The sequence below is a fragment of the Pseudomonas fluorescens genome, assembly GCF_902497625.1.
Classification (GTDB): domain Bacteria; phylum Pseudomonadota; class Gammaproteobacteria; order Pseudomonadales; family Pseudomonadaceae; genus Aquipseudomonas; species Aquipseudomonas fluorescens_BQ.
Window position 1 is genome coordinate 1 of the sequence record NZ_CABVGX010000017.1, and the last position, 108,427, is coordinate 108,427.

Below are 108,427 nucleotides of genomic sequence, written 5' to 3' on the forward strand. Positions count from 1 at the left end.
AATCCTTAACAACTTCAACCACTTGCGCTTCCGATCTCTCGTTAGCGGGAGGCGAATTCTACAGCGTTACTCGCTGCTGTCAACACCTCTTTTTCTCCGCTTTCGACCGAGAAGATCGAATCGTTAAAAGAGCCAAACAACACCGCTCTTCCAACTCCTTCCAGGCTTCGATGATCTGAAGCAAGCTCGCCGTCGAAAACCGCGTAACTCTTTGTTTACCAAGGAGTTTTCCGTTTCGACTGCGCCGGAAGTGGGGCGAATTATAGACTTCCAGAATCTGCCGTCAACACCTATTTTCACATTTCTGTCATATAGGTCAGAAAAGCCCTGAAAAGCAAAGGCCGAGCCCCAATGGGCTCGGCCTTCATCGCCCATTACAAGCTAGGGAAGGCGAATTGCGAGGCTTCATGGCTGGCACGCTGCGGCCAGCGTTGGGTAATCGCTTTGCGACGTGTATAGAAGCGTACGCCATCCGGGCCATATGCGTGCAGGTCGCCAAACAGCGAACGCTTCCAGCCACCAAAGCTGTGATACGCCACTGGCACCGGCAACGGCACGTTAACGCCGACCATGCCAACTTCGATCTCGTCGCAGAACAACCGCGCCGATTCGCCATCGCGGGTGAAGATGCAGGTGCCGTTGCCGTACTCGTGATCATTGATCAGTTGCATGGCCTCTTCCAGGCTGTTCACCCGGACAACACAGAGCACCGGCCCGAAGATCTCTTCTTTATAGATACGCATCTCTGGCGTGACGTTGTCGAACAGGCAGCCGCCCAGGAAGAAACCGTCTTCGTTCCCCGCCACGCTCAAGCCACGGCCGTCGACCACTAATGAAGCGCCAGAAGAAACGCCGTCTTCTATATAGCCGCTGACCTTGTCCCGAGCCTGTGCGGATACCAACGGCCCCATGTCCAGACCGCACGATGTGCCGGCACCAATCTTCAGCGCCTTGATTTGCGGCACCAACTTCGCCACCAATGCGTCTGCGACCTGGTCGCCGACACACACAGCCACCGAGATTGCCATGCAGCGCTCACCGCAAGAACCGTATGCCGCGCCCATCAGTGCGCTGACGGCGTTGTCCAGATCGGCATCCGGCATCAGTACTGCGTGGTTCTTCGCGCCGCCCAGTGCCTGAACGCGTTTGCCGCGCTTGGTACCTTCGGCGTAGATGTATTCGGCAATCGGCGTCGAGCCGACGAAACTCAGCGCTTTGACTTCCGGCGCTTCAATCAAGGCATCGACCGCAGCCTTGTCACCATGGACAACGTTCATCACGCCTTTAGGCAGGCCGGCTTCCAGCAACAACTGAGCGATCAACAGCGTCGAGCTCGGATCCCGCTCCGACGGTTTCAGGATGAAACAGTTGCCGCAGACGATGGCCAGCGGATACATCCACAACGGCACCATCGCCGGGAAGTTGAACGGAGTGATACCAGCCACTACGCCCAATGGCTGGAAGTCCGACCATGCATCAATGTTCGGCCCGACGTTGCGGCTGTATTCACCTTTGAGAATTTCTGGCGCTGCACAGGCATATTCGACGTTTTCGATGCCGCGTTTCAGTTCACCTGCCGCATCTTCCAGAGTCTTGCCGTGTTCTTCACTGATCAGTTGCGAGATACGTGCTTCGTTCTGTTCCAGCAATTGCTTGAAGCGGAACATCACCTGAGCACGTTTGGCCGGCGGCGTGTTACGCCAGGCCGGGAACGCAGCCTTGGCCGCATCAATGGCTTTCTGAATGGTTTCGCGGCTGGCCAATGGCAGTTTGTGGATCGCCTGGCCAGTCGACGGGTTGAACACGTCGGCGGTGCGACCTTCTTCGGTCACCAGTTCGCCATTGATCAAATGCGGGATAAGGCTCATGCGGGGCTCCAGTAAAGTTGTACAAGCGCCCTTCACCGGGCGCTCTTATATATAGAGAGGGAAAAATCAGTCGATCTTGTTCAGCACTTCGCCGACCGCATCGAACAGGCGATCAAGGTCTTGCGGCTTGCTGTTGAAAGTTGGGCCAAACTGCAGAGTGTCGCCGCCGAAACGCACATAGAACCCGGCTTTCCAGAGTGCCATGCCCGCTTCGAAAGGACGCACGATGGCATCGCCGTCACGCGGAGCGATCTGGATTGCACCGGCCAGACCATAGTTACGAATGTCGATGATGTTTTTCGAACCTTTCAGACCGTGCAGCGCATTTTCGAAATGCGGCGCGACTTCGGCCACGCTCTGCACCAGGTTTTCCTTTTGCAGCAAGTCCAGTGCGGCCAAGCCAGCCGCACAGGCTACCGGGTGGGCGGAATAGGTATAGCCATGCGGGAATTCCACCGCGTATTCAGGCGTCGCCTGGTTCATGAAGGTCTGGTAGATCTCGGAGCTGGCGATCACCGCCCCCATGGGAATCGCACCGTTGGTGATTTGCTTGGCGATGCACATCAGGTCCGGGGTAACGCCGAAGCTGTCTGCGCCAAACATTGAACCGGTGCGACCAAAGCCGGTGATCACTTCGTCGAACACCAACAGAATGTTGTGCTGATCGCAGATCTCACGCAGGCGTTTCAAGTAACCCTGCGGCGGCACCAGCACACCTGCGGAACCGGCCATAGGTTCGACGAAAACTGCGGCGATGTTCGACGCGTCATGCAGCTCGATCAGCTTCAGCAACTCGTCTGCCAGAGCGATACCGCCCTCAGTCGGCATACCTCGCGAATAAGCATTGCTGGCCAGCAGCGTGTGCGGCAGGTGATCGACGTCCATCATCGCCTGACCAAACATTTTGCGGTTGCCGTTTACGCCACCGAGGCTGGTGCCGGCGATGTTAACCCCGTGGTAGCCACGGGCACGGCCGATCATTTTGGTCTTGGTCGCCTGACCTTTCAGACGCCAGTAGGCGCGGACCATTTTCACCGCCGTATCAGCGCACTCCGAACCCGAATCAGTGAAGAACACGTGATTGAGATTGCCCGGAGTCAAGTCGGTGATTTTCTCGGCCAGCTGGAACGACAGCGGATGGCCGTACTGAAAACCTGGCGAGTAATCGAGGGTGCCCAACTGCCTGGCAACGGCTTCCTGAATTTCCTTGCGAGTATGCCCGGCGCCGCAGGTCCACAGACCGGACAGCGAATCGTAAACCTGGCGACCCTTGTCGTCCGTCAGCCAACTGCCTTGCGCCGCCACTATCAGTCGCGGGTCGCGCTGGAAATTACGATTGGCGGTGTAGGGCATCCAGTGAGCATCGAGCTTTAGCTGGCTGGCCAGGGAAGACGGGGCGTTTTCAGGCAAGTTCATGGGACAAACCTCGCAGAGCAGATAAGCGACGTGGAGATGGAAAGCGTTCTTGCGACTAACTTGCCACGGCGATAAAGTCGGTGAAATCCAACTTTTCTAATGTTCAGTCTGCCCCCCACTAAACTTACGAGTAATAACAATATGAGCACTCGTCGCCCCGATCCGCTGGCTCAGGTCAGTGACTTTGATATTCGCTTGCTGCGTATATTCCGCAGCGTTGTGGAATGTGGCGGATTTTCTGCGGCGGAATCCGTGCTCGGCATCGGTCGCTCTGCGATCAGCCAGCAGATGAGCGACCTTGAGCAGCGCCTCGGTTTGCGTTTATGCCAGCGCGGTCGCGCGGGGTTTTCCCTGACCGAGGAGGGTCGCGAGGTTTACCAGTCCTCGTTGCAACTACTCAGTGCACTGGAAAGTTTCCGCACTGAGGTCAATGGCTTGCATCAGCATCTGCGGGGCGAATTGACCATCGGTCTGACCGATAATCTGGTCACCCTCCCCCACATGCGCATCACTCACGCCTTGGCGCAATTGAAGGAGCGTGGGCCTGACGTGCAAATCCAGATCCGCATGATCGCCCCCAACGAAGTCGAACAAGGTGTGCTCGACGGTCGCTTGCACGTAGGTGTTGTTCCGCAAGCCAGTGCGCTGTCCGGCCTGGAGTATCAGCCGCTGTACAGTGAGCGTTCGCTGTTGTACTGCGCGGTGGGTCATCCGTTGTTTTATGTCGATGACAAACAACTGAGTGACGAGCGCCTCGATAGTCAGGACGCGATTGCGCCGACCTTTCGCTTGCCGGCGGAAATTCAGGCGCATTATCAAGCGCTGAACTGCACCGCCAGTGCGTCCGATCGCGAGGGCATGGCGTTTCTCATTCTGACCGGGCGCTACATCGGTTATCTGCCGGATCACTATGCAAGCCTCTGGGTCCAGCAAGGGCGCTTGCGGGCGCTGAAACCCGGCGGCCGTTTTTATGACCTGAGCCTCGCATCGGTCACGCGCAAGGGCCGTCGCGCGCACCTGGTGCTGGAAAGCTTTCTGGAGAGTCTCGCCGCCACCCGCTGATACAGCGAAACCTGCAGGAGCAAGCTCTGCTCCCACAAGTCTCACGCGGCACTTGTCTCAAACCCGTTCGTGCGCTATCAACCTTAAGGCCGCACCCACTCATCTGTCCGGAAGTGCCTATGACCTTTGAAGTCCCAGCCCATGGCGGCAAACCTGCCAGCCGCATTCGTCAGAAGAACGAAGAGGCCATCATCAAAGCCGCCGAAGACGAGTTCGCCCGTCACGGGTACAAAGGCACGAGCATGAACACCATTGCGCTGAATGCCGGGTTGCCCAAGGCGAATCTGCATTACTACTTCACCAACAAGCTTGGGCTGTATGTGGCCGTGTTGAGCAACATCATCGAGTTGTGGGACAGCACCTTCAATACCTTGACGGCCGAGGACGATCCAGCAGAGGCATTGACGCGTTATATCCGCGCCAAGATGGAATTCTCCCGGCGCCAGCCACAAGCCTCGCGGATTTTTGCGATGGAGGTGATCAGCGGTGGGGAGTGTCTGACTGAATATTTCAATCAGGATTACCGGGCGTGGTTCCAGGGTCGGGCGGGTGTGTTTCAAGCCTGGATCGACGCTGGCAAAATGGACCCGGTCGACCCGGTGCACCTGATTTTTCTGCTGTGGGGCAGCACTCAGCATTACGCCGACTTCGCCACGCAGATCTGCCGGGTTACCGGTCGTAGCAAGTTGACCAAGCAAGACATGGCAGATGCAGGCGACAATCTGATCCGCATCATTCTCAAAGGCTGCGGCCTGACGTCAACTCAATAAGAGACTTATGCCTTTTACCCTCAGCGGTTTCAGCGAATTGCGCGAAGAGATTCGCAAAAGCCGCTTCATCACCTTTGCGGCTCCCATTGGCAGTGCCGCTGAAGCCCAAACGTTCATCGAGCAGCACAGTGATTTGAATGCCACGCACAACTGCTGGGCGTGGAAGTTCGGCGATCAGTACCGCAGTACCGATGATGGCGAACCGGGTGGGACCGCCGGGCGGCCGATCCTGGCGGCAATCGATGCGCAGGATTGCGATCAGGTAGCGGTGTTGGTGATCCGTTGGTACGGCGGCATTCAGCTGGGCACCGGCGGACTTGCCCGGGCATATGGCGGCGGCGCGAACAAGTGCCTGCAGGCGGCGGCGAAAGTCGAGTTGATCAACCGCGTGCCGGTAAGTTGCTCCTGTAGCTTCGCTGAACTGACGCTGTTGAAAATCCGTCTCGCAGAGCTGGGCGGATTGGTGGTGGATGAAACTTTCACTGCCAATGGCGTCGAACTGCAACTGGCTATCGGTGAAGCGCAGATCGAGACCCTGCAAAACCAACTGGCAGACCTGAGCCGGGGGCGGATTTTGTTGCGGCGTTAGACGTCCAGGATATCGCGACGTTTGGCAGCTCCTGGGAGCTAGCAGGGTGCACGCGCCGGATGGAATCACGCACTTGCCCACACCTACTGTGCACCCGACTGTGGATAACCTGAGCACATCCGGCTGTAACCCTTCTGTCATGCGGCTTTGCGGGCTTTGATCATTATTTGTTCAAAACGCCTGCTCTCTCGCTAAATTCACAATAAAACAAACAGTTAGACGCGTTTAGCACCTTTGGAACAAAGACCAGGGTTGCTTATGCCCTTCACTCCGGCTTGCGCACAAATACTGTGGAACAATCTGTGGATAACCCGTTTATCACTGCACCGGAAGTATGTCCGGCATAGGCTGCGCAGATCTGATCGTTTTTTGATCAAAGGGAGGTGAGCAAAATCAGGCGGGGCGCGTTTGAATCGCCCCATTGAGTCTTGATCACCACCCAAGCACTGCGTTGTCAAAAAGCTCAGCTCAGCCCGGTGGAATGTGGAGCGGGCTTGCCCGCGCAGGCATCCGCACTGGCAACGCCTGAGCCACGCCCCAGGCCAATTCAAAAAACAGGAAAATCACCAGCAGCGAACTGGCGCCATGCAGCAAGGCGTACAACTGCCACGCAGCAAACAGGAACCGCGCCACCGCGTCATATCGCCCATAAACCTCCTGTGGGTTACGTATGCGCAGCACTGCCCACACACAAACAACCGAGCCCAACAGATTCGCCATCAACATGTGCATGGGTTCGAACGGCGGCAGCGCTCCAGGCAAGTCGAAGGTCTGGCTGGCTTGTGTCAGCACGCCATGCAACGCTGCAAAACTCCACGGCGTGACAAAGGCTGCAGTGACGATCAAGTCATACCAGGCGCTGCCGCGCACCAAACGACGATATTGCAGTGAGGTCCACATCAGCATTGCTCCAGAAATTCGAGGAGCAACAAGGCTAAAGCCTGGAGTATGCTCCAGGGTCAAGCCCTCTTCCGAGACCAACATGCGCATCGGTGAATTAGCCCAGGCCAGCGCCGTCTCCCGCGACACATTGCGCTTTTACGAGCAGCGCGGACTGATTGCGGCGCAACGCAGCGCCAACGGTTATCGCGATTATCCGGACGAGATGGTGCAACTGGTGCAGTACATCAAGACCGCGCAACGCCTGGGTTTTACCCTCGGTGAAATCGGCAACAGCGTCGCCGCGATCTGGCAGTCGCCCACCCCCGATAGCGCTGTCACGCAATTGCTGCAAGACAAACTCAAACTGATCGAAAACCGCATGGATGAACTGGGTGCCTTGCGCAGCGAACTGCAACATCGGCTCGGTCAGCGTTGTCCATTAAATCCGTGATTCTCATTTATCAAGGAAGCCACTCATGTCTACGGCAAAAACCGCACTCATCATCGGCGCCTCGCGGGGCCTGGGCCTCGGGCTGGTGAAAACCCTGCTGGCCGATGGCTGGCAAGTTACCGCCACCGTGCGCAATCCGCAAAATGCCGATGCCTTGCAGGCGCTGGGCAATGTGCGCGTCGAAAAACTCGACATGGACGATCAGCAGGCAGTCATCGCTTTGAGCGAACAGCTCAAGGGGGAAGTGTTTGATTTATTGTTCGTGAATGCCGGGGTCAAGGGGCCGGATATTCAGACGCCGGGGGGCGCGACGCTGGCCGAAGTCGGTCAGTTGTTTTTCACCAATGCCGTGGCGCCGATCAACCTGGCTCAACGCTTTGTCGGGCAGATCCGTCCGCAGACCGGCGTGCTGGCTTTCATGAGTTCGGTGCTTGGCAGCGTGACCATGCCGGATGCGCCGGAAATGGCTTTATACAAGGCAAGCAAGGCGGCTTTGAATTCGATGACCAACAGTTTCGTGACGCAATTGGGTGAGCAGAAATTGACCGTGCTGTCGCTGCATCCGGGCTGGGTGAAAACCGACATGGGCGGTGACGGTGCGGACATTGACGTGGAGACCAGCACGCGCGGCCTGGTGGATCAGGTGAATGCCTACAGCGGCAAGGGTGGGCATCAATTTGTGAACTACAAGGGTGAAACGATTCCCTGGTAACCGCACATTTGTAGAAGCCGCCTTGCTGGCGATACGGCCATGCCGAGCAGATGCCATCGCCAGCAATCCGGCTCATACAGGATGTTGATCGTCTGGTCGGGCCGGGCTTGCCGACGGAGCAGTTTTGTCTGAAACTGCGCACCTCGTCCATCGCGGCGACCCTGGATCAGCAGACAGGGTAATCACTGAGCTGGCTAACCTGAACCCAACTTTCAGAGGAGCCGGCCAACATGCCTGCGACCCGTACCTGGTTAAAAAACCCTCTCGCCATTTTCACAGCCAACGGCCTCGATGCTCGTGGCGGCCTGGTTGTGCAAGACGGTTTGATCGTCGAAGTGCTCGGCGCCGGCCAGCAACCTTCGACGCCCTGTGGACAATATTTCGACGCTCGCGAGCATGTGATCCTGCCGGGCCTGATCAACACCCATCACCATTTCTATCAGACCCTGACCCGCGCCTGGGCGCCGGTGGTCAACCAGCCGTTGTTCCCATGGCTGAAAACCCTCTACCCGGTATGGGCTCGTCTGACCCCGGAAAAACTCGCACTGGCCTCGAAGGTAGCGCTGGCCGAATTGCTGCTGTCCGGTTGCACCACCGCCGCAGATCACCATTACCTGTTTCCGGAAGGTCTGGAGAATGCGATCGACGTGCAAGTCGAAAGCGTCCGCGAGTTGGGCATGCGCGCCATGCTGACTCGCGGTTCGATGAGCCTCGGCGAAAAGGACGGTGGCCTGCCACCGCAACAGACTGTACAGGAAGGCGAAGTGATCCTTGCTGACAGCGAGCGCCTGATCGCCGAATACCATGAACGTGGCGATGGTGCGCAAATTCAGATCGCACTGGCGCCGTGTTCGCCTTTTTCGGTGACCCCGGAAATCATGTCCGCCAGCGCCGATCTGGCAAATAAACTTGATGTACGCCTGCACACCCACCTTGCCGAAACCCTCGACGAAGAAGACTTCTGCCTGCAGCGTTTCGGCCTGCGCACCGTTGATTATCTCGACAGCGTCGGTTGGCTCGGGCCGCGCACCTGGCTGGCGCATGGCATCCACTTCAACCCAGACGAAATCGCTCGCCTCGGCGCCGCCGGCACTGGCATCTGCCACTGCCCAAGTTCGAACATGCGCCTGGCTTCGGGCATCTGTCCGACGCTCGATCTGACCGCTGCCGGTGCATTGCTCGGGCTGGGCGTGGACGGTTCAGCGTCCAACGATGCGTCGAACATGATGCTCGAAACACGTCAGGCGCTGTACATCCAGCGCCTGCGCTACGGCGCGGACAGGATCACCCCGGAGTTGGTTTTGGGCTGGGCAACCAAAGGATCGGCGAGTTTACTGGGGCGCACCGATATCGGTGAGCTGGCGGTCGGCAAACAGGCTGACCTGGCATTGTTCAAGCTGGATGAACTGCGCTTCTCAGGCAGCCACGATCCGGTGTCGGCCCTGTTGTTGTGCGGCGCGGATCGTGCGGATCGGGTGATGGTCGGCGGCAGATGGCGCGTGATTGACGGCCAGGTCGAAGGGCTGGATCTGAAAGGATTGATAGCCGATCACAGCCAGGCGGCTCGGCAGTTGATCGCGGGTACCTGACCCAACACACATCAAAAACTGTGGGAGCGAGTCCGCTCCCACATTTGCTCTTGTGGTGGTTCAGAGACCCAACAGCGACAACATGATAAACGTCGCGAACAGCACAAAATGGGTCATCCCTTCGATGGCATTGGTTTCGCCATCGTTGAGATTTATCGCGCTGACGATCAGGGTAATGAAGATCATCACCGTCTGTACCGGCGTCATTGCCATCTGAAAGGGTTGGCCGGTGTAGAGCGCCATCGCCTCCATTACCGGCACCGTCAGAATCACCGTCGACAACGATGCGCCCATTGCAATGTTGACCACTGATTGCATGCGGTTGGCCAACGCGGCACGCAATGCCGTCAGAATCTCCGGCGCGGCGGAAATGGCCGCCACCAGAATCGCGGTGATCACCGGCGGTGCCCCTGTCCCCTCCAGCCCCAGATCAAGGGTCTTGGACATCACCTCGGCCAAGGCACCGATCACCACCACGCCAAAGACCAATGTGCCAATGGAGAACGCGAGGCTGACCGGTTTCGGCTCGTTTTCCACGGGCTCCTTCTTGCGGCGTTTTTCCGGATAGCTGTAACTGAAAAAGTAGCTATGCGGGCCGACCTGCATGCGCAGGAACAGCGCGTAAAGCACGACCATCGCGCCAATGGTGAACCCGGAGTAAATTTTCCAGTTAGCCTGCGGAATAAACTCCGGCACCACCATCGACACGCCCATTGCCGTAAGAATCATCACGCTGTAACTGCGCGCCGAATCGTCGTTGTAGGACTGCTCGCCATGCTTGATTCCGCCCATTAAAGCGGCAAGGCCGAGGATGCCGTTGATGTCGAGCATTATGATTTTCTAGACACTTAACTGTGATGCAAACAATAAACACATTTATTTCAATAACTTATCAGGATTAATGACACTCATGATTTGACACCTCCCGCATCGAGTCTAGGCTCCAATCAAGGAGGGCTAGCGATGCTCAGCTACCGATTTACCGCCACCGGCAAGCTCCAGTTTTTCTGGCCCGCCGTAGACACTTCGTCTGGGGAGCGCACCTGCACTTTGTTGGTGCCTTCGAATGTGGCAGTTGACGCTGTTCAAATCCTTGCAAATGCCGTCGTAGTGCAGTGTGTAAGAGTCGCTGCTAAATCCTACGGGTGGTTTATTGAAGGCCTCAAACAGACCTTTAAATTCCTGGAGCGCTCACCAGAGTGCCACCTACCACCTCAAGACTGGGACGAATTCTTTGACCACTTTTTCGAGTCCCATCTTCACTCATCAAAAAAGAGAGCACTGAAGTCCACGCTTGTTTATTGGCAAAGTGTGGAAAGCTTATTTAAACAATCACGATCTGAAGGTTTGTTGCCGCTCACTGTAATTTTGCCTTCAGGTGGAGCGATGTCAGGTGTTCTAGACGGAATTGACACTCCCTTAGGACACGAACCCTCAATGGTTGGCATTCCCACCACTCCTGATGAGCTTTTACCTAAGATCTATCTCTGCAACGACAGTTTGCACCTTGAGGCTGATCAATACCTGCTAAAGCTCAAGACAAGGATGGAATTAGCAAGCAGAACCGTAGTTTCAGCCTGCACACAGTATTGGGACACAATGCTCAAATGCCACGAAAAAGGCAGAGAGTTAATTGATGAAATTCCGGTCGATGAAGTTCAGCGGATTATTAACGGGGGAGATTTTTTCGTAGATGGAGTGCACATTGCACATCCTGACAACCCTAAAGGTCTCAACTGGTTCCTTGCGGTAGCTAGGCACTATGCAGTGAATGATCTACAACTCAACACGGTTACAATTGACGCACTGCGGGGTCGCGCTTTTTTTCGGCGGCTTTTCAGCATTGATGGCGTTCGCAAGAAATTAGTTGCAAAGATGGTGGAAGCTGCTGGAGATTATGCGATACGCAAAAAAACGAAAAACGAAACCCTAAATCGCTTATTGGGTTTTCTATGCCCTCGTGATTGCGGTGCAGCTTGCTCAATTTTAATGAGTGAAAACCCTAAGTTTACTGCCGAAGCTATCGGAAACAGCACATTATATACTCGGGGCGGCAAGCCTTACATCAGAACTGAAGCTGATCTCGAAAGAATAATTTTCAGTGTAGACAAGCCACGTGCCGGTAAACGGAAGGTATCAGGACTACCTCCTCTCAGTGCGAAGATCGTGATGGACGTCATGGCATGCACCAAGGAGTTGCGTTCGCGGCTGATAGCCAGCGGCCATCCTGGATGGCGCAAAATGTTCATAATATCGACGAGAAACAAAATTGGTACATCGGGCGAAATACCCCAATCGCTTCACACTGGCTCTGGAGTTTCGTTATTTAAGGTCTTGATAGACGAACTCGCAATAGGAGGAATTCATAAAGATGGATTCACTCTCAAAAAGATTAGAGCGACCGAAGGAATAATCAGGTTTCTCGAAACTGGAAACTTAAGGGCCGTCGCCGACCTGCTAGGCAACAGTGTGGCCGTCGTAAAATCAAATTACATACCAGACTTTTTGAGGCTCAAATGGGCGACAAGAGGCCTGAGAATGATGCAGCAAAAGCTGATAATAGTCGCCACCGATGGTACGCCTTGGGAAGATGAGGCTACAGACTTCACATCGCCGGAAACGCGGGTAATATTTATCCAAAAAATGCTGAGGGATGCCGTAAACGGAGATGCCTTCAGTGAAATCATCAGGCAAAGATTTAAAGGGCATCTACGTAGTGGTGACGAATTAATAAAAGCTATTGAAGATCGTGAGCTCTTGATTATCTTATCACCTGAAAGTCTAGCAGCCCTGTACGCACATGAGGCCTCTATTCTTAATAAAGGTGCCACAGAACAAACCAGCGAACAGCCAAACACGCATTCGCCAACATTGCCCTCCCTTTCAAATGGTGATGATGGCTCAAAATACGCCAACATACCTGCTGAGGCAATTCCCGCTTTGGCGCGACTAATTCGTGCGTCAGCAACCATGTCGAAAGCAGATCTACAACTTTCGGAAAAAATCATAATCGATAAGTTATCCGGCGACGTGCAGTCGCAATTGGCCGCAACTCACATCGGAGCAATGGCTCTGCTCGATCAGCATAAGGATAAGGTGACCTTTGCTTATTCTATCCGTGCGCAACTCGGAGGGGATGATGCCGAGGTTTAAGAGCTTTAACAACGACGAGCTTCATATGAAAATGTTGTTAGCACGGTCAAAGGCTCGTTATGCATCAACGTTGGACTTCGAAGCCCACTGGTTGGTCGGTGGAGGAATTGGAAGTTCCGTATGGGAAACCATTTCACCAAATGGAACTCCGCTTACTGTCAGCTTTATGGATCCGCTCCCAGACGGAACCCTACTCAGCGACCAAGAAAATAGGATGCTGTTGGAAACGATTCAGAAATGGGCATTCTATCTGCGCAAGGGTCAAATCACCGAGTACACAATGGCTACCCCCCGCTGGGCCTATAACCTTTTATTCATTAAGAATATTGCTAGCTGGTTGGTTTTGCATGAGAAGGTTTATCGCCCTCGTATTCACGGATTTAGGCTATTTGATACAAATGCCTTTAAAGCACTCGTTTCTGAACTGAGTGAATGTGGTCTGAGTGGGGCACTTCAATACAAGGAGCGGATTATCTGTCATTTTCATTCGCTTCTCGAACACCCGATCCCGCTGGACTGCTTGCTTGACTCGCCCCATGACCTAGATAAACAATTCGTCAATGACATGGTCGAATGGTTACGTCAGCACGACAAATACATAACAAATCGTAAATCAGGAGTAACCTCCAAATGGACTCTGTCTCGGGTCTATTTGGGTTCTATACTCGGAATGAAGCTTAGTGCAACATCAAGCGACGATAATTTTAGAAGCTTTATTAGACAATTCGAGCCGGGGCTTTACCACCCCCACCTGCTTTTACCATCAAGTTCCATATCAGAATACCCTTCACAGAACATTATTGAACTTACCAAAGCCAGAGAAAAGCCAGTCAGCCAAGGAAACTTCACTGACCAACTTGAACATCTAGCAAATTTCTTCAGCGGCCATTCTGCCATTCCGTCGGACATCCCGGCAGTAACAATAGACAAAAAATCCGTTGTTGCTCAATTCAGACACATGTTAAGACGCCCTAGCCATACTCCACTTATACCATTGAGCATTGGGCTCCAAGTTATAAACGCTGCATGCGAATGGATTCTTGTGTATGGAAAAAGCATCGTTGAGGCAGCCATTTATTATAGCAAGGAAAGCGTCGACATCTCCTCAACACATGACATCTACGCCTCTGGAACCGCCAAACAACAGAGTTTCCTCATAACCAGAGATCAGTGGCTTACCACTCCGCTAGATGGGACACCACCCGTGTCCATTCATTCAATATTGGATATAACTCACTACGATGTAAAAGTAAATATGAGCGGCTCCGAGCGCATCCATAACATGCGCTCAGTTGTCAAAGCTTTCGTAGGAGCTTGTGCGATCATCATCGGAATGATGAAGCCCCTAAGACTCTCTGAACTCGCTTACTTACAAAGAGCCTGCCTAGGCAACGAAAACGATGGTGACGGGAGTTTTTTACAGCATGAGCAAGGTAAAAGTGGCCCTAAGGGGGAGCATAACATTGTAGATCGCCCTATTCCGTCAATATCTGCTCGAGCCATCCAGCTTCTCCAGCTAATGGGGCATCGTCTCACTGAAGTGTTTGATGACACTTCCACGCACTCCGAGCATTTATTCTACTTTCCCTCAAGGTCATTTACAGTGCCATCGGGTGAGGTTCTGGAGGATGCCGTAAATAACTGCATAAACACATTTTGCGACTACATAAAAACACCTGTAGACGAACTCGGTCGCCGCTGGTATCCACGCGTACATGAAATGCGAAAATTTTTCATGCTGACTATGCATAGGCATGAAGGAAACGCAATAAAGCCGCTACTAGGTTACGGCGCCGCACACAAAGATAAGTCACACGTAGATTCATATGTGGCTCCTGACGAGAGCTATGACACCTATGTCCGATACGAGTCTGAGTGTATTGAAGACCGCCTCCTTTCATTGGAGGCAGGAGCACTCGACCCTACTCAACGACAAGGGTTGTTGGCACTCTACCAACATACCCTTACCCACTTCGGGGTATCGAGCATATCGTCCATCATACCCAAAGATTACCTCGATCTCATTATGGAAATCCGTGAGTCGGGTGATTTTGAAGTTACTACATTTACCATCAAGCTCACCGGCTACGCCGAAAATGTCACTGCAATAGACTTCGCAATCCGCTTCGGAGCAATGACTGATGAGAGATTTAATAAATAACAATATAATCGCGCGATTCCGCTGGCTTGAAGCGATAAAGTCCAGGTCAATATCTGTGACAAAAAAACAAGCACAAGCTATATCTTCAATGAAAGAATTCTGTCATCTCGAAGTGCCTGATCATTTCACCAAAATCGCATACAACACTCTAAAATCAAGAACAACAAGTGGAAAAATACAGGAGCTTAATGTACCAGGAGCGAACCAATGGGACTATGTTAAACTCCTTCGACAAGAGGCGGCAGAAACCGTTCCTAAATCGGAAGCGCCTTCGCCTAAATTTAATAACCCAGACTTACCTGAGCTTTATTCCACCGCGCTGCTTGAGGCCCATCTTTGCTCACTGGCCTATCTTGAAATATATCGTTTTCTAGAGGACTTAGTTTTCAGGACAACTGATGAAAACTCTGACTTATCAGAACTAATATCCAACCAACTTAAAATATGCTCAGCTAAATTTTCGAATATTGTCTCACCAGGGCTAATGACGTCAGAAGGGAGAAATTTTGAGCTGATTATCGGAGGTAAAGCGCCATGAGCATACAGCTATACGTGCTATTCAAAAACGTGAAACTACCTGATCACGCGATGCCAATTGCCGGCTCAAAGGATTACCGCATAATACGAAGAAACTATGAGAGCTTCGCAGTATTAAGATGGCCAGATGGCCGGCCTTGCCATCTAGCTACACTCTGGATGCAGTCTAAGCTTCAGCGCTCCGGCGGAAGGGACACACCTAATACATATTCGGCTCAGATAACCCCACTCATACGCTACTGCTACTCGAAAAAGATAAGTTTCCATGAAATGAATGATGAACTTTTCTATGAATTCACCCAGCAGTTAAAATGGGAGAAACGATTAGGGAAGTTTGGCACTGAAAGCAAGCGAATTAACAATACTTCAATCCAAATACAAAGCAGGGCGTTAGATTTGATGGAGTGGATCACTCGATCTTTCCCCGATTCCCTCGGAAAAGGTTTGGTTGGCGAGACGTCCCACTCGCGGATAATTGTCGAGTGGCGCTTAAATCGCTACACGGGCAAACGCTACATGTGGCATCGACATCTGATGGAAAGCGTTTCCGAAAAATTCGACAAAGCACCTATTCCTGAGAACTTCATAAGCAGTATTCAAAATGAGATTTTCAGAAAACACGACATTGCAAACTTACCGACCTCCTCCAAACGCAAGCTTAAAATTTTCCCTGATCTATTTATGGCACAAAACACGTATCTGTATGAACGACGGATGTTTTCTATTCGCCTAATGAAGTTAATGGGTCTTCGCCCCGAAGAACTTGTCGACATCCCGCTTGATTTAAACCAATCCGTGCTCAGCCGAAAATCCATTGCTGTTCCCACCAAAAAAAGAGGTAAGCCTGCCCCGATTAGATATTTCACGGTAACCTTGCGCGCAGCGTTGGACTTCAACAGATATCTAAAGGCTCGACTGACCTTCCTCCAACAGCTTAAGGATTTTGAATCAGCTCGTCCCCTTAGAAAACATCCTAACCTGCTGACACTCAATGATGCACTACTACTTGGAATCGATGGCCAACCACTCCAGAAACAAAGTTTGACGAAAGAATTCGATAGAATCTGTATTGACGCAGGCTTGGGGGCTGTAAGAACCTGTTTGTCTATGTTTCGTCACAGATTTATCACCAGGGAAATCCACTATCTTTTAGACGTCGCATTCGCTAAGGATGCCAAATTTAAAACACATTGGACGGAAGCTCTAAGAGATTCGATATGCGCACAAGTCCTTCCCAAAACAGGCCAAGCCAAGGAGAAATCGCTATGGCACTACTTTCATTATGAATACGACTTAATGACTCAAACTATTGGTTATACTAAAAGTATTGAGAACCGAGACAGACTGGAATCAGCGCAAGAGTCGCTGTTAAACCTGAAGCACGATAGTATTCTTCTCTCAAATGCGCCTATCACGGACAGGATACGGGAGCTTGAAGACGTAATTTACGCACTTCAGGCGGAGTTAATGAGTGGTTTACCACCCGTTACGCCTTGATGTGTCGGGTGAGGGCGTGGCCGGTTTTCACCTAGCATGGGCATTGTCGACCGGAAGGGCCTGCTCCCCTTATAGTGAGTTGATTAGCTCGCAACAACGGTCGATGGTGGACTGCCATTGCCTCAAATCATGCTCCATTGAGAGGATAATGTGGTGGTCTTCAATCGTCTCACAGCGTGGCTTTTCCACGACAAGCGCCCTGACTTTGAGAAAAAGCGTGAACGCGAGTTCATCCTGGCAGCGAACAGCTTGAAGACCCTTTCGGTCACCGACCGGGGCGGCATGTCTATCGACCCCGAAGAGCTGCGCGACCAGATAGTCGCCTCGCGTGAGCAGTTGAAGCATCTTGTCCACAGGCCAGAAGCGCCTAGCCGATCATTCAGAGCAGCGGCAGATGCCCAGGTGGAACAGTTAGTGAGTCCCACCTTAGAGGCTCAGGTGAGCGCCATGGACTGTATTGAGGTGGTGGCTTGGCGTCGGTTGCCCAGTGGCGCTGCCGCGCGCTACGTGTGCCTCCAGTCTACAAGTACGGGGCGATTCGTTGTCGCTACAGCCAGTCTGTTCACAGAGGCCATAGAGAGTCTCCCGACTTGGGTCGACGGCAATACCAACAGGCAAATTGCGAATGCCCTACAGCTCGGTGACCTCCAGTGGTACGCGACTATGAGCGAGGCTATGGATGCTTGGGATGCGGAGCTTTGATGACCCTGAGCTTTCAGTTGGGGCGCTCCCCTGCAGGGAGCGGCTGTCGTGCACCGAGCCCTTGCGATGCCAAGGTCTCGGCCCTTCGGGCTTCCATCCCACACGCCTGCGCGCTCCGCTTGCCATGCCTACCAGGCACGTGATCACCTGTCTTCGGTTCGAGCGGTCGCACACGCTGTGCTACATCCATACTTCAATGGACTCATCGCTTTCGCATAGGTGAGGGTAGGTATCCACCCCTCCGGTAGTTCAAGCTTCGAACAAAGCACGGCATGCGTTCATCAAAGCGGTTGCGTCATGGAGAGCTCGGTGGTGCCTAGTCGTGGGCAGTAGGCGATAAATGTCACTGGCAGCCTCCCGACCCACAAACACTTCCAAAGGCTTCAACTCGAAGGTCGGCATCAGGTCTGCTGCTTCGTAGAGGACATCGAGCCAAAAAACATCTTGAGGTGAGTCGCTGCAAAGCACCTGCCCTGAAAACAGCTGATTCATTCGTTCCGCCACGGTGGGTGGGGCATCACCTTCCTGAAGTAAATGATCCTGAGTAAGACCATGCATGTCTTGCGCATCGAACGACCAATGCGTCCAATAGCGGGCTGGCTTTATCAACGAACTGAACCAGGTTTCATTCGACACGACAGCCACCTCAATGGGATAGCTATCTGGGGCTATCCCTGATGCCTCGAAATCGATAAAAAAAGAAGGCCGTTCCACCTTGCTGCTCCTGTTTGAAGGTTGCGACTGTCCCTGCACAGCCGGGGAAAGACGGTTTTGATAAGCATGAAGTCGTCCCTAACAAACGGCGGGTAAGTCGTAAGGGTATGCTCGCAAGATACTGATTTCTCGTCGGAAAACCAAAAAACTGCCCCTTCATAACCTTGACCAACTGCACCCCATGGTCTTCATTTCTCGCAATCACCCAAGAGAGATGCTGGCATGACCTTTTCATCCTCGTTTCGCCCCGATAGCGCCCCCGTAACACTCGATGACACCTTCAACTACCTCATGTTGAGCTCTCTCCATTGGAACGACGCCGACCTCTAGGTGATGACAATAGCAGCCAAGCAGCGCTTCGCCGTCCTGGCCCTTCGGACTTCTATCCTCAAGCCTGCGCGCTCCGCCTGCCTAGTTGCATAACAAATCAGAAGTGCCCCCAAACAGGAGTTGCCATAGCTCCGCGAGAGGTCACTGATGCAACAGTCACCATACGTAATACATCGCGAAATCCTCCTCAACGGCATGTATGGAACAGCCTATCTGCTGCAAGAGCTCGTCCTCTATCAGCTTGATCCCGGTAGGTACACATTCGACATTGATGAGCATCGCGGAGGGTTCGACAGCGTCCATCTTCAGATCTATCAGGATATGAAGCAGTGGTACTGGGACAACGGCCCATCAAGCGCTGGCTTCAAAGACGTCGCCGAGGCACTTCAAGATAGGTACACCAGGCAAGCTCAAGAGAATCTAGAGGAGCTGTATCTCCTCCGAGCGATGCAGCCAAGCGATTTTCCTGCTGAGCCTGGCGAGATACCTGCAGACTCTCATAGGCATGCAGTTGAGCGAGCTGAGCTGCTTCACAGGGAGTATGTCGGCAAAGGATTCATTGACGAGTGCACATTGCCAGCAGCCCACCCATTCTGATCTCGAATCAATCAGAGGCGAGGCCGGCGATGGCATGGTTCTTTTGGAAAGACAACGCCTTTACGCTGATGCGCGATGCCTTAGCCAATCTGGACATCGAAGAAATATGGCGAGCACGGAAGCGTTAGTCTAAAAAAACACCTCTCAGAGCTATCTGACCGCTCTATCTAACAGGCCCATCGGATATGACCGCAAGCTTCCGCACTTCGATAAAGAGTTTCCACTGACATCAAAGCCTCCGCGCTGGCAAGCAATATATGAAATCGATAGACGTACTTAGCTCGTACTGCATGTGCTCAAAAACTCTGTCGAGACTTGGATGAGCTTTCGATTCTCGCAGGGCATTCACTAACCTCAATAGCTCCCGCCCATGAGCCACCGGCATTTGGATATCGCAATACACGGTGTCATCGCTGTCTCGTTCCACGTCTTTTCTCCGTCTGCATCAATCCAGCTTGGGCTTACTGCTGGCAGCTCTGTGTGCCTCGAGGTGCTGCATCTCTGATTCCCAACAAGCCAGGAATTTATACCAGTCCGCAGCGTAAGGCCCATCTAACAATCTGGTCGACCCGATACTCGCCTGATTGAAGCGCTCCCTCCAGGGCTGGGGGATAGTCTGCTCCAAAATGATGTCGATTCCGGAGTGGTGATACTGCACGGTGACACAATCCCGAAGCTGGTTGAGCTCAAGTGGCTTGTCAGCATGAGGGGAGTCTTTTCGCTCTTGAAGTTCAAGGTCATCAAGAATGGATAAGGGATCGAACGCCTTCGAATCGCCTGGAGATATGTTCGCAAGTACCCACAAAGCCTTTCGTCTCTTGGCCTCCAGTTCGCGGAGTTCATCGTCGGGCATTTGAGTTACCTCTTGTTGGCGTTGATGGCGTGCCGCCTGCGGCGTCAGGCTGCCGTGAATCGAGCCCCGCCAAGGCGGGTCTCGCCCCTGCGGGCTCGCATCCCTCACGCCTGCGCGCTCCGCTTGCTTGGTGTCTGAGCCTCTGTGAAGCATAGATCGCAACGCATCCTACCCTCATGATTCGGAGCTCGGCATCGCTATTCGAAGCGTTCTGTTATCGTTCTAAAAGTAATTTAGTCGCTCTTAGTCATCAGCCTTCTGGGGAGCCGGGAATGGACACAACTCGACGTGTACCAGGCAGAGCCTACCAAAAGGTTCGCGATCCCGAACGGCTGCTCATTGAAGAGCGCGCCGAAGCTCTATCCGCTGCCGGCTACCCGCTGCCAGCTGATGACCCGGCCATGTACGCCGAGCGAAGGCTGAAGGAGGCCAGAGCGGCAGCGCGTTCATCCCAGGTAGGTAGCATTAGCGAAAGCACTGCGGCTGAGCTCTCCGCAAGAGAGGTATGCCAGGTTCTAAGGGAGGCGATTTTCGGTCGAAGCGTTATGGGTAGGGTGGGTCATGAATCGTGGGACGAAATTTATGCCGGCCACTTCCAGATCAATGTAGATGGTTGGGAGATATCGATTTACAACGACTGCGATCAGCTCGACTACTGCGAACAATGCGTCAGTCCAGATGGGCGACACTGGTCGTTTGACTCCGGGGATCGCTTTGGCACTGATCCAGTTGCACTGCTCAGCACATGGGAACATCAGACACTTGAGCGGATGTTGAAGGAGTTGTAAGTCCGAATTGCCGTATCGTTGCGTGTCCCTGGAGGAACGGCTGTCGTGAACCAAGCCTTGTCGTAAACGCCAGCGTCTTGGCCCTGCGGGCTTCCATCCTCACGCCTTCGGCTGTCGCCTGCGCGCTCCGCTTGCTTTGATCATTCTTGAGTGGATAACGCGATGCTTTTGCTCCTGCTATTCTGCCGACTCTGACCATGGAGGTGATCAAGTGCAGAGTGAATATTCGCTATCAGATGTGCTGGAAAGGATGTACGAAAACCAGCTCGCCCTAGAGGCAGCCCTGATGGAGTTGACCCTCCACGTCGAGGCTCACGGTCATGCAGATGTTGGGAATAATGTCCGAGGTGCCCTCGAGACAATCGGCGAGAACTCGGGCCACATAAAACAGGGCTTGGCGCGTCTCAGCAAGCTCCCATGAGGCAGCCGCTCTTTGATTTTGATCTCAAACGCGTCTCACGCGAGCACTATATAACCGGCAAAGCTGCGATCAATTTTCCGCACGCTGGGAGCACTACTGGTGGGTGGCATTTTCTGTCGTACTTCGACCGCGAGACCGAGGTGTTGAAGGTGTCGCTGGCAGGTATCCACTATCCTGACACCACCAGTTTTTTTGGCGACGAAGGCATCGTTGATGTCACTGAGCAAATGGCGAAGCGTGGCTGGTCTGTAGAAAGTCGAAAGTTTTACATGGCGGATCACTACAGAGCTGCTGCAGATATGGTTGTCAGGTGGGCTCTTAGTGACTCAGATCACTGCAATGTCGAGATTGATGAGTGGTTTCCATCCCCTACCGATAAGCAAAGATTGCTCGATCTCCTGGATACCGGGGAGCCGCAGCTTCTTGAGATGGGCAGACTCAAAAAGGTAGAAGCCTGGCTTCACTCGCAGTAACGCTACCTCAGCATCTGCGGCATCAAGGCCACCCTAGCCAATCGAGGGAATGTGCTGTCGAACTTAAATTAGGTTTGCCCAACGAACGCGCTGGAGTTTTTCGCGTCATGGTTGCTTACTAGGAGCCAAAAACTGTTGTCATTGCGAAAAGCACATCCCTCCTCGTTGCTTTTACTCTTAGTCTGCAGGCCACGCAGCTAAGCGGATCACAAAGGTCGTATGGCCTTCTCTGGAGACGCATCCGACGGTGCCGTCATGGGCGTCTACCAATGATTTGACGATTGCCAAACCTAGCCCGGCATTGTTTGTAGCACCATCTCTACGTGCGGGATCAGCTCTGTAAAAGCGGTCAAACAGGCGGGGCAGATGCTCTGCTGCTATCTCCTCTCCGGGGTTCGTCACTGACACGCTGATCATGCTACCCAACGACTCGATTTTTACGGAGACAGTGCAGTCAGGAGGGGTATACCTAAGCGCATTAGAAAGTAAATTCGAGATCATCCTATCCAACATCGTACCGTCACCATAGACCGCGCCGTGTCCGGAGACTTGTAGCTTTACTCCGGTGTCCTCTGCCAGCAACTGGTAATACTCGAAGAGTTTTTCGACCACCGAACGCAACTCGACTTTCTCTTTGGCAGGTAGAACCAGACCGTTGTCCGATTTTGCCAAGAAAAGCATGCCGTCAATAATGCTGGAGAGCCGGTTGAGATCCTCCAGGTTGGAATAGAGATTCTCTTCATAAGTGTCCGGCGCACGCTTCTTTGAGAGGATGACTTCGGTGTGCGTGCGCAGATTGCTGATAGGGGTTCGTAGCTCGTGCGCAATATCGGCTGAAAAGTTGGACAGCCGAACAAAAGACTCTTCAAGGCGAGCAAGCATGGCGTTGAACGAAGAGACAAGGCTCTCAAGCTCACGAGGCACCGAGTCCATCGGGATGCGCTCTTTCAGCGAACCGGCTGACATTGAGGCCGCGACTTGCGTCACTTGTGCGACCGGCTTCAACCCGCTCCGCGCCACCAGCCACCCTAAGGCTGCGCTGACTAGAGCGCTGATAGCCAGCCCAATGACCAGCCACCAACGCAAAGTTTCAACGAAGTGCATGTGACTGGTGATATCCATACTCAACCAGGCAGTTAGTGGCTCAGTTTCATTCACTAAATGAACTTGTGCCCTCATGCCTCTGTACATATGGCCGCCAGCAGTCCACTCCGACATGTCCTCCACTGCCTCATGAGCGGCAGCAGGAGGTTGTGCAGCGCCGTTGGGGGTAGCGAAGATCGTCCTTCCACCTTTGGTGACAATCGATGCTGAAAGCTCCTGATGGGCACCTAGCAGGGCTTGCAGTTGCAACACCACCTCTGAAGTGTCTACGGAGCCAGCTTCGCCATCCATGATTTGCCGAATGGATTCGAGCTTTTCCATCATGAGTTGACGGTCGAGGCCTTTGAAGTGGTGACGACTGAACGCATCGAAGGTAAAGCCAGCTACAACCAGCACGGCAACGACTGCACAGACGAACATCATGCTCAAACGAAGGGTAAGAGATGCTCGCTTCATTCTGTGTCAGGAGCGTCTAGCATGTAGCCCATTCCCCTCGTCGTCTGAATCAGCTTGGTGTCGAAATCATCATCGATTTTGGCCCGGAGCCGGCGAATTGCTACTTCGATCACGTTGGTATCACTGTCGAAGTTCATATCCCAAACCTGCGATGCGATCAGTGATTTTGGCAGGACTTCCCCTCTACGGCGCATAAGGAGTTCTAAGAGGGAGAATTCCTTTGCGGTGAGGTCAATACGTCGACCTGAGCGTGAGGCACGGCGCTTTAGTAGGTCGACCTCCAAATCCCCGATCTTGATAGATGTCTGGTTGGGCACGGCGGATCCACGTCGAAGCAAGCTTCTGACGCGAGCTAGTAACTCGGAAAATGCGAAGGGTTTAACGAGATAGTCGTCCGCGCCCAACTCCAAACCTTTGACCCGATCATCGACTCCATCCCTGGCCGTTAGAAAAAGCACAGGGACTGAGCTCCCGGATGCACGTACACCCCGGATGACTTCCCAGCCATCAACGCCCGGCATCATCACGTCCAGAATCAGGAGATCGTAGGTCTCGCTCAGCGCTTGATGTAGCGCCTCCGTTCCCGTCACAACCCGGTCGACAGTGAAGCCAGCCTCCACCAGACCCTGCTGTAGGTATATTCCGATTTTGGGTTCGTCTTCTGCGACCAAGAGTTTCATGAGCGGGCTCCGGTTTTGCGGTGTTCTAGTGTGCTACCAATCTGACAACTGTGCGCAAGCTTACGTAAATGTAATTGCCTCAACAGCCAACGGTTAACTCCCAGTTACGACAGGCCGGCTTCCGATGACACCAGCTAGCGGGCGGCTTACAGAAATGTAATCGCGATCTGATTTTTTGCGCTTAACCTACGTGGCAGAGGGTGCGGATGCCAAAGGCATAAAGAGTGACCGCACTAAAACGTGATGAGGTGCATCGAATGTCCAAACGAAAGCTTTTGGTCGCTATGGGGTTGGTGATGTGTGGCATCGCGCAGGCCGCTGAGCCGCTCACAATTGACGTGCATCGTGACGCGAATTGCGGTTGCTGCAAGGAATGGGTCAAGCACCTTGAATCGAATGGATTCAAGGTAGTCGACCACGTAGAAAGCAATATGAGCGCTATTAAGCAAAGCTTAGGGGTGCCGCAGGAACTCGCGTCATGCCATACGGCTGTTATCGACGGCAAGTTTGTTGAGGGGCATGTCCCAGCTGATGAAATCAAGAAGCTGAGTGGTCGCTCCGAACTCGCGGGAATCGCAGTGCCAGGTATGCCCGCAGGTTCTCCCGGCATGGACTACGACCAGAACCATCAACCCTATCAAGTCCTGGGGGTTACCAAGGCGGGAGCGCAAGAAGTGGTTGCTGATTACCCCGTCAGCCGATAATCAGGCTCGGATCTGGGCGGCTTCGGGGTTGCTCAGATCTAGCTGCTAGCTCACCCTTGAGCCATATCGATTGAAGGGCTCAATGTTCCTAGCCACGCCACCAAGCAGACGATAACCACAGCACAGGTTGACTCAATAAGTACGCTTTTTCTCAAAGCAGTCGCTGCCAGGGAATACTCACCGGCCTCCACAGAGCGCTCGAGTGAAGGACTCAGGTAAAAACGATTGAGGGTAGCCAGCCCGATCATGCACCCAAAAAGCAGGATTTTTAAAAGCAGAAGGACGCCATAGGTGCTGGTTAAAACTTCTAGCAACGTCGGCCCGACAATGAAGAGATAGTTAGCGATGCCCGTGACTATGATCGTACCGACAATGAACGCGCCTGCTGTTTCGAAGCCCTTGAGCGCTCGTGACAGCACTCGTACGAGTTGCTCCGAATTAGACCTCCTAATGCTCAACATCAAGCCAAACGCCGCGAGAGCTCCGATCCAGCCGCCAGCGGCGAGAAGGTGCAGAATATCAGCCGTAAAGTGCCAGAATCGCTGAGTACCTTCGTCCATCGCCCCATGACCTGTCCACGCGAGCGTAGACAAAGCGATGCCGCCTGCCAAGGTCGCAACCCCGAGGCTCCATGTTGGCCATCTTGCGCTCTGACTTGCGACAAAAATCACCGCTGCCAGCGAGATCATGCGCGTCACCCAGCTATATCCAATCTCAGTCTCGTACAACATCATTTCCAGATGAGGTCGCAGCTCCGCCCAGTCGGATGCGCCGCTCATATTTTTTGCCATGACGATGAAGGTGGCTATCGACAAAAACACACCAACAGCAGCGATGCCAGGTAGTAGCGACCCAAAATGCAACACCGCGCCTGATACGCGCTCTTTTCCCCGAAAGCTGTAAAGCCCGAAGACTGCTAGGCCGAACAGGAGCATCAGGTCTAAGTAGAGCGCGAATCGCAGTACCACATTTAATGAGTCGCTCATGCTTATTTCACTTTGAAAGTTACGGCGCCGGTGATCGGGTGGGTGTCGGATGAGACTGCTCGCCATTCCACTTTATAGGTGCCAGTTGTGAGAGGGGAGGCAGGAGTTACGACCATCGTTTTGGGATCACCGCCACCGGCCACGCTGGCTTTCACACCCATAGGTGAATTGGGCATGCCAGGCATGTCGGTCATGATCAACTTGGCTCCGGAAAACTGAGTGACCAGGTTTTCAGAAAAGTGCAGCTCAATCTTTGCCGGGGCTTGGCCGTTCTCACCTTCAGCAGGAGTTGAAGACAGCAGCTTCGGGTGGGCTTGGGCAACTGCACTGAGCAGTAAGCTGGATGAAAGAGCAACGGCCACAACACAGGATTTGAAAACAGACATGCAAGGCTCCTCACAGCGCTTAGCTGTTGTAATGAGGTTAGGTAATTATTTGGTGCCGCTAACTTCGATTTAGAACCACACTCGGACGCCGAGCACTAGGCGTGCTTCGTTATTATCTTCGCCTTCATCGCGGGCATAGTCTGCGGTTTTGCCGTAAGCCCGATTCCAAGTTACACCGACGTAAGGTGCGAATTGCGGACGGAATTCGTACCGGAGCCGCAAACCAATCTCACTTTCAGACAGCCCTGATCCAACTCCACGTTGGGGATCGTTTTTGCCATAGAAATTGAATTCTGCCGTCGGTTGCAGAATCAGCTTATTGGTAAGGAGAATGTCGTAGTCACCCTCCAACCGAGCAGCGGTCTGGCCACCTTCACCCAGATAAGCAGTAGCCTGGGCCTCGAAATTGTAGAGCGCAAGGCCCTGAATACCGAAAGCAGCCCACGTTTGTGGGTCGCCTGGTTTGAAGTCTTGACGAACCCCACCGACTAAATCCCACCAAGGGCTAATGGCGTGTCCCCATAAAGCGTGAACCTCAGCTTCTTCAGTCTTTCCATTGGTGCGCTCACCTTCGGTGCGCAACCAAAGGCGATCAACATCTCCCCCTATCCAACCTTGGGCTTCCCAGTTCAGCGCGCTTCCATCGTCAGCATCCTGCCATTCCAGCTTCTCAAATATAAAAAATGAGTTGAGAGCACTGTCATGGACTTCGTGACCACCAGGGGCGTTATAAACTGCGGCTCTGTCAGCATCGGTAAGTGGTGGTATCGGAGTCCGACTTTGAGTTTGTGGCTGCTTGGCGGGCTGCATACCCTCCATTTTGCTGTGATCCATGCCCTTCATCTGGCTGTGATCCATGCCCTGCATCTGGCCCTGATCCATACCCTGCATTTGGCTGTGATCCATGCCCTGCATCTGCCCAGTAGACTCAGCAGCTGCCGGCAAGGCAACACCAGCAGTGAGAGCGACCGTGAGCACAGCTGAGTGCATGCGAGTCCCGCTTAAGAAATTACTCATAGCCATCTCCTTATTCCTCCACGCGCACTTCACGGAACATGCCCATTTCCATGTGGTACAGGAGATGGCAGTGATAGGCCCAGCGTCCCAACGCATCAGCAGTCACTCGGTAGCTACGCTTTGATCCTGGCGGCATATCGATGGTGTGTTTGCGGACAAGGAATTGCCCGTTTTCATCTTCAAGGTCGCTCCACATCCCATGCAGGTGGATGGGGTGAGTCATCATGGTGTCGTTCACGAGAACGAACCGAACTCGCTCGCCGTACTTCAGTTTTAACGGCTCGGCGTCCGAAAACTTCACGCCGTTGAAAGACCAGGAAAACTTTTCCATGTGACCAGTCAAGTGCAGTTCGATGGTTCGACTTGGCTCACGTCCATCTGGATCTTCAAACGTGCTCTTTAGGTCAGAGTACGTCAGTACCTTTCGGCCATTTTCGCGAAGGCCCATACCGGGATCATCAAGCTTCGGCGATGTCGACATTGCTTGCATGTCGACGAGAGGATTGTTGGACTCTGTGGCTGGGTGCGACTGCATTTCTCCCATACCACTCATGCCATCCATGGACATATTGCTGTGATCCATTCCCTGCATGCTGTCCATACCGGACATGCCTTGCACAGCGCCAGAGCTATCTTTCATGGCTCCACCGTCCATACCTGACATACCCTGCATCGAGTCGTCTCCCATACCGCCCATTTTGCTGTGATCCATTCCAGCCATATCGCCCATACCGGCCATCGCACCGTGATCCATACCGGCCATACCCATGTCGGCCATGGTTACTAGAGGTCGAGGGTCTAGCGCAGGTACTGGAGCAGTCATGCCAGACCGGACGGCCAAGGTGCCTCGGGCGTAACCCGACCGATCCATCGACTGCGCAAACAGTGTGTAGGCCTCTTGGGTGGGTTCGACGATCACGTCAAACGTCTCGGCAGTAGCGATTCTGAACTCATCCACGATTACAGGTTTGACGTACTGGCCATCAGCGGCCACAACAGTCATCTTCAAACCTGGGATACGTACATCGAAGTAGGACATGGCTGAACCATTGATGAACCTTAACCTAAGCTTTTCGCCAGGTTTGAAGGTGCCAGTCCAGTTGGAGTCTGGAGCCTGTCCGTTCATCAAGTAGGTGTACGTCGCGCCACTGACGTCCGCAATGTCAGTAGGGTTCATCTTCATCTCGGCCCACATCTTGCGATCAGCGACGGTTGCTGACCAACCTTTGTCAGCCACGTCATTGATGAAGTCACCCACTGTTCGCTTATGGGTGTTGTAGTAGTCCGCCTGTTTCTTCAGTGTTTTCATCAGCGAAGCCGGATTTTCATCCGTCCAGTCGCTAAGCATCACCACGAGGTCACGGTCATACTCAAATGGCTCGGGCTCTTTCGCGTCGATTACCAATGGGCCGTATACACCTACCTGTTCTTGGAAGCCGGAGTGACTGTGATACCAGTACGTTCCGTTCTGCTTGACCTTGAACTGATAGACGTACGTGCCATCAGGCTCAATTCCATGGAAACTAAGGCCTGGCACACCGTCCATGTTTGCCGGAAGGATAATTCCGTGCCAGTGGATAGAAGTCATATCCTTGAGGCGGTTCTTGACCCGCAAGGTCACGGTATCGCCCTCACGCCAGCGCAGCTGGGGCCCAGGAATCCCGCCATTTATGGTCATGGCCGTCCGGGAGTTCCCAGTGATATTTACCGGTGTTTCTCCGATGAAGAGGTCAAACTCTGTACCTGACAAGACATTGGCATCGCCCACTCTAGGGGCGGCCCAGATAGGGGTATGCCAGAGGCCTAAACCACCGAGAATCCCGCCTGCGGTGAGTCCTTTCACAAAGGTGCGCCGAGAGGTTTTGGCTTGCATACCGATTCATGTCCCGTCAGTCGGATGTTAGATGTGCGCACTGGGCGTGCCCCTAAGGGCTAACGCTAGACGAGCTAGTGCGCTTGATGTATCGGAAGATGCCATAAGCCAGCAAACGGGGTGATTACATTTCAGTAAGCTGGTTGGCTCAGCAATGGTGAGGCTGCTTTTCAGCCTTGAGCTTCTCTTGTGCAATATTTTCTTGCGCCTCAGCTCCGGGGGCAGACTTTCCGGTGGCCATTGCCGTCTGGCGAGCTTGTTCCATGCGCTCAACCGCACGGTCGCCGCCACCTTCGGCAAGGGCCAGGGACGATATAGCCAAACTGAGTGTAAGAATCACAACGTTAGTTGCTCTCATAGTGCATCTCCTTCAAGGAATTGACTCTCGTTGAAACCAGAGAGTTTGAGCGTCAGCTCGATGAGGATGATGAAGGGACGCACCTGTCAGCACGCTTAGCCAGTGATTACACTTTTGACAGCATACGGAGAAACTCAACATCTGAAAAATCGACTGGCGTCATGAAATTTGACCGCACCACAGAACCGACAGCCGGCTGCATAAATTGATATAGATCAACCGTGGCACTTCAATGTGGCGTATGTTGAAAAATCAAAATCCGCTAATCAGTACCGGAGATTCTCCATGTTCTGGTTTCGCCATCGTCAACCAACGTTCATACGCCTCGCCGTCGTGCTGTGGGTGTTAGCGTTTGGTCTGGCAGCGACCCAGGGATGTCTGGTACAGCCCAGCCACAATCCGGCTACAACGCATGTCTCGCTGAACACTCCGCAAGATAACGAAAGCCACGACGCCCATGCCCTCGGCTGCCTTCAGCACTGCGCCGATGCGGCGATAGCTGTAAGTCCTTCGCTCCATCTTCAAACATTTGATCTGTTCAGTTGGACGCTTCTGCTCCTTATCCCAGCGTTGCTGATTTTGTATCCCGCCAATCCCTCCGCTTTTGCCTTTCTTGCATTACGGAGCCCTGTACCTGCCAGACCTCCTGCCCGCCTGATTTTCGTCCGTTTCAACGATTAATCCGACCTTCTGCGCGCCCATCTTCGGCGCACTGTCTGACTGCGCCTATCTGGTGCGGCTCGGTATTACCTGAGTTGTCCTGACCCTTTGGAGATTGCCATGCATACCTCATTGAAATTTATCCTCGCCACCTTGCTCGTGAGCAGCCCACTCATGGCCTCGGCAGTCGATGAGCATCACCCGGAGCAGACTCCGACCGCACCCGGCCAGACCAGCGAATCAGCTACGCCGATGCAAAACAATGTCATGACCGAGCAAATGCAAAAAATGCAGGCTGCACACGACAAGGCAGCCGCCGCCAAGACCCCTGCCGAGCGACACGCCGCCATGCAGGAGAGCATGAAGACGATGAAGGACAGCATGGCCATGATGCATAAGAACTGTCATGGCATGGGCATGGGCGGCAACAAAGACGGCATGGAGATGGGAATGATGAACATGATGATGAAAATGATGGATCAGCAATCGAGCATGATGAACATGCCGATGAGCAAGTGACGTGCACAAGCCTGTAGGCAATGCAGCGACGGTTTTACCTTAGCCAATATGCCAAGGGTAAAACTGCCGCCCGTTGAACCTATACGCCGTACCACTGAACAGCACTTCCCTCAGGAGTACAGAACCATGATGAATTCACCACATTCCGCTAACACCGCTCCAACATTTTTGAGGAGCAAACCCGGTATAGCGCTGGGCATGCTGCTGGTGATCGTGCTGTTCTATCTAGCAAGAGAACACTACGGCCATATGTTGGGATTACTGCCTTACATGATTTTGCTGTTGTGCCCGCTGATGCATTTTTTCGGGCACCACCACGGTGGTCACAGTCATCACGGCGACACCTCAGTCTCAACCAAAGATGCGAACAGGAGTTAGCTCATGAACACCCCTGAGGTTCGTCAAGAGCACGGCCCAATACAGAACGCTGAACCCCAACCCACCGGAGCTCACGATCCCGTGTGCGGCATGACCGTGAGTAACGACAGCCAGTTCAGCACGGAATATGAGGGGCAAAACTACCGGTTCTGCAGCCAGAAATGCCAAACGACCTTCAGGGCAGCGCCGGAGCGTTATCGAATATCTCAACTGAAAATCGAACCAGTCCCTCAGACAACAGCAGAACCGTTAACGGGTGCCGCTGAATACACATGTCCCATGCATCCGGAAATTCGCCAGATCGGCCCCGGCGTCTGCCCTAAGTGCGGCATGACCTTAGAGCCGGTGATTCCCGAATTGGAGGAAGAGGAGAACTTAGAACTCAAGGACTTCTCCCAGCGCTTCTGGTGGACATTGCCACTGACAGTGATCGTCACCGTGCTGGCTATGGGTGGGCATGCCCTGGAGCTGTTCCATGGCACCACGCAAAATTGGGTCGAGCTGGGATTGGCTACACCCGTCGTGCTTTGGGCTGGCTGGCCGTTTTATGTGCGCGGCGTGCGCTCGGTGATTCAGCGTAGTCCGAACATGTGGACGTTGATCGGGCTTGGCACGGCGGCGGCCTACCTTTACAGCGTCGTGGCCACCCTGGCCCCCGATGTATTCCCCAGCAACTTCATGATGGAGGGCCGCATCGGTGTGTACTTCGAAGCGGCGGCTGTGATCATCTCACTGACCCTTCTCGGCCAGATGCTCGAGCTCAAGGCTCGCTCGCAAACCTCGGCTGCCATCAAGTCGCTGCTTGGACTGGCCCCAAAAACTGCCCGTCGGATCAATGCCGATGGCACGGAAGAAGACATCCCTCTGACACACGTACACAGCGGCGACACGTTACGTGTGCGACCGGGCGAAAAAGTGCCTGTCGACGGTCAGGTGTTGCAAGGCGAAAGCGCTGTAGATGAGTCGATGCTCACCGGCGAACCGATACCGATCATGAAGAGAGCCGGCGACGCGCTGATTGGCGCCACTCTCAACATTCACGGCAGTCTGGTGATGCAGGCGCAGAAGATAGGGTCGGCGACCCTGCTCGCACAGATTGTGCAGATGGTTGTGCAGGCACAACGCTCAAAAGCGCCGATGCAACGGCTGGCAGATGTGATTGCCAGTTACTTCGTGATCGTTGTGATTGCTATCGCCGCGCTAACTCTACTCGGCTGGGGGCTGTGGGGGCCCGAGCCAAGTTGGGTGTTTGGACTGATCAACGCTGTCGCGGTCATGATCATTGCCTGTCCCTGTGCCCTTGGCCTAGCGACACCGATGTCAGTCATGGTTGCCACCGGCAAGGCTGCTGGCAGCGGCGTATTGTTTCGCGATGCCGCCGCCATCGAAAACCTGCGCAAGATAGACATCTTGATAGTCGACAAAACTGGCACCCTCACTGAAGGTCGACCAGCGTTCCATAGCGTCGGGGCCGTACCCGGATTTACTCAGGATGAAGTGTTGCGCCTGGCCGCAAGTCTCGATCAGGGCAGTGAGCATCCATTGGCCCACGCCATCGTCGAGCAGGCTCGTGCCGCAGGGCTAAAACTGGTGACACCTGAAACCTTCGAGTCAGCCTCAGGTATTGGTGTAAGCGGGCAGGTCGAGGGTCGCCGCCTGATGCTAGGCAATACCGCGTTGATGCAGGAGGCCGGCGTTTCCACAGAGAGCTTGCAAGAACATGCCGAGAAGCTACGCGGCGACGGTACGAGCATCATGTACCTGGCAGTCGATGGCGCCCTGGCGGGTTTGCTGGCTGTTGCCGACCCCATCAAACCCACCACGAAGCTGGCCGTCGAGCGTCTGCAGGCGGATGGCGTCAAGGTCATCATGGCCACTGGCGACGGCCTTACGACTGCTCGCTCGGTAGCTCGCCAGTTGGGCATCGAGGAGGTTCACGGCGAGGTCAAACCGCAAGATAAAGAGCGTCTGGTGGCATCTCTGCAACAAGCCGGACACCGGGTGGCGATGGCCGGCGACGGTATTAATGATGCCCCCGCACTGGCTCGCGCTGATGTAGGTATCGCCATGGGCACTGGCACTGACGTGGCAATGAACAGCGCTCAGGTCACCCTGGTCAAGGGGGATCTGCTCGGTATCCTGCGTGCTCGCAGCCTGTCAGTCGCAACGGTGAGAAATATGCACCAGAACCTGACCTTCGCCTTCCTTTACAACGCCATGGGTATCCCACTGGCTGCCGGCTTGTTCTTTCCACTTACCGGTCACCTTCTGTCACCGCTCATTGCCGCACTGGCCATGAGCGTGAGCTCGGCGTCGGTAGTATTCAACGCCTTGCGTCTGCGCCAGGCTTCCATTGATTGAGTGAAAACGACCGCTTGACCTTGCCATGGCAGCAAGGTTGAGGATAAGCCAACGCCGCAGAAAAGCCTCGTGCGTCAGTCTTTCCATGATCAATTTAGTTGTGAGGAGTCACCAATGAAAACTGTTGAACTGCAAGTCCAAGGCATGAGCTGTGGTTCGTGTGTCAAACATGTCACCGAAGCGCTGCGCCCACTTGAAGGAGTCAGTGACGTAACAGTGGATCTACAAGCCGGACGGGTGGAGGTCAGCGGCGATTCGGACAGTCAAGCGCTGCTTGCGGCCCTGGAGAACGCGGGCTATCCAGCACAGCTGGCGACAGTGGAAAGCGTAGCGAGTAAGAAAACCTCGGGCTGTGGCGGGAACGGCGGCGGTTGCTGCTGCCGGTAAGCATTATTTATAAACAGGAGAACTCCCATTAATGCCAGTCTGCGAATTGCTGCGTTCACGACACTACTCATGACCGGAGCGGCACAAGCCGCTGAAGTCATCGACGTTTACCGCGATCCTAACTGCGGCTGCTGCAAGGCAAACCATCTCCGCTCTATCGCTACCATCATGACGCTTTAGTCAAATGCTTGAAACGTCGTCATCAAAGGTCATCCTGCTCTTCCCGAATGTCGACTTCGCCCATCGCTCCTAGGTAAATCTTGCGACAAGGAAGCTTGGTGATGAGCCCGTTTTCGAAAAGCACCCTGGGAATATCCCCGAACAAGCTCGACACTTCCCATTTCTCTGTGAGCGGCTTCATTGCCTCTGCTATGAATGAATCGAGGTCGAAGTCCTGTGTTGCAACAAAGGGCCCAGCGCGGTCGTAACTCTCAAAAATGCCCGAGGCAATGCAGATGACTTCGCCTGCCTTGACGATCATGACGCCACCTCGAAGCCATTCAGGAGGCTTCGCCAGTTGAAGAAGACCACGACTATTACTGCAACCCTCGCGGGGTGAAGTGGTGCATCCCCTGTGAAAGCCGCAGAAACTCACGCAGACTTGCACGTCCATTGCCCCTCTGGAACGTGGCGATGACGTACCTAGAGTTCACTGTGGTCAGCACCCAAAATCGGCCCTCGCGCTCCGCCTTAATGACGTCAGAAGTCCGGATCGCGTGACCGTCGCCGAACCGTCCATATTGGTCTTTACGGTTGTGACCAAACACGACGCCTAATCCAGCACGAGCCTTTATGGATACTCCGCAGAGATAGGCTGTTATAGGTTTGTCGAAGCCTTGCGCTTGTGCTTTTAGGATTCGTGCGAGATCGAAATCTGTATGTCGTTTTCCATGAAAATTTACATCCAAAGTATTCAGCAAAATTGCACTCCTTTCGCAGCCCGTATGGCGTTACCAGGAAATCCACACGGAACCATCTGCGCTGATATCGTGCGGGATTTTTGGTAAATTTCAGGCTGTACGGATCATGTTCACGTGATAGACCGGACGGAGGTTGCTTAGCACATCACTGCTGAAGCCAGGTTGGTGAGAGCTGTGGTATTTGGAGCCGGTCTCCACCTCCAGCAGGCACACAGCACACTCGTTTTGGTCTTCACCAAGCGTCACTTTGGTCAGTTTCTCCATGCGCCAAACTCCCGTGCCATTCATGTGGGCAGGTGTGACTACTTGCACCTCTGTGATGACCGTCTCCGCGTCCTGGGCAATCAGCAGTTGCTGAAGCCGTGGTTCGCTGTCGATCATCAGAACCGCCTCTGAAATTCTGTCCTCGTACATGGCCTGGACAGTTACGTGATACCAGTGATTACGAAGCACTTTGGATACCTGATGCCATTGGTACTGACCCTCACCGAACATGCCCGGTAGGCCTAGCATGTCGGCGTCGTGTGTTTTAAACATCGTATGTCCTTAGCCTGAATGGGCTCCGATACAGAGCGCAGTTAGAAGAGGGAGAAAACGTCTTTCAGGCTTGCGAGCTGTTCATGACCAGGGCCAATCAACACGTAAACAGAGTTCCTGGTTTCGAACGCAACACCGTCGTGGAATCCGGTACACATGCTTGAACGAACCCAGTCGCCCCGTTCGAAACGGCCTTGGCTGTCCTCGGCCACGTTGTGAGCAAACAGGATCATCGGGAGCTGGCCAGCTGCATGGCATTTGAAGAGTTCGTCGCGAGTGACTTCAATGCGAAATATTGTCCAGTCGCGAACTAGGCAGTAAGGCTTTTTAGGGAATCGTTCAACTGCTAAAGCTCGAGCTTCAGAAGTACCCTCCAGGCCTTCAAGGGGCGTTCTTGACCCTTTCATAAAGTCGGGCTCTTGGACGCTAGCCATAGGGTTCACCTCAATTAATAACCCGGAAATTGACAATTCAATCCCGCTTGTTTGCGCTCGCCCCTCGCAAAGAATCTCTCCGCATGCCAGTTGCGTTGGCTTGGAGACGTCAATCGGATCACGGGAAGCCAGCCTGAAAGTGCTGCTAGCACCATAATACGGATGATAGTCCGTGTTATGGTGCGACGCAATATGGCCTCATCCTCGATTTGCCTGGGGAAATGTCATGGAGGCCGCAGAAGCCCTTGCTGTAGTAGTACGAGCACTGCGTAGAAGAAAGGGTTTTGCGCAGGAAAACCTGATCACAATTGACCGTTCCTACTGGGGCCGGATAGAGCGTGGTGAAGTTAACATCACGATTGATGTGCTCATTCGTCTTGCAGCGCTAATGGAAGTTGAGCCGGCCTCACTCGTTCTCATGGCGACGTCGCTGCAATCTAATGAGCCGTTCGGGGAGGGCCTCAAACGCGTTTCCAAACAGATGAACAGAATTAGAAAAGAAAGTGTTGATCAGGAAATGGAGTCAATGGCACGAGCCGGAAAACTACCGCCTGGTCGACCCGTCCGATCCGATGCGGCGCGAAAGGCAGCGGAAGCTAATCGTTTGAGCAGCGCGGGCGTGTCTGTGTCAGAAATCGCAGAGAGACTGGAGCTGTCGAGATCGACTGTGCGCAGATATCTGAAAACAATCACGTCCAATCAAACTGATTCCGTATGATTTTCCAATGACCAGCTCCCGGCTAAAAATGTCACAGGAAGGACTGCTGTGGAGAGCTGCGGTAGCTATGTTGCACTGGGCTCGCCAAGAGCCTAGCGTCTCAGAGAATTAACTGCCGTCTTGAAGCCGAATGCAACGGACGTCTCCGTAAGATGTGCAAGGCTAATGTCCCCAATACGGCACATTAACCGTCATTTTTTGGCTCAATGGCCCTATCCGGGCACATTAAGCTGAGCGAATAATGACGATGGCCTCTACTGCATGCACGGATAAGGTAGCGGAGATAACCTTCCGTGTTGTCCCCACAAATCAACTCGGAGACTTGCTCTGTCGTGCGCGCTTTTCATTTCATATTTCGCTCCACTCGATTGGCCCATCCAGACTACTGATTCACTGCCCCTTCTCAGGGTAACCCTTTCCCTGGATTGCTTTTGGTGAACATGCTAGCGATGATACGGGCATCAAGGAGAGCGTGATGCGGAAGCGGATCCCCGTCACTTGAGGCATCTAAAGTGGTTGCGTCGGTGGGGTAATTCCGAACGTTCCTTGGCCATTTACCATCGTCATATGCGAGTTCGCAGAAAAGCTCCCAATCGTACTGTGGAGCGTCTGTGACAATCTCCAGGACTTCGTCGAACGAGGCTAGGAAATCGAGCAATGCAGTTCTTGCCCCAGTAATGGGTTGCGCATTGCCGCCGCCCCACAGCTGCGGAAGCACGATTTCCTTTACGAAATCACTGCAGTCTTCTTCTTTCCAAGCATCGAGCAATTCCACGTAGAATTCGCGCCCATCCTCAGCCACCAATGCGAGTGATATCAGCTTCGCAGCCGCTGAAAGCTTGGTAAACTCGCAATCAAGAAAGACCCTCACCTTGTTAGAACTCCGTAATGACTAGGGCTCGCTTGAATATGGCGCAGGAGGGGCAGCTATGGGAAATGGCCCTCGAGCATCTTGGCTCAGACGGACTCCTCCAAGCGGTCATAGAAATGTGGAGCCGCGCCGCCCCTCCACCCAGACCATTGGTTGAACACTTGTCCACCAATGAGGTGAGTCAGGACGTCTTGAGCATACTGAAAATTGCCCAGCAGCGGGTAGGCGCCATCGTGCCAGGTCGAACGCCTGATGCAGGCACAGTCACGCTGTACACACGTCACGCTAGCAACTTAGTTGACGGGCTCATTACACTGCTGCCAAAGGTGAAGCTTTCGCAAGCCTTACGAGGCTCTTGTCTTGAAATCGAACTGGGGATTTGACGTCCGCGCAGGCTTCTCGAACACCAGTCAGCAACAATCTTATTAAAACTTGCCCAGCGAAATGCGTCCCTTTGAGATGTTCTATGAACTCTGATTTAACTGAAGAAGAAATGCGTCGTGCCCTTTTTGGTACGCCTCAGCCAGAGGAGCAAGTTTCTACTCCGCTAGTGCAGGAGCCTGTGCCAGCAATTGTTTTAAAAAAGCCAGCAGAGGCTCCAATAGCCAAGAAGAAAGTGGCGAAAGCATTCACGCCTAGGCTGAGGGTCACGTTACGCGTTGGAAACGAGTTTGAAGGAAAAATGGTCGAGTTGATTCACGAGGCCGACACGTTGAGCTCGTTGCTTGCTGAGCAGGAGGCTGTAAAGGCTGCTAGGAAAAAGTACAAGTACGTGGAAGTGGAATCCGTTAAATCGATGTAGCAAACGCCTCAAGTTTAGGTCGGACAAGTGCAATGTATTTTCAGATCGTCCGCCGACAAGTCACCGTAGAACCCGAGGGGTAGAAGGTTAAAACTTTCTGAAGCGACTGTTCTTTGGTATTTGAAAACCACCAAACCCGAACAGCCGTGATTTTTTAATGATCAGTGGCTGTCTAAAAAATGGCACAGGAGGGCTTCTTGGGGCGCTAATCGGCGGTATCTCGGCCCACTTCGCCCCCACCAAGTGGTGGTTGACGCTACGCTTTTCGCCAAACCAATGCAGGAATTACCCGGATGTAAATTAGCTCGCTGACCAATTCAATCAGCGTTTGGGTGATGACTGCTGCCGCAGCTAGCCCTCTGATTTCTTCGGGTAGAGCAAGTGCCAAGGGCAGAACCACCAACGAGTTCCGTGTCGAGCTACTGAACGCTACTGATCTTGCAGTGATGGCCGGCAATTTGAATGCTCGCGCAACCAGCGCACCAACCAATGGTGCCAAGAGCATGAAACCAATGTAGACAGGAATGACGGGCAGCAGCTTGTCCATGTCTCTGACCACCCCTGAAATCTGAGAGCCGATCACTACGACCAGTACAACCGCCATAGCCGGCACAGGCATCCAAGCCCAAGCATTGTTCCAACCCTCAACGACGCGTGACCTTTTTGCACCGGCAGCTGTTGCTACCGCCAAGACCAAGGGCAAAGCGATCAGCACTACGAAAGCCTCAACAAATGGGCCCACCGATATAACCACCGCCGAGTCATTACCCAGCATGAAGGCCAGATACAGGGGCAGTAGAACAAGCTGTAGCAAGAGTAATAATGGCGTTGCCGCCAGAGTCAGTTTGGAGTCGCCCTTACCGATATGGGTAAACACCACCACATAGTCGATACAAGGCGTCAGCAAGACCAACAGTGCACCCACCAGAATCGCGGGGTGATCCGTTAGGCCCATGGTCAACGCCCAAACCAACAGGGGGATGGCGACGAAGTTGGCTGTGAGCAGCGCCGTCATGAAACGCTTGTTTGCGAGCCCTTCACGGAGATCCAGGAATGGGATCTGTAGAAACATGGCATACATCAGCACAGCGATGGCTGGTGTCACCAACGCACCTAACGCTTGAGAAGCATTAGGTGCGAGCAGACCTCCGATAGCCGCGACAATGACCGCGACGAAGTAGACCGGAATCTGGTTCTTCTCTAGCTGTTCTCTGACCACGAAATGCCCTTAAAACGCGTGAAATCAATTTTCGATTGAGCAGGGTAATATCTGTAGCTACTACAGGTTCAAGAAAATGCTTGGGGAATCCGCATGTCAGGAATCGGGGCGTTGTCTAAATCAACGGGTTGCCACATTGAGACGATTCGCTACTACGAGAAAATAGGCCTTTTACCTCCGGCCCTGCGGTCGACCGGCAGGCACCGAATCTACACAGAGAAGCACCGTTCAAGACTCGTGTTCATCCGTCAGAATCGTGAGTTAGGCTTTCCCCTCGACGATATACGAGAACTCATCGCGCTCGCAGCAGATGCTGATCGTCCGTGTGCTGAAGCACTGTCGGTGGTCAAGAAACACTTGGCTGAAGTAGAGTCTAAGGTCGCTAAGCTGCAGCAGATCCGGGGAGAACTGCTTTCCATGGCTGGCACGTGTGAATCAACCTGCTTGGGTTCAAACACCCCAGATTGCACGATTGTAGAGTCCTTGTTCGAACCCGCTGCCGGGACGCGCTCCGGTTGCTGCTCATAGGCGAATCAAGACGCGTGGGGGAAGAAAGCTGCCATCGAGACCGAATAACGCGAAAGTCTCAAAGGTATATCGAGCGTCCGCATAGCAAAGAGGGATTCTGAAGAGATAAACCGACACGATGAACCGTGCCGGTTTTTTTATCATCGCAGGCTCATTTTCTTATAGAAACGATTGTGGCTTTGCCACCCTCTAGACGAAAGGTAAACGAGACACGGTCTCCGGCTGCCAGCCCTTTCAACTGATCCTCTGTCGCGGAAAACGCCATAGTCATCGGTGGCCATTGCACTGATGGAACAGCGCCATGGGCAATGGTCACGGTATGCTTCGTAGGATCGATAGCCTTGATCGTTCCGTCGGAGGTGGCTACTGAAGCCTGCTTTGTTTCTTGCTTCATTTCCATACCCTCCATTTTCATGCCCGGCATGTCCTCTGCTAGGGCAGAAAAGGACAGCGTAAGTACGGTGCTAGCAGCTGCAATCAGGGTCAGTTTCATACGACTTTTCCTTGAGGGAGGTTGGGTTCATCTTGGAGGTGACGGCGACGCATCAGGCGATACGCTGCCGGAATGACAAACAGGGACAGCAAGGGTGCCGTGACCATGCCGCCGACCATGGGTGCGGCAATGCGGCTCATGACTTCGCTGCCGGTGCCGCTCCCCAGCAGGATGGGTAACAGACCGGCAATGATCACGGCCACGGTCATGGCCTTGGGTCGAACGCGCTGCACAGCGCCTTCACGAATCGCCGCCACCAGCCCGCGCTCAGTGCTGTCGCCGAGGTCTTCACGCTCGGCCCAGGCGTTTTTCAGGTAGAGCAGCATAATCACACCGAACTCGGCAGAAACCCCGGCCAAGGCGATAAAGCCGACTCCGGTGGCGACCGACAGGTTAAATCCCAGCAGATAGAGGAACCATGCTCCGCCCGTTAGTGCGAACGGCAGAGTGGCCATGATCAGTAAGGCCTCATCGAAGCGGGCGAAAGTCAGGTAGAGCAGCACGAAGATGATCAACAGGGTGGCAGGCACCACCAACTTGAGTCGTGCGTTGGCCCGTTCCAGAAATTCGAACTGCCCTGAGTAACTCAGACTCATACCGGGCTGCAACTTGACCTGCTCATTGACGACCCGGCGTAGATCGGCGACCACCGAGGCAATGTCTCGACCACGCACATCGATGTACACCCAGCCTGAAGGCCGTGCGTTCTCGCTCTTGAGCATCGGCGGCCCTTCGCTGACCTTGATCTTCGCCACCGTACCAAGGGTGATCTGAGTGCCTAGCGGGGTGTAGATTGGCAACTGCTCCAAGGCGCCGAGCGAGTCTCGCCACTCACGAGGGTAACGGACGTTTATCGGGAAGCGTGCAAGCCCTTCAATGGTCTCCCCGACGTTTTCACCGCCGATAGCACCAGCCACAATGGACTGCACATCAGCGATATTCAGTCCGTAACGGGCGGCGGCCTTGCGGTCGATATCTATATCGATGTAGCGGCCACCGGTCAGTCGCTCGGCCAGAGCCGAGCTGACACCGGGCACATCCTTGGCCACCCGCTCGACCGCCTGAGTTGCCGCATCGATCTCCGTCAGGTTTGTGCCGGCAACCTTTACTCCGATGGGGCTTTTGATCCCGGTGGCCAGCATGTCGATACGGTTGCGAATCGGCGGTATCCAGATATTGGTCAACCCTGGAACTCGTACCACTCGATCCAGTTCCTCCACCAGTTTCTCCTGGGTCATGCCTGGGCGCCATTGCTCGTGTGGCTTGAACTGGATAGTAGTTTCGAACATCTCCAGCGGTGCCGGGTCGGTAGCGGTTTCGGCACGGCCTGCTTTACCGAAGACGTGTTCAACCTCTGGAACGCTCTTGATCAGGCGGTCGGTCTGTTGCAGCAACTGCGCCGCTTTCTGCGCCGACAATCCCGGCAGAGCAGAAGGCATATAGAGCAGGTCGCCCTCATCCAACGGCGGAAGAAATTCTCCACCCAAGCGCGACATTGGCCATAGCGCGCTGACGAAAACCAATAGCGCCACCAGCAGCGTGATCTTTGGTCGACGCAAGACTGCGTCCAGAGCTGGCTGATAGATCCGAATCAACCACCGGTTCAACGGGTTCTGTTGCTCACTGGGGATTCGTCCTCGAATCCAGTAACCCATCAGCACTGGCACCAAGGTCACTGACAATCCCGCCGCTGCGGCCATGGCGTAGGTCTTGGTGAAAGCCAGTGGGCCGAACAAACGCCCTTCCTGAGCTTCTAGGGTGAACACAGGAATGAACGAAAGGGTGATTATCAACAAACAGAAGAACAGCGCCGGGCCGACCTCTGCCGCCGCTTCGGTCATCACGTGCCAATGACGTTCCCCATTCAGTTCTTCTCCTGGGTTTGCTACATGCCACGCCTCAACCTTCTTGTGGGCGTTCTCGATCATTACCACGGCAGCATCCACCATGGCGCCGATGGCGATGGCAATCCCACCCAAGGACATGATGTTGGCGTTGATGCCTTGGTAGCGCATGACGATGAAGGCAATCAAAATCCCCACCGGCAGGGAGATGATCGCCACCAGCGACGAGCGTAAGTGCCAGAGGAAGATCCCACAAACCAACGCGACAACGATGAACTCTTCGATGAGCTTGTGGCTGAGATTTTCCACAGCGCGGTCGATCAGCTTACTGCGGTCGTAGGTGGTGACGATTTCCACCCCAGACGGCAAACTTTTTTTCAGCTCGTCGAGTTTGGTCTTGACCGCAGCAATGGTCTCGCGAGCATTCTTGCCGCTGCGCAAAATCACCACGCCGCCGACGGTCTCGCCCTCACCGTCGAGTTCGGTGATGCCACGCCGCATTTCCGGCCCCAGCTGGATCGTGGCGACATCGCCAAGGCTCACCGGCACACCGCCCGAGCCCAGCTTCAGTGGGATCGCCCGAAAGTCATTGAGTGTCTTTAAGTAGCCGGAAGCACGCACGATGAACTCGGTCTCTGCCATCTCCAGCACCGCACCACCGGTTTCCTGATTGGCCTTGCCGATAGCATCGGTCACCTCAGATTGAGTGATGCCGAGGCTGGCCAGTTTGAGCGGATCAAGCTGCACCTGGTATTGCTTAACCATGCCTCCCACGGTGGCCACTTCCGCAACGTTCGGTAGGGTCTTGAGTTCAAACTTGAGGAACCAGTCCTGAAGAGCTCGAAGTTGTGCCAAATCGTGCCCGCCACTGCGATCCACCAGTGCGTACTGATAGATCCAACCCACCCCCGTCGCATCCGGCCCCAACGCCGGTTTGGCGCTGGCCGGCAAGCGGCTTTGTATCTGACTCAGGTACTCCAACACCCGCGAGCGAGCCCAATACAAGTCAGTGCCGTCTTCGAACAGCACGTAGACAAAACTATCGCCAAAGAAGGAATAACCACGCACGGTCTTGGCCCCCGGCACCGAGAGCATGGTGGTGGCCAACGGATAGGTGACCTGGTTCTCGACGATCTGCGGCGCTTGTCCTGCATAAGGGGTGCGGATAATCACCTGCACATCGGAGAGGTCTGGCAACGCATCAATGGGCGTGCTTTGCACCGACCAGATGCCCCACGCGGTGACAAACAGTGTCGCGAGTAGCACTAGGAATCGGTTGGCCACTGACCAACGAATCAGGGCAGCAATCATGGCTGACCCCCCGATTTATCCAGGCGTTCAACACGCAAGCCATCATCGGTCTGGCTAACCGCGACCCGAACCTTGTCACCAGCCTTGAGGCCCTGCATCAGCGCCGGACTAGCAAGAGGGAAAGTCATCGTCATGCCAGGCATACCGAGCGTCTTGAAAGGGCCGTGGGCGAGCGTGACTTCTTTGTCGTTGATCTCAACGATCTGACCATCAGCCTCATGAAAACTGGAGGCTGTTTCACTGGGTGGCGACTCTTCCTCCGTGCGAGCAACAATGCCTTTAAGACTGGCCTCCGAGTCGAGCAGGAACTGGCCAGATGTAACCACCTTCTGGCCTGCTTCCAGACCTTTCACTATCGCCGTTTTGCCATCGCTTTCCTGCCCAAGGAGCACCTCCACGGGACGGTAGCGGCCAGCGTCTTCGGCGAGCATCACCAAGGCTCGTCGGCCAGTGCGAATCACCGCCTCACTCGGCACCCACAATACACTTTGCTCAGTCGAACGATTCAGGCGTACCTGCGCCGTCAAACCCGGTCTGAGGCGCCCATCCGGATTGGGTAACTCAACACGTACCCGAAGTGTGCGGCTGTCCGGATTGGTCTCGGGCAAGATCGCGCTGACCTTGCCACTGAGTGTTGTTCCTGGGAAGGCTGGCAGACGCGCTTCCACTGTCTGCCCAACAGTGATAGCTCCGGTATCTGACTCTGGAACGGCTACAGCTAGCCAGACCGTGTCCAAATCATTGACGCGAGCCAGGGTCTCGCCAGTCGTCACGGTCATACCCGCTCGCACATTTAGCTCTTGCAGAACGCCGCTGATGGGGGTGGTTAGCTTCAGGTTCGGCTGGACTATCCCACTGTGCTCTACCTGGGATATCAATGCAGCCGGCATCCCTGTGAGTCGCAGCCGCTGACGGGCCGCCGCTAGCAACTCAGCATCTCCGCTGCGCTTGAGAGCAAGAAACTCTGTCTGAGCCGCCGCCCACTCTGGAACCAAGATATCCGCCAACGCCGCGTTGGCTTTGAGTACATCGCCGGGAGCATGTGCATAGACCCGCTCCACAAAGCCAGTGGTGCGGGGCTGAATCACAGCGACATCACGCTCGTTGAATCCCAATACTCCTGTGACGTTGAGACTGGAGTTAAAGATTCCACGGGTGACTGTCGCAAAACGCAGACCGAGATTTTGAGTCAGACTCGGATCGATACTGACGGTCGCACGATCTCCTGCGCCACCGGCGTACTGAGGAACCAGTTGCATGTCCATAAAAGGGGATTTACCCGGCTTATCGAACTTTTGCTGCGGGTACATGGGGTCGTACCAATACAGAGCCTTGCGTTCCTCTGATGAGTTGGGACTCTGCTCCGGGCTGGCACCAGGTACTCCGCTCAGGCGTTGATGTGCGAACCAGTAACCACCGGCAATACCGAATGCCAGCGAGACGCCTACCAACAATGCCCCGTTCCATTTTTTTAGGATCATTGGCTGGCCTCCCCATAAGCGAAGTACAGACGCGCACTGGTCAGCGCTCGCTGCTCTTCTACGTCGATCTGTTTGAGGCGGGCTTCGATGAGTTCACGTCGGGCGGCAACCACCGCGTTTAAATTGCCCTTGCCTGCCCGGTAACTGGCCATGCTGAGTTCGACCTTTTCCTTGGCCAGCGGCACCAGGCTGTCCTGATTTCTACGCACGGCACGATCCAGACGCTCATAGTCAGCCAGTTCATTTTCCAGCTGCTGGGTGTGCTCGCGTGACAGCGCTTCGCGCTCGGCCTCCAATTGGTTGAGTTCAGCCTGCTTAGCCGCAATCCTGGGGTTTTGGCGAGAGTCGGGAAATAGCGGTAAATCCCAGGAAAGTTGAACGCTGACCATGTCGCCGAACTGACGGTCACGATGCTGATAATCAAGCTCCCAACTCCAGTCCGACTGCTTTTCCGCTTCGGCTTCACGAACTTTGGCTTGCGCTTCGCGGGTCATCGGCGCAAACGCTGCCAACTCGGGGTGGTGTTGCAGCTTATGAGAGTAACTTGAGGTGTCGACGGGCCATTCAGGCAAGCTGCCTACAGGCTTGTCGTTGGCGGCGGAGCCAATCCAGCGTTTGAGGGCCGCACGAGCCTGCGCTCTCTGGAGAATCAGATCGTCCTGCTGCTCCGCCAGTTGAGCTGCTTCCTGCTTGGGTGTCACCGCATCGGCGGGTTGAGCGCGGCCACCGGCAATTTGAGCCCGGACGGTATCGCTCAGCAGGCGGTTTTCTTTGTAGAAGTCCTGGAACAACACATCTTTGCGCTCAACCGAGTAGCTGCTGATCCAGGCCAACGCCGTGGACTGGCGCACTTTCAGACGTTCGACTCGACGCTCCGCAGAGGCACGATCAATAGCTGCATCGGCGACTTCGATACGCGCTTTGCGCTTGTCGCTATTGGGCATCTCCTGCCTGACCCCGACCATCTGCATGGTCATGAAGTCCTGGTTGATACTCCAACGATCCGGGCCGCCAATGGGGTAGTTCTGCACGCCCACCAAGAGTTTGGGATCAGGTAATTCACCAGCAGGGATGGCTGCACTGTTGGCAGCCTGAATTTTCGCGTCTTGTGCGGTCAGCGACGGCGCATTGTTTTCTGCCAGCCGCAACGCTTCATCGAGCGTCAATGCGGCAGCGAAACTCGGCAACGCCAGCACGCTTGCCGCTAGCCCGGCCACGAGAGACCAGCCTGTGCAATTGCACTTGGAGTTCATGTTTACGATTCCTGTAATCATCCACTGCACGCGTCAAAAGACATGCGCGCAGCTAGTCCATCCGCTAATGCGGAATGAGGCTCAATGTTGGACAGGAATCAAACGCGAGGCGGTCGCCATACCCCGGATGGGGTTTGTACGGGCAGGGAATCGCTGAAGAAGGAAACCACTACGGGGCTGAATACGGTTACAGGAGGCTTGAGGATCGAAACTTGCAGCATGCCGCCCGTCTTGCATTCCTGGCCCGGCTTGCAGGGTTTGCCATGCTCCGTCGGGCTTTTCATGTCGTTACAGCAGTCCATTCCCATGTCGTCCATCATCGCCATGCCCATCGTCTTCATTGGGCAAGGTTCTGTTGGCGCCTGAACACCCGCCATCCCGCTAAGGGGAAGCGCCAGGCTAATCACGAAAATGAGGCAAAACCGCAGGTAGCGTTTCATAGTGATGGAGTGTAGCCGCCCGAAACGGCGCTAACAATGAATGGAGCACATACCTCAAGCTTCCGAAAGACAGCTTTCCGAAAAGCGCCGAACACGCGTGATATAACGGTTTCAGTATTAAGCCAACATTACCTTGCCAGCCAGCTGCCTGACGTCGCGCAGCCAATGTTCGGGATTACAAGAACCCTTGCGGAGGCTTTTTTTGTACTTGATCTGGGCTTCTCAGAGTTTGCTCACCAAGGCTTCGCCCGATTTCGGTCTTGCTCCTCGCTTAGCGAGATTTCGGCTGACGGATTTCTGCTCGACGCCCAGAGCGCGACGGCGCAATTGGGGTTCGAGCACGGTGGCCTCACATCTCGAATAGGCTAGTGGTCAAAATGGGTTTAAAACAGCTAACGTTCGATTTTCAATTCAGGGACGACCTACATGGCTTTGAAAATCCGTACGGCGGCAGTAGCAGATGCAGAAGCCATCCAGCGCATTTATGCCCCCATAGTTTCGAACACGGCGATCTCATTCGAAGAAACCCCGCCAAGCGTTGAGGAGATTGCTCAGCGGATAGCGACGACACTTCAGACATATCCCTACCTTGTGGCTGAAGAAGGTGGTGAGATCAAGGGATATGCATACGCAAGCCAGCATCGTGCACGTGCAGCCTACCGATGGGCTGTTGACGTGACGGTGTACATAGCTGAATCAGCTCGCCGCCAGGGTGTTGGCCGCGAACTCTACGAGACTCTACTTCCAATACTTGAGAAACAGCGGTTTCGCGCCGCTTACGCTGGAATTGCACAGCCCAATGAAGGCAGCGTGGGCCTGCACGAGTCGCTAGGATTCACCCATATAGGGACGTATCCAGAGGTAGGCTTCAAGCTTGGGAAATGGCACGACGTCGGCTATTGGCGGCTCGGGCTGTGCCAGGCAACCCCTCCACTGGAACCTATTCTCTTCCCCCAGGTTGAAATCAAGCCAGTGATGGGGTGAAGGCTCGTAGTTTGGTGAATGCGACTAAAGCGCCGATGCCCAATATCCCGGCCATGATCCAAATTAGCCAGTTTGGGCCAAGCTGCACCAGGATGTATGCGCATGCCATGGGCGCTACCGCTTGTGCAACCAACACTGGGCGAGCGATCAGGCCAAGGTGGATGCCTAGGTTGGTGCTGCCCAACAGTGTAAGTGGGACTGTTCCTCTGGCGATGGTCATGATCCCATTTCCACCGCCGAAGGTAATCACTGCGATAAGGGACACCATCACCATCCCCGGCCCCAAGGCCAAGAGTCCGACGATGCAAGCCAGAATCCCTAGCCTTGCTATCCATACCGGATGAGCGCTGCGGCCAAACGCATATTCCAAAAGTCGAGCGACAACTTGAGACGGCCCCATCAGCGCTCCGAGTGTTACTGCCATGGCGGCGGAAATTTCATGGCTACGCAGGAGCGCTATTAGATTGACCGCCAAAGCTGACATCACGAACGCATGTAATGTGAACAGCAAGGCGATCCACGCCAAGCGTGGATCAGCAGGCGCGTACGATGCATTGGCGATCTTAGCGGACTCAGTTGCTCGCGGCGTAGGCAATGGAACCGTTAGCAGGTGAAGGGGCAAACCTACAGCAAGATGGATTAAGGCGAGCACCCTGCAGGTGGTTTGCCATCCATGGCTCGCATCCATCGACGCCAGGAAAGGCCAAGCGACCGTGCTTGCGAAGCCCGCTATGAGTGTCAGTCCGGTCATCGAGCCTCTCGCCCTTGCCCCCATCAGTCGGCCCAATGTCGCGAATCCAGCGTCATACAGGCCTGCGGCCATGCCCAAACCCAAAACTGTCCATGCGATGTAGTAGACGAACAGCCCTGATGCGAAAGACATGGTGATTAAACCAAGGGCCAGCAGAAGCGAACTGCTGGCGAGCACCCATTTTCCGCCATGCTTATCAATAGTCCTGCCGACTACAGGTGCGCATATTCCAGCGACAAGCAGAGACCACGATAAGGCGCCCACTACAGCGGGAACGGATGTATTTAGTGAGTGCGAAACGGGTTCAGCTAGAACTGCCGGCAGATAAAACGTGGAGCCCCACGCAAGAATTTGGTTACAACCCATTGAGCCAATCAGGGTCGCATGCTGCCTTGTCGTCGGGGCTGCGGTAGACATCAGTCCAACTCAGCGAGATAGCTTTGCACTTGCTTGACTACATCTCGAGCGGTGCGGGTTACTCCGATCAATGTCGCGGAGGCGAGCCCCGTCCAATCGCCGTAACCTACTAGCCACAGATTGGGTGAAGCAACACTCCGGTTTTCGTCCACAGCCACTTTGCCATCCTGGCCTACAATGCCCAGGTTGTTTAGGTGGTCGAGCGCTGGAGAAAACCCAGTGCACCAGATGACGACATCCACCGCTGTTTCGTCTCCTGATGACCAAACAACGCCTGTTGAAGTGAAGTGCGTGAATGGCCGTACTGCGCTCAATACACCGCGTTCACGAGCGTCCTTCACCGATGGCACCATTACGATATCGCCCAGCCCCCCAGCGGGTTGTTCAGGCTCCACACCTTCCTGTTGCGCCTTCAATCGAGCAGTAGCTCGTTCGAACAGGACGCGCCCATCAACCTCATCAGGTAGAAACTTTGGGGCCTCTTGAGTTACCCAGGTTGCCTGAGTCACTTTAGAAACCTCGGCGTAAATCTGGGCTCCCGAGTTGCCACCACCCACGACAAGGACGGTTTTCCCCTCAAACTCATTCGGCCCAACGTAATGAGCGGAATGAAGCTGCTGCCCTACGAACAACTCCTGTCCGGCATAGCTCGGTGTAAATGGGCGGCTCCAGGTGCCTGTTGCACTGATAACCGCCTTGGCATCCCAGTTTCTATCCCCGGAGACAACCCGTAATCCTTCTTCGATTTTTTCGACACGGGTCACCCTGGTGGATCGGATGATGGGGAAGTCATATCGACGCTCGTACAGAGTCAGATAGTCGATAACATCATCACGGTGAGGCGTTTCTTCTGATACGGCAGGCATCGGCCAGCCCGCAATCGAGCTCCATGCCGATGGAGAGAAGAGTCGCAGCGAGTCCCAGCCATGCCGCCAGGCTCCTCCTGGTGCCGACTCCGCATCGAGCAGCACATAAGACAAGCCTGACCGCTTCAAAAAATAGGCGACTGTCAGCGCGGATTGACCACCGCCAATGACCACAACATCAATTTTCGAATTCTGACTCACCAGCATCCTCCAGGCTCAATCGCGGCACCTCACTGTCGTCGTATCAGACTCTGCGACCGTGCTCATCAATGACCACTTGGCCGTCCTCTTTGACGAAACTCCCACGCTGCTCTTGCGGTAACAAATCGAGCACAGCTTCTGACGGACGACACAAACGCGTCCCCAAAGGCGTCACGACGATGGGGCGATTGATCAGGATAGGGTGAGCCATCATGGCATCGATGAGCTGTTCGTTCGCCAGCGATGCATCGCCCAATCCCAGCTCTTCGTACGGTGTGCCTTTGATACGCAAAAGAGCCCGCACCCCGATACCCATATCCTCAATGAGTCTGACAAGTGTGGTGCGATCAGGCGGGTTCTTCAGGTACTCGATAACCGTCGGTTCTTCCCCGCTGTTACGGATCAACTCCAAGGTGTTGCGAGAGGTGCCGCATTCGGGGTTGTGGTAAATCGTGATCTGGCTCATATCGCTTCCTCGTGCTGACGTTAGATGGAGCGCTGGTTGACGCGCTTGGAAAGCTCTTCGGCGGACTCTTTACGCTCGGAGTACCGATCAACCAAATAATCCTGGCGATCCCGCAACAGCAGCGTGAACTTCATCAACTCCTCCATCACGTCCACCAGTCGGTCGTAGTACGAGGACGGTTTCATACGGCCTGCTTCATCGAACTCGGTGAACGCCTTGGCCACGGAAGACTGGTTAGGGATGGTAAACATCCGCATCCACCGTCCAAGTACCCGCAGTTGGTTAACCACGTTGAAGGATTGGGAGCCGCCACAGACCTGCATCACAGCAAGGGTTTTGCCTTGCGTAGGTCGTACAGCGCCAATCGCCAGCGGAACCCAGTCAATTTGGGCTTTGAATACTGCACTCATGGAGCCGTGACGCTCAGGGGAGCACCACACCTGTCCCTCAGACCATTGCATCAGCTCGCGCAGCTCAGCGACCTTGGGATGTGTATCGGGAGCGTCATCCGGAAGCGGCAGACCCGATGGGTCAAAGATCTTGGTTTCAGCACCAAACTCATTCAGCAGGCGTGCCGCCTCTTGCGTGACTAACCGGCTGAAAGAGCGCTCTCGCGTCGATCCGTACAAAAGCAGAATTCGAGGCTTATGGAGTGACGGTGTACGCGGCTCCAGTTGCTCCAACGACGGAATGTCGATCAGGTCGGTGTGTACGTTCGGCAATGTATCTTGCATATAAACTCCTACCACGGCGCCGGCTAGGACGCCGCCTCGGTTGATCTTTAAAGCGAACCGATGCGGTTCAGTTCAGCTTTCAGTTGGTCAGGGCTCATGGTCTTGAGCGGCAGTGCAAGAAACGCACTCACGCGTTCGTGAATTTTGGCCAGTGTGGCTTCAAACGCTGCGGTGATCTCGGCTTCCGACCCGCTAGCCTCAGACGGGTCGGCCAGCCCCCAATGCGCCTTCAAAGCTGGCCCAAAGAAGATTGGGCATGCTTCACCCGCTGCGCGGTCGCAGACAGTGATCACGATGTCTGGAGGCGAGCCCTCAAAAGCATCCGAAGCCTTGCTGCTCAAGCCCACCGTGGAAATACCCGCCGCCTCCAGCGTTTGCAATGCCCGTTGATTCACCCGGCCACTGGGAAAGCTTCCTGAACTGACGGCTTCTACACCCTTGGGCGCCAAGTGGTTGAAAAGCGCCTCGGACAGAATGCTGCGGCAGCTGTTGTGGGTGCACATGAACAAGACTTTCATCAGACGATTCCTTGATTCAGAAACTGAGGCGCAGTGCCAGGGCGGACAATGTGGCGACGAGGATGGGCACGGTCAGCACGATCCCGGTCTTGAAGTAGTAACCCCAACTGATCGTTATGTTTTTCCGGGCTAGCACGTGCAGCCACAGCAGAGTGGCTAAGCTCCCAATTGGGGTGATCTTCGGGCCCAGGTCACAGCCGATGATGTTGGCGTAAACCATCGCTTGCTGGACTACACCATCGACTTCGGCGGCATGAATGGATAAGGCGCCTACCAGAACGGTGGGCATGTTGTTCATGATCGATGACAGCAACGCTGTTAGCAGCCCTGTACCTAGGGACGCGCCCCAAACGCCGTAACCGGCGAACACGTTCAGGATTTGCGCGATGTGGTCGGTCAGGCCGGCGTTCTTCAGGCCATAAACAACCAGGTACATACCCAAAGAAAAAATCACCACCTGCCATGGCGCCTCTTTGAGCACCTTGCTTGTGTTGATGGCGTGACCACGAGCCGCGATGACGTAAAGAATGAATGCACAGATCGCTGCAATGGCGCTGATTGGCACCCCCAATGGCTCAATGACAAAGAAGCCGATCAGTAGTAGTGCCAACACCCACCAGCCGGCTACAAAAGTGGCCCGGTCGTGGATTGCTTCGTCCGGATTGTCCAGTTGGTTGAGGTCATAGATCTTTGGTAAATCTTTGCGGAAAAACCACAGCAGCATGGCTAACGTCGCCGCCACGCTGACGATGTTTACCGGCACCATGATCGAGGCATATTCGTTGAAGCCGATATCGAAGTAGTCGGCAGAGACGATGTTGACCAGGTTGGAAACCACCAGCGGTAAGCTCGCCGTATCCGCGATAAAACCGGCTGCCATGACGAATGCCAACGTAGCAGCAGGAGAAAAACGCAACGCCAGCAACATCGCGATCACAATGGGTGTGAGGATCAATGCTGCTCCGTCATTGGCGAACAGGGCCGACACAGCTGCGCCCAGCAGGACGATAAATGCGAACAGCTTGCGGGTGCTCCCGCCTCCCCATCGGGCCACATGCAGCGCAGGCCACTTGAAAAAACCTGCCTCATCAAGCAGCAGACTAATGATGATGACCGCGATGAAAGTCCCAGTGGCATTCCAGACAATGCGCCAAACCTCTGGTATGTCGGCAAGGGTAACGACACCTGCCAGCAACGCCACGATGGCACCGAACATCGCACTCCAGCCAACCCCAAGCCCCTTGGGCTGCCAGATGACAAGGACGATGGTGGCGATAAAGATCAATATGGCAATCAGCATTTCATTAATCCGGTTGGGCGTGAATCAGCTACACACGGCTTGGTTGATCGGACGGTCGTTCATGCCGCAGAGGCGCTTAGCCTCGGTTTCCAGCCATTGCTGATTGGCGTCTACCACTTCCTTCAAAACTGCAGTCACCCACGCGGGCAAATCAGGATTCAGTCGGTAGTACACCCATTGGCCTTGGCGACGATCCAACAACAAACCGGCAGAGCGCAGCAGCGCCAAATGACGAGAAATCTTCGGCTGACTCAGGTCGAGTGCTGCAGTTAGCTCGCATACACACAGCTCACCTTCACTCACGACAAGCAGCGAAATTTTTGCTCGGGTGTCATCCGCCAGGCACTTGAATAAGGTGGTGGGGTTCAAGGGTTCTGTCATAGATCCTCCAGGTGTTTGGTCTTGACCAAAACGAAGAGCTTGATGCGCTCGTGGATGTCGTGGAGCGTGTGGCGAAATGCGCCAGGATCATCGCTGGTTACTGGGTCAGGAAAATCCCAGGCAATGACTTCACCTGCGTTGGGCATTGGTAGGCACTCGCTTGCGGATTTATCACAAAGAGTGATTACGTAATCGAATCGATCAGCTTGAAACTCGCTGATGGACTTGCTGCGCAGGCCCGTTGCATCGACTCCAACCGCCTCCAATGCTTGAGTCGTGCGCAGATCAACCTCAGACGGTTCAGATCCTGCGCTGAAGGCCTCGAAGCGCGGGTCGGTGTGCCGCAGCAAAGCCTCTGCAAGCAGAGAGCGGGCTGAGTTGGCAACGCACACGAAAAGCACTTTGATAGCAGGGCTCATGGTGGAACTCGATGCATATGGAAAATCGAATATACGCTTTGGCGAATATTCGGTAAAGCGAATATGATGTCTGCTGTTTCGGCATGTGCCCTTACGCTCCATGCGTATCGGCATAACGGAGATGAGAGGATGGAGGGGGATATGATGATCCAGGCAACGGAAATAGCCGGAGGGCAGTCGCAGCGCTTTCGCGATGCGCTGAAATTTGCTGACCTTCCAGCAGACGATATTGATCTTCCAGGCCGAACCTTTTTTGAGTTCACACGGGATGGTGAGACTGTTGGATGGGGAGGGTTTGAAACGCATGGGACAGATGGATTGCTGCGCTCCATGGTCGTAGAGCCGGCATACAGATCGAAAGGGGTTGGGGCTGAAGTGCTTCGAGTCATTGAAGCAATAGCTGCCGAGCAGGGAATCGCTCGATTTCATTTGCTGACAACAACTGCATCAGGCTTTTTTGAACAGCAGGGCTATGCAGTCAATCAACGAGATTCTGCGCCGCCTCTAATTTCTCAGACGGAGCAGTTCAGGGGGCTTTGCCCTGGCTCGGCTTGCTACATGTGCAAGGCCTTATCTGCGAATGCACGAAAGTAGCTGATCACCTGGGTGATGGCTTTTAGCCCCGATGCCAGCTAGATTTGGAGCTTTCTACGATCAAGGAAGGATATGAAAAAGCTCATCGCAGTAATGGGGATCTGCGTCGCACTTGGCGGTTGCGCTACGTCCCACTACACCGCAGGACGAGACTTTCCGTCGGCCAGTGTAGCGAGCATCACCAAAGGCAAAACCACCACTTCTGAGTTGAAATCTCTATTCGGTGAGCCCTACGCCAAGAGTGCTGTCAGCGAGACTGACGAAAAGTGGATCTACACCTACACCAATGGCTCAGCCCATGCCCAAAGCTACGTGGTCACCATGAAGGTGACGACTACGGGCACTCAGAAGACCCTCGACGTCTTGATCCGAAATGACGTGGTCATCAACTACACGTTCAGCGAAGGCCCCGCTCCAGGCACTACCACTGCGACGAACTAAGTTCGCCACCTTGTCATTGGGCGACCCGCCGCGCTCAGTACGTTGTTGATGGAGCAAGCTCATGGACAGAACATATGCCTTCGTGGATGAGTCCGGGAATTCCGACCTAGATACGTCAAAGGGTGGAAGCTCGGGCTTCTTCATCGTCTGCTCCATTCTAGTGGCAGAGAAAGACCTGGAGGCTGCTTATGCCCAAGCTGAAGCACTCCGCGAGCGGCATTTTCAAACGGGCGAGATCAAATCCAGCAATCTTAAGCCCAAGGATTCAGATCGCCGTGCCCGGATCCTAAACGAGCTAGCCGATCTGCCATTCAGGCTCTATTTCACCGTCGTTGATAAGTCCCAAATTCGCAAAGACGGTGGCCTTCGTTTCAAGACCTCATTCATAAAATATGTGAATGGGTTGCTCTATGAACGTTTGTTCCGCGCATACCCAGACCTCCAGATGATCGTAGACGAGCATGGTGGCCAGGAATTTCAGGAGAGCCTCAAAAGCTACGTTTCAGAACGGTTCGTCGATGACCTATTTGGCGATAAAGATGCCTTCCAGACGATGGCCAGTAAGGACAACGTCTTGGTTCAGGTTGCAGATTTTTTTGCTGGCTCAGTCGCTCAGATCTACGAAGAGAAAGCATCGGAAGAAGCAGTTCTTGCCTACAAAAAGATTCTACGAAGCCTGACCCTTGGAATGCTTGAGTGGCCATCCAAGTACCAGTCTCTTCTGCCGCCGCCGGCGGATGAATCTGGGTATGCAGACTACCAGGTACACCAAGAAGCTCTCCGCCAGGCTGACCTTTTTAGCGAACGGGCTGGTGAGCACCCTAATGAGGATGAGCGCCTGCAGCTGAGCATCTTGCGGTTCCTGAGATTCCAAAGCGAATTCGTCACCAAAGACTACGTGCCAACCGCAGAAATAGTCGGCCACCTAAAAGATAGCGGCTTCGGAGATATCAACGACCAGAGGATCCGCTCCAGCGGCATCGCCAAGCTTCGCGATTCGGACGTGATTATCACAAGCGCGGCCAAAGGCTACAAAATTCCTCAGACACGGGCTGACATCAACGAGTTTCTGGAAAGGGCGTCAGGCATAGTCGTCCCTCTGCTGGAACGTGTCAAAAAGGCTCGAGAGGTGTATCGGCTGAGTAGTCGAGGAGAATATGACATCGTGACTGCAGCCAACCTGACTGAGCTTGCCAAGCTGCTCACTGCGCTCGAGGCGTTTGCAGATGACTGAACTCAGTCATGGCAACGAACCTCAGCAGGCTGTATTGATCCAGGATGAAATCCTAGAGATCTTGAAAGAGGCCAAGGTGCTCGCGCGTAGATTCTATCGCCTGACCGGCAAGCCGCTGGGCGTGACAGGCGAGATCGCAGAGTACGAAGCTGCCACTAGACTCGGCCTGTTACTACATCCTGTAAGGCAGGCAGGTTACGACGCTACAGAGACGCTGGAAGTTGGCGTCGCGAGAATCCAGATCAAGGGGCGCTGTATCCTGAACCCGCAAAAGATTACGGGCCGTATGGGTGCAATTGATCTACGACAACCCTTTGATACTGTGCTCTTGGTACTGCTTGATTCTGAGTTCAACGCATTTGCAATGTACGAAGCAAGTCGTGCCAAGGTAGAGGCAGCGCTGACCGTGCCAGGGTCGAAAGCCAGAAATGAACGTGGTGCGTTGGCTATTAGGCAATTCATGTCGATAGCTACGTTGCGCTGGGCTCGTCATGAGCCTAGCGACTAAGAGTATTAACCGCCGTCTGGACGCCGAGCGCTGTGGATATGCCCCGTGTGACGAGCCAGGCAAATGTCCCTAATACGGCACATTAACCACAATTTTTAGGCTTAATGACCCTATGTGGGCACATTAAGCTGAGCGACGGAATGCAGCCTACGATGAGAGGAAGGCTTCACATCCCTCACCAGCTGCGACCTGCACCATGACTGCTCAGGTGGCATCTCACCTAACCAAACAACACCAGACCGAAGCCTGATTTCAAGGTGCGCGGTTAGATAGCTCGCATCCAATCCAATGTGCTTCGGGAAACGGGATGCTCTTGATCAATCATCTCCGGTTGCCAGCTACGGATAACTTTGGGAGCCCAGGAGGGCCGGTTACTGACTGCTTTTTTTGCTAGCATCTGGTTCTCAAGTTTGGAGGGATCTGATGCAAATGCAAGGTGATTGGGAAGTGTTGCTCAACGGCGACCCGCAGGAGATCAGGCAGCTTTGCACATGGGGGCACAGCATCAATTACTTCAGGCTCTGGGGGGGAGTAGATGACTGGAACGATTGCCCTAACGACGACTTCCGATTTAATTCAAATCTGTTCGAGGGTCAAACTCAGGAAGGAGTCTGGCAGATCACCTATGAGCTTTTGAGTCTTTTCAATGGTGCATCGACGCTGTTGGAGCGCGAACCATACAAGCTGAGTATCTACAAGATCCTGCTTGAGGGGGGCGAGCTCACTAGGCAAGAAAAAAGGAACATTCCGGGGATGCTTACCAAGCCTGCTGTCTCCAGCCAAGCTTGGGCCGATGATCTCAGGAAGGCTCTTGGCACATCACAGAAAATCAGCCTTATGATGCTGGCCGCTGAGCATGAGGATATTTACCTCTTCCTCAAATTTCTCGACCAAGACAGCAGTTGGATCACCTACTACAAGATACTGGACACTCTTGAGACATGGGAAAGGCGGAAGGGTCTAAAGGCTTTTAGAAGCAAGCGAAAAGAGAAGAAATTCACCTGTTCAGCCAACAATTTCAGTTTGAACGGGTTCGATGCTAGGCACGGCTTTCAAGAAATGATGCAACAGCCCGCGCAGGTATCAATGACGATTGATGAAGGCCATCAGTTCATCACGGGTCTTGTCAAAGACTACCTTCAGCAAGCTCATCCCCAGTTCGTAAAGTTTAAATGACTCAGAAAGCCGGTCTACCGGGCCGGTTTCTTGTTACGACGTGAAGCGTCGATGGTGTCTCCCGTGGACAGGATCGAAGCGCTCCCACACCCTTCAACGCATGGGCAGAATCTGCCGCGTGGAACGCTCACGAAAGGTCGATCACCATCTGCTGGCTGTCGGCCAGAAGATAGGTAAATCCGGTCAAGAGGAGCCATTTTTTGTGAGCAGAAATATGAGTGGGATTGTTTTGAATGGCCAGCTTTCAGCTGGCCACCACCTCATTGATCTCAGAACTCGTGCTCAACATCATCGAAGAAGTTTGGGTCTAGCTCGTACTCCAGAGAGCCGAATCGCGCAAGCAGGTCTGCCCTCAGCTCGCCTTCAGCTTCCGGTTCGAGATTGATCCAGTAGCTATATACGAGCCCGTCATCCGATTCGTTAGTGGTGATCTCTGCTCCGGACAAAAGCTCGGCGTCATCGACAGATATCCCCAGCTCAATAGCAAGCGCTTGAGCCATGGACATCCGGTTACTACTCCGGGCTTCTTCCACGGTTGCCCAATACTCCTGCTCAGATCTGCGGTCGCGGTCAGCATCAGATTCACCGCTGGAGATGACCACGCCTTTCTCAACAAGCAGCCATATACCATCACGGCGTAGCAATTCGACCGTGGCTTTGAGATAGAACGCTGCACCGTGATACATCCTTTCCTGATCTTGCTGCCCCTGGTAGGTCAGGGAAACCTCTAAAGAAAGCTTCCCGGTTGCGTCGCTGTAGTCAGCGGTTTCAACTTCAAGAGCATCAATAGTGAATCCACTCGCATTGGTATCCGCAATCGCGCCGGAGAGCTGATCCTCCAATTCTAGATCCAGGTTGGCGTAGACATCATCTTCATGGATCGCTTGGGAAAAGTCTTTGATCCCAAAAACGGCCAACATCAGACGCGGATCCTTGAGGTTCCGTTGGGCGACGACAGAAAACTCATGGTAATCAGCGAAGCCCGCTTTTTGCACAAGGGTTTCTTGAGCGACAGAAAGCTTCAGGCCCTGATCACGAGCAAGCTGTTTAGCTTGGGATTTAAAGATGTTTAGCGGGGAAAAATCAGACATGGCAATGGTTCCTAAATCTACGACGCTTAGGTGTCCGATTGCCTGTTCACCGGGCAGCGTCTGGTTAGGGACATGCCGATGTAAAACTGAAGGGTGTCACAGATGGGCTATTGCTTCGCGAAACAGGCGCCAGGCGACCATCACCGCCTAGTGGGATCATAGGTCAACGAGCCCAACTCGACAACTCGAAAGATGCTAAATTTCCTAGGTGGCGTTAATACGAGCGACACTTAAATTTGACGCTTTATATAGTCAAAAATACGACTTAGACGAAAAACAACTCTTGCAACAAATAACAGTTGTCGCCGGTTTGTTTATTCTGATAAATACTGAATCTGTTGGGTGCTACCACCCAAGTGCTCTTTAAATATGACTGAAATTTGGGCTTGCGGTTTTTGACCGGGAAACTGGTCGCCTTGGTGTTCGCCTTGGCTTTCTTCGCCGCGCAGGTTGGTGCTGCCCATCGCTCCTCAGTGCTTAGCGCCTAGGGCAATCCCAAAGGTGATCCAAGGGTTTGTCTCTGATCGTTTGATGCGTTGAGGCGAAATGTGATGCGGCGGTAATGCGGCGGACGGCTTATCAAGGGACTTGATAAGCAGAACTGTGGTTTGTAGTGGCATCTTCAGCGTTCCTTTCGGCCCGGAATGCTTGGCGGCGGGGCAATTTCGCCTGTCGTTGGGAACATCAGTCATGGTTAATTTAAAGAACCTAGCGCGCCGCAAGGCGCGTCAGTCTATGCACAACAGTGAAGATGCTCGTGTCATCGAGATAGCTCCATCTCAAGAACCTAAAGCGAGTCGGATTGCGTGGGTAAAGGCGAAGGCAGTAACCCTGCTCAAGTGGATCGCACGTATTCGTCTATGCATCTGGTTATGGGAAAAGGCTGTTGAGGGCTGGGATTTTGTCGAGACAGTGGTGATTCCATTTATTGAGAACCTCCCATGACACAACAAACCACATCATTCGAATTCAGAGGGGCCGGTTCTTCGGGGCCGGCCCATCAACGGAAGCTTGGACATGGATGCTCCGTTCTATCCTCATAGCCCTATCCACAGCATCAGCGCCTTAGCACGTGCTCTCGGAGAGCCTGTCGAGAGGCTAATCGCACTTGCTCATCGTAGCTCTCGCCTTTATCGATATGTCCCGCAAACAAAAAAAGACGGCATAACACCCAGACATACCTATGATGCTCATGAGCCTCTGAAGACGATCCAGCGCAAGATCGTGGATCGGATCCTCAGCAAGGTTGCGTTCCCTGGATACCTGCACGGCGGTATCAGAGATCCCAAGCTACCCCGCAGCATTTACTCGAACGCTCGGGTTCATACCGGCGCCAAGACAGTCATCCTTCAGGACATCGCTGATTTCTTCCCGTCAATTACAAACGAGCACATTCATCGCTTGTTCGTGGGTCTCTTCCGTTTCTCCGCAGATGTAGCCACTCTGCTTGCGGATCTAGTTACTCGTGAGGGCCAGGTTCCACAAGGGGCGAGTACAAGTAGCTACTTGGCCAACCTAGTGTTTTGGGATATCGAGCCGGCGCTCGTCACTCGCTTTAAAGCTCAGGGACTGGCGTATTCGCGCTTCGCAGATGACATCACTGTTTCTTGCAAAACTCGTATTGATCAAGCTACTACCACCCAAGTTATTGCCTCTGTCACATGGATGCTCGGTCAGAAAGGCTGCCTGCAGAAGCGAAGCAAGCTGCATGTTCGTAAGCGCGGGCAAGCATTGATTACTGGCGATAAAGCTGACGCCGTCACCGTGACCGGATTAGTGGTGAGCGGGCCAATAACGGGGCTTCCCAAAAAACACCGATTGGCTATCCGCGCCGCCGTGAAACAGCTGGAGGATCGCGTCGAGGGTAATTCAGGTCATCTGTCCACTGATGATGAAAAGGAGATGCGTCGAGTAATGGGACGCATAGGCAGGTTGATCGCTTGTGGGCATCCAGAGGGGCAGCGCTTGAAGGCTCGCGTTCGAGTATTACTGACGCGTGCGCCACTTTTGGAGCGATATGCAGGTGCCGAGTTTCAGGTTCAGATGGTTGCGGAGACCACCGCAAATCTGAGCGTAGCGGCTAGCAGCTTGCAAATTAACCTGCCGGTGGATCTGCCTTGGAAAGCTGGCTAACCGTTGGCTGGAGGTTTATTTGGCTGTGATATTCAAGAGCGGTTTGGCTAGAAAATGGGGCGATGTCGCTGACATGCAGACGGAGCTTCAAGCTCCGTAACCGCAACAAATTTCCACCCTGCGATACAGGAAGTTAAAACATTAAAATTCCAGCACGAAAGCTAAATCGGTTCTACGAGAATACGTCTCAGAGCAACGTAATTCAGTCTGTGAGAAGGCTTATATTCACCCATTGCTCTCAGCCTATTGAAGAGCTTGGCCGGTATCACGCCGATATGGTCTATAGCAAAGGCGGGACAGGTATACTGATCAAGTACCAGCAGAAATTTTTTCTCCTGACGGCTCAACACGTTCTAGATGAGAACTACGAGGCGGCACAAAACGAGTCGCCGTTCTTCACTCACCTCTTTGCTAAGAGAGGTTGGGAAGGAATAGAGGGTATGGGATTCCCAATGCGCGGCTGGCGTATCGGTGAGCTGATAACGGCAGATAGTCCCTGTATCGACATGCAAGACATCGTGCTGATCGAGCTTTCATCCTCGCTATTCCGTTTTCCCGATAAATTCATCGACCTAGATGGCACGAATGGCCGTATAGCCGTAGCTGTAAGCGATTTGTATGACGGCATGTTATTGGTAGCCTCTGGCTACCCAATAGATGAAAACCCGATTGAGTATCCGTATGGCGATGACTACAACTGCTCGACAGTGATCAATAAGCATATCTTTCACGGTGTTTGTGAGTTCGAAGGATCAGCCCCCCTCCTGCGTTTTTTTAGTCAGATCACGCACTCAGAAATGAATGGAATGAGTGGCGGGATGGTTTCTAACCTAATGCCTAAATCCAACCAGGTTGCCTGGGTCGGTATGATTCAGAAAGCTGGTAATGGAATTCTCCGTTTCTATCCCGCATGCTGGATTATCCCAGCCATCAAGAACTATATGCAGGCGAGCCATTACGTCATAGATCCTGCTGTCCATATGGCAAATCTAGAAATTGAATCTACTCCAGAAGCAATCCAAGGTAGAGCAGAGTATTTCAAGATGATCAAGGTCATAACGGATGATATGAGGGCTAGAGAAGCAGGACATTAGCATTAGCCAATGCTCCTCCCTCGGCCCACTGCCCTACTTTTCAGGCTTAAAACGCCAGTTTGAATCACCTTATGCCAAACGCTGTTATGGGATCAACGGCGCTGAACCCAGCGATTCCTTACGAAGTAAGGTTGTATGCGATTCCAGATTCAACATCGTCGATGAGAGCTAGCTTTAAGCCTTACTTCCAGTGATGGATGTGATGCTTTTGACCACAAGTACGGCAACCATACCTACGAGCGCGCCTACCAGGCAGTGAATGCCTAAAGTTGCGAAGGTTTCCCACGCCCCTGCCCCTTCGACCAGTCTCTCAGCAAAGTGCTGCATCGGCCCGATGCCTTCTGTAATGAACGCCCCCCCGACCAGGAACATTGCCACAGTTCCGATCCAGGATAATGCTTTCATAAGCTTCGGAGCAGCCGACAGCAGCCATCCCCCGACAGTTCGCACCACAGAACCCCATGTACCGGCAGCTTTAGACTTCTGGAGAATAAGGCCGGCATCATCCAAGCGGACGATCCCCGCAACCAATCCGTAAACGCCCACTGTCATGACCACCGCGATCAGCGCTAACGTCAAAATCTGTTGGAGCATCGGGGCATCAGTAACGATATTTAGGGTGATGACGATGATCTCGGCGCTCAGAATGAAGTCCGTTCGAACAGCCCCTGCAATCTTCCGCTTTTCATAAGCTGCAAGCTCTTCAGGCGCCTTAGGCTTCGTTTTCTTTGGCTGCCCTGTGTCATCGTCTCGACCAGCCGTGAGCTTGTCCTTGATAGCCTCAAAGCCCTCATAACAGAGATATGCCCCACCAATCATGAGCAGCCAGTGAACCGCAGCAGGCAGCAGTGCGTTCAGCACCAATGCACAAGGCACCAGGATTGCTTTATTTCTCAACGACCCCTTGAAAACAGCCCAAACCACCGGTAGCTCTCGATCTGCTTTCATGCCGGTAACCTGCTCAGCATTCACAGCAAGGTCGTCGCTCAGGACGCTAGCCGATTTCTTTGCAGCGACTTTACTCATGAGCGAGATGTCGTCTAGCAGCGTGGCGATGTCATCCAATAACGCGAACAAGCTACTGCCGGCCATTTAAGGCTCCTTACGTTGATTTATTCTGTTCCCCCGAGCACCTCACGCATACCCACGCTAATGCCCCGCGTACACTCCTTCCGTAGGCTCAGGATTACCCTGTCGTCATCGGGTTACGGTGAGCACCTTTCTAGACAATGGACACACCATGCCGTTCATCAATAGCTAGGCGATCTGCAACAGAGCCTTCAAGACCGCACCAAATAATCTTTACTGAATGCTGGCCTACTAACATCTTTTAGATCAAACCGCCTATTCTAAGTCAGCGATATCCGAGCCGTTCGGCTGTCGGCGACGCGAACCGAGTCAGCAGACGCGGTACGTACACATCCTGGACGATGGGCGGTGAGCAATGAAGCTGCAGAGTATTCGGCTATGTAATTTTCAATCCTTCGGCAATGAGCCTACGGTAATCACATTCGAGGATGTCACCTACCTTATCGGCCCTAATGGCTCTGGAAAGACAGCAGTCCTGCAAGCGCTCTGCAGGTTGTTTGCCTTTGATCCAAGCCTCCGTCGAATCAAGCGATCCGACTTCCATGTGCCTGCTGATGAGGATTTGGTACCTGAGGAGCGCAGTCTGTGGCTGGAAGCGGATTTCGAATTCCCAGAGCTTCTAGAGGACGAGGACAACTCTACCGTGGCCCCGCACTTCGCTCATATGCGATTGGACACAGCCGAAGGGATCCCGCGCGCTAGATATCGATTGAGCGCAACGATGGGGATTGATGGGGACATTGAAGAGAACCTAGTTTTTGTCCTCGATGTTGATAAAGACGCCAACCCATTGTCGACCGCAGTAGTCACTCGAGTGCATCGCAATACAATTCAAATGCATTACCTCCCCGCCAGACGAGACCCTGCCGACCACATAACCTATGGCGCTAATGCCCTGCTCGGACGCTTGCTACGAGCCGTAAATTGGGAAGACGACCGAGAACGGATCAAAGGACTCACTGACGAAATCAGCGAATGCTTGTCAGGAAACCAATCAGTAAGTGCATTCAGTGAAAGCCTGAATTTGATGTGGAAGCGACTTCACAGGGGCACCTTTTTCACCGACCCCAAGCTCACTTTCGTCACATCCGAAATTGAGTCGCTTCTCAGACACATGTCAGTGTCGTTCTCACCAGGGCACGACGAGAATCTAGTCGACTTCTCTCGCCTCAGCGATGGACAGAAGTCGATGCTCTATCTATCACTGGTGTTGTCCTCTCACGCCATCGGGCGTGCAGTCCTAACTGGTAAGGACGTTTCTTTCGACGCTGACAAACTGAAGCCACCGTCATTTACGCTGATCGCAGTGGAGGAACCTGAAAACAGCCTCTCACCTCATTACCTAGGGCGCATCGTTAACGCCCTCAATAGCTCAATTGGGGGGGCAGACTCCCAGGCAATCATCGCCACGCATGCTCCATCCATGCTCCGCCGCGTGGATCCTGAGAACATCCGCTATCTACGCCTTGCTGCGAACCGCGCCACCAAAGTTACCTGTATAGCCCTACCCGACAAGGAAGATGAAGCTCATAAGTTTGTCCGAGAGGCTGTACAGGCCTTTCCGGAAGTCTATTTTTCCCGGCTAGTGGTACTGGGTGAGGGAGACAGCGAAGAAATTGTTCTTCCGAGAATTCTTCAGGCGAAAGGTGCGCCTGTTGATGAGTCGGCGGTGACCATCGCGCCACTGGGTGGTCGTCACGTCAACCATTTTTGGAGGTTGCTATCCGCGCTGGAGACGCCCTATGTAACCCTACTTGATCTCGACGTTGCACGACATCAAGGTGGGTGGGGACGTGTAACCAACGTCAATAATCAACTTGCAAAATTTGCTCCAGAGAAAAAGCTTCCCGCTTGGAATATAGCCAAGTGGAATGATGATCTCCCGGTTCGAACCCACCATTGGTTTGAAGAAGGAAAAGTGAGCGTATTTGTCGAGCTGGAGAAGCGCGGAGTTTTCTTCTCAGAGCCCATGGATTTGGACTTCTCAATGTTGCTCGCCTACCCAAATGCATATGATGTATCGCTAAGCGATCCGGATGAGTCGACTGTTAAGGCCGTCCTAGGCAAGAGTCATCATAAGTCCGACCAATACAATGCAGCGGAACAGCAACTTTTTGGCACCTACCACTCCAAGTTCAAACTAGGTAGCAAACCGGCAGCACACATCTCTGCCCTTGCAAAGCTCACTGATGAAGACCTGCTAAAGGCTCTTCCTCCTTCGTTAGATCGTTTGGCCAATGCAATCATCGCGGCGCTGGAGGACATCCCAGAATGATCAGCGCGGATGTATGGAAAGTCGCCGATGGCTTGACCTTGGAAACAAACGCCCTTCTCGCTGTGAGGGAGCTTGGAAAGTCGCTCGCGCTCACCGCAGGCCCAGGCGCAGGCAAAACGGAGGTTCTGGCGCAGCGGGCAGACTTTTTGCTACGCACCGGAAACTGCCGATACCCCAAGCGAATACTGGCGATCTCCTTCAAGGTCGATGCGAGCATAAACCTCAAGGAACGGATTCGTCGCAGATGCGGACTTGATCTGGCTGCACGCTTCGACAGCTACACCTTTCACGGCTTCGCCAAGCGCATCATTGATAGGTTTAGACCCGTGCTCACGGGCGGGGACTCTCTTGAGCCAAACTACTCCATAGGCGACGAACCAATTCAAGGCAAACAAATTAAGTTCGCGCAGCTCATACCTCTCGCAACGAAGATCTTGAGCAATTCAGTGGTTGCAAGAAATGCAATTTGTCAGACCTACGCTGATGTATTCCTTGATGAGTTCCAAGACTGCACTACTGAGCAGTACGCACTGCTGAAGCTTGTCTTCATGAATAAGCCAATTCGATTGACCGCCGTCGGTGACACCAAACAGAAAATTATGGGCTGGGCGGGAGCACTGGATGGCATATTTATAGACTACGCAAAGGACTTCGACGCCCGACCACTCAATCTATATCGAAACTTCCGATCTAAGCCTCGGCTTTTGCGGATGCAGAACGAGATCATTCGAACACTTGATCCTGCTGCGGTGATGGCAGATGACCTGATCATTGGAAACGACGGCGAACTCCTCGCTCGAAACTACGACAACAGTCACAGCGAAGCAGCCGCGTTGGCCAACATCATCCAGAAGTGGATAGATGTAGAGAAAATACCCCTACCAGAAATAGCGATTCTTTTTCCCAGGCAGATAGACCTCTACGGCACCCCCCTCATGGAGCAACTGGCAGCCAGAGGAATTCCCTATCGCAACGAGCATGAGTCTCAAGATCTAGTTAATGAGCCCGCCGCTCGCCTAATTATTGACTACCTATCATGCCTGTATCGGGAGCGAGAACCGAAGGCGTGGATCAATTTGATGGAGCAACTGGTTTCATTTAATGACGAGGACGGTGAGTCTGAGCTCCAGAGAAACTTCGAGCGCCTCTATCTTGCCCAGCGCAAGGAAGTGAAAAAATTGGCCCGATCTGACGCGCCTTATTCAGGATGGTGGGAGCTAACTATGAAGTTCCTAAAGAATATCGGCCTACCCGTGCTGACCACCCTTTCTTCTGACTACGAAGCAAAAGCCAGATTGAACGAGGTTATCAAGAACACGAGACAGCAAATTGAGAAACTGCTCGAGCAAGAACCGGATTTGCTCAAAGCACTTGATCTGTTCTCCAACGATCAAGCAGTCCGTTTTCTGACGATTCATAAAAGTAAAGGATTGGAATTCCACTCTGTAATTATGATCGGTGTAGAAACACAGACATTTTGGGGCAAAGTCCAAGAGGAGCGTTGCGGCTTCTTTGTGGGTGTTTCACGTGCCAAGGAGCGGTTGATGATCACGACATGCGACTTACGTTATCGACCGGCCTCAAACCCTCCAAGGTGGAATGAGCATCGCACTCCTCATGCTGAGTTCGTCACATACGTAACGCCATTTCTTTCCGCCCAGCCAAATGCCTGACAGGTAGCCGCGTGTCGCTGATCTTGTATGAACTCGCGGCAAGGATGCTCCCCACACAGCAAGTCATCCTTAGACCTCAAGCAGAGTCACAAACACGAGCTGAGGAAAATCTCCGGGCTTCCGGGGTATGCCATAGATAGAGGTGTGTCAGGAAGGACAAGGCAAGAGCACTCCCAATCAAATACACATCTTAATCTTCCCCATCAAGAGCAAGAGCAAGAGCAAGAGCAAGAGCAAGAGCAAGAGCAAGAGCAAGAGCAAGAGCAAGAGCAAGAGCAAGAGCAAGAGCAAGAGCAAGAGCAAGAGCAAGAGCAAGAGCAAGAGCAAGAGCAAGAGCAGGTCAAAGCCTAAGGGCTTTGACACCAAAGAGGGGTGTGTCTAGAAAATCACCGCCGAATAGATCGTGTCCCGCACCAGCGTCGGCGAGGCTTCGTTGCTCATCATGATCGCCAGGATTACCACTTCGACCAGCACAGCCGCCAGCGTCAAAATCATCGTGCCATAGGGGTCGCCAACTTTTTCCGCGAGCAATTCCGCGTGATGGGCGACGCGCATGGACGCCGCGACGATGAAGCCGATCAGCACCAGCCCGCCTACCAGCGCCACTGCCTGCCCGCTGTGCAGTAACCAGTGCTCCAGCGGATAGGCGACGAACGCGGCGATCAGGGCCAACAGGAGAAATTTTTCTTGCTTGATGAGTGAGAGCATTGCAGGCCTTCTTGCCGAGTAAAGCGAAAACAGTGTGATGAGCTACTGACTGCGGTGCGACGCTAACGTTTCGTTACATCTTCGCGCACCAGTGGAAGGCAGCGGGTTGGCGCGTGCACTTTTATCGGTCTGTGCAGTCCTCTGCGCGAGCAAGCTCGCCCACAGGAAGCTGCGGCGCTTTGCACGCGCAAGGCTTGCCCACGAAGACCGCTACGCGGTTTCGCAATGACAGTCGTCCTGTTGGTCAGCAATTTGCATTGGCTCCACCGGTCACAAAAAAATGGAGTTCGAGTTCATGCATGAACGTCCGTTGAAACAATGGCTGTGCGCCGTTGCGGCGGCCATCGGTCTGAGTGCCAGCCTGAACGCCAGTGTCACCGACCCGCTGAAAATCGGTTTCGTTTATATCGGCCCGATCGTTGACCAGCAGGACAAGAACCCGGGCACAGAAATGAAGCTGGCATGGGTCAACTCGTGGTTCGATCCGGACAAGGAAACCGATGCCGCCAACGTGCTGATGGATCAAGGCGTGAATGTAGCGTTCCAGCACAGCGACAGCCCGGCACCGATTCAGGCCGCCGAAAAGCGAGGCGTGTTTGCCGTCGGCAACGCATCAGACATGGCGTATTTCGGGCCCAAAGCGGTGCTGACTTTGATCGTCAACGACTGAGCGCGGCATTTACATTCTGGCGAACCGGAGCGTGATCGATCAGAAGTGGAAATCCCAGGATTACCGGGGTGGTTTGAGCGATCGACGCCGGGCTCCACCAAGCGCAACGCTCCTTCGCCCGGCCTGCCGATCAAAAACTTCGGATCAACATCACCCGGACCCACCCACATCGCGGCTATGGCACCCTTGCCACGGGATCCGCTGATGCCTGAACCGGCTGGTCAGGTTTTGCCAATTGTTTCGACGAGCACCTGTAGAATGCCGTCATCTGCACCTGATGAGAAAAGAATATGTACGACTGGCTGAACGCCCTGCCCAAGGCAGAACTGCACCTGCATCTGGAAGGCTCGCTGGAGCCCGAGCTGTTGTTCGCCCTGGCTGAACGCAACAAGATCGCCCTGCCGTGGAACGATGTCGAAACGCTGCGCGGGGCATATGCCTTCAACAATTTACAGGAATTCCTCGACCTGTATTACCAGGGCGCCGACGTGTTGCGCACCTCCCAGGATTTCTACGACCTGACCTGGGCGTACCTGCTGCGTTGCAAGGCGCAGAACGTGATTCACACCGAACCGTTCTTCGACCCGCAAACCCACACCGACCGTGGCGTTCCTTTCGAGGTGGTGCTCAACGGTATCGCCGCAGCGTTGAAGGATGGCGAACAGCAACTGGGCATCACCAGCGGTTTGATCCTGAGTTTCCTGCGCCACTTGAGCGAAGCAGAAGCTGAAAAAACCCTCGACCAGGCGCTACCGTTCCGCGATGCGTTTGTCGCGGTGGGTCTGGACAGTTCGGAAATGGGTCACCCGCCGAGCAAGTTCCAGCGTGTGTTTGATCGTGCCCGCGACGAAGGCTTCCTGACGGTTGCACACGCCGGTGAAGAAGGCCCGCCGGAATACATCTGGGAAGCGCTTGATCTGCTGAAAATCCAGCGAATCGACCATGGTGTGCGCGCCATTGAAGACGAACGCCTGATGCAACGGATCATCGACGAACAAATCCCGCTGACTGTATGCCCGTTGTCCAACACCAAGCTGTGCGTGTTCGATCACATGTCGCAGCACAACATCCTCGACATGCTCGAGCGTGGGGTGAAGGTCACCGTGAATTCCGATGACCCGGCGTACTTCGGTGGTTATGTCACCGAGAACTTCCATGCGCTGTATACCGATCTGGGCATGACTCAGGACCAGGCCAAGCGTCTGGCGCAGAACAGTCTGGATGCCAGATTGATCAAACCTTAGATCGATCTAACTAGTCACCGAGCATAGCCGCGCTCTGAGGTCGGAACGCAAAGCGTCCCGATTGCCGGACAGAGCGTGGCAACGTTTCAAAGGCTAAGCCATCTCGAGCTCGGTCTCTTTGGCGAAGCGGTGAATTTCCCGCTGCCCCGTCGCAGTCACTTGCAAGGCTCGCGAATCGTTCGGCAAGCTCAGCCAGCCCGACTGCATGAACAATTGCAGCAGCGCCGCACCCAATGACCCGCCCATGTGCGGCCGTCTTTCACTCCAGTCAGGACACGCACACGCTGATTTGCTGCTGGTGTGTGCCAACGCTTGAACATACACGCCTCGGTTCGCCAGTTGCGTGGCGCCCTTATGGGTGATCGACACGCGCCGATCGAACTGCTCGATCCAGCCAGCCTCCAGCAAACGCTGATAAAGGTCTGCGGCCAGGGTGCCGCCCAGATGATCGTCGCAGAGCCGGGCGCGCAGCAATGAAGAAGGTGCAGCCTGAGGTTTCGGGACAGGAATGGGGGCAGTACGCCTGAACACATCCGGAATATCCTGTGGCGTGCTGGCGATGGTCGCACTCGCCAGTGCCTCAATGGCGATGGCGATTTCAGGGGCAGCCAGGCGAAAGAATCGCTTGCGACCGCGGGTTTCGACTTTTAACAGACCTCCGGCGGACAAACGCCCCAGGTGTGCACTGGCCGAAGAGGGTGAAAGCCTGGCCAGGAGCGCCAGCTCTTCGGCTTGCCGCGCAGAGCCATCCATCAAGGCCCACATCATTGCGCTGCGCTTTGGGTCAGCCAGCAACGTGGCAATCTGGCTGATGCAAGGTGCATGTTCCATGTATTCACTCCCTGTTGAATCGTTTCGTCTGCTGCTCGGAGAGCATCTTGACCAGTAATGTGTCTTCGGCCAAGACGGGAAAACCGCCGTTTATCGGGCAAAGCCATCGCATACCCAGGCGAGCGCTCTGCAGCTTCGCGAAGGAATTGATAATCGCCGCAAAGATTGTCCGTCAATCACTGACGCGCCCTGGTGAATCGGCAATCCGCACATGAGGGCGGTCCACAGTATAAGCCTGTTGCCCACCGGTTCCTGCCCTCCGGAAACCATTGGTGGTGATAGTTTCTGAGAGAAATTTCGCTATTTACCTGCGACTAAGGAGCAATCGCCGAGAAAGGCGAGAACTGACTACTTAATAGAGCGCATCGGCTGGCAAGCATTTCACGCAAAAGGTTCACTGGCTTACTCAACTGTGCGCGATGAGCGCACAAGAGATTCAGAGGAGCTCGCTCGCATTGCAGTTCCGGCAGCAAAATTTTCAAGCGACCGGCCAGTACATCAGCTGCAACATCCAGCCAGGATTTGTAAGCGATACCCGCGCCTGCGAGCGCCCATAAACGCACCACGTCGGCATCGTCACTGAAGCGATCACCACTGACGGTCAGGCCGACTTCACGCTTGCCATCGTGAAAACTCCAGCGATCGTGAACCCGGCTGCCCAGCATGAACAGCAGGCAGTTGTGCTGAGCCAGTTGCTCCAGCTGCCGCGGCTCACCGTGCCGAGCCAGGTAACCAGGTGCCGCACACAAGACACGGCGGTTTTGCGCGGCGATTGGCAAGGCTACCAGGCTTGAATCCTCTGGCTCGCCGTACCGCAGGGCAATGTCCACCGGTTGGCGAAAGAGGTCGGCAATGCGGTCGCCGAGCAACAGGCGCACCGTAAGTTTTGGATGCTCACGCTGGAATTCGTCCAGCCAGGGCAGTAGCACATTGCGACCGAAATCCGAGGGTGCGGATAGCTGCAATATGCCGCTGACCTGATCCTGGCCGCTCTTCAACAAACGACGGCCCTCTTCCAGATTCCCCAAGGCGGCCCGGGCATATTCGAGAAATCCCTCGCCTTCAGCGGTCAGACGCAGGCTGCGCGTCGAACGAGCGAGCAAGCGCGCGCCCAGTTGCTGTTCGATGCGCTTCAATGCCGCGCTGGCTACCGCGGCGGACATGTCCATGACCCGCGCCGCTGCCGACAGGCTGCCAAGGTCTGCCGCGCGAACAAATAAATGCAGGTCATCGAAACGCAGCATCGTCCAGCCCCTGATTATCAAAAAAATATTGAAAGAGACTGCTCTTTTAGCGGGTTTTATCTTGCGGTGAAATAGCTAATCATCCCCTGCATCATTAAATCACCTGCACAATCGGAGCCAGCCATGTCTCAAGCCTTTACTGCCATCGCCACCCTAATTGCCAAACCGGGTCAGCAAGAGGCTCTCGCACAGCACCTGCGCGCATTGGTTGAGCCAACCCGGGCTGAAGCCGGATGCGGTCAATACGATCTGCATCAGGACCTGGCAAATCCGCTGGCCTTTTACATGATCGAGCAGTGGAGCAGCGACGAGGCTCTGCAAGCCCACGACGCCAGTGCGCACATCCAGAATTTTCGCGCCAAGGCTGACGCCTTTCTTCAACACTTCGAGCTCAAGCGCCTGCGCTCGGTGGCCTGAACCCTTCTTCCATTACCGTCCAGGAATTCTTCATGAAAGCCATTGCCTATTACAACTCGCTGCCGATCAGCGACGAAAAGTCCCTGCAAGACATCGAGCTGCCTTCGCCGGTCGCCGGGCCGCGCGAACTGTTAGTGGAAGTGAAGGCCATCTCGGTCAACCCGGTGGATACCAAGATTCGCCAGAACGTCCAGCCGGAAGATGGCGCTGCGAAGGTGCTGGGCTGGGATGTCGCCGGTGTGGTCAAGGCAGTCGGTAGTGAAGTGACCTTGTTCAAGGCTGGCGACAAGGTCTATTACGCCGGCTCCATCGCCCGTGCCGGCGGCAACAGCGAGCTGCACGTGGTCGATGAACGAATCGTCGGCCATATGCCAAAGACCCTCGGTTTCGCCGAAGCCGCCGCGCTGCCGCTGACCTCGATCACCGCGTGGGAACTGCTGTTCGAACGGCTGCAGGTTCGCGAGGGTAAAACTGATGAAGGGCAAAGTTTGTTGATTGTCGGTGCTGCCGGCGGCGTCGGTTCGATCCTGACTCAGCTGGCGCACCAGTTGACCGGGCTGAAAGTGATCGGCACCGCTTCGCGCCCGCAGACACAGAGCTGGGTGCGCGAGCTGGGCGCCGATCTGATCATCGATCACAGCCAACCGCTGAGCGAGGAGCTCAAGCGCGCCGGCGTCGATCAGGTGACGCACGTTGCCAGCCTGACCGAAACAGGGCATCACCTTGATCAACTGGTGGAAGCGTTGGCACCACAAGGCAAACTGGCGCTGATTGACGATCCCAAATCACTGGACGTGACCAAGCTCAAGCGCAAGAGCCTGTCGCTGCATTGGGAGTTCATGTACACCCGGTCGCTGTTTGAAACGCCGGACATGATCGAGCAACACCACCTGCTCAATCGCGTGGCGCAGTTGATCGACGAGGGTACATTGAAGACGACGGTCGGCGAGCATTTCGGAACGATCAACGCGGTCAACCTGCGCCGCGCACATGAACTGCTGGAAAGCGGCAAGTCGAAGGGCAAGATTGTGCTTGAGGGTTTCTGAGGATCGAAAGATGCGGGCTTTGCCAGTTCCTACGGATTTGTCCCACAGTTGAACCCGTAGAAGCCGGCGAAGCTTGCAATGTTCTGCCGTCAGTCCGAAGGTTGACCTCTGTCACAACTGCAAGGGTATTCGGGTCTACAATCGGAGCCTCTGCAAGACAATCTTTTACGCAAAGGGAGGTCAGCAATGAAGATCCTGATAAAAGAATTGGCAAAATCTCAATGGCAGGTCCGCCTGGATCAGCATTCGGTGACATTCCGCAGCGAAGCCGAAGCTCGCGCCTTCACCCGCACCCTTGAAGCGCGTCTGCGCGCCCCTCATCAGTTTCCCGATCAGCAGCGCGCCGCTGGTTGAGTCCCTCTTCAAACCTGGGCTTGAAGCAGCGCCCGGGCATTTTGCAGACGCCGGGTGAGCATCGCCGCGCTCACCACCACAACTGCACACAGGCTGATGACCATGGCCATCGGTACTGCCGTGCCGTCGAACAAAAAACCCACCAGCCAGGCGGCGCCCGCAGCAACACTGAATTGCAGGCAACCAAGCATCGCCGACGCACTCCCGGCACGTGCGCCCTGGCCGTTCATCGCACAGGCCGAGGCGTTGGGCAGAATGCAGCCCAGGCTGGCCATGCAGATGAACAACGGCACCAATAGCGGCCACAGTTGTTTCGTGTGCAGCGAACTGACTATAAGCAAGGTCAGCGCAGCCGCCAGGTAAACCCACACAGCGCGCACCAGCAGGAATGCCGGGCCACGCTTTGCGAGCAAGCGTGCATTGATTTGCGCCACCAGAATGAAACCCGCCGCATTGGTGCCGAACAGCCAGCCGAAGTGTTCAGCCGGCACGCCATAGAGTTTGATGAAGACGAAGGGCGAACCGGTGATGTAGGCGAACATCCCGGCGATTGCAATGCCGCCGGTCAGCGCGTGGCCAAGAAAGATCCGGTCTGACAACAGCCGACCATATTGGCGCAGCGCACCTGACAACGGCTGACGTGGCGCATGGGCAGGCATGCTTTCCGGCAACCCCAGCGCCACGGCCAGCGCCGCCAGTGCACTGAAACCCGTCAGCGTCAGAAAAATCGACTGCCAACCCGTGGTGTTGACCAGCAAGCCGCCCAGCATGGGCGCGAGGATCGGCGCCAGGCCCATCACCAGCATCAGTTGTGAAAAAACTTTGGCCGAGCCCACGGCATCGCACTTGTCACTGACAATCGCCCGCGAAATCACCATCCCCGCACAACCGCCCAATGCCTGAATGAAACGCGCAGCGATCAGCCATTCGAGATTGGGTGCATAAGCGCACGCCAGGGACGCAGCCGTGAACAGACCGACGCCGGCCAGCAACGGAATGCGGCGTCCGAAGCGGTCTGCCACAGGTCCGTACAGCAACTGACCAATCGACAAACCAGCGAAGTACGCCGCCAGCGTGAGTTGGACGTGTGCTTCGTCAGTGCCGAATGCCAGCGCCATGGTCGGGAACGCTGGCAGATAGAAATCTATCGCCAGCGGCCCAAATGCGCTCAAGGCGCCAAGTATCAAGATGGAACGGAAATTCATCGGGCATCCAGTGGGACAAGTCAGCAGCCCAACAGTCTAGCTGCGCGGCAACGCCTTGAACATCCGATAGGTCGCTAACTATTAAATTCCGCTACATGCCTGCACGGATGTGGGAGCGGTCCGGCTCCCACGGAACAAGTGTTCAGCGTCAGACGACTTTAGCTTCGTAGCCTTCATCAGTAATCGCAGCGATCACCTGCTCCACCGTCAGCGCGCTCTCGACACCGACTTCTTTCGCCGCCAGATCGACCCGTACACTGGCCGCCGGATCCTGCGCTTGCAGCGCCTGGGTGATGGCTTTTACACAGTGGCCGCACGACATACCTTGAACGTTGAATAACTGCATGGGATGACTCCTTTGATGAGGTTAGGTGCAGTGTCGAGCTTGCCACCATGGCAAGGTCAAGTTCTGCCGTGAACGGCCGGGCTGGCAATCGGCGCCGCGCTCCGCCAAGCTGCGAGCATCAATGACTCGATTCAGGAGATTCAGCCATGCGCTGGTCAGCTTTCAGCCTGTTTGGCTTGCTCAGCCTCTTCGCCGCTACGCCCTTCGTCCATGCTGCCCCGGTGGATTACGGCGTGCTGATCATTTCCCGCGAGCGCCTGGAAGTCTCGACCAATTGCGAAATTGGCGTGTACATCCAGGATCAGTTGTCGGCGCGGCTGTTCCAGGAACAGAGCACATCGTTCAACCTGCCGCCGGGTAACGTCTCGCTGCGTCTCAAGCTGCTGCCGGGCCAGGCACCCGGTTGCAACCCCGGCATGCTTGCCCCGGGTTCGCAGAACATCACCCTCAAGGCCGGCGATGTGCTGAAGTTCCGGATCGCGATGACGCAGGAAGGCATGTATTTGAAGCCTGCTGCGCTCGACTACTGATCTCCGGCCACCCGCAGGAGCAAGCTTGCTCGCGATCGTCGACAACGGGGTGTCGCTTAACGACCGCGCTGGCTTCATCGCGAGCAAGCTAGCTCTTCCGGGTTCTTCGGTGAGTTGAAAACTGGCGCTTGACCTTGCCAGCATGGCAAGGTTGATCCTGTAGGCATCCACTACAGGGAGCGCGACCGATGTCCGAATCCACCACGTTCAACCTGCCGATTGCCGGCATGACCTGCGCCAGTTGCGCCGGACGCGTCGAGCGCGCCTTGAGCAAAGTCAGCGGCGCCAGTGCGGTAAGTGTCAACCTCGCCACCGAACAGGCCCGCGTTCAGGCGCCCGGCGATAGCCTGCCGGCGTTGATGGATGCCGTGGAGCAGGCCGGTTACAGCGTGCCTCGGCAAAGTCTCGAATTGAGCATCGAGGGAATGACCTGCGCCTCCTGTGTCGGTCGTGTAGAGCGTGCGCTGACCAAAGTGCCAGGGGTGAAAAGCGTCAGCGTCAACCTGGCCAACGAACGGGCGCACCTCGAGCTGCTTGGGCAAATCGATCCGCAGTACCTGATCGCCGCGGTCACCAAAGCGGGCTACAGCGCCAGCGTCTGGGAAGTCGAACAGCCGCAAACCGATCATCAGCAGCAACGTCTGCAGCGTGAGCGCCTGGCGCTGGTCATGGCGATTGCCCTTGCTCTGCCGCTGGTGCTGCCGATGTTGCTGCAACCGTTCGGTGTGCACTGGATGCTGCCCGCGTGGGCCCAGTTTGCGTTGGCAACGCCGGTGCAGTTCATCTTCGGTGCGCGTTTTTACGTGGCAGCATGGAAAGCCGTGCGCGCCGGTGCGGGCAATATGGATCTGCTAGTCGCCTTGGGCACGAGCGCCGGTTATGGCTTGAGTCTGTACGAATGGGCAACCGCCGCCGGGCGCATGCCGCACCTGTATTTCGAAGCGTCGGCGGTGGTGATTGCGCTGGTGTTGCTGGGCAAATACCTGGAAAGCCGCGCCAAACGGCAGACCGCCGGCGCCATCCGCGCTCTGGAAGCGCTACGTCCGGAGCGCGCAATTCAAGTAATCGATGGCCGTGAACAGGACGTCGCGATCAGCGCCTTGCGCCTCGACGATCTGGTCATGGTCAAACCGGGCGAACGTTTCCCGGTAGACGGTGAAGTGGTTGAAGGTCAGAGCCACGCCGATGAAGCGCTGATCAGCGGCGAAAGCCTGCCGGTGCCCAAACAGAGTGGGGATAAAGTCACCGGGGGGGCGATTAACGGTGAGGGGCGACTGCTGGTCCGGACGCAGGCCCTGGGGGCAGAAACAGTGCTGGCGCGGATTATCCGCCTGGTCGAAGACGCGCAAGCGGCGAAAGCCCCCATCCAGAAACTCGTGGATAAAGTCAGTCAGGTGTTCGTGCCGACCGTTCTGCTGATCGCGTTGGCGACGCTGATCGGCTGGTGGCTCTACGGAGCGCCCATGGAGACAGCACTGATCAACGCCGTTGCGGTATTGGTGATCGCCTGCCCATGCGCCCTTGGCCTCGCCACGCCAACCGCAATCATGGCCGGCACCGGCGTCGCCGCGCGCTATGGCATTTTGATCAAGGACGCAGAAGCGCTGGAACGCGCCCATGCAGTCAGCGCGGTGGTGTTTGACAAAACCGGCACGCTGACCTCGGGTATGCCGCGCGTCGCGCATTTAAGTGCAATTGATGGGGACGAAAGCGCCTTGCTGCAAATGGCCGGGGCGCTGCAACGGGGCAGTGAACACCCTTTGGCCAAAGCCGTGCTGGACGCCTGCACCGAACGCGGTTTGACCGTCGCCGATGTCCGGGACAGTCAGTCGCTGACCGGGCGTGGCATCGCCGGCAATCTTGATGGCCGACGTCTGACGCTGGGCAATCGTCGTCTGTTGGAAGAAAGCGGTTTGCGCGCTGGTGAACTGGCCGAATCCGCTGCCGCATGGGAAGCCGAAGGCCGCACGTTGTCGTGGCTGATCGAACAAAGCCCCACACCGGCAGTGCTTGGGTTGCTCGCGTTCGGTGACACGTTGAAACCCGGCGCGCAGCAAGCGGTGCAGCAATTGCGCGAGCGCCACATCAGCAGTCATCTGCTGACGGGTGACAATCGCGGCAGCGCTCGAGTGGTCGCCGAAGCACTGGGTATCGAGGATGTCCACGCTGAAGTGCTGCCTGCGGACAAAGCTGCCAAGGTGACAACGCTGAAGAATACCGGCGTGGTCGCAATGGTCGGCGACGGCATAAACGACGCACCGGCGCTGGCGGCTGCGGACATCGGTATTGCCATGGGCGGCGGCACCGATGTAGCGATGCACGCAGCCGGGATCACCCTGATGCGCGGCGATCCTCGCCTGGTGCCGGCCGCGCTGGAGATCAGTCGCAAGACCTACGCGAAAATCCGTCAGAATCTGTTCTGGGCATTTGTCTACAACCTGATCGGCATTCCGCTGGCGGCGTTTGGCTTCCTCAATCCGGTGCTGGCCGGCGCCGCAATGGCCTTGTCGAGCGTCAGCGTAGTCAGCAATGCATTACTGCTGAAAACCTGGAAACCCAAGAACCTGGAGGACGACCGATGAACATTGGCCAAGCGGCTCGGGTGAGCGGACTCAGCGCGAAGATGATTCGCTATTACGAGTCGATCGGCCTGCTGAAGACGGCCCATCGCACTGACAGCGGTTACCGGATTTACGGCGAAGATGACTTACACACGCTGGCCTTCATCAAGCGTTCGCGGGACTTGGGGTTTTCACTGGAAGAAGTCGGCAAATTGCTGACCCTTTGGCAGGATCGGCAACGGGCGAGCGCGGATGTCAAAGCGCTCGCTCGCCAGCACATTGACGAGTTGAATCGCAAGATTCTTGAAATGGGGCAACTGCGCGATACGCTGCAGGATCTGGTGGATCACTGCCAGGGTGATCACCGCCCGGATTGTCCGATTCTGAAAAATCTTGAGTCGGGGTGTTGCGCTTCGTAGGTCGTGCCTCTGGCACAGATGTCGAATCTACCGACGCCTTCGCGGGCAAGCCCGCTCCCACAGGGTGCAGCGTGGATAAAGGCTTCAGGCCTGGCACAAAACCCTGTGGGAGTGGGCTTGCCCACGAAAGCGCCGGCACTGTCGACACCAATCTGCAAAGTGTCACCCACAAAAAACCCGGCCGAAGCCGGGTTTTGTTTAACCGATCACTGCATCCAGGGTGGAGGCGGTTCTTCGGCTTTGCCAGGAGGCGCATCGTCTGCGGCGCGTACCGCTTGCTTGCGTTCTTCATCGAGGCGAGCCGCCTCGATTTCACGCATGATGCCGCCGACATCGGCCAGCTCTTCCGGCTCGTCGAACTCACCGGTCAAAACGCTCGCCGGGTGCAAGGTGCCGGCCTCGTACAAAGCCCACATCTCTTTGGCGTAACGAGTCTGCTTCAGCTCCGGCGCGAACCGGCCGAAGTACGACGCCATGTTGCCCACGTCCCGCTCAAGCATGCTGAACGCATGGTTATTGCCCGCTGCATCGACCGCTTGCGGCAGGTCGATGATGACCGGGCCGGTCGGAGTCAGCAGTACGTTGAACTCGGACAAGTCACCATGCACCAGTCCGGTACACAACATCAGCACGATCTGCGAAATCAGAAACGCGTGATATTCGCGCGCCTGATCCGGCTCCAGCACCACGTCGTTCAAACGCGGCGCGGCATCGCCGTATTCGTCGGCAACCAGTTCCATCAGCAGCACGCCTTCGAGGAAGTCGTACGGCTGTGGCACCCGCACGCCGGCACCGGCGAGGCGAAACAACGCCGCCACTTCAGCATTCTGCCAAGCGTCTTCGGTTTCTTTCTTGCCGAACTTCGAGCCTTTGGCCATCGCCCGAGCCTGCCGGCTGTTGCGCACCTTGCGGCCTTCCTGATACTCGGCCGCCTGGCGGAAACTGCGTTTATTCGCCTCCTTGTAGACCTTCGCGCAACGTAACTCGTTGCCGCAGCGCACCACATAAACAGCTGCTTCTTTACCACTCATGAGTGGGCGCAGCACCTCGTCGACCAGACCGTCCTCGATCAGGGGTTCAATGCGTTTTGGAGTCTTCATCAGCTTTTATTGTGGGTCCTTTATTACCAAACACGCGAAAGTCATTCGTTATACGGCAATCTGCTCAATCGGGGGAGGGGGTGCCGACCTATGAACGTTCCGTGGGGAACAGTAAGCACACAATGTGCCGTGTTTATCGATGCACCCCGCCGATGTCTTTCGACCGATGGGATCATAGCTGAGCCGAGGTGACTTGTTGATTTACCGACGCAGGGGATTTGCGACAGAAACCGACAAACGCAGGCTTACCCTTCGTAGGATTTATCTCTCCTGCCCTCAACTTCCTCCGACAACAGCCGAAGTCTTCAATGACGAGGGAGTTTGTCCGCCGATCGTTCCGATAAAAAACGAGGCCGCACCCAGGGAACCGGGTTAAACCATCACGTTTATTGCTGCCAATAAATCCGCGAGTCATCTGCACTGCGTGGGCCTACAAGAAAATCTGGAGCGCGGATGAACATCAAACAAAAGCTGACCTGGGCGTTTGCAATCATCGCCTGCCTGCCAGTGGTACTGGTGGCCACCCTCGTTGTGCTGAACTTGCGCAGTGACGCCAAGGACAATTTCGTCGACAGCAGTGGTCGCGAAATTCGTCAGGTCAGCAATGCCATGCAAATCTTTTTCGACGGCATTAGCCAGAACGTCGATTACCTGGCCTCTCAGCCGCTGATCAAAGAATCCGACGACAGCCTCAAGACTTACATGAGCGCCAACGCGCAGAGCATTCCCCAAGGCGAGGCCGACAAAAAAGTCTTCGCCCTGCTGCAGAATCTCGGCAACAGCCACCCCTCCTACGCCTACGCGATTCTCGGTACGGCTGCCGGCGGTTACGTGTCCTGGCCGGACGACGCGAAGCTGAACAACTACGACCCGCGCCAGCGTCCCTGGTACAAAGCGGCGCAGGCCAAACCAGGCAAGCCGTTTCGAACCGAGGCGTATTACTGGGCCGAGGACGATGCAACCTACGTCAGCACCGTACGCACCATCGATAACAAACTGGGGACCAACGGCGGCGTGGTCAGCATCGACGTGACGCTCAAGCAGCTCACGGAAATCGTCAAACAGATCAAGCTGGGGGAAAGCGGCTACCTGATGTTGATGGAAAACACCGGCACCGTGCTGGTCGATCCGAAACAACCGGAACACAACTTCAAACCGTTGAGCAGCCTCGGCGAGGGTTACGCACAATTGGGCAAGGCCGGCAAAGGGCTGGTGGAAGTCGAGCTCAATGGCGAGCGCTACATGGCCAACGTCTGGCCCTCGGAGCAACTCGGCTGGACATTTGTCGGCCTGATCAAACAGGACGATGTGATGAGCTCGGCCACACAGCTGACCTGGCTGATCGCAATTATTGCGGCTGTGCTCGCGGTGATTTTCGCCGTGGTCGGCGCCAGCTTCGCCAGCGTCATCGTGCGCCCGATCCGTAGCGTCGCCAGCGGCCTGGAAGGCATTGCTCAGGGTGAAGGGGATTTGACCAAAAACCTGCAGGTGCGTGGCAGCGATGAAACCGCGCAACTGGCCAGCTGGTTCAACCAATTCCTGGCGGCGATTCGTAATTTGATTCAAAGCATCGGTGGCGCCGCGACGAAAATCCTCGCCACCTCGAAAAGCTCGACGCAGGTGTCCAGCGACATGGCCGAAGCGGCCGGACGTCAGCGTGAAGCAGTGGACATGGTGTCCACGGCGTTCCACGAAATGGTCGCCACCGCCAACGAAGTCGCGCGCTCGTGCAGCCAGGCGGCAGAGTCGGCCGACAGTGGCCAGCGTCAAGCGCGCGAAGGTCAGCAACAGATCGATGCGGCGGTGAGCAGTGTCGATCGCTTGAGTCAGGAGATCGAGCAGTCGGCGCAGTCGATGCAACAGCTGGAACGCGACAGCAATGACATTCAGTCGATTCTGGGCACCATCCGCTCGATTGCCGAACAGACTAATTTGCTGGCGCTGAACGCTGCCATTGAAGCGGCCCGGGCCGGTGAGCAAGGTCGCGGTTTTGCGGTGGTGGCCGACGAGGTGCGGGCCCTGGCCAAACGCACGGCCGATTCCACTGCGGAGATCGACGGGCTGCTGGGCACTCTGGCCAAACGTACCAGCCAGGTGACTCATCAAATGCGCGCGAGCCTGGAAGTGTCGCAACAATCGGTCACTCGCATCGGCGAAGCGCGCAGCAGTTTCGGGCAGATTCGTGAGTCAGTGGACGTGATCCGCGACATGAATACCCAGATTGCGACGGCGGCGGAACAACAGCATCAGGTGGCTGAAGACATCAATCGGCACATCAGCCAGATTCACGGTGATGCGCAGTTGGTGGCGGAACTGGCGGACTCGGCGCGGCTGGATTCGCAGAGTCTGGCCGGGTTGTCGAATGAGCTGGATGGGTTGGTTCGGCGGTTCAGGACCTGATTTGCAACTGCCGTGAGCGCTTGGCGGCCGGTTGTGGGATCGCCACCAGGATCAGGCTCGGACACAAGGAATCGAATCTCACCACCCCTATGGGAGCTGAGTTTGCTCTCGATGGCGGACTTGAATTTTACTGAATCTTCGAGGATGTGCTCGGTTCACTGTGGGAGCTGGCTTGCCTGCGATGGCTGTGTTCCGAGCGATGAATTTTTTGGGGGTGTACATATCCATTGCTGCGGTAGCGACTGAAATTGGTTCCGCTTTTACAGCGGGTCACTTGGAAAAGCACCAAGTAACCAAGTGCTCTTGCCCCTGACGTCCGGTGGCTCGCTAATGCTCGCCATGCCTTCGCTCCGGTCCTGCTCCGTGGGCCCGCCGCGATCGGCCATCCTTGGCCGTGCGCGGCTAACCCGGCATCCATGCCGGGTTGCCCACTGCGCAGAACCTCCACTCAGCCTCCCGAGGTGGCGCTAACCGCCACAGCTCGCCGAGGCGGCCTGATAGCCGACCTAGCTGTTGGATTTGTCCGCATTTCAATTTGCGGGAGTCAAGCTGGTCTGTTCGTTCGTTCGTTCGTATTTCAGATGTAGAAGTGACCCGGCGGCGATCCGTCTTGCCCGCGAAAGCATCCTCACTGCCGAAACAATTCCCCCGGCGTAAACCCGAACAACCCTCTGAACGCCGCAATAAACGCCGACGTCGAGTCGTACCCGCAAGCCAGCGCCGCGTTGGTCACACTCTCGCCGCCCTCCAGCACATTCAATGATGACAGCAGTCGCATCCGCTGGCGCCAGCCGCGAAAACTCAAACCGGTCTCGCGCTGGAACAGGCGCATCAAGGTTTTCTCCGAGGTGCCTAAGCGACTTGCCCAGTCCTGGAGCGTCACATGCAGCTCAGGGTTTTCGATCAGCTCGTTGCACAATCCAAGCAAGCGCTGATGCCGCGGCAACGGCAGCGAGAAACCGACTTCCGGCAGATTCGCCAACTGATCCAATAAAACGCTGACCAGACGCGCTTCTGCACTGTCGCCCTGGGGATATTCCACCGGCAGCTGGCAAAAACTCTTGATCAATTCCCGCGCCAGCGGCGTCACCTCCAGCACTCGGCATCGCCCATCGGCCCATTGGCAATCTTCACGACGCACGTAAAGACTGCGCATCTCGGCGCGCATCGACGTGACGACCTGGTGCTCGAGATCGGCGGGAATCCAGATACCCCACTGCGGCGGCGCAAAGAAACCGCCTTCGGCGGTATGCACGCCAAGCACACCGCTGATGGCGTAGGAAAATTGCACCCAGTCGTGGCAATGCGGTGGCGTCCAGGACCCGGCATTGAGACTTTCGGCACGGGCGTAGAGGGGACGCGGCAGAACGGTCAATCCAGGGATTGTCCGCTCGAGTGCGAGTTGTCCGTTGGTCGGCATGGACTGGCCCAGTGTCGCGAAGTGGCTGATGAGGCTGATGAGGCTGATGAGGCGACGGTAAGGTATGCCGCTGATCCATTCAACACCATTGAGCCCCCTGTGGGAGCGAGCCTGCTCGCGAAGGCGGCGTTCCAGTCGATATCTTCAATGACTGAAACATTGCTATCGCGAGCAGGCTCGCTCCCACAGGTTCTCGGTTCGACCAATAAAATCAGCGTTCGATGATGGCGGTGACGCCTTGGCCGCCAGCGGCGCAAATCGAAATCAGGCCCCTGCCCTTCCCTGCAGCATCGAGCAGCTTGGCCAGGCTCGCGACAATGCGTCCGCCTGTAGCGGCAAATGGATGCCCGGCCGCCAACGAACTACCTTTGACGTTCAGCCGCGAGCGGTCAATGGAACCCAGCGGCGCGTCGAGACCCAGTCGGCTTTTGCAGTATTCGGGATCTTCCCAGGCCTTGAGCGTACACAGCACCTGCGCGGCGAATGCCTCGTGAATTTCGTAGTAATCGAAGTCTTGCAGTGTCAGGCCATTGCGCGCCAGCAAACGCGGAACCGCATACACCGGCGCCATCAAAAGGCCTTCCGCGCCACTGACGAAATCGACCGCTGCCGCCTCGCCATCGCGCAGATATGCGAGGATCGGCAAGCCACGTTCCTTCGCCCATTCCTCGCTGCCAAGCAGCACCAATGAGGCGCCATCGGTGAGCGGCGTCGAATTGCCGGCCGTTAACGTGCCCTTGGCGCTTTTCTCGAAGGCTGGTTTCAGTGAAGCGAGTTTCTCCAGCGTCAAATCAGGGCGCAAATTGTTGTCGCGGGTCAGGCCGAGGAACGGCGTCATCAGGTCGTTATGCCAACCTTCGGTGTAGGACGCCGCCATTTTCTGATGGCTTTGCAGGGCAAGTTGATCCTGCTCCTCGCGCGGGATGTTCCAGCTCTGCGCCATCAATTCGCAGTGTTCGCCCATCGACAGGCCGGTGCGTGGCTCACCGTTGCGGGGGAATTGCGGGATGAGGTGGCCCGGACGCAGTTGCAGAAACGTTTTCAGTTTGTCCGCAGTGGTTTTGCCACGATTGGCCTGCAGGAGAATTTTGCGCAGGCCTTCGTTGATGCCGATCGGCGCGTCGGACGTGGTGTCGACGCCGCCGGCAATGCCGCAGTCGATCTGGCCGAGAGCGATTTTGTTCGCCACCAATAATGCGGCTTCAAGGCCGGTGCCGCACGCCTGCTGAATGTCGTAGGCCGGCGTGGTGGGCGACAGTCGCGAGCCAAGCACGCATTCGCGGGTCAGGTTGAAATCATGGGAATGCTTGAGCACGGCACCCGCCGCAACTTCGCCCATGCGCTCACCGTGCAGGTTGAACCGCTCGATCAGGCCTTCGAGCGCAGCCGTAAGCATCGCCTGGTTGCTGGCGGTAGCGTATGGCCCGTTGGAACGGGCGAAGGGAATCCGGTTGCCACCGATGATTGCGACGCGACGCAGCTGAGTCATAAAAGCTCCTGATCAAATCCTGAAATTGAGTGCAGTACCTGTGGGCGCAAAGCTTGCTCCAACAATTTCATGCGCCACCGCAATGCCCAAGCGTAGGCTTTATTCGTGAATCGAACGACTGATTGCCATTCATGGTCCACACTTTGAACCCCAGCTGCTGGAGCGCGTTCCATGTCTGACCGTTATATCGACTTCGCCAACTCGTCCCTCGGCCATCGTCTGGTCGGCGCCCTTGGTCTGCCGACGCCCGTACGACTGGAGCGCTGGCAAGCGGGCCGGCTGCGCCCGGTCGAAGGAGCGCTGCTGATTGGCGGCGGTGCACTGGCGGAGAAAGTCAACGCTTTCGCCAATCGCCTCACCGACGCGATATTCAGTTACGGCACCCAACCTGCTCCTGCAACAGCCACCGCCTGGATTCCAGGGCACGGCCCCAAGCTCAAAGCCGTGGTATTCGATGCAAGCGAGTTGAACCAGACCGACGCGTTGAAACAGCTGCGCGAATTCTTTCAACCGCTGATGAAAAACCTTGATCACAACGCACACCTGGTGATTCTCGGACGTGACCCGCAAACCCTCAGCGACCCGTTCGCCGCCAGCGCCCAACGCGCGCTGGAAGGTTTTAGCCGCTCGCTGGCCAAGGAATTACGCGGCGGCGGCGCCTTGCAGTTGATCCAGGTGGGTGAAGGCGCCGAGGATCAACTGGAGGGAGCGCTGCGCTTCTTCCTGTCGCCCAAGAGCGCCTTCGTTTCCGGGCAAGTGGTTCGGGTGAATGCCTGTAATACTCCGGTCACCGACTGGACCCGCCCACTGTCCGGGCGTAAGGCACTGGTCACTGGCGCCGCACGCGGGATCGGCGCTTCCATCGCCGAAACGCTGACTCGCGATGGTGCCGACGTGATCCTGCTGGACGTTGCGCAGGCCAAAAACGATCTCGAAGCCCTCGCCGCCCGACTCGGTGCGCGCAGTGTCACACTGGACATTTGCGCTGAAGACGCCGCTGCGCAGTTGATCGAACACTTGCCCGATGGCGTCGATATCGTTGTGCACAACGCCGGTATCACCCGGGATAAAACCCTCGCCAACATGACCCCGGAATTCTGGGACGCTGTACTGGCGGTCAATCTCAATGCGCCGCAGGTGCTGACCCAGGCGCTGCTCGACAGCGGCACGTTGCGTGACAATGGCCGGGTCATTCTGCTGGCGTCGATCAGCGGTATCGCCGGTATTCGCGGACAAACCAATTACGCTGCCAGCAAAGCGGGGTTGATCGGCCTGGCGCGGGCCTGGGCGCCGCTGCTCGGTGAGCGCGGGATCAGCATCAACGCGGTCGCCCCGGGGTTCATCGAAACCCAGATGACTGCGCACCTGCCATTTGCTGTACGTGAAGGCGGCCGACGCATGAGCTCGCTGGGCCAGGGCGGCGTGCCGCAAGACGTCGCTGAAGCGGTGGCGTGGTTGGCTCAACCGGGCACCGGCGGCTATACCGGACAAGCACTGCGTGTCTGCGGGCAAAGTGTACTGGGGGCGTAACCATGAACAATGACTGGCACACGCTCGACCGCGAGCCGAACTTGCCCTCGTCGTACGCGCAAGCTGCGCTACGGCGCAAGATCACCGGCACCACCCTGCCCGAGACGGGGTTGCGATGCTGGGTCGATGTCGATCCGAAGCGCCTGATGGAGTACCGCAAGCTTTGCGGGTATGCCGACAGCGCTTTGCTGCCGCCGACCTACCCACACGTCCTCGCGTTTGCTTTACAGATGCACTTGCTGACCGCAAAGGACTTTCCGTTCCCGCTGCTTGGTTTGATTCACCTGAGCAACCGCATTCGCCTCATACGGCCGATGGGCGGGGTGCATCGCGCGCGGGTCAGCGTGCGGGTAGTCAACCTGCAACCACACGCCAAAGGTGCAACGTTCGACCTGCTGACGACCCTGGAAGATCAGTTGGGAACGCTGTGGGAGGGGGAAAGCCAGATGCTCTGTCGTGGTGTGAAGCTTGAGGGAGAACCCGTCGAAGAAGTCCTGGCCGCAAGCTTGGCGCTCAACGAGGTGGACCGCTGGAAGGCTCCGGCCGATATCGGTCGGCAATACGCGAAAGTGTCGGGCGATTACAATCCGATTCACTTAAGTGCCGCGAGCGCCAAGCTGTTTGGCTTCCCGACTGCTATTGCCCACGGTTTGTGGAACAAGGCGCGCACGCTGGCGGCGCTGGATCAGCATCTACCAACGGCCAACGTCGAGATTGCGGTGCAGTTTCGCAAACCGGTACGCCTGCCCAGCGAGGTGACGTTACTTGCCAGCGCGGCAGGCTCCAGTGGTGACTTCCAGTTAATGGGCGCCGGGGCACTGGAGCACATGGTCGGGCACTGGCGTCCACTCGCCTGATCAGTCAGCAAAGTTGCCCGCCGGCGCCAGCGAGCGCTGACTTGTCTTCGCAACTCGCAACCGCCGGGCGACAGAGCCGCCTAGGCGCTGACGTTACTGGTGGTCCGGAAAGCGTTTAGCGAGGCGGATAATTGGCGAGTATCTTGCCAACCGTTTCGCGGATGGCGTTGGCGCGATCGGCCGGATTCGGCGAACCGCTGACCAACTGTTCATCGCTGCCACGCCAAACCAGTTTACCGTCCTTGCTGTCCAGCAGATCGATCTGAATGATCGCGACCTTGTAACTCACGTTGCGGGTTTCGTTGTACATCGGCCCGCCCCAGTATCCATTCCACGGGCTGCCCCATCCGCCTCCACCGCCGTAACTGGTGGTCACTTGCTGTTGGCGCTGCTCGACGATCAGGTAGGTCTGCACGCTGAGATCACCCTTGCTGCCCCCGGGTGCCGGGCGCAGGCCGCGCTGATCGAGCTGATCGGCCACCGACTGGCGAAGGCGTTGCTCGGTCAGATCACTTTTGATCCGTGGATCATCGGGGCGGTATTGCAGAGCCGGTTCGTTCCAGCTCCAGCTGCGATACGCGGCGAAGTCGCGGCTGGCGTCATAGTCATTGTTGACCTGGTCGGAAGCACAGGCGCTGAGCAGTGCGGCGACAACCAGTAAAGCGAAACGACGGTACATGGTAATTCTCCGGGTGAAGACATGAACCTGCGGTAACCAGGGTTCGCCGGGCTAGCTTGGCGGATAAGCCGACATGGCCTTTTCCACCGCTTCGCGAATGGCATCGGTTTGCGCGCCCTGTGAGCCACGATTGCTGGTTTCGGCGCTCGAACTCCAGACTGGTTGGCCGCTCTTGGCGTCGAACAAGTCTACGCGCACCACTACAACCTGTTCCTGATAGGTGCGCACGATAGGCACCGTGTTGTACATGCCGACACCGCTGCCATAACGATTGTAGCCGCCGTAACTGCCGTAACCGCCACCGTAATAACCGTAGTCGTCGCGAACCTGGCGGATACGGGTTTCCAGCCGAAGGTTGGCGCTGACAAACAAGTCAGACGGTCGATTGTCGTGCAGCGGGCGCAGGCCACGCTGATCAAGGGCGCTGCTGACGGCTTCGGCGACCTGTGCCGAATCCGCCCAGGCGGTGCCCGGTGGCAGTTGCCCGTTGAGCCACGACCAGCTGCGGTAACGGCCATAATCACGCGGCGCCGCCGGGTAGGCGCTGCGGTCAAAGGTGGTAGCCGCTTGCGCTGGCGCCGGCGGAAGAGGTCTGGAACTTGCTACGTAAGGGTTGCTGCCCTGGCAGGCGGCCAGACCCAGACAGATCACCAAAAACCCCGAACGACTTTTCATGACGCGCTCCGATCAGATCGGCCGACAGATCCAGTGCAAATAACGCCCAAGCCCGGCGAAGCCTGGGTGGCGACGGTGGGCGAGCTCCATTTCGAGCACATCCACCAATTCCGCGCGGACCTGGAATTCCATCGGCATATAGTCGTGAAAAACGCGAACCCCGCTCTGGGTTTCGACCCGCCACAGGCCTTCAAGTTGCGCCGCAAGTTCTCGCGGATCAAGTGGCTGTTGCGGGGTCAGGCTCTGTTTCTCGCCGGCCATGTCGTTCTTGCGCATTTTTCGAAAGTGGCCCTTGAGCAGGTTGCGATAGATCAGCGCATCGCGGTTGTAAAACGCCAGCGACAACCAGCCATCTGGCTTGGTCAGTTGATGCAGCACCGGCAGGATCGCGTGGGGCTCGGCGAGCCATTCGAGTACCGCGTGACAAAGCACCAGATCATAGGGTTCGTTTAGCTGTCCGCGCAGATCCTGCCAGGGCGCCTGAATGAATGTCGCGCTTAGTCCAGCCTCGGCGAACCGCTGCCGGGCACCTTCGAGCATCGGCTTGGCAGGCTCGGCCAAGGTTAGATCATGCCCGCGTTCGGCCAGCCACAGCGACATGTGACCGAGGCCGGCACCGATGTCGAGCACGCGCAATGGACGCTCGGGCAAGACTTCGGCCAGGTCAGCCTGAAGCACAGCGAGGCGAATCGCCCCTTTGGCGCCGCCGTAGATTTTCTCTGCGAAACGGGTCGCCAGTTGATCGAAATGACGGTCGCTCATCAGCCGAATCTCCGTTCGCTGTCGGCGAGTTTGCTGCGCACGACTTCATTCATGTCCAAACCGAGCTCGCTGCACAACAGCAGAAGGTAAAGCACAATGTCGCCGACTTCCTGCCCCGCGTGGACGAGTTTGTCGGCTGGCAACTGGCGGGACTGGTCTTCGCTCAGCCACTGGAAGATTTCCACCAGCTCGGACATCTCCACGCTCGCGGCCATCGCCAGGTTTTTCGGGCTGTGAAATTGTCTCCAATCATTGCGATCGCGGATGGCGTGCAGGCGTTCGGTCAGTTCAACTAGGTTCATCGGGCTCTCCTGAAGGCGTATAGCTTCGGGGGGATCTTTAATCATGGCAAGGTTTGTGTAGCAGCAGACGAGGCCTGCTATAAGTCCTGGGCCATACTCAGGCAACTTCGCGTCGGGGAACTCGGCGCCCTGATACATAGCCAAAGCCTCAAGTGCGGCAACCACGCCACCACGCTCATCAAGGGATGTTCACATGCAGGTAGAAAGCTTCTTCGAATGGCTCGGCCAGGCACTCGGTTCGGTCATCCGCTTCATCGTCGACGGCCTCAGTGGCCTGTTCAATCTGTTGAGCAACGCCGGCAGCAACTTTGTCGAGGGGCTGTCTCGAACCCTGGGCATGGACACCTCGATCATCAGCATTCTGGCGTTGATCGTTGGGCTGATACTGTTGTGGTCAGCGATTCGCGCGTTCATGAGTGCGTCGATCATCATGGGGATCATCTGGTTGCTGCTGGGGCTGTGGCTACTGAGCTGGATAATCCACTAAATCACCGGCCCCCATGGTAGCGAGCACGCTCGCTGCCACATTGAAATCGTTACAATGCGCGCTCCTCAAGGAGCCTGCATGTCCAACCTGCTTGCCGACTGGCGCGACCGCCCGACTCATCGTCGGGTCTGGGCGCTGGCGGCCCCCATGATCCTCTCGAACATTTCCGTGCCGCTGGTGGCGCTGGTCGACAGTACCGTCATCGGTCACTTGCCGCACGCCCACCAATTGGGCGCCGTCGCGGTGGGTGCCAGCCTGTACACCTTTCTCGCCTGGGCGATGGGTTTTCTGCGCATGGGCTCAACCGGGTTTGCCGCTCAGGCTGCCGGGCGTGGCGACGGTGCGGCGTTACGGCAGATTCTCTTGCAAGGCTTGTTGCTGGCGATGGGCCTGGCGATTGTCTTGGGCGCGTTGGGAATTCCGCTGAGCGGTGTCGCACTGCACTTCATGCAACCGTCGGCAGAACTGGATCAACTGACGCGCGAATTTTTCCACACACGCCTGTTCGGCCTGCCGGCGGCGCTGGCCAGTTACGCGTTGGTCGGCTGGTTCCTCGGCACCCAGAACGCGCGGGCGCCGCTGGCGATCCTGCTGAGCACCAATCTGGTCAACATCGCACTCAATCTGTGGTTCGTGCTCGGGCTGGACTGGGGGGTGGTCGGTTCGGCCCGCGCCTCGGTGATCGCCGAGTGGACCGGCGCACTCATTGGCCTGCTGATGACCCGCAAAGCCTTGCGCGCCTACCCCGGTCACATTGCCTGGGCCGCGCTGGCGCTGTGGCAGAGCTGGCGACCGCTGCTGGCAGTCAACCGCGACATCTTCATCCGCAGCTTGCTCTTGCAATCGGTGTTTTTCATGATCACCGTCCAAGGCGCGCGGCTGGGTGATGCAACCGTCGCCGCGAATGCTCTGCTACTTAATGGCCTGCTGCTGACCGCCCATGCGCTCGACGGCCTGGCCCACGCTGTGGAAGCCTTGTGCGGTCACGCCATTGGCGCTCGCGACCGCGATGCGCTGCGGCGCTCGCTGGTGGTCGCCTGTGGCTGGTCACTGCTGGCGAGCCTGGGCTTCGCCGCGTTGTTTATGTTTGCCGGTCACCTGTTTATCGAGATGCAGACCGACATCCAGAGCGTGCGCAATACGGCATTTGTCTACCTGCCCTACCTCGCCGTGCTGCCGCTAATCGCCGTCTGGAGTTATCTACTGGACGGTCTGTTCATCGGTGCCACCCGCGCCCGGGAAATGCGTAATGGCATGCTGCTGACGATGATTGTGCTGTTGCCGTTTGCCTGGGCGCTGCAAGGTCTGGGCAATCACGGCTTGTGGCTGACCTTCCTGCTGTTCATGGTGTTGCGCAGCCTGACCCTCGGCGCAATTGCCTGGCTGTTGCGCAACAATGATGGCTGGTTCTCCGGGCGCGCTCACTGACTCTGGTCGTTTTGCCAGCGAATGCGCAGATTATCGAGGCGCTCCTGCTGAGTGCTACCGGACAGCGGCTGGCGCAGGGACCCGTGCGGAAATTGCAGGCGCAGCCATAACCAGCCATCCAGTGCCGGCCGCTCTCTGAACCCCAGCGCCAGTCCTTCCTGAAGATGGTGCCAAAGGCTGGTGTAATCGACCTCGGTGGACTGCGACCATAGCCAGGCGTGGTGTTCCAGCAAGCAGGTCTGCAATTTCTCGCGCTGACGCTGGCTCAAGTCGGCCTCGACCGCCAGCGGCTGGACCATCAGGCCAGGATTGAGCAACTGCTGCCAGCCTTGACTGCCGATCGCGCGGTCGGCCCACGTGCCGCCAAACCACTGCAACTGTTTGATCGGCCCCAACCAGCGACTCAGCTCCATGGCATCGCAGGCATCGAAAAAATAACTGGCCGTGTTCGGATTGTAGTAACTCAACAATGCTCGATGATGCAGGCCGACGGTGACCGTCAACATGCGTTGCAGATGCTCGATCAATTGCCCGGCCGATGCGTCGCTGACCATCAGCAAACCACGCCAAACCTGCGCCTGACTAAAACACAGCTCGGCCAGTCCAGGACAACTGCGCAGGTCAACAAGGAAGGGCCCTTCGTCGCGTAGCGCATGCAGTTCGGTATTCTCGAACAACTTGAATCTGTGCGCGTGCGCGAACCTCTGCTGCAGTATCGCACTGGCGTGAGGAGCATTTGGAACGTCCAGCAATAGCCATTGCGCAGGCGCGCCGATCATGCCGCACCGCTCGAGCCGAATCGCGTCGCCGCACGACAGGCACAGAGGGTTTCCTGGCAATGATTGAAGCTGCCACCGCCGGGCATCAGGCATAACAACAACAAGGGCTCACCTGTTCGCAACAGTTGCAGAATGCCCTCGACGGGTAGCGGCACTTCAGGCGAAAGCGGGGCAGCATCATTTTCAATCTTCGGCGGCGTGTGCAGAACACCACTGATCAATGGCTTGTCCGGATCCCCTTCGATGAAACTCACCACTACTTCGGTGCCTTCACTCAACTGCGCGATAGCCGGACTGTCCAGCTCTGAAGACACGGGCAGCCAACAATGGCTCGGCGCTGCACCTTCGCCCTGATAAAGCCAGTCAAACTGTACAGCGACAGGTCGCAAGGAATCCGGCCGAGACTCATCGACGTCGACAACCCACGCCCGTTGCAAGCAGTGCATGCGAGGCTTCGCGACGTTGCCTGCCGAGACGAATGAAGCGTCCCGGCAAATCGCACGAAACTGATTGGAGTAGGGTTTAAATGGGTCCTGACTGCCAAGATGCTCGACCTGGGTCAGCATCCACAGATGATTCCACTCGGCGACCGGATGTCCGCACAACCGCATCAGCTGACCGCTGCGCAGTGTCGCCACATCGGTATGACCTTCGGCGCTATGCCCGGATGGCTCACTCACCTGCCGCTTGAATTGGCGAACTGCCGGCGGCTCGCATTCAGTGTCGAACCTGACCGCATCGATCAAGGGCAGATGCCCGTCCCCATCACCGAAGACTACGCAGTGCCGACTGGCGCTGTGTTCGAAGTGGTATTGGATACGCTCCTGAGCGCACAAACGCTGGAGAAACTGCAGATCTGATTCCCTGTACTGCGTACAGAAGTCTCGTGGCGCATAATCCCCGTTCAGCTCGAAGCGCCGATTCCGCCCAGTAATGCCATGCTCCTTGAGCACCTGATCAAGAATCTGCGGCACCGAGCGGGCACTGAAGATCCGCTGGCTGAAGCGCTGGGACAGGCACGCCAGCCTCGGTCGCAGCTGCACCTGACACAACCGGCTGCTCTGGCCATAGTCGCGCTGAACCAGCTCATGTAATTGTCCGTGGAAGAAGCTCTGCTGAGCTTCGATATGCAAAACTGCGGATCGGAACAACAAGCTGGCAAGGTCGAGAGCAGGGTCATCGATCAACAGATCCACGTCGAACACAAAAGGTTCGTTGAGCGCTTCTGTACCGGTAAAGGCCAGGACTTCGAACGGGTCGGGCAGACCGGCTACATCCAGACGAAATGAAGGTTCGCGGACTGGATCGAACATCGGCAATTCTCTACAGGAGGGGCGGTCGGGGATTTTCGCCGAGAGCCATGACCGAGTAGAGGGCCGAAGTACAACTTAGGAAACGGCCTACGACAAATGCAGACCATATGACTTTTATAGCCAGGAGAGCGGTGTATTTCGCAGGCAAATAAAGAACCATCCCACCGAGTCGCCTGAAAAATCCGCAGGGCGCGGTACATTTTCAGACAACCCGGTGTAGACGGAGGCCTACCTCAGGAAGACAGGTAAGAGGAACGAGTCAGGCCCAGGCGCAATGCATCGAGGAATTGAGTACGTTCGGCCGCCGTGATGCGTGCGCTGGCACACTTGTCGCGGTAATGAGTCATCAACTCTTCCGGCGACAAATGCACGTAACGCAGCATGTCTTCAATGGTGTCGTGGGTTTCGATGCCCGCGTGGTACACACTGCCATCGGCATTCTGGTAGATGTTCACCGAATCGGTGTCACCGAACAGGTTATGCATGTCGCCGAGAATCTCCTGGTAGGCGCCGACCAGGAAGATGCCCAGCAGATAGTCCTCGCCCTCATTCAGGCTGTGCACCGGCAGGCTGGTCTCGATGCTCTGCTCGTCGACGTATTGCTTTATCTTGCCGTCGGAGTCGCAGGTCAGGTCCTGCAGTACTGCGCGGCGCAGCGGCTCTTCATCGAGACGGTGCAGCGGCAGGATCGGCAGGACCTGGCCGATCGCCCAGGTGTCCGGCAGGCTCTGGAACACCGAGAAGTTGCAAATGTATTTGTCGGCGAGCTTGTCGTTGAGTTCGTCGAGCACCTGACGGTGCGAACGCTGACGCGCCTTCAACGAGTTGTGCAGACGACGGCACACGGCGAAGTAGCATTGTTCCGCCAGCGCTTTTTCGGCCAGGGTCAGCTTGCCGTCGGCATACTGGGTGGCGACATCGCTCATGTAGTGCGTGGCGCGCCAGTAGGTTTCGGTGACCATCTCGATGTCGGTCGGGCCCAGCAGATCCACCAGCCATTGCACGGTTTCCGGCAGCGCTTCCTTGTTCTCGATCTGCGGCACGTCGTCGTTGTGCTTTTCCACGTCGGTGACCTGCACCACCAGCATGGCGTGGTGCGCGGTCAGCGAACGGCCGCTCTCGGAGAAGATGTTCGGATGCGGCAGGCTCTGCGCATCGCAGAATTCCTTGAGCATCCCGACCACGACACCGGCGTAATCGTCCATGTCGTAGTTGATCGAGCTGGCATTGCGCGAGTGGGTGCCGTCGTAGTCGACACCCAGACCGCCGCCCACGTCGATGTGATCGACCGGCAGGCCGAGGTTGCGCAGTTCTCCGTAGTAACGAATCGCTTCCTTGAAGCCGTGCTGGTAGTCGGCCAGGTTGGCGATCTGCGACCCCATGTGGAAGTGCAGCAGGCGAATGCCCTGATCGAGGCCCGCCGCGCGGAAGCGCTCGACTACCGACAGCAACTGCGCCGCCGAAAGACCGAACTTGGATTTTTCACCGCCGGTGTCTGCCCACTTGCTGGACGCCAGGGACGACAGGCGCACGCGCAGGCCTACCTGAGGCTTGACCTTCAGCGAGGCGGCTTCTTCGATCACCAGCTCTACTTCGGACTCTTTCTCGATCACGATGAACACGTTGTGACCGAGTTTCTGGCCCATCAGCGCGAGGCGTATGAACTCGCGGTCCTTGTAACCGTTGCAGACGATGGTCCCGCCTTTTGGCGCCAGCGCCAGTACGGCCAGCAGCTCGGGCTTGGAGCCGGCTTCCAGACCGATGGAAACGTTTTGGGTGGCAATGATGTTTTCGATCACCGCTTCCTGCTGGTTCACTTTGATCGGGTACAGCGCGGTGTACTTGCTCTGGTACTCCAGGCGCTCGATGTTCGCATCGAACGCGCCGGTCAGCTGACGCACGCGGTCTTGCAGGATATCCGGGAAACGTACGAGCAACGGCAAGGACAAGCCGCTCTTGCGCAACTGGTCGACTTGCTCGAACAGGTCGATCGGCGAACTGGCCGGACCGTTCGGACGAACTTCGACGCGACCGGCGTCATTGATCGCGAAATACCCGGCCCCCCAATGGCGGATCCCGTAAACACTGCGGCTGTCCGCAACTGTCCATTGGCTGCCATCGTCTTTGCGTGTGCGTCGTACGGACATTGAAGTCCCCTATAAATAAAGTCATAGAGCGTCACCTGGGTTCAGGCTGGCGCAGTCTAAAGAGTGTAAATGACGGTTCGTCAACGAGGGGGTAGACCTCGCTGACCGCAGTGAGTTTAGAAACCGGTCAGAACAGGCTCTGTGAAAACCATGTAGGCGACACCAGACCTGCTGTCAGGACCGGGTCGAGCCGAGGGTGGTTTTCACAGAGACGGCTAGCCGCCGGACTTCTTCGCCTTGAAACCGAGTTTGATCAACTCGCCCAGCAAAAGCTCGACATGATCGCCCTGGATTTCGATGATGCCGTCTTTCAACGCGCCACCGGTGCCGCAACGCTTCTTCAACGTGGTGGCCAGTTCCTTGAGCGCGTCTTCGGCCAATGGCACGCCGGTGATGGTGGTCACCGTCTTGCCGCCTCGGCCCTTGCTTTCGCGACGCACGCGAGCAATGCCATCACCGGACGGGATCAGTGTCTGTTTGCAGATGCAGGCATCCACCGGTTTGCTGCAATCGGGGCAATGCCGACCTGCGTCGGTAGAAAATACCAGGCCACCAAGGGCGGCGAAGGATGCGGCTTTTTTGGCCACCGGCAATCCTCTTGGGAGGACAAAGACTGGTCGCGGCCACTGGGGCCATCGACCGCGAAGCCCCACTCAGGCAGGGGCAGCGCTACCGAACCGAAAAACACCGCGTAGGAGCTGTCGAGTGCAACGAGGCTGCGATCCTTTGACTGACGATGATCAAGATCAAAAGATCGCAGCCTCGTTGCACTCGACAGCTCCTACGACGCGTACAACCGCTGGTTCAGCTTGAAAAGGTCGCGCAGTGTAACGGCAAAAACGCTGATTGCTAAGAGCCAATCAGCGCCAATTCATGGCTGTTTTGCGACGCCATCCCCACAGGCGCGCAGATAGCGCTGCAACGCGGCCAGAGAGTCCGGGCAATAGGGCTTTTGCTGGATGTCGAGCATGACCTGATCGACTGGAATAAAGCGCGCTTCCAGCACTTCTTCCGGCTGCAGGATCAAGGGGCCATCCCACACCGCCGAAAAGGCTGAACACCAGAGTCGATTGCCCGTATCTTCGAAATAGAAATGATCGTGAGCGGCCAGTTCCACACCGCTCACTCCCAGTTCTTCTTCCAGCTCCCGGGCGGCCGATTCCGCGTACGTTTCAGTCGCGAGCACCATGCCACCCGCCGCCACGTCCCAGTAGCCCGGGTAGATCGCCTTACTCAAGGTTCGGCGATGAACACAGAGCTCACCCGCCGAGTTGAACAACATGATGTACGTGCCGCGCCCGATCAGCCCACGTTCGCGCAAATCGGAGCGGACCAGAGCGCCAAGCAGGTTGTCGTGCTCGTCCACCCAGGCAATTTGCTCGCCGTCCGAGGCCGCGCGGTGAGCAACCTCGCTCGCATTATCGACCATGACTCAGCCCTGATTGAGCAGCTGACGCAAATCGATCACTGCCGCGTTGGCCCGGGAAATGTAATTGGCCATGACCAGCGAATGGTTAGCCAGCACGCCGAAGCCGCTGCCATTGAGAATCATCGGACTCCAGACCGGCTCTTGCGATGCTTCGAGCTCACGGATGATCTGACGCACGCTGACCGTGGCGTTTTTCTTCGCCAGCACATCGGCGAAATCGACTTCAATGGCGCGCAGCAAATGAGACAACGCCCAGGCCTGACCGCGAGCTTCGTAGAACACGTTGTCGATCTGCATCCACGGGGTTTCGACGATTTCCTCGTCCACCTGCGGTACTTCACCCGGCGCAACCACTTCGGTTTTCAGCGCAGTATTGAGTTTCACCCGGCCAACGCTGGCGGACAGCCGCTGCGACAGCGAACCCAGACGGGTGCCGACGTCGCCGAGCCAGTTGTTGAGGTTGTCGGCGCGAGCGTAAAACAGCGCGTTTTTTTGCGAAGGGTCGGACAGACGCGCCTGATAGCGGCTCAGCGACTTGATGCCTTCCTGATATTCCGACTCACTGGATGGCAACACCCAGCTCTTGTTGTCAAAGTTGAAACGCGGCTCGGCCTTGGCCAGATCGCCGTCTTCTGCCGACTGCGATTGCGAGCGGGCGAAGTCTTTACGCAGGGCGCGGGTCAAGTCACGCACCTGGACCAGCACGCCATATTCCCAGCTAGGTGTATTGTCCATCCACAAGCCAGGCGGGAAACGGTCGTTGGAAATGTAGCCGCCCGGTTTGGTCAGCAAGGTATCGGCGACAGTCTTGAGCGTTTCGACCGTGGTATAGCCAATGACCATCTGCTTGCCTTCACGCTCGGCCGCCACTTGCGCGTTCTGCTGAACCGGGAATAGCGCCGGCTCCTGGCTCCAGTACCAGCCGAGCGCAATGGTCACCAACAGAAAAAGGCCGATCAGCGTAGCCAGCGCCCGGCTGAACAACAGGCCGCCGACGTAACTGCGGGTGGCCGACTTAGGTTCGGCGGCACGTTCAGGCGCGCTGCCCGCGCGGTTCTTCCAGTCCAGCATGGCGGTATCCTTTCGATCACTTGAGTTCATCGGTTCGACCACAACCCTACGCCATCGTGCCTCGTTAAACGCGCATTAAATCTGCGCAACGCGCCGCACGACCGCAGGGTGCAAGAGCAACTATAAAGGAAGGAGAGCCCTTTGTAGCGGCTGGCGAAGACAAGGGCCACGATCGGACGTCCGTTTGCGCAGCAGTCGCCACCTCCACATTGGGTTTGGCTGATACAACGGATTCGCTGATTTTGCGACTGCTTCGCAGCCGGACGCGGGCTCCGCCAGATGCTACTGGCATGACGCTTCGACGAGGAGCACATCAGACTGACCGGTCATAAACTGAATGACGTCGCTCCGCACTTAATTGACGGACGACACTGATGCCAATCGAAAGAGATGCTAGCATAGAGCCACCAGTCAAACTCAGCATGCACCCTACTCAGTAGTCAGGATATGACCGAGCCAGAAGACCCCAGCCGTGAGCGCCTCAAGCACCACTTTGCCCAGCGGGTAATTCATCAGGCACGTCAGATTCTTGAGATTTGGCAGCGTCTGCAGCGCAGCGAATGGTCCAGCACCGACCTGTCCGAACTCAGCGAGGCCAATGTGCGCTTGGGCCGCTTCGCCGAGCGTTTCGAGCAACCGGAGCATAGTGAGCTGGCGGGGCATATCGGTCAGTCGCTGGAAGCGATCGAGGCCAACCGTGGGCGCCTGAGCAGCGCGCTCATTACTGATCTCAATCGGCTGATGCAGCGCCTTTCGCGCACGGGGCTGCGCCATGGTGATCAGTTGGAGCAGACGCTCCTGCCGCCACTGCGAAAGCCGGTCTACGTGATGCTGCAGGATCATGAGCGGGCCGAGAGGCTGGCCAAGCAACTCGAATTCTTCGGCCTCAGCGCGCAGTCACTCGACAGCGTGGCCGCGTTTCGCTCAGCGATGGTCGAGCGTTTACCTGCAGCGATTGTCATGGACGTCGATTTCAGCGGTGCCGGCGTCGGGCTGCAACTCGCCGCCCAAGCCCAGATCGGACTTGACGAACCCTTGCCCCTGCTGTTTTTCAGCCTGCTCGAAACCGACACCCCGACCCGCCTCGCCGCTGTGCGCGCCGGCGGCCAGGAGTTCCTGACCGGCACCCTCGAAGCGTCGAGCCTGCTGGAGAAGATCGAAGTCCTGACCTGCGTTGCCCAGTACGAACCTTATAAAGTGCTGATCATCGACGATTCGCGCGCTCAAGCCATGCACACCGAGCGCCTGCTCAACAGCGCCGGGATCGTCACGCGGACCTTGATCGAGCCGATCCAGGCGATGGCCGAACTCGCCGATTTCCAGCCCGACCTGATCATTCTCGATATGTACATGCCCGCTTGCACCGGCACCGAACTGGCCAAGGTCATCCGGCATAACGATCGTTATGTCAGCGTGCCGATCATTTATCTGTCCGCTGAAGACGATCTGGACAAGCAGCTCGACGCCATGAGCGAGGGTGGTGACGACTTCCTGACCAAACCGATCAAGCCCCGCCACCTGATCACCACCGTGCGTAACCGTGCGGCGCGGGCGCGCAACCTGAAGGCTCGAATGGTCCGCGACAGCCTGACCGGTCTGTACAACCACACGCACATCCTGCAATTGCTCGAAGACTGCAGCTTCCGCTCACGTCGCGAGGGCAAGCCGCTGAGTTTTGCGATGCTCGACATCGACCATTTCAAACGGGTCAACGACAGCCACGGCCACCCCATGGGCGATCGGGTGATCAAAAGCCTGGCGCTGTTTCTCAAACAGCGTTTGCGCAAGACCGATTTCATTGGCCGCTACGGCGGCGAAGAATTCGCTATCGTCATGCCCGATACCGATATCGAAGCAGCCTATAACGTTCTGGACGAGATCCGTCAGCGCTTTGCCGAAATTCATTACCCGGCCCAGCCGCAGGATCTCTGGTGCACCTTCAGCGCCGGGGTCGTCGAGCTGAATGACGTCTCCGACGGCCTGATGATGGCCAGTATGGCGGATGAGGCGCTGTACCGCGCCAAGCACGCCGGACGAAACCGGATCCATGCCGCACAAGCATCAAAGCAAAGTGCCACCTTTTCATCGGAATCGACCCGTTCGGTCATAACGCTGTAATACAAACGCAATAACTTCAGGCGCTTACCACTCTGCCGTTGGTAGTCCCGCAATGCGCCTGAAGCTGCTGACCAATTTCAACACCCTCCTTTTAGTCGCCGTGTGCATAGCGCTCGGCGCTACGCTGTGGTGGTCGCAAAAAGCCCTGGAACGCCCCTATCTGTTGATGGAGCGATACCTCAGGTTATCCCAGCAATTTCAAAATGAAGTGGCGCGCAGCATTGGCGACTACCTTGCCAGCGGCGACGCCCTGCGGTTGAGCAGCGCCAGCCAGGCCATCGACGCTTTGCAAAAGGAATTGGCCGAGTTGCCGCCGACCTTGGCCGAGAGCTTGCGACCGAGCCTGTCGGACCTTGACGGGTTCAGCAGAACCGACTTGCTCGCCGCCGGCAAGCTGGCCGGCGATCCGCAGGCACTGCTGTTGCAGGCCGAACGCGAGCTTGGCGCCAGCCTCGATCAACTCAGCCAATACGCCAGCGGCAACCCTGGCTGGCTGACGCCTTTGCTCAACGCTTCGCAGCACCTGGGCAAACTGTCGCTGGCGCGAGACAAACTGGTCAGCAGCGGCCGCAGTGAACTGGCCGCCGATGTCGAGCGCGAAGTCAGCAACATCCGCGCCCAAGCCCAACTCATCGACACCTTGCCCTTGCTCGGCGTGACCAGCGGCACCGAATCAAACACCGACGATTTCGCCGCGATGATGGGTTTGGAAACCACTGAAAAAGCTGTTGCCGAAGACGCCGGAGTCGCACTCAAGCGTGAGCTCACCAGCCTGCTGACACGCTACCCCACCGAACTTGAGCGCACCCGTGAGCAGATCCAGAAACGCGCCGACCTCGGCACGGCAACCCACCTGAAAATCAGCGCAGTGCACCAGGCAATCGCCGGTCTCGAACCTGTCGTTCGCGCCCAGCACGGGCAGATTCAAAGTGAAGTTCGGCTGATGCAAGGCGTGATGATCGGGTTGATCCTGCTGATTGCATTGCTCATCGACACCATGCAACGGCGTCTGGCTCGCACGCTGACCAACCTCGCACCGGCACTGTCGACCTGGGCCGAAGGTGACTTCAGCCAGGACATTGAACTGGGCAAAACCAACCGCGAACTGCATGACATTCAAGCCTCGCTGAATCGCTTGCGTGCTTACCTGGTGGATCTGGTCGGGACCATTCGCCTGAACGCCGAGCAGGTCGCCGGCAGCAGTCGAACCCTGGCCGACCTGAGCAACGATTTGCACAACGGAGCCGAGCATCAGGCGGGCGACACGGCGCTGATTCGCGATTCACTCGGCGAGCTGGAGGCGACTATTCAGCAAGTGGCCGGCGACGCCAGTCAGGCCGCCGATGCCAGTCGCAATGCCGGGATGGCGGTCGAGCACGGCCAGAAAGTCATCGGTTTGAGCCTGACAGGGCTGCACGCGCTGGTGGGTGAAGTGCAAGGCAATGCGAAGATGATTGAACACCTGGCCGAAGAGTCGGCGACAATCGGCGGTGTGTTGACGGTGATCCGCTCGATTGCCGATCAGACCAATCTGCTGGCGTTGAACGCTGCCATTGAAGCGGCCCGCGCGGGCGAGATGGGTCGCGGTTTCGCCGTGGTGGCTGAAGAAGTGCGCTCACTGGCGCAACGCACGGCGGGCGCCACGGCAGAGATCCAGACCCTGATTGCCGGCCTGCAGACAGCCGCGAGGCAGTCCGTAGAAGGCATGCGCGCGCAGGTCGAACACGCTGAAGCGACGGCCAGTCAGGCGCAGGCTGCGGACGGCGCGCTGGATGAAATCGTCGGCGCGATCCAGACCATTGCCGACACCGCGGTGCGCATTGCCGATGTCACCGCCCAGCAGAGCGGCGCGGTCAGCGAAATCCGCGATCACAGTGAGCGGATTCACCAGTCGGGCGGGGATAACTTGCTGCGTATTGGCGAAGGGCGCGAACAGGGCGAGCATTTGCTGGTATTGGGCGGGAGACTGCACACGGCAGTCCAGGCTTTCCGCGTCTGATTTGTGGCGAGGGGGCTCGTCGGAAGGCACTCTCAGCTATCATGCCCACACGCCCGATACGCGAGATCGTCATGCGCCGTTTGCTCTGCCTGTTGTTGCTCCTGCTCGCCCTGCCGGTTAGCGCCGCCGGCCTGCTGGAGAGCCGGCCCAGTGCCACGCTGGGTTCGATCAACAACAGCGCCGACTTCCTGCCGGTGCGCGAAGCCTTTCAATTGAGCCTGGTTGAAACCACGCCGCAATCGATCAAGCTGCGTTTCGTCGCCGCCGAGGGTTACTACCTCTACCGACACCGCTTGCAGTTTCGCAGCGACCCGGCGGACGTCACACTCGGCCCGGCACAACTGCCCAAGGGCGAACAGAAGCACGACGAATACTTCGGCGATGTCGAGGTTTACCACGGGATTCTCGAGGTCGACCTGCCGCGTACCGACCCGCGCGCCTTCACCCTGGTGGTGAGCTATCAGGGCTGCGCCGACAAAGGCCTGTGCTATCCGCCGGAGACCGAACGCCTGAGCATCGATGGCGGCAGCACGTCCGCCGCCTCGAGCTGGAAGGAACTGGCGCTGTTCTTTCTCGCCGGCCTCGGTCTGACGTTCACGCCCTGTGTATTGCCGATGCTGCCGATCCTCTCCGGTGTAGTGTTGCGCGGCCAGGTCGGTGGCTGGCGCGGTTTCAACCTCTCGCTGGCCTACGTGTTGCCAATGGCCGCCTGCTTCGCCCTGCTCGGCGCATTGATGGGCATGTTTGGCGCGCAGCTGAACCTGCAGGCACGTCTGCAATCGGTCTGGGTGCTGGTGCCGTTCGCGTTGTTTTTCGCGGTGTTTGCCTTGGCAATGTTTGGTGTCTTTGAACTCAAGCTGCCACAGGCGATCAGTAGCCGGCTGGACCGGATCGCCGGCCGCACCGAAGGCGGCTCGTTGTGGGGTGCGGCGGTGCTGGGTGTGGTATCGAGCCTGCTGGTTTCACCTTGCGTTTCGGCCCCGCTGGCTGGCGCGCTGCTCTACATCAGTGCCAGCGGAGATGCCTTGGGCGGCGGCCTGAAGCTGTTCATGCTCGGCCTTGGCATGGGCGCGCCGTTGCTGTTGGTGGCCACCGGCGGCGCGGCATGGTTACCCAAAAGCGGACCGTGGCTGGTGTATGTAAAAAATGCGATTGGCGTATTGCTGCTGGGCCTGGCGATCGCTTTGCTCAGCCGTGTGGTGCCAGGGCAGATCACGCTGCTGCTGATCGGCTTGCTGGCCGGTGGCGTGGGGTTGTTTTTGGGCGCGCTGGAATTCGTTTACAAACCACCGCGCAAACGTCTCGGCCAATTGCTGGGGATGTTCCTGCTGTTTTACGCAGTGGCGTGCTGGTACGGCGCATTCAGCGGGCAGACCGACCCGTTCAGTCCGATTGCACCGGCGCGCATGATTGCCGGGACCGAGCCTGCGCAGAATGCCGATGACTGGCAGACCATTACCAGTGCGGCTGAACTGGATCGCGCGCTCGCCGAGGCGAAACACTCCGCGACCCCGCTGCTGCTCGACTGGTACGCCGACTGGTGCATCAGTTGCAAAGTGATCGAGCATCAAGTGCTCACCGACGCCAACGTCGTCGAACGTCTGCGCGGCTATAGACTGATTCGACTGGACATGACCGCCAGTAACGCCGACCAACGCGCCCTCCTCGACCGCTACAGGTTGTTCGGCCCGCCCGCGCTGATATTTTTCAGCAAAGAGGGTGTCGAACTGGAGGATGCGCGAGTGATCGGCGAGATCAGTGCGGCGGAGTTCGCCGTACGTGTCGCCAGGGCAAATGACCGGAATTAGCAAGGCGGTCACATATTTCGCGCAATCATCGGCCATCGTGCTGGCTATTGCATAGAACTGGACAGTCACAAAGGCTTTGCGGCATAGTCGCCGGGTTCTGACAAATGCACCTGGATAACAAGGAACAGCAGATGGCAACGCTATTGGTTCTGCACGGACCTAACCTGAACATGCTAGGCACCCGCGAGCCGGGCACCTACGGCGCCACCACACTGGCGCAGATCAACCAGGACCTGGAGCGCCGGGCACGTGACGCTGGCCACCATCTGCTACACCTGCAAAGCAACGCGGAGTACGAATTGATCGACCGCATCCACGCTGCCCGCAGCGAAGGTGTGGACTTCATTCTGATCAACCCGGCGGCTTTTACGCACACAAGCGTTGCATTACGTGACGCGCTGCTGGCGGTGAGCATCCCATTCATCGAAGTGCATTTGTCTAACGTGCACAAACGCGAACCTTTCCGCCATCACTCTTACTTCTCCGACGTAGCGGTGGGAGTGATCTGCGGCCTTGGCGCCAGCGGTTATCGACTGGCCCTGGAGGCCGCACTAGAGCAGCTTGAAAGACAGGCAACGGCTTGAACTACAAGCGTTGAACGCCCCTGACCGACCCTTGGGAGTTGATGATTCATGGATATCCGTAAAGTTAAGAAATTGATCGAGTTGCTGGAAGAGTCCGGCATCGACGAGCTCGAGATCAAGGAAGGCGAAGAGTCCGTACGTATCAGTCGTCACAGCAAGACTCCAGCTCAGCAGTACTACGCACCCGCTCCGATGCACGCCCCGGCTCCAGCGCCTGCTGCTGCTCCGGTTGCAGCCGCTGCACCTGCTGCGCCGTCCGCTCCAGTGCTGAACGGCACCGTTGCCCGTTCGCCGATGGTTGGCACCTTCTATCGCAAATCTTCTCCAAGCTCGCCGTCCTTCGTTGAAGTCGGCCAGACCGTGAAGAAAGGCGACACCCTGTGCATCGTTGAAGCGATGAAGATGATGAACCACATCGAAGCTGAAACCAGCGGTGTGATCGAATCCATCCTCGTCGAAGACGGCCAGCCGGTTGAGTACGACCAACCGCTGTTCACCATCGTTTGAACCGCGGAGAAACTTTGATGACTGCGAAGTTGGAAAAAGTTCTGATCGCCAACCGCGGTGAGATCGCACTGCGGATTCTGCGTGCCTGCAAAGAGATGGGCATCAAGACCGTCGCCGTTTACTCCAAGGCAGACAAAGAGCTGATGCACCTGGGCCTGGCAGACGAATCCGTCTGCATCGGCCCGGCCTCGGCCGCCCACTCATACCTGCACATTCCGGCCATCATCGCCGCGGCTGAAGTGACTGGCGCTACCGCTATTCACCCAGGCTACGGGTTCCTTGCGGAAAACGCTGATTTTGCTGAACAAGTCGAGAACTCCGGCTTTGCCTTCATCGGTCCGAAAGCCGAAACCATCCGCCTGATGGGCGACAAGGTTTCGGCCAAGCACGCGATGATTGCCGCCGGCGTGCCAACCGTTCCCGGCTCCGACGGCCCGCTTCCGGAAGACGAAGAAACTGCTCTGCGCATTGGTCGCGAAGTCGGTTATCCGGTGATCATCAAGGCCGCTGGTGGCGGCGGTGGTCGCGGCATGCGCGTTGTGCATAAAGAAGAAGACCTGATCTCCTTCGCGAAACTGACCCGCACTGAAGCAGGTGCGGCATTCGGCAACCCGATGGTGTATCTGGAAAAATTCCTGACCAACCCACGTCACGTGGAAGTTCAGGTACTTTCCGATGGCCAGGGCCAGGCGATCCATCTGGGCGACCGCGATTGCTCGCTGCAACGCCGTCACCAGAAAGTTCTCGAAGAAGCGCCGGCACCGGGCATCGACGAGAAAGCACGCCAGGAAGTCCTCGCTCGCTGCGTCAAGGCGTGCATCGACATCAACTACCGTGGCGCGGGCACTTTCGAGTTCCTGTACGAGAACGGCGCGTTCTATTTCATCGAAATGAACACCCGCGTTCAGGTTGAGCACCCGGTTTCGGAAATGGTCACCGGCATCGACATCGTCAAGGAGATGCTTAGCATCGCCGCTGGCAACAAACTGTCGTACACCCAGGATGACGTGGTCATCCGTGGTCACGCACTGGAATGCCGGATCAACGCCGAAGACCCGAAAACCTTCATGCCGAGCCCAGGCACGGTCAAGCATTTCCACGCTCCGGGCGGCAACGGCGTTCGCGTCGATTCGCACCTGTACAGTGGTTATGCGGTTCCGCCTAACTACGATTCGTTGATCGGCAAGCTGATCACGTACGGCGCAACCCGTGACGAAGCCTTGGCGCGCATGCGCAATGCGCTGGACGAAATCGTTGTCGACGGGATCAAGACCAACATCCCGCTGCACCGCGACCTGGTTCGCGATGAAGGCTTCTGCAAAGGTGGTATCAACATCCACTACCTGGAACACAAGCTGGCGGGCGAAAAGCACTAAGCTTTAGCCTGATCAACAAAGCCGCCTTCGGGCGGCTTTGTTGATTCTGAAGATTGCTACACAAAACCCTCGTGGCGAGGGGGCTTGCCCCCGTTCGGCTGCGCAGCAGTCCCAAAACAGTCGATCCGGTTTTTGTCTGATTCAATGAGATTGGATGGTTGTGCGACTGCTGCGCAGCCCAACGGGGGCAAGCCCCCTCGCCACAGGCAATTTGTTCAAGCCCCAACATTGGCGGCGTTGTTCAAGGCTGAGTCCTGCGCGCCCGGTCGTCTTCTGCCGCGAGCTCGCGTAAACTTGCGCGCTTCTCGCAGCCGCCAGGCTGCAATCAATATTTTTCAAAGGTGCCCGCCATGCCTTGGCTGCAAGTCCGTCTCGCCATCAGCCCAGAACAAGCCGAAACCTACGAAGACGCTTTCCTCGAAGTAGGCGCTGTGTCGGTGACCTTCATGGATGCTGAAGATCAGCCGATTTTCGAGCCGGAACTCAACACCACCCCGCTGTGGTCGCACACCCACTTGCTGGCCCTGTTCGAAGGTGGCACCGAGGCCACCAGTGTCCTCGCCCATCTGGAGTTGCTGACCGGTAGTCCGCTGCCCGAACACCACAGCGAAATCATCGAGGATCAGGACTGGGAGCGTAGCTGGATGGACGGCTTCCAGCCGATGCGCTTCGGTCAGCGCCTGTGGATCGTACCGAGCTGGCACGCCGCGCCGGAACCGGACGCCGTGAATCTGCTGCTCGATCCAGGTCTTGCGTTCGGCACCGGCACGCACCCGACCACCGCCCTGTGCCTGGAGTGGCTCGACGGGCAGGACCTGAAGGGCTGCAAGGTACTGGACTTCGGTTGTGGCTCGGGGATTCTGGCGATTGCCGCCCTGTTGTTGGGCGCTGAACAGGCTGTCGGCACCGACATCGACGTGCAGGCGCTGGAAGCGTCGCGCGACAACGCCGGGCGCAACAACATCGCCGAAGCGCTGTTCCCGCTGTACTTGCCTGAAGACCTGCCACAGGTTCAGGCTGACGTGCTGGTGGCCAATATTCTTGCCGGTCCGCTGGTAGCGCTAGCGCCCCAACTGTCCAGCCTGGTCAAGCCCGGCGGCCGTCTGGCGCTTTCAGGCATCCTCGCCGAACAGGGCGACGAAGTGGCCGCCGCTTATGCGCAAGACTTTGACCTGGACCCGATCGCCAATCGCGATGGCTGGGTGCGCATCACCGGCCGTCGGCGCTAGAATGAACCTCTGCACACACCGGATCGCCGCATGACCGACAGCTTCGTCACTCAGTGCCCGCATTGCCAAACCAGCTTCCGCGTTAACCATGCTCAATTGAGCGTGGCCCGCGGAGTAGTTCGTTGCGGCTCGTGCCTGCAGGTATTCAATGCCGCGAAGCAATTGCTCGAGCAAGCCGGCAAAGAGGTGAGCACGCCGGTTGCTCCGGGCAACGTCGAAGCAACGGAACCCCGTGCCATCAGCCAGAAACAATGGTCGGCGACCGAACTTGATCTCGATGCGCTGGATCTGGACGAAGAACTCGCGCGACTCGAACAGCGGGAAAGCCGGCCGACCACCGGGTTTGTCCGTCAGCGGGACGATAGCCTGAGCGCGCGCCGGAGTAACAACGAGCACGAAGAAGAGCCATGGTCCGACAGCCTGTTCAGCGAATCGGCTGCCGATCGCGCGGAAGTCGCTGACGTCGGCGAGACGGCGCCGCCGCTGATCGAGACTGGAGTTCTTTCGCGCACCGAGCCGTCCCTGTCGCTTGTGCCGGTCGAACTGGACGACGAGCCGCAGCCGCCGCAACTGCGCCTGGACGATCCTCTCGATGCCCCACCCCATCATGAACGCTTGTCGGCGACCTCTGCCAGAGACGATTTCGACGACGACCTGTCTTCAGTCGCGCCCCTGCGCAAGCGTCATGAGCGAAACGAATCGACCGAACGCGTCGAGGCCCTGCAAGACCTGA

General features: G+C 56.2%; 108 protein-coding genes and 5 pseudogenes. 59 read left to right on the forward strand and 54 right to left on the reverse strand.

From position 1 onward, the window contains the following. Positions 1-374 precede the first annotated feature (374 nt). Both F8N12_RS12240 and F8N12_RS12245 read right to left on the reverse strand, forming a co-directional pair. Entirely contained in the window at positions 375-1,868 is a 1,494-nt protein-coding gene (locus F8N12_RS12240; RefSeq protein ID WP_150580667.1) for a CoA-acylating methylmalonate-semialdehyde dehydrogenase, read from the reverse strand. A 66-nt stretch (positions 1,869-1,934) separates the two neighbouring features. After that, positions 1,935-3,284 carry an aspartate aminotransferase family protein gene (locus tag F8N12_RS12245; protein WP_150580668.1) on the reverse strand — a complete coding sequence of 450 codons (1,350 nt, stop codon included), beginning with the start codon at positions 3,282-3,284 and terminating at the stop codon, positions 1,935-1,937. A 141-nt stretch (positions 3,285-3,425) separates the two neighbouring features. Between F8N12_RS12245 and F8N12_RS12250 the strand changes: the two genes are divergently transcribed. From F8N12_RS12250 to F8N12_RS12260, 3 genes are all read left to right on the forward strand, one after another. After that, complete coding sequence (locus F8N12_RS12250; protein ID WP_150580669.1) at positions 3,426-4,346, forward strand: LysR family transcriptional regulator; 921 nt, start codon at positions 3,426-3,428, stop codon at positions 4,344-4,346. Positions 4,347-4,465: 119 nt separating this feature from the next. Next, complete coding sequence (locus F8N12_RS12255) at positions 4,466-5,116, forward strand: TetR/AcrR family transcriptional regulator (protein ID WP_150580670.1); 651 nt, start codon at positions 4,466-4,468, stop codon at positions 5,114-5,116. A gap of 7 nt (positions 5,117-5,123) precedes the next feature. After that, positions 5,124-5,705 (forward strand): IMPACT family protein, encoded by a 582-nt coding sequence (locus F8N12_RS12260; RefSeq protein ID WP_150580671.1) that lies wholly within the window; start codon positions 5,124-5,126, stop codon positions 5,703-5,705. 468 nt (positions 5,706-6,173) lie between these two features. On the opposite strand, the gene F8N12_RS12265 is transcribed toward F8N12_RS12260, so the two are convergent. After that, complete coding sequence (locus tag F8N12_RS12265) at positions 6,174-6,605, reverse strand: hypothetical protein (protein ID WP_150580672.1); 432 nt, start codon at positions 6,603-6,605, stop codon at positions 6,174-6,176. Between the two features lie 82 nt (positions 6,606-6,687). Here F8N12_RS12265 and F8N12_RS12270 point away from each other — a divergent pair, with 82 nt between their 5' ends. The 3 genes from F8N12_RS12270 to F8N12_RS12280 all read left to right on the forward strand — a co-directional run bounded on the left by F8N12_RS12270 (position 6,688) and on the right by F8N12_RS12280 (position 9,339). Further along, positions 6,688-7,038 carry a MerR family transcriptional regulator gene (locus F8N12_RS12270; protein ID WP_150580673.1) on the forward strand — a complete coding sequence of 117 codons (351 nt, stop codon included), beginning with the start codon at positions 6,688-6,690 and terminating at the stop codon, positions 7,036-7,038. 25 nt (positions 7,039-7,063) lie between these two features. Then, positions 7,064-7,750, forward strand: coding sequence for an SDR family oxidoreductase (locus F8N12_RS12275; protein WP_150580674.1), 687 nt, complete (start codon positions 7,064-7,066; stop codon positions 7,748-7,750). 230 nt (positions 7,751-7,980) lie between these two features. Continuing rightward, positions 7,981-9,339 (forward strand): 8-oxoguanine deaminase, encoded by a 1,359-nt coding sequence (locus F8N12_RS12280; RefSeq protein ID WP_150580675.1) that lies wholly within the window; start codon positions 7,981-7,983, stop codon positions 9,337-9,339. 60 nt (positions 9,340-9,399) lie between these two features. On the opposite strand, the pseudogene F8N12_RS12285 reads toward F8N12_RS12280, so the two are convergent. Continuing rightward, positions 9,400-10,173 (reverse strand): annotated as a pseudogene (locus F8N12_RS12285) (calcium:proton antiporter); the annotation flags it as partial. 129 nt (positions 10,174-10,302) lie between these two features. On the opposite strand from F8N12_RS12285, the gene F8N12_RS12290 reads away from it, so the two are divergent. The 5 genes from F8N12_RS12290 (at position 10,303) to F8N12_RS12310 (ending at position 17,389) form a co-directional block, all read left to right on the forward strand. Beyond that, on the forward strand, positions 10,303-12,492 hold the full coding sequence (locus F8N12_RS12290; protein WP_150580676.1) for a hypothetical protein: 2,190 nt from the start codon (positions 10,303-10,305) through the stop codon (positions 12,490-12,492). Between the two features lie 25 nt (positions 12,493-12,517). Next, a complete protein-coding gene (locus tag F8N12_RS12295; protein WP_150580677.1) occupies positions 12,518-14,653 on the forward strand; it encodes a hypothetical protein in 2,136 nt (711 codons plus the stop codon). Further along, positions 14,634-15,191 (forward strand): hypothetical protein, encoded by a 558-nt coding sequence (locus F8N12_RS12300; RefSeq protein WP_150580678.1) that lies wholly within the window; start codon positions 14,634-14,636, stop codon positions 15,189-15,191. Before F8N12_RS12295 ends, F8N12_RS12300 begins: the two co-directional genes overlap by 20 nt. 269 nt (positions 15,192-15,460) lie before the next feature. Next, a complete protein-coding gene (locus F8N12_RS12305) occupies positions 15,461-16,687 on the forward strand; it encodes a hypothetical protein (protein ID WP_150580679.1) in 1,227 nt (408 codons plus the stop codon). 150 nt (positions 16,688-16,837) lie between these two features. After that, positions 16,838-17,389, forward strand: a complete 552-nt coding sequence (locus F8N12_RS12310; RefSeq protein ID WP_150580680.1) for a hypothetical protein — start codon at positions 16,838-16,840, stop codon at positions 17,387-17,389. Positions 17,390-17,638: 249 nt separating this feature from the next. On the opposite strand, the gene F8N12_RS12315 is transcribed toward F8N12_RS12310, so the two are convergent. Next, positions 17,639-18,103, reverse strand: a complete 465-nt coding sequence (locus tag F8N12_RS12315) for a hypothetical protein (protein WP_050499462.1) — start codon at positions 18,101-18,103, stop codon at positions 17,639-17,641. 477 nt (positions 18,104-18,580) lie between these two features. Here F8N12_RS12315 and F8N12_RS12320 point away from each other — a divergent pair, with 477 nt between their 5' ends. After that, on the forward strand, positions 18,581-19,030 hold the full coding sequence (locus F8N12_RS12320) for a hypothetical protein (RefSeq protein ID WP_177049235.1): 450 nt from the start codon (positions 18,581-18,583) through the stop codon (positions 19,028-19,030). Positions 19,031-19,259: 229 nt separating this feature from the next. Here F8N12_RS12320 and F8N12_RS27855 read toward each other — a convergent pair whose 3' ends face one another. Next, positions 19,260-19,457, reverse strand: coding sequence for a hypothetical protein (locus tag F8N12_RS27855; RefSeq protein WP_150580682.1), 198 nt, complete (start codon positions 19,455-19,457; stop codon positions 19,260-19,262). A gap of 18 nt (positions 19,458-19,475) precedes the next feature. Next, a complete protein-coding gene (locus tag F8N12_RS12330; RefSeq protein WP_099455446.1) occupies positions 19,476-19,883 on the reverse strand; it encodes a hypothetical protein in 408 nt (135 codons plus the stop codon). 272 nt (positions 19,884-20,155) lie between these two features. On the opposite strand from F8N12_RS12330, the gene F8N12_RS28110 reads away from it, so the two are divergent. From F8N12_RS28110 to F8N12_RS12345, 3 genes are all read left to right on the forward strand, one after another. Further along, the gene (locus tag F8N12_RS28110; RefSeq protein WP_318181643.1) at positions 20,156-20,671 is read left to right on the forward strand and encodes a hypothetical protein; all 516 of its coding nucleotides are present in this window, start codon (positions 20,156-20,158) and stop codon (positions 20,669-20,671) included. A 211-nt stretch (positions 20,672-20,882) separates the two neighbouring features. Continuing rightward, positions 20,883-21,092: a hypothetical protein gene (locus F8N12_RS27860; protein ID WP_150580683.1), complete on the forward strand. Its 210-nt coding sequence runs from the start codon at positions 20,883-20,885 to the stop codon at positions 21,090-21,092. Then, positions 21,089-21,565: a hypothetical protein gene (locus tag F8N12_RS12345; RefSeq protein WP_150580684.1), complete on the forward strand. Its 477-nt coding sequence runs from the start codon at positions 21,089-21,091 to the stop codon at positions 21,563-21,565. Before F8N12_RS27860 ends, F8N12_RS12345 begins: the two co-directional genes overlap by 4 nt. Positions 21,566-21,742: 177 nt before the next feature. Here the strand turns inward: F8N12_RS12345 and F8N12_RS12350 are convergent, their stop codons facing one another. Both F8N12_RS12350 and F8N12_RS12355 read right to left on the reverse strand, forming a co-directional pair. After that, positions 21,743-23,125, reverse strand: a complete 1,383-nt coding sequence (locus tag F8N12_RS12350; RefSeq protein ID WP_150580685.1) for a heavy metal sensor histidine kinase — start codon at positions 23,123-23,125, stop codon at positions 21,743-21,745. Continuing rightward, positions 23,122-23,805 carry a heavy metal response regulator transcription factor gene (locus tag F8N12_RS12355; protein WP_096143229.1) on the reverse strand — a complete coding sequence of 228 codons (684 nt, stop codon included), beginning with the start codon at positions 23,803-23,805 and terminating at the stop codon, positions 23,122-23,124. The genes F8N12_RS12350 and F8N12_RS12355 overlap by 4 nt, the downstream gene beginning before the upstream one ends. Positions 23,806-24,062: 257 nt before the next feature. Here F8N12_RS12355 and F8N12_RS12360 point away from each other — a divergent pair, with 257 nt between their 5' ends. Next, positions 24,063-24,509 carry a DUF411 domain-containing protein gene (locus F8N12_RS12360; protein WP_103451573.1) on the forward strand — a complete coding sequence of 149 codons (447 nt, stop codon included), beginning with the start codon at positions 24,063-24,065 and terminating at the stop codon, positions 24,507-24,509. A 50-nt stretch (positions 24,510-24,559) separates the two neighbouring features. On the opposite strand, the gene copD is transcribed toward F8N12_RS12360, so the two are convergent. The 5 genes from copD to F8N12_RS12385 all read right to left on the reverse strand — a co-directional run bounded on the left by copD (position 24,560) and on the right by F8N12_RS12385 (position 29,129). Continuing rightward, entirely contained in the window at positions 24,560-25,495 is a 936-nt protein-coding gene (gene copD / locus F8N12_RS12365) for a copper homeostasis membrane protein CopD (RefSeq protein WP_103451574.1), read from the reverse strand. A 2-nt stretch (positions 25,496-25,497) separates the two neighbouring features. Then, a complete protein-coding gene (gene copC, locus F8N12_RS12370; protein WP_103451575.1) occupies positions 25,498-25,881 on the reverse strand; it encodes a copper homeostasis periplasmic binding protein CopC in 384 nt (127 codons plus the stop codon). Between the two features lie 69 nt (positions 25,882-25,950). Further along, a complete protein-coding gene (locus tag F8N12_RS12375; RefSeq protein ID WP_181004894.1) occupies positions 25,951-26,898 on the reverse strand; it encodes a copper resistance protein B in 948 nt (315 codons plus the stop codon). A gap of 10 nt (positions 26,899-26,908) precedes the next feature. Next, on the reverse strand, positions 26,909-28,771 hold the full coding sequence (locus F8N12_RS12380) for a copper resistance system multicopper oxidase (RefSeq protein ID WP_150580686.1): 1,863 nt from the start codon (positions 28,769-28,771) through the stop codon (positions 26,909-26,911). Positions 28,772-28,919: 148 nt separating this feature from the next. Next, the gene (locus F8N12_RS12385) at positions 28,920-29,129 is read right to left on the reverse strand and encodes a co-regulatory protein PtrA N-terminal domain-containing protein (RefSeq protein WP_150580687.1); all 210 of its coding nucleotides are present in this window, start codon (positions 29,127-29,129) and stop codon (positions 28,920-28,922) included. Between the two features lie 285 nt (positions 29,130-29,414). On the opposite strand from F8N12_RS12385, the gene F8N12_RS12390 reads away from it, so the two are divergent. The 6 genes and pseudogenes from F8N12_RS12390 to F8N12_RS12415 all read left to right on the forward strand — a co-directional run. Then, positions 29,415-29,810: a hypothetical protein gene (locus tag F8N12_RS12390; protein ID WP_150580688.1), complete on the forward strand. Its 396-nt coding sequence runs from the start codon at positions 29,415-29,417 to the stop codon at positions 29,808-29,810. Positions 29,811-29,909: 99 nt separating this feature from the next. Continuing rightward, complete coding sequence (locus tag F8N12_RS12395) at positions 29,910-30,308, forward strand: hypothetical protein (protein ID WP_150580689.1); 399 nt, start codon at positions 29,910-29,912, stop codon at positions 30,306-30,308. 126 nt (positions 30,309-30,434) lie between these two features. After that, on the forward strand, positions 30,435-30,686 hold the full coding sequence (locus F8N12_RS12400; protein ID WP_150580690.1) for a DUF2933 domain-containing protein: 252 nt from the start codon (positions 30,435-30,437) through the stop codon (positions 30,684-30,686). A gap of 90 nt (positions 30,687-30,776) precedes the next feature. Beyond that, on the forward strand, positions 30,777-33,047 hold the full coding sequence (locus F8N12_RS12405) for a heavy metal translocating P-type ATPase (protein WP_150580741.1): 2,271 nt from the start codon (positions 30,777-30,779) through the stop codon (positions 33,045-33,047). Positions 33,048-33,161: 114 nt separating this feature from the next. Continuing rightward, a complete protein-coding gene (locus F8N12_RS12410) occupies positions 33,162-33,434 on the forward strand; it encodes a heavy-metal-associated domain-containing protein (protein ID WP_099455459.1) in 273 nt (90 codons plus the stop codon). 69 nt (positions 33,435-33,503) lie between these two features. Next, positions 33,504-33,587: pseudogene (locus F8N12_RS12415) on the forward strand (DUF411 domain-containing protein); the annotation flags it as partial. A gap of 49 nt (positions 33,588-33,636) precedes the next feature. Here the strand turns inward: F8N12_RS12415 and F8N12_RS12420 are convergent. The 4 genes from F8N12_RS12420 to F8N12_RS12435 form a co-directional block, all read right to left on the reverse strand. Beyond that, a complete protein-coding gene (locus tag F8N12_RS12420) occupies positions 33,637-33,915 on the reverse strand; it encodes a hypothetical protein (protein WP_099455460.1) in 279 nt (92 codons plus the stop codon). 55 nt (positions 33,916-33,970) lie between these two features. Then, positions 33,971-34,354, reverse strand: a complete 384-nt coding sequence (locus F8N12_RS12425; protein ID WP_099455461.1) for a hypothetical protein — start codon at positions 34,352-34,354, stop codon at positions 33,971-33,973. A gap of 90 nt (positions 34,355-34,444) precedes the next feature. Then, positions 34,445-34,891: a hypothetical protein gene (locus tag F8N12_RS12430; protein WP_099455462.1), complete on the reverse strand. Its 447-nt coding sequence runs from the start codon at positions 34,889-34,891 to the stop codon at positions 34,445-34,447. 41 nt (positions 34,892-34,932) lie between these two features. Then, positions 34,933-35,325, reverse strand: a complete 393-nt coding sequence (locus tag F8N12_RS12435; protein WP_224787153.1) for a DUF6957 family protein — start codon at positions 35,323-35,325, stop codon at positions 34,933-34,935. Between the two features lie 226 nt (positions 35,326-35,551). Between F8N12_RS12435 and F8N12_RS27610 the strand changes: the two genes are divergently transcribed. Then, entirely contained in the window at positions 35,552-36,043 is a 492-nt protein-coding gene (locus tag F8N12_RS27610; RefSeq protein WP_157767052.1) for a helix-turn-helix domain-containing protein, read from the forward strand. A gap of 403 nt (positions 36,044-36,446) precedes the next feature. On the opposite strand, the gene F8N12_RS12445 is transcribed toward F8N12_RS27610, so the two are convergent. Then, positions 36,447-36,914: a 3'-5' exoribonuclease gene (locus tag F8N12_RS12445; RefSeq protein ID WP_122257738.1), complete on the reverse strand. Its 468-nt coding sequence runs from the start codon at positions 36,912-36,914 to the stop codon at positions 36,447-36,449. Positions 36,915-37,380: 466 nt separating this feature from the next. Here F8N12_RS12445 and F8N12_RS12455 point away from each other — a divergent pair, with 466 nt between their 5' ends. Next, complete coding sequence (locus F8N12_RS12455) at positions 37,381-37,716, forward strand: hypothetical protein (RefSeq protein ID WP_150580692.1); 336 nt, start codon at positions 37,381-37,383, stop codon at positions 37,714-37,716. A gap of 256 nt (positions 37,717-37,972) precedes the next feature. On the opposite strand, the gene F8N12_RS12460 is transcribed toward F8N12_RS12455, so the two are convergent. After that, entirely contained in the window at positions 37,973-38,935 is a 963-nt protein-coding gene (locus F8N12_RS12460; RefSeq protein WP_099455466.1) for an arsenic resistance protein, read from the reverse strand. Between the two features lie 93 nt (positions 38,936-39,028). On the opposite strand from F8N12_RS12460, the gene F8N12_RS12465 reads away from it, so the two are divergent. Next, the gene (locus F8N12_RS12465) at positions 39,029-39,463 is read left to right on the forward strand and encodes a MerR family transcriptional regulator (protein WP_099455467.1); all 435 of its coding nucleotides are present in this window, start codon (positions 39,029-39,031) and stop codon (positions 39,461-39,463) included. A 151-nt stretch (positions 39,464-39,614) separates the two neighbouring features. On the opposite strand, the gene F8N12_RS12470 is transcribed toward F8N12_RS12465, so the two are convergent. From F8N12_RS12470 to F8N12_RS12490, 5 genes are all read right to left on the reverse strand, one after another. Further along, on the reverse strand, positions 39,615-39,956 hold the full coding sequence (locus F8N12_RS12470) for a copper-binding protein (protein ID WP_099455468.1): 342 nt from the start codon (positions 39,954-39,956) through the stop codon (positions 39,615-39,617). Then, positions 39,953-43,111, reverse strand: coding sequence for an efflux RND transporter permease subunit (locus F8N12_RS12475; protein ID WP_099455469.1), 3,159 nt, complete (start codon positions 43,109-43,111; stop codon positions 39,953-39,955). The genes F8N12_RS12470 and F8N12_RS12475 overlap by 4 nt, the downstream gene beginning before the upstream one ends. Then, positions 43,108-44,592: an efflux RND transporter periplasmic adaptor subunit gene (locus F8N12_RS12480; protein WP_150580693.1), complete on the reverse strand. Its 1,485-nt coding sequence runs from the start codon at positions 44,590-44,592 to the stop codon at positions 43,108-43,110. Before F8N12_RS12480 ends, F8N12_RS12475 begins: the two co-directional genes overlap by 4 nt. After that, the gene (locus F8N12_RS12485) at positions 44,589-45,845 is read right to left on the reverse strand and encodes a TolC family protein (protein WP_150580694.1); all 1,257 of its coding nucleotides are present in this window, start codon (positions 45,843-45,845) and stop codon (positions 44,589-44,591) included. The genes F8N12_RS12480 and F8N12_RS12485 overlap by 4 nt, the downstream gene beginning before the upstream one ends. A 98-nt stretch (positions 45,846-45,943) precedes the next feature. After that, positions 45,944-46,285 (reverse strand): hypothetical protein, encoded by a 342-nt coding sequence (locus F8N12_RS12490; protein ID WP_008046395.1) that lies wholly within the window; start codon positions 46,283-46,285, stop codon positions 45,944-45,946. Positions 46,286-46,711: 426 nt separating this feature from the next. Here F8N12_RS12490 and F8N12_RS12495 point away from each other — a divergent pair, with 426 nt between their 5' ends. Next, positions 46,712-47,269, forward strand: a complete 558-nt coding sequence (locus F8N12_RS12495; RefSeq protein ID WP_150580695.1) for an arsinothricin resistance N-acetyltransferase ArsN1 family B — start codon at positions 46,712-46,714, stop codon at positions 47,267-47,269. Here F8N12_RS12495 and F8N12_RS12500 read toward each other — a convergent pair. The 8 genes from F8N12_RS12500 to F8N12_RS12535 are packed head-to-tail and all read right to left on the reverse strand — an operon-like array spanning position 47,250 to position 53,322. Then, complete coding sequence (locus tag F8N12_RS12500) at positions 47,250-48,437, reverse strand: MFS transporter (RefSeq protein WP_224787700.1); 1,188 nt, start codon at positions 48,435-48,437, stop codon at positions 47,250-47,252. The genes F8N12_RS12495 and F8N12_RS12500 overlap by 20 nt on opposite strands. Further along, positions 48,437-49,510, reverse strand: coding sequence for an ArsO family NAD(P)H-dependent flavin-containing monooxygenase (locus tag F8N12_RS12505; RefSeq protein ID WP_150580696.1), 1,074 nt, complete (start codon positions 49,508-49,510; stop codon positions 48,437-48,439). The genes F8N12_RS12500 and F8N12_RS12505 overlap by 1 nt, the downstream gene beginning before the upstream one ends. A gap of 37 nt (positions 49,511-49,547) precedes the next feature. Then, entirely contained in the window at positions 49,548-49,970 is a 423-nt protein-coding gene (gene arsC / locus F8N12_RS12510) for an arsenate reductase (glutaredoxin) (protein WP_150580697.1), read from the reverse strand. A gap of 20 nt (positions 49,971-49,990) precedes the next feature. After that, entirely contained in the window at positions 49,991-50,704 is a 714-nt protein-coding gene (gene arsH / locus F8N12_RS12515; protein ID WP_150580698.1) for an arsenical resistance protein ArsH, read from the reverse strand. A 47-nt stretch (positions 50,705-50,751) separates the two neighbouring features. After that, on the reverse strand, positions 50,752-51,222 hold the full coding sequence (locus F8N12_RS12520; protein WP_150580699.1) for an arsenate reductase ArsC: 471 nt from the start codon (positions 51,220-51,222) through the stop codon (positions 50,752-50,754). Positions 51,223-51,238: 16 nt separating this feature from the next. After that, positions 51,239-52,522, reverse strand: a complete 1,284-nt coding sequence (locus F8N12_RS12525; protein ID WP_150580700.1) for an arsenic transporter — start codon at positions 52,520-52,522, stop codon at positions 51,239-51,241. 24 nt (positions 52,523-52,546) lie between these two features. After that, positions 52,547-52,903 (reverse strand): metalloregulator ArsR/SmtB family transcription factor, encoded by a 357-nt coding sequence (locus tag F8N12_RS12530; RefSeq protein ID WP_032894886.1) that lies wholly within the window; start codon positions 52,901-52,903, stop codon positions 52,547-52,549. Continuing rightward, the gene (locus tag F8N12_RS12535; protein WP_083375579.1) at positions 52,900-53,322 is read right to left on the reverse strand and encodes an arsenate reductase ArsC; all 423 of its coding nucleotides are present in this window, start codon (positions 53,320-53,322) and stop codon (positions 52,900-52,902) included. Before F8N12_RS12535 ends, F8N12_RS12530 begins: the two co-directional genes overlap by 4 nt. Positions 53,323-53,466: 144 nt before the next feature. Here F8N12_RS12535 and arsN2 point away from each other — a divergent pair, with 144 nt between their 5' ends. From arsN2 to F8N12_RS12560, 5 genes are all read left to right on the forward strand, one after another. Continuing rightward, positions 53,467-53,916 carry an arsenic resistance N-acetyltransferase ArsN2 gene (gene arsN2 / locus F8N12_RS12540; RefSeq protein ID WP_224787702.1) on the forward strand — a complete coding sequence of 150 codons (450 nt, stop codon included), beginning with the start codon at positions 53,467-53,469 and terminating at the stop codon, positions 53,914-53,916. Between the two features lie 72 nt (positions 53,917-53,988). Further along, a complete protein-coding gene (locus tag F8N12_RS12545; protein ID WP_086792951.1) occupies positions 53,989-54,357 on the forward strand; it encodes a hypothetical protein in 369 nt (122 codons plus the stop codon). 61 nt (positions 54,358-54,418) lie between these two features. Further along, positions 54,419-55,591, forward strand: a complete 1,173-nt coding sequence (locus F8N12_RS12550) for a DUF3800 domain-containing protein (protein ID WP_003395053.1) — start codon at positions 54,419-54,421, stop codon at positions 55,589-55,591. Continuing rightward, on the forward strand, positions 55,584-56,099 hold the full coding sequence (locus F8N12_RS12555) for a hypothetical protein (protein WP_150580702.1): 516 nt from the start codon (positions 55,584-55,586) through the stop codon (positions 56,097-56,099). The genes F8N12_RS12550 and F8N12_RS12555 overlap by 8 nt, the downstream gene beginning before the upstream one ends. Positions 56,100-56,522: 423 nt before the next feature. Further along, complete coding sequence (locus F8N12_RS12560; protein WP_150580703.1) at positions 56,523-57,275, forward strand: hypothetical protein; 753 nt, start codon at positions 56,523-56,525, stop codon at positions 57,273-57,275. A gap of 269 nt (positions 57,276-57,544) precedes the next feature. Here F8N12_RS12560 and F8N12_RS12565 read toward each other — a convergent pair whose 3' ends face one another. Next, a complete protein-coding gene (locus F8N12_RS12565; protein WP_150580704.1) occupies positions 57,545-58,366 on the reverse strand; it encodes a hypothetical protein in 822 nt (273 codons plus the stop codon). Positions 58,367-58,680: 314 nt separating this feature from the next. Beyond that, positions 58,681-58,830, reverse strand: a complete 150-nt coding sequence (locus tag F8N12_RS27615) for a hypothetical protein (RefSeq protein ID WP_191623159.1) — start codon at positions 58,828-58,830, stop codon at positions 58,681-58,683. Positions 58,831-59,056: 226 nt separating this feature from the next. Here F8N12_RS27615 and F8N12_RS12570 point away from each other — a divergent pair, with 226 nt between their 5' ends. The 3 genes from F8N12_RS12570 to F8N12_RS12580 all read left to right on the forward strand — a co-directional run bounded on the left by F8N12_RS12570 (position 59,057) and on the right by F8N12_RS12580 (position 61,593). After that, complete coding sequence (locus tag F8N12_RS12570) at positions 59,057-59,311, forward strand: hypothetical protein (RefSeq protein WP_025857582.1); 255 nt, start codon at positions 59,057-59,059, stop codon at positions 59,309-59,311. 72 nt (positions 59,312-59,383) lie between these two features. After that, positions 59,384-60,499 carry a reverse transcriptase family protein gene (locus F8N12_RS12575; RefSeq protein WP_053177954.1) on the forward strand — a complete coding sequence of 372 codons (1,116 nt, stop codon included), beginning with the start codon at positions 59,384-59,386 and terminating at the stop codon, positions 60,497-60,499. A gap of 275 nt (positions 60,500-60,774) precedes the next feature. Further along, positions 60,775-61,593, forward strand: a complete 819-nt coding sequence (locus F8N12_RS12580) for a hypothetical protein (RefSeq protein WP_025857584.1) — start codon at positions 60,775-60,777, stop codon at positions 61,591-61,593. 174 nt (positions 61,594-61,767) lie between these two features. Here F8N12_RS12580 and F8N12_RS12585 read toward each other — a convergent pair whose 3' ends face one another. Next, positions 61,768-62,685, reverse strand: a complete 918-nt coding sequence (locus F8N12_RS12585) for a DUF808 domain-containing protein (RefSeq protein ID WP_150580705.1) — start codon at positions 62,683-62,685, stop codon at positions 61,768-61,770. 352 nt (positions 62,686-63,037) lie between these two features. Between F8N12_RS12585 and F8N12_RS12590 the strand changes: the two genes are divergently transcribed. The 3 genes from F8N12_RS12590 (at position 63,038) to F8N12_RS27620 (ending at position 66,981) form a co-directional block, all read left to right on the forward strand. Beyond that, positions 63,038-64,957 carry an ATP-dependent nuclease gene (locus tag F8N12_RS12590; protein ID WP_150580706.1) on the forward strand — a complete coding sequence of 640 codons (1,920 nt, stop codon included), beginning with the start codon at positions 63,038-63,040 and terminating at the stop codon, positions 64,955-64,957. Beyond that, positions 64,954-66,630 carry a UvrD-helicase domain-containing protein gene (locus tag F8N12_RS12595; protein ID WP_150580707.1) on the forward strand — a complete coding sequence of 559 codons (1,677 nt, stop codon included), beginning with the start codon at positions 64,954-64,956 and terminating at the stop codon, positions 66,628-66,630. The genes F8N12_RS12590 and F8N12_RS12595 overlap by 4 nt, the downstream gene beginning before the upstream one ends. A 144-nt stretch (positions 66,631-66,774) precedes the next feature. Beyond that, entirely contained in the window at positions 66,775-66,981 is a 207-nt protein-coding gene (locus F8N12_RS27620) for a hypothetical protein (protein ID WP_191623160.1), read from the forward strand. Positions 66,982-67,014: 33 nt separating this feature from the next. On the opposite strand, the pseudogene F8N12_RS12600 reads toward F8N12_RS27620, so the two are convergent. After that, positions 67,015-67,338, reverse strand: a pseudogene (locus F8N12_RS12600) (calcium:proton antiporter); the annotation flags it as partial. 295 nt (positions 67,339-67,633) lie between these two features. Here F8N12_RS12600 and F8N12_RS12605 point away from each other — a divergent pair. Next, positions 67,634-68,314, forward strand: a pseudogene (locus F8N12_RS12605) (BMP family ABC transporter substrate-binding protein). Continuing rightward, positions 68,299-69,252, forward strand: a complete 954-nt coding sequence (locus tag F8N12_RS12610) for an adenosine deaminase (protein WP_150580708.1) — start codon at positions 68,299-68,301, stop codon at positions 69,250-69,252. The pseudogene F8N12_RS12605 and the gene F8N12_RS12610 overlap by 16 nt, the downstream one beginning before the upstream one ends. Before the next feature lie 93 nt (positions 69,253-69,345). Here the strand turns inward: F8N12_RS12610 and F8N12_RS12615 are convergent, their stop codons facing one another. Together F8N12_RS12615 and F8N12_RS12620 are read right to left on the reverse strand one after the other, a co-directional pair. Then, positions 69,346-70,083 carry an ArsR/SmtB family transcription factor gene (locus F8N12_RS12615; protein WP_150580709.1) on the reverse strand — a complete coding sequence of 246 codons (738 nt, stop codon included), beginning with the start codon at positions 70,081-70,083 and terminating at the stop codon, positions 69,346-69,348. Positions 70,084-70,397: 314 nt separating this feature from the next. Next, entirely contained in the window at positions 70,398-71,327 is a 930-nt protein-coding gene (locus F8N12_RS12620; RefSeq protein WP_150580710.1) for a LysR family transcriptional regulator, read from the reverse strand. A gap of 123 nt (positions 71,328-71,450) precedes the next feature. Here F8N12_RS12620 and F8N12_RS12625 point away from each other — a divergent pair, with 123 nt between their 5' ends. The 3 genes from F8N12_RS12625 to F8N12_RS27625 all read left to right on the forward strand — a co-directional run bounded on the left by F8N12_RS12625 (position 71,451) and on the right by F8N12_RS27625 (position 73,144). After that, positions 71,451-71,744, forward strand: coding sequence for a putative quinol monooxygenase (locus F8N12_RS12625; RefSeq protein WP_150580711.1), 294 nt, complete (start codon positions 71,451-71,453; stop codon positions 71,742-71,744). A gap of 32 nt (positions 71,745-71,776) precedes the next feature. Then, the gene (locus F8N12_RS12630) at positions 71,777-72,790 is read left to right on the forward strand and encodes a zinc-binding alcohol dehydrogenase family protein (protein WP_150580712.1); all 1,014 of its coding nucleotides are present in this window, start codon (positions 71,777-71,779) and stop codon (positions 72,788-72,790) included. Between the two features lie 186 nt (positions 72,791-72,976). Continuing rightward, entirely contained in the window at positions 72,977-73,144 is a 168-nt protein-coding gene (locus F8N12_RS27625) for a hypothetical protein (RefSeq protein ID WP_191623161.1), read from the forward strand. Between the two features lie 8 nt (positions 73,145-73,152). Here F8N12_RS27625 and F8N12_RS12635 read toward each other — a convergent pair whose 3' ends face one another. Both F8N12_RS12635 and F8N12_RS12640 read right to left on the reverse strand, forming a co-directional pair. Next, complete coding sequence (locus F8N12_RS12635; protein WP_150580713.1) at positions 73,153-74,349, reverse strand: multidrug effflux MFS transporter; 1,197 nt, start codon at positions 74,347-74,349, stop codon at positions 73,153-73,155. Between the two features lie 148 nt (positions 74,350-74,497). Then, a complete protein-coding gene (locus F8N12_RS12640) occupies positions 74,498-74,695 on the reverse strand; it encodes a heavy-metal-associated domain-containing protein (protein ID WP_150580714.1) in 198 nt (65 codons plus the stop codon). A gap of 146 nt (positions 74,696-74,841) precedes the next feature. On the opposite strand from F8N12_RS12640, the gene F8N12_RS12645 reads away from it, so the two are divergent. The 3 genes from F8N12_RS12645 to cueR all read left to right on the forward strand — a co-directional run bounded on the left by F8N12_RS12645 (position 74,842) and on the right by cueR (position 78,205). Then, a complete protein-coding gene (locus tag F8N12_RS12645; RefSeq protein WP_150580715.1) occupies positions 74,842-75,225 on the forward strand; it encodes a hypothetical protein in 384 nt (127 codons plus the stop codon). Between the two features lie 188 nt (positions 75,226-75,413). Continuing rightward, the gene (locus tag F8N12_RS12650; protein ID WP_150580716.1) at positions 75,414-77,807 is read left to right on the forward strand and encodes a heavy metal translocating P-type ATPase; all 2,394 of its coding nucleotides are present in this window, start codon (positions 75,414-75,416) and stop codon (positions 77,805-77,807) included. Continuing rightward, positions 77,804-78,205, forward strand: coding sequence for a Cu(I)-responsive transcriptional regulator (cueR, locus tag F8N12_RS12655; protein WP_150580717.1), 402 nt, complete (start codon positions 77,804-77,806; stop codon positions 78,203-78,205). The genes F8N12_RS12650 and cueR overlap by 4 nt, the downstream gene beginning before the upstream one ends. A 206-nt stretch (positions 78,206-78,411) precedes the next feature. On the opposite strand, the gene F8N12_RS12660 is transcribed toward cueR, so the two are convergent. After that, positions 78,412-79,305 carry a PA4780 family RIO1-like protein kinase gene (locus F8N12_RS12660; protein WP_150580718.1) on the reverse strand — a complete coding sequence of 298 codons (894 nt, stop codon included), beginning with the start codon at positions 79,303-79,305 and terminating at the stop codon, positions 78,412-78,414. A 453-nt stretch (positions 79,306-79,758) separates the two neighbouring features. Between F8N12_RS12660 and F8N12_RS28250 the strand changes: the two are divergent. Together F8N12_RS28250 and F8N12_RS28255 are read left to right on the forward strand one after the other, a co-directional pair. Further along, positions 79,759-80,847 (forward strand): annotated as a pseudogene (locus F8N12_RS28250) (cache domain-containing protein); the annotation flags it as partial. Positions 80,848-80,976: 129 nt separating this feature from the next. Then, positions 80,977-81,705 (forward strand): methyl-accepting chemotaxis protein, encoded by a 729-nt coding sequence (locus F8N12_RS28255; protein ID WP_412072147.1) that lies wholly within the window; start codon positions 80,977-80,979, stop codon positions 81,703-81,705. A gap of 628 nt (positions 81,706-82,333) precedes the next feature. On the opposite strand, the gene F8N12_RS12670 is transcribed toward F8N12_RS28255, so the two are convergent. After that, complete coding sequence (locus F8N12_RS12670) at positions 82,334-83,125, reverse strand: AraC family transcriptional regulator (RefSeq protein WP_150580720.1); 792 nt, start codon at positions 83,123-83,125, stop codon at positions 82,334-82,336. A gap of 211 nt (positions 83,126-83,336) precedes the next feature. After that, positions 83,337-84,614 carry an acetyl-CoA C-acetyltransferase gene (locus F8N12_RS12675; RefSeq protein ID WP_150580721.1) on the reverse strand — a complete coding sequence of 426 codons (1,278 nt, stop codon included), beginning with the start codon at positions 84,612-84,614 and terminating at the stop codon, positions 83,337-83,339. Positions 84,615-84,785: 171 nt separating this feature from the next. On the opposite strand from F8N12_RS12675, the gene F8N12_RS12680 reads away from it, so the two are divergent. Both F8N12_RS12680 and F8N12_RS12685 read left to right on the forward strand, forming a co-directional pair. Next, positions 84,786-86,144, forward strand: coding sequence for a 3-oxoacyl-ACP reductase (locus F8N12_RS12680; RefSeq protein ID WP_150580722.1), 1,359 nt, complete (start codon positions 84,786-84,788; stop codon positions 86,142-86,144). A gap of 2 nt (positions 86,145-86,146) precedes the next feature. Further along, positions 86,147-87,001, forward strand: coding sequence for a MaoC family dehydratase (locus tag F8N12_RS12685; RefSeq protein ID WP_150580723.1), 855 nt, complete (start codon positions 86,147-86,149; stop codon positions 86,999-87,001). A gap of 115 nt (positions 87,002-87,116) precedes the next feature. On the opposite strand, the gene F8N12_RS12690 is transcribed toward F8N12_RS12685, so the two are convergent. Genes F8N12_RS12690 through F8N12_RS12705 form a run of 4 tightly spaced genes read right to left on the reverse strand, consistent with a single transcriptional unit; the run spans position 87,117 to position 89,419 of the window. Next, on the reverse strand, positions 87,117-87,680 hold the full coding sequence (locus tag F8N12_RS12690; RefSeq protein ID WP_150580724.1) for a DUF4136 domain-containing protein: 564 nt from the start codon (positions 87,678-87,680) through the stop codon (positions 87,117-87,119). Between the two features lie 51 nt (positions 87,681-87,731). Further along, on the reverse strand, positions 87,732-88,355 hold the full coding sequence (locus F8N12_RS12695; RefSeq protein WP_150580725.1) for a DUF4136 domain-containing protein: 624 nt from the start codon (positions 88,353-88,355) through the stop codon (positions 87,732-87,734). A gap of 12 nt (positions 88,356-88,367) precedes the next feature. Then, the gene (locus F8N12_RS12700; protein WP_150580726.1) at positions 88,368-89,117 is read right to left on the reverse strand and encodes a methyltransferase domain-containing protein; all 750 of its coding nucleotides are present in this window, start codon (positions 89,115-89,117) and stop codon (positions 88,368-88,370) included. Further along, positions 89,117-89,419, reverse strand: coding sequence for a MazG-like family protein (locus F8N12_RS12705; protein WP_150580727.1), 303 nt, complete (start codon positions 89,417-89,419; stop codon positions 89,117-89,119). Before F8N12_RS12705 ends, F8N12_RS12700 begins: the two co-directional genes overlap by 1 nt. Before the next feature lie 193 nt (positions 89,420-89,612). On the opposite strand from F8N12_RS12705, the gene F8N12_RS12710 reads away from it, so the two are divergent. Together F8N12_RS12710 and F8N12_RS12715 are read left to right on the forward strand one after the other, a co-directional pair. Beyond that, positions 89,613-89,906 carry a hypothetical protein gene (locus F8N12_RS12710; protein WP_028620174.1) on the forward strand — a complete coding sequence of 98 codons (294 nt, stop codon included), beginning with the start codon at positions 89,613-89,615 and terminating at the stop codon, positions 89,904-89,906. A 78-nt stretch (positions 89,907-89,984) separates the two neighbouring features. Beyond that, entirely contained in the window at positions 89,985-91,334 is a 1,350-nt protein-coding gene (locus F8N12_RS12715) for an MATE family efflux transporter (RefSeq protein WP_150580728.1), read from the forward strand. Here F8N12_RS12715 and F8N12_RS12720 read toward each other — a convergent pair. The 6 genes from F8N12_RS12720 to F8N12_RS12745 all read right to left on the reverse strand — a co-directional run bounded on the left by F8N12_RS12720 (position 91,328) and on the right by F8N12_RS12745 (position 98,073). Further along, positions 91,328-92,113 carry a DUF4123 domain-containing protein gene (locus tag F8N12_RS12720; RefSeq protein ID WP_150580729.1) on the reverse strand — a complete coding sequence of 262 codons (786 nt, stop codon included), beginning with the start codon at positions 92,111-92,113 and terminating at the stop codon, positions 91,328-91,330. The two genes, F8N12_RS12715 and F8N12_RS12720, sit on opposite strands and share 7 nt — an antisense overlap. Beyond that, the gene (locus F8N12_RS12725) at positions 92,110-93,426 is read right to left on the reverse strand and encodes a contractile injection system protein, VgrG/Pvc8 family (RefSeq protein ID WP_150580730.1); all 1,317 of its coding nucleotides are present in this window, start codon (positions 93,424-93,426) and stop codon (positions 92,110-92,112) included. The genes F8N12_RS12720 and F8N12_RS12725 overlap by 4 nt, the downstream gene beginning before the upstream one ends. Positions 93,427-93,659: 233 nt before the next feature. Beyond that, positions 93,660-95,573 carry an arginine decarboxylase gene (gene speA / locus F8N12_RS12730; RefSeq protein WP_150580731.1) on the reverse strand — a complete coding sequence of 638 codons (1,914 nt, stop codon included), beginning with the start codon at positions 95,571-95,573 and terminating at the stop codon, positions 93,660-93,662. Between the two features lie 215 nt (positions 95,574-95,788). After that, positions 95,789-96,160, reverse strand: a complete 372-nt coding sequence (locus F8N12_RS12735; RefSeq protein WP_028620179.1) for a translation initiation factor Sui1 — start codon at positions 96,158-96,160, stop codon at positions 95,789-95,791. A 284-nt stretch (positions 96,161-96,444) separates the two neighbouring features. Next, positions 96,445-97,002 carry an NUDIX hydrolase gene (locus F8N12_RS12740; RefSeq protein ID WP_150580732.1) on the reverse strand — a complete coding sequence of 186 codons (558 nt, stop codon included), beginning with the start codon at positions 97,000-97,002 and terminating at the stop codon, positions 96,445-96,447. A gap of 3 nt (positions 97,003-97,005) precedes the next feature. Next, the gene (locus tag F8N12_RS12745) at positions 97,006-98,073 is read right to left on the reverse strand and encodes a DUF2333 family protein (protein ID WP_150580733.1); all 1,068 of its coding nucleotides are present in this window, start codon (positions 98,071-98,073) and stop codon (positions 97,006-97,008) included. Between the two features lie 447 nt (positions 98,074-98,520). Between F8N12_RS12745 and F8N12_RS12750 the strand changes: the two genes are divergently transcribed. From F8N12_RS12750 to F8N12_RS12790, 8 genes are all read left to right on the forward strand, one after another. Further along, positions 98,521-100,191 carry a diguanylate cyclase gene (locus tag F8N12_RS12750; RefSeq protein ID WP_150580734.1) on the forward strand — a complete coding sequence of 557 codons (1,671 nt, stop codon included), beginning with the start codon at positions 98,521-98,523 and terminating at the stop codon, positions 100,189-100,191. 1,363 nt (positions 100,192-101,554) lie between these two features. After that, positions 101,555-102,190, forward strand: a complete 636-nt coding sequence (locus tag F8N12_RS28260) for a methyl-accepting chemotaxis protein (RefSeq protein WP_412072148.1) — start codon at positions 101,555-101,557, stop codon at positions 102,188-102,190. 71 nt (positions 102,191-102,261) lie between these two features. Continuing rightward, a complete protein-coding gene (locus F8N12_RS12760; protein WP_150580736.1) occupies positions 102,262-103,998 on the forward strand; it encodes a protein-disulfide reductase DsbD in 1,737 nt (578 codons plus the stop codon). Positions 103,999-104,129: 131 nt separating this feature from the next. Beyond that, positions 104,130-104,582 carry a type II 3-dehydroquinate dehydratase gene (gene aroQ, locus F8N12_RS12765; protein ID WP_150580737.1) on the forward strand — a complete coding sequence of 151 codons (453 nt, stop codon included), beginning with the start codon at positions 104,130-104,132 and terminating at the stop codon, positions 104,580-104,582. Between the two features lie 48 nt (positions 104,583-104,630). After that, complete coding sequence (accB, locus tag F8N12_RS12770) at positions 104,631-105,089, forward strand: acetyl-CoA carboxylase biotin carboxyl carrier protein (protein WP_150580738.1); 459 nt, start codon at positions 104,631-104,633, stop codon at positions 105,087-105,089. A gap of 17 nt (positions 105,090-105,106) precedes the next feature. Beyond that, positions 105,107-106,465, forward strand: coding sequence for an acetyl-CoA carboxylase biotin carboxylase subunit (accC, locus tag F8N12_RS12775; RefSeq protein WP_150580739.1), 1,359 nt, complete (start codon positions 105,107-105,109; stop codon positions 106,463-106,465). A gap of 350 nt (positions 106,466-106,815) precedes the next feature. Continuing rightward, a complete protein-coding gene (gene prmA, locus F8N12_RS12785) occupies positions 106,816-107,694 on the forward strand; it encodes a 50S ribosomal protein L11 methyltransferase (RefSeq protein ID WP_150580740.1) in 879 nt (292 codons plus the stop codon). A gap of 30 nt (positions 107,695-107,724) precedes the next feature. Next, the coding region (locus F8N12_RS12790; RefSeq protein WP_191623162.1) for an MJ0042-type zinc finger domain-containing protein at positions 107,725-108,427 on the forward strand (703 nt) is incomplete at its 3' end.

Excerpts from the sequence above, each read along its gene's own strand:
- F8N12_RS12750 (WP_150580734.1), top strand. The coding sequence starts at position 98,521 with ATGACCGAGCCAGAAGACCCCAGCCGTGAGCGCCTCAAGCACCACTTT.
- F8N12_RS12270 (WP_150580673.1), top strand. The coding sequence starts at position 6,688 with ATGCGCATCGGTGAATTAGCCCAGGCCAGCGCCGTCTCCCGCGACACA.
- F8N12_RS12745 (WP_150580733.1), bottom strand. The coding sequence starts at position 98,073 with ATGCTGGACTGGAAGAACCGCGCGGGCAGCGCGCCTGAACGTGCCGCC.
- F8N12_RS12675 (WP_150580721.1), bottom strand. The coding sequence starts at position 84,614 with ATGACTCAGCTGCGTCGCGTCGCAATCATCGGTGGCAACCGGATTCCC.
- F8N12_RS12640 (WP_150580714.1), bottom strand. The coding sequence starts at position 74,695 with ATGCAGTTATTCAACGTTCAAGGTATGTCGTGCGGCCACTGTGTAAAA.
- F8N12_RS12545 (WP_086792951.1), top strand. The coding sequence starts at position 53,989 with ATGAAAAAGCTCATCGCAGTAATGGGGATCTGCGTCGCACTTGGCGGT.
- F8N12_RS12585 (WP_150580705.1), bottom strand. The coding sequence starts at position 62,685 with ATGGCCGGCAGTAGCTTGTTCGCGTTATTGGATGACATCGCCACGCTG.
- F8N12_RS12500 (WP_224787700.1), bottom strand. The coding sequence starts at position 48,437 with ATGTCTACCGCAGCCCCGACGACAAGGCAGCATGCGACCCTGATTGGC.
- F8N12_RS12625 (WP_150580711.1), top strand. The coding sequence starts at position 71,451 with ATGTCTCAAGCCTTTACTGCCATCGCCACCCTAATTGCCAAACCGGGT.
- accC (WP_150580739.1), top strand. The coding sequence starts at position 105,107 with ATGACTGCGAAGTTGGAAAAAGTTCTGATCGCCAACCGCGGTGAGATC.
- F8N12_RS12405 (WP_150580741.1), top strand. The coding sequence starts at position 30,777 with ATGACCGTGAGTAACGACAGCCAGTTCAGCACGGAATATGAGGGGCAA.
- F8N12_RS12710 (WP_028620174.1), top strand. The coding sequence starts at position 89,613 with ATGCAGGTAGAAAGCTTCTTCGAATGGCTCGGCCAGGCACTCGGTTCG.
- F8N12_RS12715 (WP_150580728.1), top strand. The coding sequence starts at position 89,985 with ATGTCCAACCTGCTTGCCGACTGGCGCGACCGCCCGACTCATCGTCGG.
- F8N12_RS12550 (WP_003395053.1), top strand. The coding sequence starts at position 54,419 with ATGGACAGAACATATGCCTTCGTGGATGAGTCCGGGAATTCCGACCTA.
- F8N12_RS12455 (WP_150580692.1), top strand. The coding sequence starts at position 37,381 with ATGAACTCTGATTTAACTGAAGAAGAAATGCGTCGTGCCCTTTTTGGT.
- F8N12_RS12265 (WP_150580672.1), bottom strand. The coding sequence starts at position 6,605 with ATGTGGACCTCACTGCAATATCGTCGTTTGGTGCGCGGCAGCGCCTGG.
- F8N12_RS12560 (WP_150580703.1), top strand. The coding sequence starts at position 56,523 with ATGCAAATGCAAGGTGATTGGGAAGTGTTGCTCAACGGCGACCCGCAG.
- F8N12_RS12650 (WP_150580716.1), top strand. The coding sequence starts at position 75,414 with ATGTCCGAATCCACCACGTTCAACCTGCCGATTGCCGGCATGACCTGC.
- F8N12_RS12760 (WP_150580736.1), top strand. The coding sequence starts at position 102,262 with ATGCGCCGTTTGCTCTGCCTGTTGTTGCTCCTGCTCGCCCTGCCGGTT.
- F8N12_RS12700 (WP_150580726.1), bottom strand. The coding sequence starts at position 89,117 with ATGAGCGACCGTCATTTCGATCAACTGGCGACCCGTTTCGCAGAGAAA.
- F8N12_RS12535 (WP_083375579.1), bottom strand. The coding sequence starts at position 53,322 with ATGAGCCCTGCTATCAAAGTGCTTTTCGTGTGCGTTGCCAACTCAGCC.
- F8N12_RS12495 (WP_150580695.1), top strand. The coding sequence starts at position 46,712 with ATGGCTTTGAAAATCCGTACGGCGGCAGTAGCAGATGCAGAAGCCATC.
- F8N12_RS12480 (WP_150580693.1), bottom strand. The coding sequence starts at position 44,592 with ATGATCCTAAAAAAATGGAACGGGGCATTGTTGGTAGGCGTCTCGCTG.
- F8N12_RS12380 (WP_150580686.1), bottom strand. The coding sequence starts at position 28,771 with ATGCAAGCCAAAACCTCTCGGCGCACCTTTGTGAAAGGACTCACCGCA.
- F8N12_RS12465 (WP_099455467.1), top strand. The coding sequence starts at position 39,029 with ATGTCAGGAATCGGGGCGTTGTCTAAATCAACGGGTTGCCACATTGAG.
- F8N12_RS12595 (WP_150580707.1), top strand. The coding sequence starts at position 64,954 with ATGATCAGCGCGGATGTATGGAAAGTCGCCGATGGCTTGACCTTGGAA.
- F8N12_RS12385 (WP_150580687.1), bottom strand. The coding sequence starts at position 29,129 with ATGAGAGCAACTAACGTTGTGATTCTTACACTCAGTTTGGCTATATCG.
- F8N12_RS12245 (WP_150580668.1), bottom strand. The coding sequence starts at position 3,284 with ATGAACTTGCCTGAAAACGCCCCGTCTTCCCTGGCCAGCCAGCTAAAG.
- F8N12_RS12660 (WP_150580718.1), bottom strand. The coding sequence starts at position 79,305 with ATGAAGACTCCAAAACGCATTGAACCCCTGATCGAGGACGGTCTGGTC.
- F8N12_RS12320 (WP_177049235.1), top strand. The coding sequence starts at position 18,581 with ATGCAACAGTCACCATACGTAATACATCGCGAAATCCTCCTCAACGGC.
- F8N12_RS12695 (WP_150580725.1), bottom strand. The coding sequence starts at position 88,355 with ATGAAAAGTCGTTCGGGGTTTTTGGTGATCTGTCTGGGTCTGGCCGCC.
- F8N12_RS12490 (WP_008046395.1), bottom strand. The coding sequence starts at position 46,285 with ATGAAACGCTACCTGCGGTTTTGCCTCATTTTCGTGATTAGCCTGGCG.
- F8N12_RS12350 (WP_150580685.1), bottom strand. The coding sequence starts at position 23,125 with ATGAAGCGAGCATCTCTTACCCTTCGTTTGAGCATGATGTTCGTCTGT.
- F8N12_RS12345 (WP_150580684.1), top strand. The coding sequence starts at position 21,089 with ATGAGGCAGCCGCTCTTTGATTTTGATCTCAAACGCGTCTCACGCGAG.
- F8N12_RS27615 (WP_191623159.1), bottom strand. The coding sequence starts at position 58,830 with ATGGGCAGCACCAACCTGCGCGGCGAAGAAAGCCAAGGCGAACACCAA.
- F8N12_RS12275 (WP_150580674.1), top strand. The coding sequence starts at position 7,064 with ATGTCTACGGCAAAAACCGCACTCATCATCGGCGCCTCGCGGGGCCTG.
- F8N12_RS12470 (WP_099455468.1), bottom strand. The coding sequence starts at position 39,956 with ATGAAACTGACCCTGATTGCAGCTGCTAGCACCGTACTTACGCTGTCC.
- F8N12_RS28260 (WP_412072148.1), top strand. The coding sequence starts at position 101,555 with ATGGCGGTCGAGCACGGCCAGAAAGTCATCGGTTTGAGCCTGACAGGG.
- F8N12_RS12670 (WP_150580720.1), bottom strand. The coding sequence starts at position 83,125 with ATGCCGACCAACGGACAACTCGCACTCGAGCGGACAATCCCTGGATTG.
- arsN2 (WP_224787702.1), top strand. The coding sequence starts at position 53,467 with ATGATCCAGGCAACGGAAATAGCCGGAGGGCAGTCGCAGCGCTTTCGC.
- F8N12_RS12565 (WP_150580704.1), bottom strand. The coding sequence starts at position 58,366 with ATGTCTGATTTTTCCCCGCTAAACATCTTTAAATCCCAAGCTAAACAG.
- F8N12_RS12555 (WP_150580702.1), top strand. The coding sequence starts at position 55,584 with ATGACTGAACTCAGTCATGGCAACGAACCTCAGCAGGCTGTATTGATC.
- F8N12_RS12485 (WP_150580694.1), bottom strand. The coding sequence starts at position 45,845 with ATGAACTCCAAGTGCAATTGCACAGGCTGGTCTCTCGTGGCCGGGCTA.
- F8N12_RS12725 (WP_150580730.1), bottom strand. The coding sequence starts at position 93,426 with ATGTTCGATCCAGTCCGCGAACCTTCATTTCGTCTGGATGTAGCCGGT.
- F8N12_RS12590 (WP_150580706.1), top strand. The coding sequence starts at position 63,038 with ATGAAGCTGCAGAGTATTCGGCTATGTAATTTTCAATCCTTCGGCAAT.
- F8N12_RS12305 (WP_150580679.1), top strand. The coding sequence starts at position 15,461 with ATGAATGATGAACTTTTCTATGAATTCACCCAGCAGTTAAAATGGGAG.
- cueR (WP_150580717.1), top strand. The coding sequence starts at position 77,804 with ATGAACATTGGCCAAGCGGCTCGGGTGAGCGGACTCAGCGCGAAGATG.
- F8N12_RS12295 (WP_150580677.1), top strand. The coding sequence starts at position 12,518 with ATGAAAATGTTGTTAGCACGGTCAAAGGCTCGTTATGCATCAACGTTG.
- aroQ (WP_150580737.1), top strand. The coding sequence starts at position 104,130 with ATGGCAACGCTATTGGTTCTGCACGGACCTAACCTGAACATGCTAGGC.
- F8N12_RS28255 (WP_412072147.1), top strand. The coding sequence starts at position 80,977 with ATGGTGTCCACGGCGTTCCACGAAATGGTCGCCACCGCCAACGAAGTC.
- F8N12_RS12720 (WP_150580729.1), bottom strand. The coding sequence starts at position 92,113 with ATGATCGGCGCGCCTGCGCAATGGCTATTGCTGGACGTTCCAAATGCT.
- arsH (WP_150580698.1), bottom strand. The coding sequence starts at position 50,704 with ATGCAAGATACATTGCCGAACGTACACACCGACCTGATCGACATTCCG.
- F8N12_RS12580 (WP_025857584.1), top strand. The coding sequence starts at position 60,775 with ATGGTCTATAGCAAAGGCGGGACAGGTATACTGATCAAGTACCAGCAG.
- prmA (WP_150580740.1), top strand. The coding sequence starts at position 106,816 with ATGCCTTGGCTGCAAGTCCGTCTCGCCATCAGCCCAGAACAAGCCGAA.
- F8N12_RS12635 (WP_150580713.1), bottom strand. The coding sequence starts at position 74,349 with ATGAATTTCCGTTCCATCTTGATACTTGGCGCCTTGAGCGCATTTGGG.
- F8N12_RS12290 (WP_150580676.1), top strand. The coding sequence starts at position 10,303 with ATGCTCAGCTACCGATTTACCGCCACCGGCAAGCTCCAGTTTTTCTGG.
- arsC (WP_150580697.1), bottom strand. The coding sequence starts at position 49,970 with ATGAGCCAGATCACGATTTACCACAACCCCGAATGCGGCACCTCTCGC.
- F8N12_RS12685 (WP_150580723.1), top strand. The coding sequence starts at position 86,147 with ATGAACAATGACTGGCACACGCTCGACCGCGAGCCGAACTTGCCCTCG.
- F8N12_RS27625 (WP_191623161.1), top strand. The coding sequence starts at position 72,977 with ATGAAGATCCTGATAAAAGAATTGGCAAAATCTCAATGGCAGGTCCGC.
- F8N12_RS12610 (WP_150580708.1), top strand. The coding sequence starts at position 68,299 with ATGTACGACTGGCTGAACGCCCTGCCCAAGGCAGAACTGCACCTGCAT.
- F8N12_RS12250 (WP_150580669.1), top strand. The coding sequence starts at position 3,426 with ATGAGCACTCGTCGCCCCGATCCGCTGGCTCAGGTCAGTGACTTTGAT.
- F8N12_RS12435 (WP_224787153.1), bottom strand. The coding sequence starts at position 35,325 with ATGGCTAGCGTCCAAGAGCCCGACTTTATGAAAGGGTCAAGAACGCCC.
- F8N12_RS12360 (WP_103451573.1), top strand. The coding sequence starts at position 24,063 with ATGTCCAAACGAAAGCTTTTGGTCGCTATGGGGTTGGTGATGTGTGGC.
- F8N12_RS28110 (WP_318181643.1), top strand. The coding sequence starts at position 20,156 with ATGGACACAACTCGACGTGTACCAGGCAGAGCCTACCAAAAGGTTCGC.
- F8N12_RS12355 (WP_096143229.1), bottom strand. The coding sequence starts at position 23,805 with ATGAAACTCTTGGTCGCAGAAGACGAACCCAAAATCGGAATATACCTA.
- F8N12_RS12575 (WP_053177954.1), top strand. The coding sequence starts at position 59,384 with ATGGATGCTCCGTTCTATCCTCATAGCCCTATCCACAGCATCAGCGCC.
- F8N12_RS27610 (WP_157767052.1), top strand. The coding sequence starts at position 35,552 with ATGGAGGCCGCAGAAGCCCTTGCTGTAGTAGTACGAGCACTGCGTAGA.
- F8N12_RS12705 (WP_150580727.1), bottom strand. The coding sequence starts at position 89,419 with ATGAACCTAGTTGAACTGACCGAACGCCTGCACGCCATCCGCGATCGC.
- F8N12_RS12255 (WP_150580670.1), top strand. The coding sequence starts at position 4,466 with ATGACCTTTGAAGTCCCAGCCCATGGCGGCAAACCTGCCAGCCGCATT.
- F8N12_RS12505 (WP_150580696.1), bottom strand. The coding sequence starts at position 49,510 with ATGCTGGTGAGTCAGAATTCGAAAATTGATGTTGTGGTCATTGGCGGT.
- F8N12_RS12430 (WP_099455462.1), bottom strand. The coding sequence starts at position 34,891 with ATGTTTAAAACACACGACGCCGACATGCTAGGCCTACCGGGCATGTTC.
- F8N12_RS12420 (WP_099455460.1), bottom strand. The coding sequence starts at position 33,915 with ATGATCGTCAAGGCAGGCGAAGTCATCTGCATTGCCTCGGGCATTTTT.
- F8N12_RS12615 (WP_150580709.1), bottom strand. The coding sequence starts at position 70,083 with ATGGAACATGCACCTTGCATCAGCCAGATTGCCACGTTGCTGGCTGAC.
- F8N12_RS12395 (WP_150580689.1), top strand. The coding sequence starts at position 29,910 with ATGCATACCTCATTGAAATTTATCCTCGCCACCTTGCTCGTGAGCAGC.
- F8N12_RS12240 (WP_150580667.1), bottom strand. The coding sequence starts at position 1,868 with ATGAGCCTTATCCCGCATTTGATCAATGGCGAACTGGTGACCGAAGAA.
- F8N12_RS12570 (WP_025857582.1), top strand. The coding sequence starts at position 59,057 with ATGGTTAATTTAAAGAACCTAGCGCGCCGCAAGGCGCGTCAGTCTATG.
- F8N12_RS12410 (WP_099455459.1), top strand. The coding sequence starts at position 33,162 with ATGAAAACTGTTGAACTGCAAGTCCAAGGCATGAGCTGTGGTTCGTGT.
- F8N12_RS12375 (WP_181004894.1), bottom strand. The coding sequence starts at position 26,898 with ATGAGTAATTTCTTAAGCGGGACTCGCATGCACTCAGCTGTGCTCACG.
- F8N12_RS12300 (WP_150580678.1), top strand. The coding sequence starts at position 14,634 with ATGAGAGATTTAATAAATAACAATATAATCGCGCGATTCCGCTGGCTT.
- F8N12_RS12740 (WP_150580732.1), bottom strand. The coding sequence starts at position 97,002 with ATGGTCGATAATGCGAGCGAGGTTGCTCACCGCGCGGCCTCGGACGGC.
- F8N12_RS12280 (WP_150580675.1), top strand. The coding sequence starts at position 7,981 with ATGCCTGCGACCCGTACCTGGTTAAAAAACCCTCTCGCCATTTTCACA.
- F8N12_RS12525 (WP_150580700.1), bottom strand. The coding sequence starts at position 52,522 with ATGCTGATTGCCATATTGATCTTTATCGCCACCATCGTCCTTGTCATC.
- copD (WP_103451574.1), bottom strand. The coding sequence starts at position 25,495 with ATGAGCGACTCATTAAATGTGGTACTGCGATTCGCGCTCTACTTAGAC.
- F8N12_RS12330 (WP_099455446.1), bottom strand. The coding sequence starts at position 19,883 with ATGCCCGACGATGAACTCCGCGAACTGGAGGCCAAGAGACGAAAGGCT.
- F8N12_RS12630 (WP_150580712.1), top strand. The coding sequence starts at position 71,777 with ATGAAAGCCATTGCCTATTACAACTCGCTGCCGATCAGCGACGAAAAG.
- speA (WP_150580731.1), bottom strand. The coding sequence starts at position 95,573 with ATGTCCGTACGACGCACACGCAAAGACGATGGCAGCCAATGGACAGTT.
- F8N12_RS12390 (WP_150580688.1), top strand. The coding sequence starts at position 29,415 with ATGTTCTGGTTTCGCCATCGTCAACCAACGTTCATACGCCTCGCCGTC.
- F8N12_RS12260 (WP_150580671.1), top strand. The coding sequence starts at position 5,124 with ATGCCTTTTACCCTCAGCGGTTTCAGCGAATTGCGCGAAGAGATTCGC.
- F8N12_RS12645 (WP_150580715.1), top strand. The coding sequence starts at position 74,842 with ATGCGCTGGTCAGCTTTCAGCCTGTTTGGCTTGCTCAGCCTCTTCGCC.
- F8N12_RS12530 (WP_032894886.1), bottom strand. The coding sequence starts at position 52,903 with ATGACAGAACCCTTGAACCCCACCACCTTATTCAAGTGCCTGGCGGAT.
- F8N12_RS12475 (WP_099455469.1), bottom strand. The coding sequence starts at position 43,111 with ATGATTGCTGCCCTGATTCGTTGGTCAGTGGCCAACCGATTCCTAGTG.
- F8N12_RS12620 (WP_150580710.1), bottom strand. The coding sequence starts at position 71,327 with ATGCTGCGTTTCGATGACCTGCATTTATTTGTTCGCGCGGCAGACCTT.
- F8N12_RS12520 (WP_150580699.1), bottom strand. The coding sequence starts at position 51,222 with ATGAAAGTCTTGTTCATGTGCACCCACAACAGCTGCCGCAGCATTCTG.
- F8N12_RS12680 (WP_150580722.1), top strand. The coding sequence starts at position 84,786 with ATGTCTGACCGTTATATCGACTTCGCCAACTCGTCCCTCGGCCATCGT.
- accB (WP_150580738.1), top strand. The coding sequence starts at position 104,631 with ATGGATATCCGTAAAGTTAAGAAATTGATCGAGTTGCTGGAAGAGTCC.
- copC (WP_103451575.1), bottom strand. The coding sequence starts at position 25,881 with ATGTCTGTTTTCAAATCCTGTGTTGTGGCCGTTGCTCTTTCATCCAGC.
- F8N12_RS12400 (WP_150580690.1), top strand. The coding sequence starts at position 30,435 with ATGATGAATTCACCACATTCCGCTAACACCGCTCCAACATTTTTGAGG.
- F8N12_RS12690 (WP_150580724.1), bottom strand. The coding sequence starts at position 87,680 with ATGTACCGTCGTTTCGCTTTACTGGTTGTCGCCGCACTGCTCAGCGCC.